Consider the following 110,688-nt stretch of genomic DNA (forward strand, 5'->3'; position numbering starts at 1 on the left):
CGACGTGACGCGGGCCTATGACGAAGCCACGCAGTACCCGGACCCGCGCATCTGGACGGCCGAGCGGGACGTGCAGATGTGGAAGTCGCTGGAAGGCTGAGCACCACGGAGGAGACAAGCATGACAACGACAGCGTCCGCACCAACCGCCTTCGACGGCACAGGCGCCCAGGTACAGGCCATCGAATTCACCTACCAGCGCTCCCGCGACCAGGATGCCCCGGCACCCGTGCAACACCCCGTCGTGGTGGTAGGTGCCGGGCCCGTGGGCCTGTCCCTGGCCATCGACCTGGCCCAGCGTGGCCAGCGCGTGGTGGTGCTGGACAACGACTGCAGGCTGTCCACCGGCTCGCGCGCCATCTGCTTTGCCAAGCGCACCCTGGAGATCTGGGACCGCCTGGGCGTGGGCCAGCGCATGGTGGACAAGGGTGTGTCGTGGAACGTGGGCAAGGTGTTCTTCCACGGCGCGCCGCTGTACGAGTTCAACCTGCTGCCCGAGGACGGCCACGAGCGCCCAGCCTTCATCAACTTGCAGCAGTATTACGCCGAGGCCTACCTCGTGGAGCGGGCGCTGCAGTTGCCCAACATCGAACTGCGCTGGCACAGCAAGGTGGCGGGCATTGCGCCGCGCGAAGATGGTGCGCAGCTCACCATCGAGACGCCCGAGGGCAGCTACCGCATCGACGCGCAGTGGGTCGCTGCCTGCGATGGCTCGCGCTCGCCGCTGCGGCAGATGATGGGCCTGGAGAGCAAGGGCCGCATCTTCCAGGACCGCTTTTTGATCGCCGACGTGAAGATGGCCAGCAGCGCCGACTTCCCCACCGAGCGCTGGTTCTGGTTCGACCCGCCCTTCCACCCCAACCAGAGCGTGCTGCTGCACAGCCAGCCCGACAATGTCTGGCGCATCGACTTCCAGCTGGGCTGGAACGCCGACCCCGAGGAAGAGAAGAAGCCCGAAAACATCCTGCCGCGCGTGCGCGCGCTGCTGGGCCCCGATGCGCAGTTCGAGCTCGAGTGGGCCAGCGTCTACACCTTTGCCTGCCTGCGCATGGACCGCTTCGTGCACGGCCGCGTGGTGTTCGCGGGCGACAGCGCGCATGGCGTGTCGCCCTTTGGCGCGCGGGGCGCCAACAGCGGCGTGCAGGACGCCGAAAACCTGGCCTGGAAGCTCGACTGGGTGCTGCGCGGCCGGGCCGGCGAGGAGCTGCTGGCCAGCTACGGCCCCGAGCGCGAGTACGCGGCCGACGAGAACATTGCCAACTCGACCCGCGCCACCGACTTCATCACGCCCAAGAGCGAGATCAGCCGCCTGTTCCGCGACGCGGCGCTGGAGCTGGCGCGCGAGCACCCGTTTGCGCGCCGCATCGTCAACAGCGGGCGCCTGTCGGTGCCGGCCACGCTGCATGGCTCGCCGCTGAACACCCCGGACGGCGACACATTCGCCGGCACCCAGGTGCCGGGCGCCGTGCTGCTCGACGCGCCCGTGGGGTACGGTGGCCAGAGTGCCTGGCTGCTGCGCACGCTGGGGCCAGAATTCACGCTGCTGGTGTTCGGCACCGCGCCGGCCTGGGCCACCACCCTGCCCCAGGTAAAGCTGCTGCAGGTGGGCCACGACCTGCAGGACACCCAGGGACTGCTGGCCCGGCGCCTGGGCGCCCAGCCCGGCACGGCCTACCTGGTGCGGCCCGACCAGCATGTGTGCGCGCGCTGGCGCAGCCTGAGCGAAGGCGCCGTGCGCGCCGCCCTGGCCACCGCGACGGCCAGCCACCAGCCTGCCGTCGCCGCTGCCGACCTTGCAACCGTCTGACGAAGGAGCCATGAGCATGCTCGATACCCAGCCCCACCTGCAGGCCTGCGACGATTTCTACGAGGCCCTGATCGCCGGGCACAACGGCCTCACCCCGCCCGAGAGCCACGCGATGAACGCCCGCCTCATCCTGCTGCTGGCCAACCACATCGGCGACCAGGCCACGCTGCTGCATGCGCTGAAGCTGGCGCGCGGCAGCACCGCGCCCACCAGCGCTGCGGACATGGTGGCCGTGACACCGATCGCGCCGGTACACGCGGCGAACTGACGCCGCCCAAAACCACCCACCCACCGTTCAGCCACCGCGCAAGCCCCGCAAAGACGGGGCCTGCGGCGCCGCTGTGCCCGTTCCAACCCAATCCATCGCTTGACCACCGGAGACAAACCACCATGCTGCGCAAACATTTCCTCGCCACCCTCGCGGGCCTGGCACTCACGCCCCTCGCCCTGCCCCTGCACGCGCAGGACCACAGCAAGCCCCTGGAATGGGTGGTCGGCTATGCGGCCGGCGGGGGCTCGGACATCGTGGCCCGCACCATCGCTGAATCCATGGGTGCCAGCCTGGGCCGCTCCGTCATCATCAACAACAAGCCCGGCGCGGGCACCAACATCGCGGCCGACTATGCCGCGCGCAACAAGGATTTCGGCAACCTGATCTTCTCGGCCGATTTCGCCACGCTGGCGGCCAACCCCTTCCTGTTCAGCAAGCTGAGCTACAACGCCGAGAAGGACTTCCAGCCCGTGGGCCTGCTGGTGCGTTTTCCGATGTTCCTCGTGGTGTCAAACAACGTGCCCGCCAAGAACCTCAAGGAATTCATGGTCTGGGCCAAAGGCAATGCCGATGGCGTGAACTGGGCATCTGCCGGCCCAGGCAGCCCGCACCACCTGGTGGGCGAGCTGTTTCGCGAGCAGAGCGGGCTCAAGCTCACCCACGTGCCCTACCGCGGCGCGGCCCCGGCCATCCAGGACGTGATCGGCGGCCAGGTGCCCGCGATGTGGATCGACAGCGCCACGGTTTACCCTTTTCTCGCCGCCAACAAGGTGCGCGCCATCGGCGTGGCCAGCCCGCAGCGAGTGGGCACCATGCCCGACGTACCGACGATGCAGGAACAGGGGCTGCAGGGCTTCGAAGGCTATGCATGGCAGGGTCTGGTGGCCCCCACGGGCACCTCGCCCGAGGCCGTGGCCCAGTTCAGCAAGGCGCTGCAGACCGCGCTGGCCGACACGCGCACCCGCGCGCGCCTGCAGGCCCTGGGTGTGGAGCCCCTGCCCGGCACACCGGCCCAGATGGGCAGCTACGCGCGCGCCGAGCGCGAAAAGTGGGGCCGCGTGATCACCAAGGTGGGCGTCAAGCTCGATTGATCCACAGGCTCAGGCCTGGTCGCGCAGGGCGCGGGCACGCTGCCGGCGGCGCCCTCGTTGCAGCACGGGCGCGAGCCACAGGGCCTGCACCGCTGCATAGCCCAGCACGGCGAGGATCAAGCCCAGCACCGGCAGGCCGACCAGCAGCGGCGTGCCCAGGGCCTGCATCCACTCGGCCAGGGCCTGCACGCTGAAGGCGCCAGCAGGGCCGGCCGCATTGAAGGCTGGCAGCGACTGCTCGCCGGGCAGCACCAGCGAGCCCACCTGGAAGGCCAGCACATACAGGGGCACGGTGGTCAAGGGATTCGTATAAAAGGTGGTGACGCCGCCCGCCACCACGTTGCCGCGCAGCCAGGCGCAGGCACCGACCGCACCCACCAGCTGCAGCGGGCCGGGGATGAGCCCGCAGAACAGGCCGGCGGCCACCCCGCGTGCCAGCGGCTCGCGCTGAAAGCGGAACAGCGCGCGCTGCTCCATCCAGGGCACGGCCCGGGCCAATGCCGTGCGTGCCAGCTGGTCGCGCACGCTCGGCTCCAGGTGGCGCAGCTTGCGGCGCAGGGTGCTCAGCATCCGCATGGGCGCGCCATCACCAGCTGAAGGCCGCTGCGGTGGCCAGGCCCCACAGCGTGGCCAGGGCCGTGAGCAGGCCCACGTCGCGCCGGTCATTGCCCAGGCGCCAGGCCATCAGGGCCGTGCCCGCAAGGGCCACCAGCAGGGTGAGCATCACCGATTCGATCATGTCCATGGCCGGTCTCCTTCAGGGCTTGGGGGGCTGTGCAGAGGGTGGGCTACCAGCCGAGGTGCGCAGCGACAGGACGATGGAGCCGGCAATCAGGCCCGCCGTCACCAGCAGAGCGTAGCCGATCGGGATCTTCACCAGATCGATGAGCAGCATCTTGCTGCCGATGAACACCAGCACCAGGGCCAGGCCATAGGCCAGCAGGTGGAAGCGGTCGGCCAGGTCGGCCAGCAGGAAGTACAGCGCACGCAGGCCCAGGATGGCGAAGATGTTGGCCGTGAGCACGATGAACGGGTCATTGGTGATCGCGAAGATGGCCGGAATGCTGTCCACCGCGAAGATGATGTCCGTAGTACCGATCAGGATGAGCACCACGAACAGCGGTGTGTAGTGCTTGACGCCATTGATGCTGGTGGTCAGCTTCTCGCCATCGAACACGTCGGCGATGCGGATGCGCTTGCGCAAAAAGCGCAGCACCGGGTTGGTCGCGATGTCGGGCTCCTGGCCGGCGGCAAACCACATCTTGGCACCCGTGAACACCAGGAAGGCGCCGAACACGTAGAGCAGCCAATGGAACGACGCCAGCAGCCAGGCGCCTGCCAGGATCAACAAGGTGCGCAGCACGATGGCGCCGATGATGCCGATGATCAGCGCGCGCTTCTGGTGCTGGGGCGGTACGGCGAAGTAGCTGAACAGCATCAGGAAGACGAAGATGTTGTCGATGGACAGGCTCTTTTCCACCAGGTAGCCGGTGATGAACTGCATCGACACGGTGTTGGCCACCTCGCGACCCTGGCTACCGTCCAGGTACCACCACAGGCCGGCCACGAACACGAAGGCCAGCGAGAACCACAGGACACTCCACTTGACGGCCTCCTTGGTGGTGACCTTGTGCGCACCCTGGCGCTCCATCACCAAGAGGTCGATGCCGATGGCCACCACCACAAAGACGGCAAAGCCCGCCCACATCCACCAGGTTCCGATTGTTTCCATGATGTCTTGCTCCTTCGCGCTGGCGCGTCAGCGCCGCGAACGCGGCAGGGGTGGCAGGCCCGGGGTCGGGGTGGACAGGGGACGGGGGGCGGCATGGCGCATGGGTTCTCTCCGGTGCGGTCAGTTGGAATTCAGGGCAAGCCCGCACTGTAGGGATGCATGGGCATCTTAAAAACCTGTCTTCACGGTACTATGGGTTCGGTTTTTACGAACCAAATATTCTCCACGCCCATAGCCCTTCAGCCTGTCGGGATACGCAACACCATGAGCCAGAGCTTCAACTACCGCCACCTGTACTACTTCTGGGTGGTCGCCAAGGAGGGCGGTATCGCGCGCGCCGCCGAGCGGCTGGACATGGCCGTGCAGACCATCAGCGCGCAGGTGCGCCTGCTGGAGCAGGCCTTGGGCACCAGCCTGCTGCGCACCGAGGGGCGCAGCCTGGTGCTGACCGAGGCGGGCGTGGCCGCACTGCACGAGGCCGACCAGATCTTTGCGCTGGGCGAGCAGTTGACCCACCGCGTGCGCGAGGCCGCCAGCGGCCGGACGCTGCGGCTGAACCTGGGCATCTCCGACGGCATCGCCAAGCTGGCCATGCACCGGCTGCTGACGCCGGTGCTCGACGAACCGCACCTGCGCCTGCTGTGCCACGAGGGGGAATTCCAGCCGCTGCTCGGCGAGCTCGCGCTGCACAAGCTCGACGCGGTGCTGGCCGACCGCGCCGCGCCGCCGAACCCGGCCCTCAAGACCACCAGCCAACTGCTGGGCACGAGTGCCGTGGCCTGGTATGCGCCGCCTGTGTGGGCCGAGGCGGCGGCCCGGCAGTTTCCGCAGAGCCTGGCCGTGGTGCCCGTGCTGCTGCCCACCGACCACGCCGCCATGCGCGCGCGCATCGACCACTGGCTGGAGCGCGAACGCATCCGCCCGCGCATCGCGGGCGAGTTCGAGGACAGTGCCCTGCTGAGCACCTTTGCCGCCACCGGCATGGGTGTGATGCCCGCACCCGCGTCAGTGGGCGAGCACCTTGCAAGCACCCATGGCCTGGTGCACGTTGGCACCACGCCCGACGTGCAGGAGCAGTTCCACCTGATCTACAACGCGCGCAAGGTCATGCACCCGCTGCTCACGCGGCTGCTGGAAGCGGCGCAGGGCGGTGCGCTGCTTACTTCGTGAACCTTCCGTCGCGACCCATCATGAGCAGATCCACGAACTTTCCCGAACTGTGCTGCGTGGCCGACAGCTCCACGGGGTAGCCGCCCAGGTTCACGCTCTTCATCGACTCCATCGCCTGGACCAGCGTGGCCCGCGTGGGCTTGGCGCCGGCGCGCTGCAGCGCCTCGACCAGGAACCGGGCGGAGATGAAGCCCTCCATCTGGCTGAAGGTGTACTCGGTGATGCCCTTGGCTTTGGCCAGGGTCTGGAACTCGCGCGAGATCGGCATGCTCTGGTTCCACGGCGAGGGCACCACCTGCGAGACCACCACGCCGCGTGCGCGCTCGCCCAGCGCCTTGACGAGCTGCGCATTGCTGATGACCGAGAGCATGTAGAAGGTGGTGCGGTGGCCTGCAGTCAGGTAGGCATCGACGAAATCCACGCTGGGCTTGCCCGCGCTGATGACGATGATGGCCTGGGGGGCGGCCTTGGCCACAGCGGCCACGGCATCCGCCATCTTCGATCCATCCACCTCCAACAGGGCCTGGGCCACGAGTTCCACCTTGTGGTTCTTGACCGACTTCTCGACCGAGGCCAGGCCGCCCGTGCCGAAGGGATTGTTGAGGTAGACCGCCGCGATGCGCGCGATGCCCACCGAGGCCAGTTGCTTGACCGTGGCATCGAGCTCGGCGGCATAGCCGGCCTTGATGTTGAAGACGTAGCGGCTGCCCGCCTGGCGCAGGCCGTCGGAGCCCGTGAACGGCGCGATGAAGGGCACGCCGCGCTCCTCGGCAATCGGCAGGGCGGCCAGGGCCGGGGGCGTGCCGGCGTACTGGAACAGCGCGAGCACCTTGTCCTCGTCGATCAGTTTCTTCGTGTTCTCGGCCGCCTTCCTGGGGTCGTAGGCATCGTCGATGGCGACCACGCGGATCTTGCGGCCGCGCACGCCGCCCGAGGCATTGACGTGGTCGAAATACAGGGCCGAGCCCTGGCGCACTTCGCTGGTCAGTGCCGCGAGCGGGCCGCTCAACTGGCACGACTGGCCGATGACGATCTCGCTGTCGGTCACGCCCGCGCTGTCCTGGGCCCAGGCCGTGCCTGTGGCCCAGCCCAGGGCCATTGCAAGTGCGGTGCGCCGGCGGGCGGCACCCGCGCGTGAGAGGGGCTGAACTCCTGCTGCTGCCATGTTGTCTTGTCTCCTGTCGTCTTTATGGTTCTTCATCACAACGCAAAAACCTTCCGGTGCCAGGCCTGGCATGCGGAAGGATGGAAAAACGGGACTGCCGCCGCGTCACGCCGCAGCCCTGGGAGCGCACTGGCGCTCCCCGAGAAATCTCAGGCCACCTCGGCCGGGGCGTGCGCAGCCCCGCCCATGCCCAGGTAGGTGTCGATGATTCGGCGGTCGTTGAGCAGGTCCTGCGCGGCACCCGTGAGCGCCACGGCGCCCATTTCGAGCACGTAGGCCCGGTCAGCCACGCGCAGTGCGGCGCGCGCGTTCTGCTCCACCAGCAGCACCGACACGCCATGCGCCCGCAGCGAGGACACCACCTGCAGCACCTCGCGCACGATGAGCGGGGCCAGGCCGAGCGAGGGCTCGTCGAGCATCAAGAGGCGCGGGCGCGCCATCAGCGCACGGCCGATGGCCAGCATCTGCCGCTCGCCGCCCGAGAGCGTGGAGGCCAATTGCGGGCGGCGCTCGCGCAGGCGCGGGAATATCTCGAACACCTCGTCCATGCGCTGCGCCTGGTCGCGCTGGCCACGGCGCCAGCGCGAAAAGCCGCCCAGGAGCAGGTTGTCCTCCACCGACATCTCGCCGAAGAGCTCGCGCTTTTCGGGCACCAGGGCCACACCGCGCGCCACCATGGCCTCCACGCTGGGGCGCACGATGCGCTCGCCGGCCAGGGTGATGGCGCCGGTGGCCGGCAAAAGGCCCATGGCCGCGCACAGCAAGGTGGTCTTGCCCGCGCCATTAGGGCCGATGACGGTGACGATCTCGCCCTCGTTCACGTCCAGGTGCACCTGGTGGACGGCCTCCACCTGGCCGTACGACACGGAGAGGTCCTGCAGTTGCAGCAAGGCGGTCATGCGGTGGCTCCTTTGGTGGCAGTGGCGGCAGGCAGGTCGTCGTCGGCCCCGCCCAGGTAGGCGTCGAGCACGCGCTGGTTGCTCTGCACCTGTGCGGGCGTGCCCTCGGCGATCACGGTGCCGAACTCCAGCACCGTGATGCGGTCGGCCAGGTTCATCACGAACTCCATGTCGTGTTCCACCACCAGGATGCCCAGGCCCTCGGCGCGCAGCTGGCGCAGCAGGTCGGCCAGGGCCTTCTTTTCCAGGTGGCGCAGGCCGGCGGCAGGCTCGTCGAGCAGCAGGATGGCCGGCTGGCCGGCCAGGGCGCGTGCGATTTCCACGATGCGCTGCTGCCCCAGGGCCAGCGAGGCGGCGGGCCCATCAGCATGGGCGCCCAGGCCGCAGCGCTCGATCTGGCGGCGCGCCTCGGCCAGCAGGGCGGCTTCTTCGGCGCGGTCCAGCCGCAGCATCGAGGCCAGCCAGCCACGGTGGGCGCGCTGGTGGGCACCCAGGGCGACGTTCTCGACCACGCTGCGCTGGCCCAGCAGGCGCACATGCTGGAAGGTGCGCGCCATGCCCAGGCGGGCAAAGGCGCGCGAGGGGCGGCGCAGCATGGCCTGGTCCACCATGCGCACCTCGCCCTCGGTGGCGTCGTCCACGCCCGAGATCATGTTGAAGAAGGTGCTCTTGCCAGCGCCGTTGGGGCCGATCAGTGCATGCACCTCACCGGCCTTGACGTCCATGGAGACGTTGTTGTTGGCGACCAGCCCGCCAAAGCGCTTGGTCACGTTGCGCGCCTGCAGCAGCACCGTGCCGGGCGCTGGCAGCGTGCGCTGCGCCAGTTGCATGGCCTGGCGCACGGCACGCGGCGCCTCGCGGCGCAGCCAGCGCTCGCCCAGGCGGTTCAGCGTGGGCCACAGGCCGTCGGCAAAGCGCTGCAGCACGAAGACCATGAGCAGGCCGAAGACGATGACCTCGAAGTTGCCGCTGGTGCCCAGCAGCGAGGGCAGCACGTCCTGCAGTTTCTCCTTGAGCAGGGTGATCAGCGTGGCGCCCAGCACCGCACCCCAGAGGTGGCCGGCGCCGCCGACCACGGCCATGAACAAATACTCGATGCCGATGTTGAGGTTGAACGGCGTGGGGCTCACGAAGCGCTGCAAATGCGCGTACAGCCAGCCCGAGATCGCCGCCAGCAGCGCGGCCAGCACGAAGAGCTTGATGCGGTAGTGCGCCGTGTCCACGCCCATGGACTCGGCCATCACCCGCCCGCCCTTGAGCGCGCGGATGGCACGGCCCTCGCGCGAGTCGAGCAGGTTGTGCAGCAGCCACAGCGACACCAGCAGCACCGCCCAGATCAGCACGCCGATGGCGCGCGGCGAAGCCAGAGAGAACCCGGCCACGATGAGCGGTGGCACGCCGGTGATACCTGTCTGCCCACCCAGGAACTCCATGTTGCCGAACAGGTAGTACAGCGACAACCCCCAGGCGATGGTGCACAGCGGCAGGTAGTGACCCGAGAGCTTGAGCGTGACCGAACCCAGGCCCCAGGCCAGCGCGAAGGTGATCAAAAGGCCCAGCACCAGCCCCACCCAGGGCAGGCCGGCCATGCCGACGATGCCCGAAAGCGCCTGCACCGAGGCCGGCGCCGTGCAGATCCAGGCCGTGGCATAGGCGCCGACGCCCACGAAGGCGGCCTGGCCAAACGAGGTCATGCCGCCCACACCGGTGAGCATGACCAGGCCTGCCGCCACGATGGCGTACAGCCCGATGTAGCTGAGCATGACCACGGTGAAGTCGGGCAGCCAGCCCCAGCACAGGGCCAGCAGCGCAACGCCGGCCAGGGTGAGCTGGGTGCGCGTGACGATGCCGCGCGATGTGGGTGCGGCTTGTGCGCTGGCGGCCATATCGGTCTTGACGGGCGTGCTCATTCCTCATCCTCCACATGGCGGCTGTTGAGCGAGCGCCACCACAGCACGGGCACGATCAGGGTGAACACGAGAACCTCCTTGTAGGCACTGGCCCAGAACGAAGCGAAGGCCTCCAGCTGCCCCACCAGCAGGGCACCGGCCAGCGCCATGGGGTAGCTGGCCAGCCCGCCCACGATGGCCGCGACGAAGCCCTTGAGGCCGATCAGGAAACCCGTGTCGTAGTACACGGTAGTGAGCGGCGCGATCAACAGGCCCGAGACGGCGCCGATCAGCGCAGCCAGGGCAAAACTCACGTCGCCCGAGAGTTCGGTGGGGATGCCCATGAGGCGTGCCCCCACGCGGTTGATGGCCGTGGCGCGCAGCGCCTTGCCGACCATGGAGCGGCCGAAGAACAGGAACAGCAGCATCACCAGCGCCAGCGTGACGCCCAGCACCACCAGCGACTGGCCCGAGACGGGGATGCCACCGAGGTCGAAGCGCGCCTCCGAGAACGGCGGCGTGCGCGAGCCTTCGGCACCGAAGAACAACAGGCCCAGGCCCACCAGAACGCCATGCAGCGCTACCGAGACTATGAGCAGCATCAGCACCGTGGCATCGGCCAGCGGCCGGAAGGCCAGGCGGTACAGCAGCGGCCCCATGGGCGTGATGAGCACCAGCGTGGTGAAGGCCTGCATGCCCAGCGAGGTCGGCCGCAGCCCGAGGATCAGCCCGGCGGCCACCAGCGGCAGCACCAGGCACCACACCACCGTGGCGGACCAGTTCACGGGGCTGCCGCGCCGAAAGCGCACCGCCTCGACCACCAGCACCACGGCGGCCATCCCCAGCAGCAGCCATAGCGTGGCGGGAATGCGCCCGCCCTGCATCATGGCCATGGTCAGCGCCCCGAAGGCCACGAACTCGCCCTGGGGGATGAAGATCACCCGGGTCACGGAAAAAACCAGCACCAGCGCCAGCGCCATCAGTCCATAGATGGCGCCGTTGACAATGCCGTCCTGCCCCAGCAGCAGGGCGATCTGCAAATCCATATTCGGCTTTCTGTCTATTGAAGGCAGGTATGCCGCAGGGCTGCGCAGGCAGCGGGCACTTCGTAGGCCGCCGCCCTCGCATCTGCGCCATCAGACCTCGCTCTGCTCGGTCAGGGCTGGTACTTCCAGGTGCCGTTCTCGATCTTGACCATCACGCGGGCGCGCTGGTCCAGGCCCAGGTGGTCGTTCTCGGACATGTTGAAGATGCCGTGCGCGCCGGGCACTTCCTTGATCTGCTCCAGCGCATCGCGCAGGGCAGCACGGAACTCCACGGTGCCGGGCTTGGCCTTCTTGAGCGCGACAGGCACGGCGGCGGCCATCAGCACGCCGGCATCCCAGCCGTGGGCGCCGAAGGTGGAAACGCTGTCCTTGCCGTGGGCAGCCTCATAGGCGGCCACATAGGCGCTAGCCGATTTCTTCACCGGGTGCGAAGCAGGCAGTTGCGAGGCCACGAGCACCGGGCCCGAGGGCAGGAAGGTGCCTTCCACGTCCTTGCCACCCACGCGCAGGAAGTCGGCATTGGCCACGCCGTGGGTCTGGTAGACCTTGCCGGTAAAGCCACGCTCCTTGAGCGCCTTCTGCGGCAGCGCGGCCGGCGTGCCGGAGCCGGCGATCAGCACGGCGTCGGGCTTGGCAGAGATCATCTTCAGCGTCTGGCCGGTCACCGAGGTGTCGGTGCGCGCATAGCGCTCGTTGGCCACAATCTGGATCTTCTTGATGGCGGCGGCCTTGCCGAACTCCTGGTACCAGCCTTCGCCGTAGGCATCTGCAAAACCGATGAAGGCCACGGTCTTGATGCCGGCGTTGGCCATGTGGTCGACGATGGCCAGCGACATCATGATGTCGTTCTGCGGGGTTTTGAAGACCCATTTCTTCTTGGCGTCCATGGGCTCGACGATGCGCGCCGAGGCGGCCATGGAGATCATGGGCGTCTGCGCCTCAGCGACAACGTCGATCATGGCCAGCGAGTTGGGCGTGGTGCTCGAGCCCAGGATGATGTCGACCTTGCTTTCGCTGATCAGCTTGCGCGTGTTGCCCACGGCCGTGGTCGTGTCCGACGCGTCGTCGAGCACGATGTAGTTGACCTTCTGGCCGCCGATGGTGCGCGGCATCAGGGCGATGGTGTTCTTCTCGGGAATGCCCAGCGATGCGGCGGGGCCGGTGGCCGACACCGTGACGCCGACGGTGATGTCGGCCAGGGCAGCGCCGCAGGCCATGGCGGCAGCAGCGGCCACCAGCGCGAGTTGTGCAAAACGGAATTTCATGCTTTGTCTCCTGTGGATAGTTGTGAAAGAAGGAAAGGGGTCAGCGCAGAGGGGCGCCCTGGCTCAGGTCCGGCTCTTCGCGGCCGGTGTGTGGTGCACGGCAAGCGTGGCTTCGCATTGTCATGGACGGGGAGGCCTTTCGGCCAGTGGCGGGGGCATGCGCACGGCAGGAAACCCGCCAAAGAACAGGTCGGCCACGATGGGCGCCATGGTCTCGTAGTCGAGTTCGCCATCCGGCTTGAGCCAAGTGAACATCCAGTTGATCATGCCGAACAGCAGCATGGTCAGAGCCTTGGTCAGGCCTGCGGCATCGGTGTCGGGGCGCATCTGCGCCAGCGCCTGGGCAAAGACGGCCACCACGGCGCGCTCCTTGCCGAGGATGCGTTCGCTGTCCTCGGGCTGCAGAAAGCGCACGTCCTCGGTCAGCACGCGGTGGGCATGCTGGGCCTCGGCGTATTCCTCGACGAAGCGGTGGATCAGCTCGCGCAGCCGCGCCTCGGGTTCGAGCTGCTTGCCCTGCACCTCGTCGACCAGGGCCTGCAGGCGCGAGACATGGCCGTCGGCGATGTGCACGAGCAGGTTGTACTTGTCGCGAAAGTAGTGGTACAGCGTGGGCTTGGACAGGCCGCAGGCCTCGGCCACCTCGTTCATCGAGGTGGCGGGGTAGCCGCGGCGTGCAAACAGTTCGGCGGCATGGCGGAGGATCATTTCGCGCTGGTCGTCGTATCCGGGGGATCGTCCTCGGGCCATGGGCAGTTTTCCTTTGCATCCGGTAATGAAGGGTTGCCATCTTGCCGCATGCCGGCGCACAGGGGGCACGCTGGCGCCCATTCTCCCCAGGGAGAAGGCGCTGTACGGCACTGCAACAGCCGGGTTCATCACCGCTCGTCGAACGACAGCACCACGCTGTCGGTCAGGGGCCGGCACTGGCAGGTGAGGACGAAGCCGGCGGCCACGTCGGCCTTGTCGAGCGCGAAGTTGCGCTCCATGCGCACCTCGCCCTGCACGCACTTGGCGCGGCAGGTGCCGCACACGCCGGACGTGCACGAAAAAGGCACCTCCAGCCCGGCGGCCGACGCGGCATCGAGGATGCTCGCCTGCCCGTCGGAGAAGGCGAACTCGCGCCTGAGGCCGTCGCGCACGATGGCGATGCGCGCGGTCTTGGCATCGCCGGGAAGTGCCTCGTGCACCACGGCCCCCACCTGCCCGCCTGCGGGCAGGGCCACGCCGAAGCGCTCCACGTGGATGCGCTCCGCCGGCACGCCGCCCGCCAGCAGCGCGGCCTCGGCCTCGTCGTTCATCTGGAAGGGACCGCAGATGAAGGCTTCGTCGATCTTCTGCGCGGGGATCAGGGCCTTGAGGAACTCGGCGAGCTTCTCGCGGTTCACGAAGCCCATGTTCAGCGGCGCATCGGTCTGCTCGGCCGAGAACACGTGGTGCAGCACCAGGCGCGTGAGGTAGCGGTTCTTGAGGTCCTCGATCTCCTCCTTGAACATGGTGGACTGCAGCGTGCGGTTGCCATAGATCAGCGTGAAGCGGCTGCCGGGCTCGCGCGCCAACACAGTCTTCATGATGGACAGGATGGGCGTGATGCCGCTGCCGCCCGCGATGCCCAGGTAATTGCGCTGCGCATGGGGCTGTATCGGCACGAAGAAGCGGCCTTGCGGCGCCATGACCTGCAGGGTGTCGCCGACCTGCAGCTGCGCATTGATCCAGTTGGAGAACACGCCGCCGTTGACCTTGCGCACGCCCACGCGCAGCTCGGCATCGTCGACGCCGGCGCAGATGGAGTACGAGCGGCGCAGGTCCTGGCCGCCAATGTCGGTGCGCAGCGTGAGGTACTGGCCCTGGGTGAAGCCGAACACTTCGCGCAGCTCGGGCGGCACGTCGAAGGAGACGATGACGGCCTCGGCCGTGTCGGGCTCGATGGCGCGCACGCGCAGGTGATGGAAGATGACGCTCATGTCGGTGTCTTGTATGGGGGCGTGAAAAGGGTCTTCACAGCGGCTTGAAGTGCTCGAAGGGCTCGCGGCAGGCCATGCAGCGGTACAGCGCCTTGCAGGCCGTGGAGCCGAACGCGGACAGGCGCTCGGTTTGCGGGCTGCCGCAGCGCGGGCAGGCCAGCGCTGGCGCAACGGCGTTGGCGCGGGGCATGAAGCGCAGCGGCACCTCGGTGCCCGGCGGCAGCGGGCCGGGCGGCGCGATGCCATAGGCCAGCAGGCGCGCACGCCCCTGCTCGGTGATCCAGTCGGTGGTCCAGGCGGGGGCGCGCTGCAGGGTGGCGTGGGCCGGGCCCAGGCCGGCGGCGTCGATGGCCGCGAGCACGTCGTGCTCGATCACCTCGGTGGCCGGGCAGCCCGAATAGGTGGGAGTGAGCACGATCTCCAGGCCCTCACCCGCCAGACGCACGTCGCGCACGATGCCCAGGTCGCACACGGAGACTGCGGGCACCTCGGGGTCGGGCACGTTGGCGAGCACCTCCCACGCCCGCGCAATGCGCGCGTCGGCGGCTTCCGGGCGAGCAATGGCCTCGGCCATCATCACCACACGCCCCCGGGGAAGCTGCGCTGCAGGTGCTGCATCTCGGCCAGAATGAAACCCATGTGCTCGCTGTGCACCCCCTGCTTGCCGGTGCTGCGAAACGCCGACTCCTTGGGCGTGGCCAGGCTGGCGGCGGCGAGGACCTGCGCCATCTCGTCCGTCCAGGCGCCCTGCACGTCGGCCCAGCGCGGGCCCAGGCCTGCGGCATGGGCAGCGTCCTCGACCGCATCGGAGGCGAACAGTTCGGGCGTGTAGCGCCACAGCGAAGCCAGGGCGGCCTCGGTGCGGCGGCGCGACTCGGCCGTTCCATCGCCCAGGCGCACCACCCAGTCGGCGCAGTGCTGCTGGTGGTAACGCGCCTCCTTGAGGGCCTTGCCGGCGATGGCGGCCAGTTCGGTGTCGCTGGAGCTGGCCAGGCGCTCCCACAGCAGCTTGAGCAGGGTGGCGACCATGGTGTTGCGCACCATGGTGAAGGCGAAGTCGCCGCGCGGCAGCTCCACCAGGGTCACGTTCACGTAGTCGCGCTCGTCGCGCAGGAAGGCCAGCTGGTCTTCGTCATGGCCGCGGCCTTCGATCTGGCCGGCCCGCGTGAGCAGCGCGCGCGCCTGGCCCACCAGGTCCAGCGCCATGTTCGCCAGGGCGATGTCTTCTTCGAGCACGGGGCCGTGGCCGCACCATTCGGACAGGCGCTGGCCCAGGATCAGGCAGGTATCGCCGATGCGCAGCAGGTACTGCACGGCCGGGTCCTGGCTGGTGTGGATGCTGGTGGCTTGCATGGCGGTCGCTCTCACATGTGGTCCACGGACTCGGGCAGCACGTAGAAGGTGGGGTGGCGGTAGACCTTGTCCTGCGCGGGATCGAAGTACATGGCCTTCTCGCCCGGGTCGCTGGCCACGATCTGGTCGGAGCGCACGACCCAGACGCTGGTGCCTTCCTGGCGGCGGGTGTAGACGTCGCGCGCCAGCTGGATGGCCATGCGCGGGTCGGCCGCATGCAGGCTGCCGCAGTGCTTGTGGTCGAGGCCGGCCTTGCTGCGCACGAACACTTCCCACAGCGGCCATTCGGTGGCCATGGCGGGATCGGCAGCAGGGGTGGAGGGGGTGGATGGGATCGTCATGGGGTATCTCGAATTGGGAAGGCTCAGGCAGCGGCGCGAACCGGTGCGTGCTTGGCGGCATGGGCCAGGGCGGCTTCGCGCACCCAGGCACCGTCGTCCCAGGCCTTGACGCGCGCGCCCAGGCGCTCTTCGTTGCAGGGGCCGTCGCCGCCGATCACACGCCAGAACTCGCTCCAGTCGATGGCGCCGTAGTCGTGCGCCTGGCGCTCCTCGTTCCACTTCAGGTCGGGATCGGGCAGGGTGACGCCGAGCAACTGGGCCTGCTCGACCGTGGCGTCGATGAACTTCTGGCGCAGGGTGTCGTTGGAGACGCGCTTGATGCCCCATCGCATGGACTGCGCGGAGTTGGGCGACTGGTCGTCGGGCGGACCGAACATCATGATGGAGGGCCACCACCAGCGGTTCACGGCGTCCTGCACCATGGCGCGCTGGGCGTCGGTGCCCTGCTGCATCATGGTCAGCAGCGCGTCGTAGCCCTGGCGCTGGTGAAAACTCTCTTCACGGCAGATGCGCACCATGGCGCGCGCATACGGCGCGTAAGAGCAGCGGCAGATCGGCACCTGGTTCATGATGGCAGCGCCATCGACCAGCCAGCCGATGGTGCCCATGTCGGCCCAGGTCAGCGTGGGGTAGTTGAAGATCGAGCTGTACTTGGCGCGGCCGGTGTGCAGCGCGTCGATCATCTGGTCGCGCGAGGTGCCCAGGGTCTCGGCTGCGGCATACAGGTACAGGCCGTGGCCGCCCTCGTCCTGCACCTTGGCCAGCAGGATGGCCTTGCGCTTGAGCGTCGGCGCGCGCGAGATCCAGTTGCCCTCGGGCAGCATGCCGACGATTTCCGAGTGCGCATGCTGGCTGATCTGGCGCAGCAGCGTCTTGCGGTAGTGGTCGGGCATCCAGTCCTTGGCCTCGATGAATTCGCCCGCGTCGATGCGCGCATCGAACGCTTCCTGGCGCTGCATCTCTTCAGCGCTGCGCAGGGCCTTGGCGTCGCCGCCGTCCTTGCCCATGGTGTCCATTGCCTGCGTGTACATGGTGGTGTCCTTTCGGGGGGGGGGGGGCGCCGCTCAGCGGGCGCGCTGGTCGATCACGCGGCGGGCCTTGCCCACCAGCGTGCGTTCGATGGAATCGGTGGCCAGCACCTCGACCTGGCAGGTGATGCCCACCAGGGTCTTTATGCGGTGCTGCACCCAGCCGGTAAGGTCCGGGCGCTCGCCGTCGGCCACGCCGGGCTGCAGCTCGCAGCGCACGGTCACCTGGTCGAGGTTGCCGTCGCGCGCCACGAGGATCTGGTACTGACCCGAGAGCTTCTCGTTCTGCAGCACGATCTCTTCGATCTGCGTGGGGAACACGTTCACCCCGCGGATGATGAGCATGTCGTCCGAACGGCCGACGATCTTGCCCATGCGCCGGAACGCGCGCGAGGTGGGCGGCAAGAGGCGCGTGAGGTCGCGCGTGCGGTAGCGGATCATGGGCAGTGCCTCCTTGCTCAGCGAGGTGAAGACCAGTTCGCCCTCCTGGCCGTCGGGCAGCACCTCGCCGGTTTCGGGGTCGACGATCTCGGGGTAGAAATGGTCTTCCCAGACCACCGGGCCGTCCTTGCTCTCAATGCATTCACTGGCCACCCCAGGGCCCATCACCTCGGACAGGCCGTAGATGTCCACCGCGTCGATGCCCGACTTTGTCTCGATCTCGCGGCGCATGGCCTCGGTCCAGGGCTCGGCGCCGAAGATGCCGATCTTGAGCGAGCTCTCACGCGGGTCCAGCCCCTGGCGCACGAACTCTTCGTTGATGACCTGCATGTACGAAGGCGTGACCATGATGATGCTGGGCGCGAAGTCGCGGATCAGCTGCACCTGCTTTTCGGTCTGGCCGCCCGACATGGGGATCACCGTGCAGCCGGCGCGCTCGGCGCCGTAGTGCGCGCCCAGGCCGCCCGTGAACAGGCCGTAGCCGTAGGCCACGTGGATCAGGTCGCCGGCGCGCCCACCCGCAGCGCGGATCGAGCGCGCCACCAGGTCGGCCCAGGTGTCGATGTCCTTGCGCGTATAGCCCACCACCGTGGGCTTGCCCGTGGTGCCCGAGGAGGCATGGATGCGCGACACCTGCTCGCGCGGCACGGCGAACATGCCGAAGGGGTAGTTGTCGCGCAGGTCCTTCTTCACCGTAAAGGGAAACTTCGACAGGTCGGACAGCTGCTTCAGATCGGACGGGTGCACGCCCTTGGCATCGAAGGCGCGCCGGTAGTGCGCCACGTTGTCGTAAGCGTGCTGCAGCGTCCAGCGCAGGCGCTGCAGTTGCAGGGCCTGGACTTCATCGCGGCTGGCGGTTTCGATGGGCTCCAGGTCGCCTGGGGCAGGTTGGCGCACGGCCATGGATGTCTCCTGTGGGTCTATCTAGGTATGGGGGGTCAGCGGCCGGCGGCATCCAGCGGCACGGTGGGCTTGCCCTTCATGCAGTACGAGCGGCCGCGGAATACGGCAATCGCCTCGCCGCGCTGGTTGCGCACATTCACGTCGTACACGCCGGTGCGGCCGGCCAGCGAGACCTCGCGGGCCTCGGCCGTGAGGCGGTCGCCCTCGCGTGCGGGCGCCAGGAAGTCGATGGACAGGCCCGAGGCCACGGTCATCTCGTTGCGCGCATTGCACGAGAAGGCGAAGGCCGAATCGGCCAGCGTGGTGATGAAGCCGCCGTGGCAGATATCGAAGCCGTTGAGCATGTCGGCACGCACGGTCATCTCGAGCGTGGCCTGCCCCGGGCCGATGGCCGTGATGGCGATGCCCAGGCCCTGCGTGGCACGGTCGTTGGCCAGCATGCCGCTGCGCACATGCTCGGCGATGGCCTGGGGGTCGAGCGTGGAAGTGGTGGAATCCATGGGGTACTCAGCGGTCTTTGAACACGGGGGCGCGCTTGCCGATAAAGGCCTCGACGCCCTCGCGGTAGTCGGCGGATGCACCCAGCGTGCGCTGCACGGCCGCCTCGTGCGCCAGGGCCTGGCCGAAGTCCATCTGCGCAGCGGCGTCCATCGCGTTGCGCGTGGCCACCAGTGCCTTCACCGGCATGGCGGCCAGGCGCTGGGCCAGGGTCTGGGCCTCGTCCTGCAGGGCCGCATCGTCCACGCAGCGCCAGATCAGGCCCAGGCGTTCGGCCTCGGGCGCGGGCAGCTTGTCGCCCAGCAGCGCCAGGCCCAGGGCCTGGGCGCGGCCCACCAGGCGCGGCAGCAGCCAGGTGCCGCCGGTGTCGGGCACCAGGCCGATCTTGGTAAAGGCCTGGATGAAGCTGGCCGAGCGCGCGGCCAGCACCAGGTCGCAGCCCAGCGCCAGGTTGGCCCCGGCGCCCGCAGCCACGCCGTTGACGGCGGCGATGACCGGGATCGGCATGCTGCGGATGCGCTGGCACAGCGGGCCGTAGAGCTTGTCGATCACCCCGCCCAGGTCCTTGGGGGCGGCACCGGGCGTGAGGTCGGGCGCCACAGCCGGGTCGGCCAGGTCCTGCCCCGCGCAGAAGGCACGGCCCGTGCCCGTGAGCACCACGCAACGCACCTCGGCGTTGGCAGCGGCTGCCTCCAGCGCGGCCAGCAACTGCGCATGCAGTTCGGCCGTGAAGCTGTTGAGCGCGGCAGGCCGGTTGAGCGCCAGCGTTTGCACGGCGCCCGACTGCGTCACGAGGACCAAAGGTTCAGACATGGATGCTCCTGCCTATCAAGGTGGGGAAATCGTGTGTTGACCGATCGCAAACATTATTGACCGACCGTTCGGTAGAGAATAAACTTTCCACAACCCTGATGCAAGTCAAACCCCTCAGGGCAAACCCTAAACGGAGACAAATACATGCCCCTGTTCGATACCCACCGCGCCCTGCTGGACGGAGCCCTCGGTGCCCTGGCCACGCGCGGCCACTGGACGCCCTTCCCCGAATCGCCTTCGCCCAAGGTCTATGGCGAGACCGGCCAGGCCGATGGCCAGGCGGCCGTGGCCGCCTTGCTGGGCAAGGATTTCCCGCTGCTGCAGCCCGGCGAGCGGGGCCGGCTGGCCACGGAGCGCTCGCCCTATGGCGTGGCGCTGGACGTGCGCTACCCCGATTGCGACGTGCTCGCGCTGGTGGCCGCGGCCCAGGCCGCCGAACCGGCCTGGCAGGCGCTGGGCGCGCAGGGCCGCGTGGGCGTTCTGCTGGAGGCGCTCATGCGCATCCACCGCCGCAGCCACGAGATCGCGCATGCCGTGATGCTGACCACCGGCCAGGGCCCGATGATGGCCTTCCAGGCCGGCGGCCCGCATGCGCAGGACCGCGCGCTCGAAGCCATTGCCTACGCCTGGAAAGCCATGGCCGACGTGCCCGGCGAGGCGCTGTGGGACAAGCCCCAGGGCAAGAACCCCTCGCTGGTGATGCAAAAGCACTACGAGATCGTGGGGCGTGGCGTGGCCCTGGTGATCGGTTGCGCGACCTTCCCCACCTGGAACACCTACCCCGGCCTGTTCGCGGCGCTGGCCACGGGCAACCCGGTCATCGTCAAGCCGCATCCCAACGCGGTGCTGCCCGCCGCGATCTCGGTGAACATCCTGCGCGAGGTGCTGGCCGAGCAGGGGCTGGACCCGAACACCGTGACGCTGGCCCTGAGCCCCCGCGCCGAAGACACGCAGGCCCTGGCCACGCACAGCGCGGTGGCCAGCATCGACTTCACGGGCAGCAACCAGTTCGGCCACTGGCTCATCGACAACGCCCGGCAGGCGCGCGTGTATGCCGAGATGGCCGGGGTGAACACCGTCATCATCGAATCAACCGACCAGTACGCGGCCCTGCTGCGCAACCTGGCGTTCACGCTGTCGCTGTACAGCGGCCAGATGTGCACCACCACACAGAACATCCTGGTGCCGCGCGGCGGCATCGCCACCGACGACGGGCACAAGAGCTTCGAGCAGGTGGGCGAGGACCTGGCGGCTGCGGTGACCGAGCTGGCCTCGAACCCGCGCGTGGCAACCTCGGTGCTGGGCGCCGTGGGCTCGCCCGAGACCGTGGCGCGCATGCAGCGGGCGAGCAGCAAGGGCCGTCTGGTGCTGGGCTCGCGGGCCCTGCCCCACCCCGAGTTCGCCAGCGCGCAGATCCACACGCCGGTGATCGTGGCGCTGGACCAGGCCGACAGCGCCATCTATGGTGAGGAATGCTTCGGCCCCGTGTCCTACCTGGTGGCCACCGATTCGGGCGCGGCCTGCCTGCAGGTGGCCGAGGCCACGCTGCGCACGCACGGCGCACTGACCCTGGGCGTGTACTCCACGGACCGCAGCTACATCGATGCCGCAGTGGCCCTGGGCCGGCGCACGCGCGTGGCCCTGTCCATCAACCTCACGCAGGGGGTGTTCGTGAACCAGTCCGCATCGTTCTCGGACTACCACGCCACGGGCGGCAACCCGGCGGCCAACGCCACGTACACCAGCCTGGCCTTCGTGGCCGACCGCTTCGTGATCGTGCAGCGGCGCGAGCATGTGGCTGCGCCGGCTGCCTCAGCCACCAGGTAAGCAGCGTCAGCGTTGCGGCATGTCCTTGATGGAATAGCCAAGGCTGACCGTCGCGTCCTCCGGTATGGCCGGCATGGTGGCGTTCCACGCCTCCCATGCCGCGCGCATCGCGGCCAGGCGCCCAGGGTCCACCTGGGCGCGGTTGGCGCGCTCGCGCTCGTCATCGGCCAGGTTGAACAGGTAGTCGTTGCCGTCCACGCGCAGGTACTTCCACTGGCCTTCGCGCATGGCGCGCTGGCCGCGGTGGTTCATGCGCCAGAACAGCGGGCGCTCGCACTCCCAGTCGGCATCGCGCAGCAGCGGCATGAGCGAAGTGCCGTCGAGCGGGTAATCCGCATCGGCGGCCACGCCGGCCGCGTCGAGCATCGTCGCGGACCAGTCCATGGTCATGCAGCTGTGCACGCTCTCGCCGCCCGGCGCGATCACGGCAGGCCAGTGGGCGATCCACGGCACGCGGATGCCGCCCTCGGTCAGGTCCATCTTGCCGCCCACCAGGGGCCAGTTGTCCGAGAAGCGCTCGCCGCCGTTGTCGCTGGTGAAGACCACCAGCGTGTCGCGATCGATGCCGTGGCGGACCAGCGATTCCATGATGCGGCCGATGCCCTCGTCCATGTGGTGGATCATGCGGCGGTAGGTTTCGATGTTGCCGCCGTGCAGGTGGAACAGGTTCTGCCGCACCTCATCGGCCAGCGCAGCATCGTCGCGTGTTTCCCAGGGCCAGTGCGGCGCTGTGTAGTGCAGGCTCAGGAAGAACGGCGTGCCCGCCTGGGCGCCGGGCGCCATGCGCTCCACAAAATCCAGCGCATGGTCGGTGATCAGGTCGGTGAGGTAGCCGTCCTGCTGCGCCTCCTCCTCCCCCAGGTACAGGTCGTGCTGCCCGGCAGAGCTGCAGTGCGTGAAGTAGTCCACCCCGCCCGACATGGGGCCGAAGAACTCCTCGTAGCCCGACTGCAGCGGCCCGAAGGCCGGCGGGTAGCCGAGGTGCCACTTGCCCATGAGCGCCGTGCAGTAGCCGCCCGCGCGCAGCAGCGAGGGCAGCGTGGGGTGCGAGGGCGGCAGGCCCAGCGTGGTGCTGCCCCGGCTCTTGCTGTTGATGGGCTCTTCGGCCGCACCGCGCAGGCGGTACTGGTAGCGCGCGGTCATCAGCGCAAAGCGCGTGGGCGAGCACACGGGGGAGTTGGAATAGCCCTGCGTGAGCTTGAGGCCCTGCGCGGCCAGGCCGTCGAGCACGGGCGAGACCGGGCCAAAGGCGGCCTCGCGCCCGCCGTAGCAGCCCAGGTCGGCATAGCCCAGGTCGTCAGCGACGATGAAGAGGATGTTGGGGCGCTTTTGCTGCATGGCGATCAGGGTTTGAAGCCGGAGCGTTGCACCACGGGGGCCCATTGCGCACGGTAGGCCTTGAGCATGGCCTCGGTCTGCGCCATGCTGCTGGCCACGGGCTCCATCTTGGCGGCCTCGAACTTGCGGCGGGTGTCAGGGTCCTTCATGACCTCGTGGATCAGGCCGGCCAGGCGCTCGGCCTGGGCCTTGGGCATGCTCATCGGCGCGAAGAAGGTGTTCCAGCCCGTGGCGGCCAGGTCCATGCCGCCTTCCTTGAAGGTCGGGATCTTGGTGTCCAGCGGGCTGCGCTTGGCACTGGAAACGGCCAGGATGCGGATCTTGCCCGCCTCGTGCTGGGGCAGCAGGGTGTCGAAGGTGTCGAAGGCCACGGGTACCTGGCCACCGATCAGGTCGTTGAGCAGCGGCGCCGAACCGCGGTAGCCGATCACTTCGGCATTGACCTTGGCGGCATCGCCCACCATGAGGCCGAAGAAGTGCGGCAGGCTGCCGGTGGCGGGCACGCCGAAATTGGCCTTGTCGGGATTGGCACGCAGCCAGGCGATCAGGTGCGGCAGCTCGCGCACGGGCACGGCGCTGGAGACGGCCACGCCGAACTCGTAGCTGTTGACATGGCTCACGGGGCGGAAGTCGCGCTCGGCGTCATAGCCCGCATCGGGGAAGACCAGCGGCGCCACCAGCATCACGGCCGGGTTGGCCAGCAGCAGCGCGGGCTGGTTGGCCGGCGCGCTCTTGACGGCCTGGGCCGAGAGGCGGCCACCGGCACCGGTGCGGTTCTCCACGATCACGGGCGAGCCGAGCTTGGCCTGCAGCTTGTCGGCCACGATGCGGGCCACGCGGTCGCTGGAGCCGCCAGGGGCATAGCCGACGATGATGCGCAGCGGCGCCTCCTGTGCCTGGGCCAGGCAGGCCGACAGCGCGAGCGCGGCAGTGAGTAAGGAGACGAGGGGTTTCCACATGGCGGTGCTCCAAAAGAAGATAGCCGCACTGTAGAAGGCCCACAATCGATTGATCTAAACAACCGATGCCCGGACATACCCTGATGCCCGAACCCGCCACCCCGCCCCGGCTGGCCGACCCCGAGGCGGCCCAGCACCTCCTGATGTACCGCCTGAACCGCCTGCTGGCCGTGGCCGGCAGCCTGGTGGTGCGCCTGTGCGAGGGCGGCTACGGCATCACGCGCCGGGAGTGGGGGCTGTTGATGTGGCTGGCCGAGCACCCGGGCATGCCGCCGGCCGAGCTGGCCCTGCGCCTGGGGCTGGATCGCGCGCGCACGTCACGCGCCATCACCTCGCTGCTGGCCAAGAAACTCATCACCCGCGATGCCATGCCGGGCGACCGGCGCCAGGCCGTACTTTCGCTCACCCCGGCAGGCCAGGCGGTGCACGATGCCCTGTTCCCACAGATCAAGGCGCTCAACCAGGGCCTGCTGGCCGGGCTGGATGCGAGCGCGGTCGAGGCGCTCGATGCCAGCCTGGCCCACCTGCAGCGCCAGGCCGAGGCCCTGGTGGCCACCCGCACCGATGTGCCGCGCACCTACCGGCTCAGGGGCGGGCGGCACATCGAATAGGCCAATTCATTGGCCGATGTACAGGCAATCGAAGGGTTGTGCCACGCCAAAGGCGGCTGGTAACGCTATCCTGTGACCACAGGTGCAGCGCGCACCTCCTCTATATAAGAATCCCACTCCGCATCCATGTCCACATCCACCTCGCTCTGGAGCCCCCTGCGCCAACCTGCATTCAGGGGCTTGTGGCTGTGCGGCGGGGTGTTCTTCATCGGCAGCGGCATGCAGACCATGGCGGCCGCCTGGCTGATGGTGGAACTCACGGGCTCCTCCTTCCTGGCCGCACTGGTGCAGACCGCCGTGTTCATGCCCATGTTCCTGCTGGCGCTGCCGGCAGGCGTGCTGGCCGACACCACGGACCGTCGCCGGCTGATCTCCGGCGCGCTGCTGGCGCAGATCGGTGCCTGTAGCCTGCTGGCCCTGCTGGTGCTTATGGGCTGGGGCGGGCCGGCGTCGGTGCTGTTCCTGGTGTTCGTGTGCGGCTGCTGCACGGCCGTGCTCACGCCGGCCTGGAACTCCTCGGTCATCGACCCGGTGCCGCGCGAGGAATGGCCGCAGGCCATCACCGCCGTGAGCATTGCCTACAACGCAGCGCGCGCCGTGGGCCCCACGCTGGCGGGGCTGGTGTTCGCGCAACTGGGGGCAGGCTGGGTGTTCGCCGTGGCGGCGTGCACCACCGTGGTGATGTGGGAATCCATCCGCCGCTGGCCCCCGCGCCCGCATGCCCCGACGCGGCTGCCGGCCGAGCGCCTGTGGGGCGGCACCCTGAGCGGCCTGCGCTTTGCCTGGCATTCGCGCATGATCCTGGCGCAGCTGGTGCGCGTGATGGCGTACAGCGCGGCGGGCTCGGCCCTCTGGGCCCTGCTGCCCGTGATCGCCCAGCGCCAGCTGGGCACGGGCGCCCAGGGCTTCGGGCTGCTCATGGGCTGCCTGGGCACCGGCGCCGTGGCCGTGGGCCTGGTCATCGGCAAGCTGCGCGCCCGCTTCAGCCTGGATGCCATCGTCAACGTGGCCTGCCTGGTGTTCGCCGGGGCCATGCTGGTGGCGGCGTTCTCACATACCGCCTGGGTGGTGTACCTGGCCATGGTGCTGGGGGGCGCGGCCTGGATGTCGGCCATGTCCACCTTCAACACCGCCACCCAGGCCAGCGCACCGCCCTGGGTGCGCTCGCGTGCGGTGGCCATGCACATGGTGGCGGCGCTGGGCGCCTTCGCCATGGGCTCGGCCTTCTGGGGTGCGGCGTCGGACATCGTCGGCCTCGCGCCCACCCTCTGCGTCGCCGCCGCCATCATGGGCGCCGGCCTGCTGCTGGCGCGCCCCATGCCGCTGCGCATGGGCGCCCTGCACGAGGTGACGCAGGCCACCCCCTGGGACGAACTCTTCATCGAGGCCGAGCCCCTGCCCGAAGCCGGCCCGGTGGCTGTGGAAGTGGGCTACCGCATCGCGCCGGGCAACGACGCCGACTTCCTGGACACCATCAGCCGCATGAAGGCGCCACGCCGGCGCGACGGCGCCACCTTCTGGCGCGTCTACAAGGATCTGGGCGAGCCCTCGCGCTATGTGGAGCGCTTCATCGTCGAGTCCTGGGCCGACTACCTGCACCAGCGCGCCCGCGCCACCATGGCCGACCAGGCGCTGGAGACCGAGGTGCGCGCCTACCTGGCGCCCGGCGAGGTGGCACGCATGTCCCATTACATCGCTGAACGGTAGCCCTCCACGCGCCCTGCGACAATCGGGGCATGAGCTTCGCCCCCCTTTCCAACGACACCTTCCTGCGCGCCTGCCGCCGCCAGGCTACCGACTACACCCCCCTGTGGCTGATGCGCCAGGCGGGCCGCTACCTGCCCGAGTACAAGGCCACCCGCGCCAAGGCCGGCAGCTTCATGGGCCTGGCCACCAATGTGGACTACGCGACCGAGGTGACGCTGCAGCCTTTGGCCCGCTTCACGCTCGACGCGGCCATCCTGTTCAGCGACATCCTCACCGTGCCCGACGCCATGGGCCTGGGCCTGTCGTTCGCCGAAGGCGAGGGCCCGCGCTTTGCCAAGGTGGTACGCGATGAGGCCGCCGTGGACGCACTGGCCGTACCTGACATGGACAAGCTGCGCTACGTGTTCGACGCCGTCACCAGCATCCGCAAGGCACTGAACGGCCGCGTGCCGCTGATCGGTTTTTCGGGCAGCCCCTGGACGCTGGCCTGCTACATGGTCGAAGGCAAGGGCAGCGACGACTACCGCATGGTGAAAAGCCTGATGTATTCGCGCCCCGACCTGATGCACCGCATCCTCGCCACCAATGCCGATGCCGTGGCCGCCTATCTGAACGCGCAGATCGATGCAGGCGCCCAGGCGGTGATGATTTTCGACAGCTGGGGTGGTGTGCTGGCCGACGGCGCCTTCCAGGAGTTCAGCCTGGCCTACACGACGCGGGTGCTGGCACAGCTCAAGCGCACCGGCGTGGACGGTACCGACGTGCCCCGCCTGGTCTTCACCAAGGGCGGCGCCCTGTGGCTGGAAGACATGAAGCCGCTGGACTGCGAGGTGCTGGGCCTGGACTGGACGGCGAACCTGGCGCGCGCGCGTGCCCTGGTGGGCGGCGCCGTGGGCGGCCCGGGCAAGGCCCTGCAGGGCAATATCGACCCCAATGTGCTGTTTGCCCCACCCGAGCAGATCGCCGCGCAGGCGCGCCGGGTGCTCGACAGCTTCGGCACGCCGCACACCGACCGCAGCAGCACCGGGCCCACGCACATCTTCAACCTCGGGCACGGCATCAGCCAGTTCACCCCGCCCGAGCATGTGGCGGCGCTGGTCGAGACCGTGCACCAGTATTCCCGCAGCCAGCGCGCCGGAGGCTGAAAAGCCGCCCTCCAGCGCCGGGAATAGCCTGGGTTGTGCACACCAGCGGTGCATCTGCGAAAAAATCAATCGGGCCGTCTGCGTGACGGCCCTTTTTTTTCGCACTGATGCAAGTGCTTGATTTGTATAGGCATTCACCGGATGCACTTTTGCTGGGCAATCTACCGGAAGCACGGTTTTTCAATGGTCGGCAGGCCAAACACCGGGGATATCAACAAAGTTATCCACAGAATTTCTGGATTTCTTATGAAAACCCCGTGAAATCAAGCACTTGCAGCCGAAATGACAGAAAACGCTGCATGTCGCCCTGCAGCGCCAGCATAAAAACCGGGGCCAACCTCCCCTTGACGAACCGGGCCCAATGCACTTATGCACACAAAACGTGATGCGGCGCAGCAAAAACCGCAGGCATTGCCCTAGCACAAGAAAGCGCTGCAGAAATCCTCAGATGATTGATTCATATGGATTTTTTGACCCTGCCACTTTGACAGGCATTCTGTTGGAGCCCAGCATCCATGCGGTTTGCGGAGCCATGGAGACAGGATGTCAACAAAGTTATCCACAAAATCCCGGGATGACTTGCCAGAGCGCGTCGGAACCGCCGGCCGGGTGATCCGCCCCGCCCTGCGCCTTCACTGTGGGGTGCGCCGGCCGAAAATGCCGCTGGCCTCCGCATGCTTACTGATTTGGGTAGAAAAGGCTGTCAGAAAAGCCATTCCAGGACCAGGAATAGCCAGGGTTGTGCACACCGACAGCCCATCCTTGAAAAATTCTATCGCGCGGTTTCCACGGCAGCACTTTATTTTCGCCGTGTCGCAAGTGCTTGATTTGTATAGGCATCCACCGGTTGCACTTTTGGCAGGCAACCTAGCAAAAGCACGGTTTTTCAAGGGCTGGCGGTCTGCATGCAGGAGATATCAACAAAGTTATCCACAGATTTCCTGAACTTCTCGGGAAACCCTTGATAAATCAAGCACTTGCGTGCGACATCGCAGAAATCAGTGGACATCCACCTTGCTGGCTAGCACAGAAAGTACCCTAAATGCCCTCTTGACGAACCGAGCCAACTGCACTTATGCACACAAAACGTGATGCGGCGCAGCAAAAATTGGGTCTATGCCGCTAACACAAAAAATCGCCCAGAAAATCTTCAGATGATTGATTCATATGGATTTTTTGACGCTGCCGGATTAACAGGCAATCTGTTCAGGCCCAGTATCCATGCGGCCTGGGCCGTGGTGAAGACAGGATGTCAACAAAGTTATCCACAGAATTGTGGGATGACTGGAAAAACGCAGCGCGATCATGCACTTGGCGCCCACATCGCCACAGAACATGAACTAGCGCACGCAAGCTGCGCAGGCCGCCCGTGCGCCCGGCGAGCTGGAGGATTCGCGTACGATTCCCGGTTGCCTTGCCGCTCCTGCGCGGTCGCCGCGCCCCCTGATCCCTTGACCTTGCCCCCCACCACCATCGTCCATGTGGCCCTGCACGCGCCCTCGCACAGCGGCGTGGGGGAGCTGCTGAGCTACGCCAGCCCCGAGGCCCTGCCGCCGGGCACGCTGGTGCGGGTGCCGTTTGGCACGCGCGAGGTGCTGGGCGTGGTCTGGGACAGCGACGAAGCCACGGGCGAGTTGCCCGAGGGCGCCACCATGCGCGCCATTGCCGGGGTGCTGGCCGGCGTGGCGCCGCTCGATGCGCCCTGGCGCCGCCTGGTGGGGTTTGCGGCACGCTACTACCAGCGCTCGCTGGGCGAGGTGGCCCTGGCGGCCCTGCCGCCACAGCTGCGCGACCTGGGACCGGAGCAACTGGCCCGGCGCCTGCGCCGCCCGGCCGCGCCCGTTGGTGACACCAGCCAGGACCTGCCCACCGTGGCCCTGACGCCCGAGCAGGAAAGCGCGCGCGCGCATATCGCCGCCAAAAAAGGCCCGTTCGTGCTGTTCGGCAGCACCGGCAGCGGCAAGACCGAGGTCTACCTGCGCTGCGTGCAGGAGGTGCTGGACGCCGACCCTAGCGCCCAGGCCCTGGTGATGGTGCCCGAGATCAACCTCACCCCCCAGCTCGAAGAGCGCTTCACCGCCCGCTTCGCGCCCCGTTTCGGCGCCCAGGCCGTGGTCTCGCTGCACAGCGGCATGACCAATCCGCAGCGCCTCAAGAGCTGGCTGGCCGCCCACAGCGGCACCGCGCGCATCGTGCTGGGCACACGCATGGCGGTGTTCGCCAGCCTGCCCGGGCTGCGCCTGATCATCGTGGACGAGGAGCATGACCCCAGCTACAAGCAGCAGGAAGGTGCCCGCTACTCCGCACGCGACCTGGCCGTGTGGCGCGGGCGCGAGCAGGGAGCCAAGGTGCTGCTGGGTTCGGCCACGCCCTCACTGGAAAGCTGGTACGCCAGCCGCCCGCCCACCGCGGAAGACCCGGAGGGCGGCCGCTACCTGCGCCTGCACATGCCCAGCCGCATCGGCGCGGGGCAACTGCCGCGCGTGCGCCGGGTGGACATGAACCAGCAGCCCCGGCGCGCGGTGTTCACCGCCCCCTTGCTGGCCGCCATCACCGAGCGGGTGCAGCGCGGTGAGCAGAGCATGATTTTGCTCAACCGCCGCGGCTACGCACCCGTGCTGCACTGCGCCGACTGCGGCTGGAAGAGCGACTGCCCCCACTGCAGCGCGCACCAGGTGTTCCACAAGACCGACCGCACCCTGCGCTGCCACCACTGCGGCTACACGGTGCGCGTGCCGCGCCACTGCCCCACCTGCGGCAGCCCCGACATCCTGTCCATGGGCCGGGGCACCGAGCAGTTGGAGGAGCAACTGGGCGGCCTGCTGTCCGAGGTGCTGCGCCCCGACGGTTCGCCTGCGCGCATCGCCCGCATCGACGCCGACACCACCAAGGCCAAGGGCGCACTAGAGAGCCAGCTGGCGCAGGTGCACTCGGGCGAAGTCGATGTGCTGGTGGGCACGCAGATGATCGCCAAGGGCCACGACTTTCGCCGCATCACCCTGGTGGCGGCGGTGCAGCCCGACGGCGCGCTGTTCTCCAGCGACTTCCGTGCGGCCGAGCGCCTTTTTGCCCTGCTGATGCAGGCGGGCGGGCGCGCCGGGCGCGACGCAGCCTACATGGCCGCCCAGGGCGGCGCCGCCTGCGAGATGTGGGTACAGAGCTTTCACCCCCAGCACGCCGTGTTCGAGGCGCTGCGCACGCACGACTACCCTGCCTTCGCCGCCCAGCAGCTCCAGGAGCGCCAGGAGGCGGGCATGCCGCCCTTCGCTTACCAGGCCCTGGTGCGCGCCGACGCCCGCACCCAGGAGGTGGCCCAGGGCTTCCTGACCGCCGCCAGCGCCGCCGCCCGGGAGCATGGCCTGCCGGGGCTGAACCATGTCACCCTGTACCCGCCGGTGCCGCTGACCATCCAGCGCATCGCCAACGTGGAGCGCGCCCAGATGCTGCTGGAAAGCCCGAGTCGGGCCGCCCTGCAGCGTTTTCTGGCTACTTGGCAGCCGGTGATGCAGGCCACGCGCAGCGATCCGGCCCACAAGGGGCTGATCCGCTGGCTGGTGGATGTGGACCCTCTGGCTATTTGACCCCATTAACAGGAACTCGTCTTTGTTACGCGCCCCAGCACAAGCCCACCCATGCAGGGGGTGCCCCGGGAAAGGCGAACAAACTACAATGCCGGGTGGTGCCAGAACGCCCCCAGCCCGTGGCTGGACGGGTCGCGCAGCGCCCATGCCACATGCCTTGGGCCGCTGGCAAACCCCTTTTCACCCCAAGTTCCCCGTGCCGAACCGGCCATTCCCACAGCAACTATGAGCAGTCTCCCCATCGGCACCGATGACGCCGGCAACCAGGAAGCAGAGCTTCTGGCCCAGTTCGCGCGCAACCTGAAGGTGCCGCTGCTCAACACCATGACGCATGCGCTGCAGGACGTGGCCCCCATCGAAGGGCTGTCGCCGGCCTTCCTGCGTTCCAACTCGCTGCTGCCGTTCTCGGTGTCGGACGAGGTGGTGCACATCGCCTCCAGCGTGCCGGTGCAGTTGGCGGCACTCGATGCCCTGAAGCAGTTCTTCAGCGTGCCCACGCGCCTGCACTTGGCCCCGCGCATGTGGATCCACTCCGGCCTGGACCAGATCTACCGGCCCGAAAACGCCAACCTGGCCGCCTTTGACGACGAGAACGCCTCGGGCTCCGACAACCAGGACGACGACCTCGAAACCCTGAAGGCCCTGGCCGAAGACGCCCCCGTGGTGCGCCTGGTGCAGTCGCTACTGCTGCGCGCGGTGGAAAGCCGGGCATCGGATTTGCACCTGGAAGTCTCGCAGCAGAAGTTCCGCGTGCGCTACCGCATCGACGGCGTGCTGTTCGACGCCGAGTCGCCGCCCCGGCGCATGTACATGGCGTCCATCTCGCACCTGAAGCTGCGCGCCAAGATGAACATCGCCGAGCGCCGCCTGCCCCAGGACGGCCGCATGAAGATGGAAGTCGGCGGCCGCCAGATCGACATGCGCGTCTCCACCGTGCCCACGGTGTACGGCGAAAGCATGGTCATCCGCCTCTTGGACCAGGGCCCCGGCATGATGGGCATGGACTCGCTCGGCCTGAACGCCGAGGCGCTGGCCATGCTGGAGGCCGCCATCGTGCAGCCGCACGGCATGATCCTCGTGACCGGCCCCACCGGCAGCGGCAAGACCAGCACGCTGTACGCCTCGCTGGGCAAGGTGAACCTGCCGGGCAACAAGATCATCACCGTGGAAGACCCGGTCGAGTACCAGATCGACGGCATCAACCAGATCCAGGTGAAGTCGCAGATCGACCTGACGTTTGCGAGCGCGTTGCGCTCCATCGTGCGGCAGGACCCGGACATCATCATGGTCGGCGAAATCCGCGACCGCGAAACGGCCGAGATCTCGATCCAGTCCGCCCTCACGGGCCATTTGGTGTTCTCGACCTTGCACACCAACGACTCGTTCGGCGCACCCCACCGGCTCATGGAGATGGGGGTGGAAAGCTACCTCATCGCCTCCTCGGTGGTGCTCATCGTGGCGCAGCGCCTGGTGCGCATGATCTGCCCGCACTGCCGGGAGGGCACCACGCCTACCTCGGCCGACCTCTTGTTCCTGGCCGAAGAAGGCGTGCAGGCGCACCAGGTGACCGAGCTGTTCCACGGCAAGGGCTGCCACCACTGCGGCCAGTCGGGCTACATCGGGCGCACGGGCATCTATGAAATGCTGCCCATGACCACCGCGATCAAGGAAGCCATCATCCAGAAGCTGCCCGCCGAAGGTGTGCGCCGCAAGGCCATCGAGCAGGGTGTGCGCACCATGCGGGCAGACGGCATCAGCAAGGTGCTGGCCGGCGTGACCACGCTGGAAGAGCTGGCGCGCGTCACCCGCCAGGAGATGACGTGAGACCCCGCCCCAGTGCAGCGGGCGCCAGCCAGCCGCCCCTGGTCGACAGCGGCAGCCCGCTGCCTGCCGACACCGCCCAGCACCTGCCGCTCGCGGCCGACGCGAAGCCGGCCGCAAGTGGCATTTCCTGGACGGCCTCGCTCGGCGGCGGCAGCAAGCGCGTAGGCATCAAGCATGTGCTGGCCATGACGGAGCAACTGCTTACTTTGCTCGATGCCGGCCTGCCGCTGGACCGGGCGCTTCACATCTGCCAGAGCAGCATCGAGCAGCCCTTCTTTCGCGGCGTGATGCAGGCCGTGGTGGTCGATGTGGAAAAAGGCAACTCCCTGGGCGATGCCTTCATGCGCCACCCCTCGGTGTTCCCGCGCCTGTACGTGAACATGGTGCGCGCGGGCGAAGAAGGCGGCGTGCTGCCCGTGGTGATGCAGCGGCTGGTGGAGTTCTACACGCGCAGCATCGAGTTCCGCTCGTTCCTGGTCACCTCGTCCATCTACCCGGTGCTGCTGTTCTTCTTCGGCGTCAGCGCACTGCTCGGGCTCACGGTGTTCGTGCTGCCCAAGTTCGGCCAGATCTTCACCGACATGCACCAGGAGCTGCCCATGGCGGCGGCCGTGCTGATCGGCACCGGCGAGTTCCTGAAGACCTACGGCCTGTACATCCTGGCGGTGATCGCGCTGGCCCTCACCGGCTTCGTGATGGCCCTGCGCGACGAGAAATGGCGCGAGCGCTGGCAACTGCTGCTGCTGCGCATGCCCGTGCTCGGCCCCCTGCTGCTCAAGATCCAGCTGGCGCATGTCTGCCGCACCTGGGGAACTCTATTGGCCAGCGGGGTTCCGATACTCACCGGCATGCGCATCGTGCGCGAGCTGACCGAGCACATCCCTTTGCGCCGGGCGCTCGACCGGCTGGTGCGCGCCGTACAGGAAGGCAAGGGCGTGTCGGGCCCGGTGCGGGCGGACCCGTTCTTTCCACGCCTGCTGGGCCAACTGGCCGCAGTGGGCGAGGAATCCGGTGCGCTCGATGCCATGCTCGTGAAGGTGGCCGACCAGTATGAGAAAGACATCCAGAAGGCCACCCGCAACCTGGTGGCGCTGTTCGAGCCCATGATGATCCTGCTGATGGGCGGGCTGATCGGCACCATCGTGGTGTCGATGCTGACCGCCATCTTCTCGATCAACGACATGCCCCTGTGAATGAACAAGTGAAGTAGCAAGTAGGTTTTTTCAATGCATATCCCCTTCCAGATCCCTTCCCGCAAGCCCTCGCTGCGCCGCGCCGGCGGCTTCACGCTGATCGAGTTGCTGATCGTCATGGTCATCCTGGGCCTCTTGGCCTCGCTGGTCGGCCCACGCCTGTTCGGCCAGCTCGACGCCTCCAAGGTCAAGGCCGCGCGCACCCAGATCGAAATGCTGGGCGCCGCCATGGACACCTACCGCCTGGACATGTCGCGCTACCCGGGCACCGACCAGGGCATCGCCGCCCTGTCGGACAAACCCGCCGACGCGGCCGAGGCCGCCCGCTGGCGTGGCCCCTACCTCAAGAAGAAGGTGGACAAGGACCCCTGGGGGAACAGCTACGTCTACCGTTCGCCTGGCGAAAAGAGCGACTACGAGATCTCGTCCCTGGGCGCCGACGGCAAGGAAGGCGGCACGGGCGACGACGCCGACATCCGCAGCTGGGAATAAGCCATCCCGGAGCCAGTGCGGTTGCGCATGAAAAAATGGTGCCCCCGCACTCCGCCGCTGCGCGGGTCGCTGCCCCCCGAGGGGGTCGCTTTTCATCTTGGGGCGGCCCGGCGATGAAAAGGTCCGCCGGGTTTACGCTGCTCGAACTGCTCTTGGTGCTGGTGCTCGTGGGCATCGGCACGGGCCTGGCCATGGTCTCGGTGGACCAGTTGGCCGGCCGCGCCGAGGAGCGCCGCTGGCTCGACCGGACGCAGCAGGAGCTCAAGCGCCTGCGCAACCGGGCCGTGCTCAGTGGCGCATCGGTCGAGGCCACGCTCTACTTCGATTCGGGGCGCATCGCCACGGCAGCCGGCAATGTGCTGGAGCTGCCCGGCAGCTACCGCTTCGTCGCCAGCCCCGACACCCGCCCGCGCACGGCAGCCACGGCCACCCGTGCCGAAGACGAAACATTGCAACTCCTGTTCTACCCCGATGGCACCGCACAGGAGGCGGCCTTCCTCGTGCGCACCCCCTCGGGCGTGCAGCAGCAGTTCCGCATGGCCCGCATCAGCGGGCGCATTGAAAGAAAAGATGCCGCGCCGACCGAGCAGTAAGCCCTTGCCGGCCCGGCCACGCCCCCTGCAGGAGCAGCACGGCTTCACGCTGCTGGAGGTGCTGGTGGCCATGGTGCTGATCGGCTTTGGCCTGGCGATCGCGTTCACAGCGATCTCGGGCACGGCACGCCTGGACGACAAGATCAACGGCCACACGGCCGCCATGGCGCTGGCCCAGGCCAAGCTCGACGAAGCGCTGGCGAGCCCCACCTTCAGCGTGGCCGACGACGCCGTGGACCAGGGCTATGCGGGCACCGATTTCGGCTACCGCATCCACCTGCGCCCGTTCGAGGCGCTCACGCGCACCCAGCAGGAGCGGATTCCCGCCTTCCGGCAAAAGCTCGAAGAGGTGGAGGTCGAGGTTTTCTGGGGCCCCAAGGGCAACCAGCAGGTCTACCGGCTGAACAGCTACCGCCTGGCACCGCCCCCGCCGGGCGAGCGCGCGGCAGGCGGCGCGGCACCCACGTCGTCGACCCCGCAGAACCCGCAAACCCCCGTGCGGCCCACGCCATGAGGAGCCAGCGCAGCCATCCCCTTGCAGGCACCCAGACCGGCTTTACGCTGCTGGAGCTGATGGTGGCGCTCGCCATCTCGGCCGTGGTGGCGGTGATCGGCGCCTCGGCCATGTCCACCGCGCTCGACTTCTATGGCCGCAACAACGACCGCGCCCGCTCGCGCGAAGAAGTGCGCGGCGCCGAGCGCATCCTGCGCCATGAATGGACCACCCGTGGCATCGCCGTCAAGGGCAGCGCCACCACGCTGGAGTTCGACACCCTGCACCCGGTGATGGGCACGCCCGGGGCGGCTCCGGCCATCGCGCGCGTGGAATACGCCTGCGAAACCGCCGAAGGCGGCGGCACCATGGTGCTGGTGCACCGGGTCAAGACGCTGGCTGTGGCCACCACCAACAACAGGCAAACGGCCCCGACGCTGCTGGACACCAGCGTGCTGGCCTCGGGCCTGCGCATGTGCGCCTTCTCATACCTGACCCGCATGCCCAACCGCGAAGGCAAGCCCATCCCGACCTGGTTGGCCAAATGGGAGCAGTTGCGCCAGCCACCGGACCTGCTGCGACTGGGACTGTCGGGCGTGCGCGATGACATGCCCGCCCTGGTGTACAGCGCACGCGGCGAGGCGACTGCGCCATGACCGCCCGCCCCCTGCAGCCCACCAGGCACCTGCAGCGCCGTGCCCGCGCGGGACGGGGCGCGGCCGAGCGCGGCTACATCCTGCTGTTTGCGCTGGGCCTGATGGCAGTGGTGACCACGGTGGTGCTGGGCGTCTCGGTCTCGCTGCGACTGGACGCCCAGTTGCTCGCCCGCGAAAAAGAAGCGCTGCAGGAAGGCTATGTGCTGCAATCGGCCGCCGCGTACACCGCCCTGCAACTGGGCGTTGCCTCGGCCGTGGCGGGCGCCAACCCGCCCTTGCCCGAAGAAGTGCGCCGCAACTGGCCGCTGTGGCGCCTGCCCGAACCGGGTGCGCCGCCCGCCGTGGCACCAGGCACGGCCCCCTCATCCCGCAGCACGGCGGCAACGGCCGCTGCCGGCACCACCCCCACGGCCCGCTACGAAGCCACGCTGGGCCGCCAGCCGTTCACGGTCGAGCTGCAGGACGCCAGCGGCCTGCCCGACGCCAACGACCTGACAGCACAGGAGTGGGAGCGGCTGTTTGCGCTGCTGGGCACGGCCCCGGAGCGTGCACGCGAGCTGGCGCTGCTGACCATGGAGTTCAAGAACCGTGTGATGGACGCGCGCGGAACGACCGGATTTTCAAGCATGCGAGAATTGACGGATTGGAACGAGATACCGCGCAGCTTGGTGCGGGGCGGCACGACCCAGGTTCCCGTGGGTTTGCAGGACCTGCTGGTGGTAGGCACCAAGAACCGCAAGGTGCGGCTGGACACAACGCCCGTCGTGCTGCTGCGGACCCTGGGCAATCTCACGGACGACCACCTGCAGCGGCTGGCCACCATGCGCCGCTCGGGCACCCCCATCACGGCAGCTCTGGCCCAGCAGTGGACCGCCGGCACGGGCCTGATCGCGGCCGACATGGCGGGCCCGCCCACGGCCGCCAAGGCGCGGTTGCGCCTTGGGGGGCCCCGGCCCACGGGTGCGGCCCTGGTGGCGACCCTGGTCCAGCAGGGTGGAAAGTACAGCGTGGTGGATTCCGTTGTCGATGTAAGCGCCCGCTGACCCCTGCCAGCCCAGCGACCGACCGAACACCCGAAGGCAGCCCGAAAAGAACACCTCGATCAGATTGAAACCTCAACCGATGCGCAATTTTTCCCCCTCAGCCGGCTGGCGCCACCAGCTCGTGCTCTCCCTCTCACCGCACAGCCTGTGCATCCTGCATTTCTACCGCGGGCTGCTGGGCTGGAAGCGTGCGCATGAGCTCTCGGTGCCCCTGCCCGAGGGAGACGGGTTTTCGTCGCAACTGCAGCAGCAGCTGGCCGACTGCGTGACGCGCTGGAAGATCCCGCCAGCCACGCGCGCGCACTGGGTGCTGGCCGGTGACATCCTGGGCATCGTGCCGCCCAGCACGCAGGGCGCAGGTGCCCCGCCCTCGCTGCCCTTCCCGGCCAGCGACACGCGCACCCAGGTGGACAGCTTCGGCGGCGCCGAGGGCGCCTCGCTGATGTGGATGCACAAGGACTGGGTGACCGAGATCGAGCGCATCAGCAGCGCCTGCCGCCTCGACCTGGTGGAGCTGTACGCCCGCGCCCAGCTGTTCCAGCGCATGGCGGCCAAACAACCCGCCTCGCTGCGCACCGTGGTCGAGGCCGATGCCTCGGACCAGTACCTGCATGTGTATGGCGCCAACGGCACCATGCTGCGCACCCGCGTGCTCGACGCGGGCGACACCCACGAACACCTGGCCCAGACCCTGCAGGTGGAACTGGCCGCCCTGGGCGCGCCGGCCTACACCGCACCCGCCCGCCCGGTGCAACTGACCACGCCCAAGGGCTACGCCGCCGAGCCACAGACCTGGGCCGACTACCAGCACCATGTGCTGCAAGCCGACTCCCACAGCGACCTGCTCGAAAAGCTCTGGCGCTCGGACCAGGGCGGCATCATCGTGCGCCACACGCACAACGACATGGTGCAGGCGCTCAAGGTGCTCAGCGTGGGGCTGGGCGCCGCCGGCCTGGCGGGCCTGGCGCTCATGGTCTGGCATGACGGGCGCCTGGTGCGCCAGATTGAGGAAGGCCGCGACCGCGTGCGCAAGGACCTGCCCAAGGTCGAGGCAGCCAAGCTGCTCAAGGCCCGCACGCTGCGCATGGCCGATGCGGTGCAGGCCGTCAACACGGCGCGCGAAGCACCCTCCGCATTGGGCCCGTTCTCGCAATTGGTTGCGTATTTCCCGCCGCCTCCGGCCACTTTGCAGTACTTCAGCTCCGACAATGGCGTGGTAGCGCTGGCGGGCCAGGGCAATGAAGCAAGCGTGAAATGGCTGCAGGACCGGCCGCTCGCAGGCTTTGGCGCCTGGACCGACTTCCCCGTGCCTGAATACCTGGCCGCCAGCACCCCGCAGATCCACCTGCAGGCGCGCAAGGAAGCGCCCAAACCCATTGTTCCCGCACCGGCACAGCCACCCGCATCGGGGGCCTCCCAACCATGATGAAGCGCGATCTCAAGCGGGTGCATGCCGCCCACGGCATCAAGTACTTTGCCTTTCCCGTCGTCGTGCTGCTGCTGATTGCCGCACTCGTGGACCAGCGCCTCACCGGCTATCTGGAGCACCGCGAGCAGGCCAGCGACCTGCAGACCCTGCTGGAGAGCAACCAGACCACCCTGGACCTGGACAAGAAGGTGCAGGCCAACAGCGAGCAGGTAGGCGGCAGCTACACGCCCGTGCAGGCGCAGCTGTTCGTGGCCAATGACATCACCGACTCCGTCAACGCCATGCAGCAGCAGGTGACCAAGCTGCTGCAGGGGCTGTACTTCGACAATATCGACCTTTCGGACTTCTCGGATGCACCCAAGGGCAGCATCTCGCGCATGTCCTTCACGGCGCGCTTCAACGGCGTGCCCCAGCAGTTGCCGCGCCTGCAGATCGCACTGGCGCAGTCGCCCACCCTGCTGGTCATGGAGAAGGTCGAGATCAAAGTGGTGGACGACACCCAGCGCGGCGGCCAGCAACTGCACATCGTGGCCCGGTTTTCCGGCCTGCACATGAAGCCGCTGCCCGAGGCGGCCGCCCCTGCTGCGCCCGCTGCCCGAAAATAAATCGAAACCCAGCCGAACCGCTGAATTTCAGAGACTGCAATGAAAAAATCCATTCCTCCCATGCTGCGCAAACTGACCGCTGTGAGCATGCTCCTGCCCACACTGGCGGCCACGCAACTGGCGATGGCCCAGCAGGCACCGATCAACCCCTTCACCGGCCAGCCCATGCCTGCAGTGCCCAGCGGCAGCGGCACCCCCGTGCCCGGCGGCTTCAGCCTGCCCGGCATCACCATGCAGCCCCCGCAGGCGGGCGGCGCCGTTGCACCGGCCACAACACCGGCAACGGCCCCTGCTGCGGCAGCGCCCGCCATGCCGGCCCCCATGGCCATGCCCGCCCCTGGTACTGCCGCAGCGCCTGCGGGCGGCAACCCCGGCGCGGTGCTGTCCAACACCCCCAACCCGGGCGTGACGCTCAAGTTCGACAATGCCGACATCTACGAGGTGATCCAGGTCGTGCTCGGCGAGGTGCTCAAGCTCGACTACGTGATCGACCCCACAGTGCAGGGCCGCGTCACGCTCAAGAGCACCGGCGCCATCAGCATGGCCGACATCTACAGCACGCTGGAGACGGCGCTCGCGGCAAGCAACATCTCCATCGTGCGCCAGGGCAAGATCTACAAGGTGCTGCGCGACACCAATGCCGTGCGCGACAGCGGCATCGGCCAGGGCGTGGGCCCGGCCTCGTCGGTGATGCAGATCATCCCGCTGCAGTTCGTGCAGGCCAACCAGTTGGCCAACACCCTGCGCGGTTTTGTCGGCGCGCAGGCGGCCATCACCAACGACCCGTCCAACCGCTACCTGATCGTGGTCGACCGCGCGGCCAACGTCGAGAAGATCGTGGAAATGGTCAAGACCCTGGACTCCGACTACGTGAGCCAGGTACAGATCAAGCTGTTCCCGTTGGCGCACAGCGAAGCGGCCGACGTGGCCAAGGAGCTCGACGCCATCTTCAAGACCTCGGGCATCTTCAACAAGGCAGGCACCGACGCCAACAAGACCTACTTCCTGCCCGTGGCGCGCATGAATGCGGTGATGGTGGCTGCCGCCAACCCCGCTCTGCTGCAGACGGCAGAGCAGTGGATCAAGACGCTGGACGCCGAGCCGCGCAATGGGCTGGGTTCGTTCGTGCATGTGTACCCGGTGGCCAATGGGAATGCGGCGAATCTGGCGAGCCTGGTGACGCAGATTTTTGGCGGGTCGGCGCCGACGCAGAACAATGCGAATACAGGGGCTTCGGCGTTGCCATCGGCATCAGGAACGGCCTTCGGTTCGGCTACGGGCGCTACCGGTAGCAGCACAGGCCTGGCAGGTGCCGCCGCCGGTGGTACCAACAACCAGAACAACAGCTCCACTGCACGCACCATTGAACGGGGCAACACGCCTTCGCAAGGCACGACTGGCACCGCCCCTGGCCTGGGTGGCTCGGTGCAGGTGATAGCGGACACGGAAACCAATACGCTGATCGTGCGCGCGTCGCCACAGGACTATCAACAGGTGCGCAAGGTACTGGAGCGGCTGGATGCATCGCCGCGTCAGGTATTGGTGCAAGTAATGGTTGCAGAAGTCTCACTGACTGACGCGCTGCAGTACGGCGTGGAGTGGTGGATCAAATCTGCACTGAGCACCGGAGGCAAAAGCTGGCCAGGCTTCTTCGGGCTTGACGGCTCACCCGTCCCAGCAAACGTTGGCGCTGTTTCCGTGTCTGGCGCAACCCCAGCGGTTACCGGTACCGGCTCTGGACTGAATTACGCTGTTTTTGGCAGCGCTGGCCAAGTGATTGGTCTGCTCAACGTGCTTGCCAAAGACACCAACGTGAACGTAATGTCCACACCACACGTGTTGGCCAGCGATGGAAAAATCGCCAAGATAGAGGTAGGCCGCGAAATTCCAATCGTCACGCAGACTGTATCCACGCCCAACAGCAGCTTGCTCGGCACTTCGAATTCCACCTCCAACTCGGTGCAGTATCGGCCCACGGGCATTTTGCTGGAGGTCAAGCCCAGCATCACCTCTACTGGACGTGTCACGCTGAGCATTTCGCAGGAAGTCAGTAGCCTGGGGCCCAACGTGGCGGCAGGTGGCGCCGAGTACCCTAGCTTTCAAAAGCGCAAGGTAACCACGGATGCCACCATCGAAGACGGCAAGACCATCATGCTTGCTGGCCTGATCGAAGAACGAGGCGACAACACCATCAATGGAATTCCCCTGCTCAAAGACATTCCTGTTGTGGGCGGGCTGTTTGGCAATACGAGCAAAAACAAGACTAAAACGGAACTGCTGATCACCATCACCCCCTACCTTGTCAACAACCGAGAAGAGGCCGACCGGCTGGCAGGGACCTTCCAGGAAAGCCTGCAGAAGCTCCGCGTAATGCTCCAGGATAACAAATCAGCCCAGGCTCCCAATCTGAGCCGCGATGCCCCCGTACGCAGCCAGCAAAAGCCTGCAGCCCTGGCTGCACCGCAGATCCAGAACAGCGAAGCCTTCGTCAACTGATCCCGTTTTCGCCCAAACGGAACAGCCCACTTCGGTGGGCTGTTTTGCTTTGCGGAGAATTCAAGTCAGCAAAGCCACTGCGCCAGAGAAGCTCAAAAACGCCAACGCCGTAGACACCAGAATGATCCGCGCCACGCGCCCGTTGTTGGCGCCAAAGCGCTCGGCCAGCAGCGAGACGTTGCTGGCGCTGGGCAGGGCAGCCACCAGCACCAGCACAGTAAGCGCAAAGGGCGTGAGCGGCACGCCCATGGCCATGGCTACCGTGCCCGCGCCCCACACCAGCACCGGGTGCACCAGCAGCTTGGCCAGTGCCACCGGCACGTACTCGCGGGCAGGAACCTGTTCATGCTGGTTCATCTGGGAGCGGGCCAGCACCGCGCCGATGGTGAACAGTGCCACGGGCGAAGCCGCATCGGCCAGCATGGCCACGGTGCGGTCCACCGGGCCGGGGAGCTTGAAACTGAGCGCCGATGCCAGCGCACCGAGGGCGATGGACCAGGGCATGGGATTTTTCACCATGCCCTTGAAGGCATTGCGCAGCGCCACACCCACGCCGTGCGTGCCCGCGCCGTCCAGGCGCGAGAGGGCGATGCACAGCGAGCTAGTGACCAGCATGTCCACCGCAATGGTCACGATGGCGGGCCCCGCGGCCTGCGCACCCAGCAGCGCCACGAGCAGCGGCACGCCCATGAAGCCGGTGTTGGGAAACGCGGCCACCAGCGCGCCGAAGGCCGCGTCGTTCCAGCCGATGCGCCCGCGGCGCGTGAACGCCACCGTGCCCGCCACCATGACCAACGCACACAGCACATAGACACCGGCCACGGCCGGATCGAGCAGTTGCGCGATCGGCGTGCTGGCGCCAAAGCGGTACAGCATGCAGGGCAGCGCGAAGAACAGCACGAAGGCGTTGAGCCCCGGAATGGCCGGCTGCGGCAGCACGCCCCGCCGGGCGGCGAGGTAGCCGCACAGCACCAGTGCGAAGAAGGGGAAGGTGATGAGGAGGACGGATAGCACGGAAGATATTGTCGGCGCGGCCAAGCCCCGCACGGGCGATGGATACCGCAGGCGGTCAGCGCAAAGTCAGGTGGGCGCCATCGCCCCTGGCGGGCACCAGGGCGCCCAGGCGGCCCCTCACTGCTTGCGCTGGATGATCAAATTGCGCTTGGCATCCTCGGGATAGGCAAACGTGATGGCGCCGTTCTTCACCGCGCCGATCACCAGCATGTTGCGCGTGATGGCGTCCTTGTCGGCGGTGCTGAACGGTTTGTCGTAGGTGGCGACCACGCCGTAGTAGGTCTTCATCTTGCCCTCCAGCGATTCCTTGAGCGCCGGGCCGTTGAGGTTGCCGTCGCGGATGCCCAGGAAGGAGTACATGAGCAAATAGGTGGCATCGTAGGCATTGGCTGCCGCCATGGGCACGGCCAGCTTGCGCTGGAACTTGCGCGTGTAGCTCGACAGAAAGGAGGCACGGCGTTCGTTGCTCGGCTCGGCGATGAAGGTCTGCACCATCAGGGCACCCTCGGCCGCATCGCGCGCGCCATCAAGGAAGTAAGGGAACGACAGGGTCCACGGCCCCACCTGCGGCGCCTTCCAGCCCAGGGTCTTCTTGCCATTGGCGATGACGGCGTTCTCCTGCCCCACGGTGTAGCTGAAGACCACGTTGGCACCTGCGGTGCGCGCGGCTGCGAGCTCGGCGGTGAGGTCCTTCACCCCCAGGTCGAAGCGTGCCACATGCACGGGTTTCAGGTTCTTGGCGGCCAGCGCGGCCACCACGTCGTTGTAGCCGCCTTCGCCATAGCCGGTCTTGTCGGCGAAGATGGCAACCTTGTCCCAGCCGCGCTTGACGATGTCTTCCACCATGAAGGGGGCCTGCAGCGCGTCGCGCCCCTGCACGCGAAAGATGTAGCTGTCGGCCGGCGGGTACTTGGCGGTGACGGCCGTGCCCGACGCGCAGGGCACGATGAGCGGCGATTTGGCGTCCTGGAACAGGTCGATGGCCTTCATCGCCACGCCGGTGTTGCAAAAGCCGATGGTGGCGACCACCTTCTCAGCCAGCAGGTCCTGCGAGACCTTGCGCCCCTGGTCGGGGTTGGCCGCATCGTCCTTGACCACCAGCTCGAGCGGCCGGCCCAGGTAGCCGCCGCCGGCATTGATCTCGTCCACCGCCATGCGAATGCCGTTGAGCATGGGCACGCCGAAGTCGGCCGATGCCCCGGTGAACGGCCCCACCACGCCGATGCGCACCGGGGCCGTGTTGCCGATCTGCGCGCGGGCAGGCAGCGCAGCCAGGGCCATCGCCACACAGGCGCCCAGAATGAAAAATGCCCCACTCCACCCTGCATGTTGCGGCGCAGTGGCTATGGGGCGCGATGGCGCGAGGCTCTTGGTCGGCATGGCACGGCCTTTCGGGCTTGTCTCGTTGGTCAGTGCAGTATCAAAGTGCCAACAGACCTGGGACAGCGGGGTTTCCCGCAGGAAGGCGCGTGCCAGCGCGTGCCGTCAGAATTCGATCAGCTTCTCGACGTCCTGCACCTTGCGGCGGGCCAGGGCCAGGTTGGCGCGCGCCTTGTCGAGCACCAGGTAGATGAAGATGCCTTCCTTGGTGGCCAGGGGGCGGATGATGTGGTACTGCTTGCCCAGTGTGATCAGGATGTCGTCGATGGTGTCCTGCAGGCCCAGCGCCTGCATGGTCTTGTTCTTGGCACGCACGACTTCGGTGTTGCCGGCGGCGGCCAGTTCCATGTCCACCCCCGTGCCGATGCTGCCCAGCAGCATGCCGCTGCCACTGTCCACGATGGCGGCGCACAGCGCACCTTCCACGGCCTGCAGCTGGTTCAGGGATTCATTGAGAGTCGCCATTTTTCGTTTCCTTGTCGTTCATTCACACTGGCTGGAAGGGAGAGTGAACGCTGACCGCCAATGAAAGCCAGCGCCCGAAATGCATCGACCAGAGACCGGTCAGGCCCGGGACATCTCCTGCATCACCTCGCCGGCCGCCCACAGGGCGCGGCCGAGCAGGGCATCGCTGCCCAGCACCAGGCACAGGATGCAGGGCACCGGCGCATCGATGGACTGGAAGACCACGGTGCTGCCCTCGGCCTCGAAGGTCAGGCGCTTGCACTGGGGGCTCTGGATCTCGCGGCCCACGGCACGGGCCATGGCCATGAGCGAACTGGCCATGGCCGACAGGCGGTTGGCCTGCAGGTCGCTGCGGTTGCGCAGGCAGGCGATCTCAAAGCCATCGGGTGTGGCCAGCAGGGCCAGCTGCAGGCCGCTGATGGGCGCGGCATGGGTATCAAGAGCGCGCTGGGCCGTCTGGGCCAGTGCTTCGGAAATCAGGGGGAAACTGCTTTTCATGGGGACTCGCTGCGCAGGGACAACATCGACACAAGCACGCCGAGCGCCTGCAGCACGTCGGCACGCTTTCTCACATCCACCTGCAGCACCGGCACCACGCCATGGCCGGCGGCCTGCAATCCATCGGCAAAGCCCTGCATGGTGGCGGCAGATGCCGGGCGGGTGCTGAGCACCAGGGCCAGCGGTGGGTGCTCGGCCGCCGCAGCCTCGGCCAGCAGGGCACCTGCGGCCTGCATGGCATCGGGCGCATTGGCGTCGACCATGACGAACACGCCCACCGAGGCGGACACGACCCACTGGCGCAGGAAGTCGAAGCGGTCCTGCCCCGGGCAGCCGCAGACCTGCACGAACTCGCCATCGCCCAGGTCGATCTGGCCGAACTCGGCGCCCACGGTGGTGAACTCCTTGGCGTGGGCCTGGCGGTCCAGGTTGGGCACGTCGGAGGCGACCATGTCGTCGCCGCACAGCGCACGGATGGCCGTGGTCTTGCCCACGCCCATGGGGCCCATGAAGGCGATGCGCGGCATGGGGGCAGCGCTGGAATAGGTCTTTACCGAAGCATTCATGGGCGGTTGGCTCCTGTCAGCCAGTGGGACAGGCGACGCACGAAGCCCTGGGACACGGCACCGCCCGCGCGGGACGGCGAGGCCGCAGCGGGCACCGCCTGGGTGGGGGCAATCACCTGCAGCACCTTGCGATGCGCCAGCTCCCGCAGCAGCATGGCCACCATGGCGGGCTCCAGGCCGCTGTGCGCTTGCAGCTGATGCGCCGTCACGGGCTGGCGGGCCAGCAGGGCCAGGGCGCTGACGTAGCCTGCACTGTCGAACGGGGCGCCCAGGAACACCCAGGAGCCCAGGCGGTAACGACTACCCTGCGCGGCGGCCATGGCGGCCGAACCCACGGCGGCAGGCGCTGCAGGCTGTATGGTGCTGTGGGCAAACGACCGCGCTGGCTGTGCCGCAGGGGCAGGCGTGGGCGCAGGGGGCGCAGCCTGCACCGCCACGGCGATGGGGGCGGCATTCTGCCGCGCCTTCCAGTCGAGCAGGAAGACCGCCGCACGATCGAGGATGTCGATCAGGTCGGCCACGGTGTAGTCCTGCGGCAGGCGCCCCACCCAGGTCTGCGCAAAGCGTGCGCCAGGCTGTTCGTGGCCCACCCAGATCACGCACGCGGGCATCGGCTGCAGGCGCATCAGGTTGGACGATACGTCGAGCATGGCCACCTGCGCCTGGGCCAGGGGCGACTCGCGCCACGCGAACACCGATTTGCGCGAGGCCACGCCAAACAATTCTGAAAACCGCGCGCGCAGTGCGGGAGCCAGCAAGCTGGTTGCCAAATCCCCCTTCAGATTGGTCTTCACACAAATACCCCGTGGTGCAGAAAGCAACTAATCAGTTTAAGTGAGCCCTCCATTCGCGACCAGTACAAAACCGTATCAGCCAGGTTTTGTGACAGTAGTTGACCTTTCTGTGGTCAATTGTTCACAACGGGGCTCGCGAGGTGCCCAAGGTATGATTCGCCACCCCCTTGCCGAAAGCACGCCGCGCGCCCTCCCGCGCTGTGCGCGTCACCCTTCCCTGCCCGCTGCTTCCCCCATGTCTTTCGGTCTCAACCTCGCCCAGCTCCAGGCTGTCCACTACACCGAGGGTCCCTGCCTCGTGCTGGCGGGCGCCGGGTCGGGCAAGACGCGGGTGATCACCCAGAAGATCGCGCACATGATCGAGCGCGGGCTCGATCCCAAGCGCATTGCGGCCATCACCTTCACGAACAAGGCCGCCTCCGAAATGCGCGAGCGCGCCAAGGGCCTCATCGGCCGGCGTGCCAAGGACGTGCTGATCTGCACCTTCCATGCCCTGGGGGTGCGCATGGTGCGCGAGGACGGCTCGGTGCTGGGCCTCAAGCCCCAGTTCAGCATCATGGATGCCGACGACGTGACCGGCATCCTCAAGGAAGCCGCCGGCGGCACGGTCGACATGGCCACCGCGCGCCAGTGGCAGTGGGTCATCAGCGCCTGGAAGAACAAGGGTCTCACGTCCGACGAGGCGCTTGCGCAGGCGGCAGACGACAACGAGCGCAGCATTGCCGTGCTGATGGCGCGCTACGAGGAGCGCCTGGCCGCCTACCAGAGCGTGGACTTCGACGACCTGATCGGCATGCCGCTGCGCCTGCTGCGCGATTTCCCCGAGGTGCGCGCCAAGTGGCAGGCGCTGCTGGGCCACGTGCTGGTCGACGAGTACCAGGACACCAATTCCACGCAGTACGAGTTGCTCAAGCTGCTGGTAGGCGAGCGCGCCCGCTTCACGGCGGTGGGGGACGATGACCAGTCCATCTACGGCTGGCGCGGCGCCACCCTGGACAACCTGCGCAAACTGCCCATCGATTTCCCGACCCTGCAGGTCATCAAGCTGGAGCAGAACTACCGCTCCACCAGCGCCATCCTGCGCGCGGCGAACAACGTGATCGGGCCCAACCCCAAGCTGTTTCCCAAGACGCTGTTCAGCGAACTGGGCGAGGGCGAGCCCGTGCGCGTGATCGACGCCGACAGCGAGGAACACGAGGCCGAGCGCGCCGTGGCGCGCATCATGAGCCTGCGCGCGGCAGCCAACCCGCCGCCGGACTGGAAGCAGTTCGCCATCCTGTACCGCGCCAATCACCAGGCCAAACCCTTCGAGAAGGCGCTGCGCCGGCAGAACATCCCCTACAAGGTGTCGGGCGGCACGAGCTTCTTCGACCGCGCGGAGATCAAGGACCTGTGCGCCTGGTTCCGCCTGTGGATCAACAACGACGACGACCCGGCCTTCCTGCGTTCCATCACCAGCCCCAAGCGCGGCATCGGGCACACCACGCTGGGCTCCCTGGGTGAGTTCTCCACCCAGCACAAGCAGAGCATGTTCGCCGCGCTGTTCAACGGCATGCTGCCGGCGGCCGTGCCCAAGCGCGCGCTCGATGGCCTGCACGAGTTCGGCCGCTACATCAACGACCTGGAACACCGCGCCCGGCACACGCACGGCGCCGAGGCCTCGCGCGCCTTCCTGGCCGACTGGCTCAAGGAAATCGGCTACGAGCAGCACCTGTACGACGGCGAAGACAGCGAGACCGTGGCCGCCGCGCGCTGGACCAACGTGCTCGAATTCTGCGACTGGATGGCCCAGCGTGCTGGCGGCCAGATCGACGACACCTCGGGCACGCCCGTGGCGGCCGAGAGCAAGAGCCTGCTGGAGGTCTCGCAGACCATCGCCCTGCTGTCGACCATTTCGGAGCGCGAGAAGGAGCAGGACATGGTGGTGCTCTCGACCCTGCACGCCTCCAAGGGGCTGGAGTGGCCGCACGTGATCCTGGTGGGCGTGACCGAGGGCATGCTGCCCTTCAAGCTCGATGACGACGAGGGCCGCCAGAAGGTGGTGGCCGAGGACACGCAGCAGCGCCTGCAGGAAGAGCGCCGCCTGATGTACGTGGGCATCACCCGCGCCCAGCGCACCCTGGCTGTGAGCTGGACCAAGCGGCGCAAGAAGGGCCGCGAGATGGTGCAGGCCCGCCCCAGCCGCTTCATTGCCGAGATGGGGCTGGACCGCACCACTGCGCGCGAGGACCCGCGCGAGAAGCTCAGGGCACTGCGCGCCGAGTTTGCCGCCAAGGCTCAGGCGGCTGGCAGCGCCACGCCGCCGCCATGATGATGGGCCCACCCGGAACCCAAGGCATGCAAGTCGGGATCAGCGCCGACAACCCATGGCGGCCCGACTCTGGAAGAATGGGCCCCGACACGAAACCCAGCGATCTGGCCGGACCAGGACGTCCACAGCCATCGCCGCAAGGAAGTACCAGACACATGCAACAACCTCACAGCACCTTCTCTCCCACGCCTCGTCGACCTGCGCAGGCTGGCACGCCGGGCATGATTGCAGCCCGCCGCACCGCAGCCCTCGCCCTGGCGGTGCTGGCGCCCGCCGGCGCGGCCTTCGCCCAAGGGACCGCCACGCCGACCATGGCTCCCGGCAGCAGTACCAAGGCAGACCAGGCCGCCTGGCGCCGCTGCGCCGCACTGCCCGACGACAACCAGGCGCGCCTTGCCTGCTTCGACCAGTGGGCCGGCCAGCAGGCCTGGCAGTCGCCCGCCGCCACGGCCGAGGCGGCCAACGCCGTGCCGGCTCCGGTGGACACCACGCTGCCCGCCACGCGCATCATCGAAGTGGCGCGCACCGAAGGCTGCCGCGACCCGCAATACAGCGATCTGTCGCGCTTCTGGGAGCTGGAGTCGGGCAGCGACTGCGGCACCTTCAGCTTCCGTGGCTACCGCCCCATCACGGTATCGGTGGCGGCAGGCAGCAACGTGAACCGCATGCCCACGTCGACCGCAGAGGGCAGCTCGGCCACCGAATCCACGCCCTACCGCCGTACGGAGAACCGCATCCAGCTGTCGGTGCGCACCAAGGTCGCGCAGGGCCTGCTCACCCAAGGCCACCCCACGCTCAAGGATTCGGTGTGGTTCGGCTACACGCAGCAGTCGTACTGGCAGCTTTTCACGCCCGAGCTGTCGCGTCCCTTCCGCACGACCGATCACGAGCCGGAAATGATGTACGTCTACCCCACCGACGCCAAGCTGCCCTTCGGCTGGCGCTGGCGTTACAGCGGCATCGGCCTGGTGCACCAGTCCAACGGCCAGAGCAAGCCGTTGTCGCGCAGCTGGAACCGCGCCTACCTGATGACGGGGCTGGAACTGGGCAACGATATCAACGTGCGCGCCCGCCTGTGGAAGCGCCTTTCCGAAAGCGCGAGCAGCGACGACAACCCCGGTATCAGCGACTACATGGGCCGCCTGGAACTGGCCGCCTTCTGGAACTACGACAAGGACAACACCCTGGGTGCCACGATGCGCCATTCGCTGGCCAACAGCGACCGGGGCTCCCTGCGGGTGGAATGGCTGCAGACCCTGGGCTCGGGCTTCCTGGGCAGCAAGAGCAACCTGCGCCTGCACACCCAGCTGTTCAGCGGCTATGGCGACAGCATGATCGACTACAACCGCAAGCGCACGGTGTTCAGCCTGGGGCTGAGCTTGGTGGACTTCTAGGCTCCCCCTGAGTCGCTTCGCGCCTTCCCCCTGAGGGGGACGCCCACGGTGCGTCGGGGCGGCCCTTGCACGGGGGCACTAGCCTTTGCCGTGCGTTTTTTACCATCGGCAGGCGATCTCAATCGCCGTTGAAGGTGGCTCGCCCAAGCCTCTCACAAACCGTTACTCAATTGCGGTCAAGTTTCATTTGCACATGCCGAGGGGCCGCGCACAATGGCACGCGCACCGACTGGCATGGCTGCATGCGGACACGCTTCGATAAGAGCGGTTTTCCGGCCCCATTCCCTGCGATTGCCCTGTGGTGCGCCCTCGACAATGACCCCAGAGAGGAACCACCATGGACATGCAATACCAGCTCAAGGCCGGCAGCTACTACCTGTACGACATGCGCGATGAGCCCAGCGCCGTGACGGGTGAACGCAGGTTCAAGCTCAAGACCGATACGGTGGCCATCGCCTTCGATGCGCACACAGGCGAGGTGCACCAGCATGGCAGCCCTACGCGCATCCAGTCCTGGGCCAACAACACGCGCCGCCGCCTGCGCGCGGCCGGGGCACAGGACATGGCCAACGACATCGTGGTGGTGTCGGGCCCGCTGCCGGTGGACGAGCTGAACAAATGCCTGTGGGTCAACGGCTATGTGCGGCGCATGTTCTCGCGCCTGGCCAGCCTGCCCCACGGCAAGCTGCAGCGCACGGCTGAACCATTCCGCAAGGCGGCCTGACGGTCCCCTCTGCTGCATTCTCTCTGCCACAAGGGCCGCTCATGCGGCCCTTGGCACATGGGGATGTGCTTCAGGTCATGGCATCGGCCGTGCCATCCTCCTGCTCCGGCTCCACCTGCATCGCCACGTCGGCATGCTTGACGATGGTCACCGGCACGGAGCTCGCGTGGGCCACCTCCTGCGACACCGAGCCGAGCAGGGCACTGCTGATGGTCCCTTGCCCGCGCGCACCGATCACCACCAAGTCACAGCCGCTGCGCTCGATCATGTCCACCAGGGTGTGTGCCACGTCGCCTACGCCGATGTCGGTTTCGTAGGCAACGCCAGCGGCATCGAGCAGGGCACGGGCCGGGGCCATCAGGTGTTCCCCGGCTTCCAGGCTGGCGGCGGCAATCAGGTCCGCGTCGCGCGCTGTCACCATTTCATAAAGGGTGGCGGGCTCCTGCACATTGGCCAGCACCATGCTGGCCGACAGCCCCTGGCGCACCAGGCCCAGGGCATGGTGCACGCCGTCCAGGGAGAGGTCCGAGCCGTCCACGGCAATCAGGATCTTGAACATGGGGTTCTCCTTCCGTTGGTATGGGGTTCAGTGTACCGACACAGGGGCCTAACGGCACCCATGGCCTCATGCACCGCACGGTCTGGGACAATGCGGCCCATGCTGCAGTTTGACCTTCTCACCACCGACCCCGCCAGCCACGCGCGCCGGGGCATGCTCACGCTCAACCACGGCGTGGTGCAAACACCGATCTTCATGCCCGTGGGCACCTATGGCACCGTCAAGGGCGTGATGCCGCAAAGCCTGCACGACATGGGCGCGCAGATCATCCTCGGGAACACCTTCCACCTGTGGATGCGCCCGGGACTCGATGTGATGGAGAGCTTCGGCGGCCTGCACGGCTTCGAGCAGTGGAACAAGCCCATCCTCACCGATTCGGGAGGTTTCCAGGTCTGGAGCCTGGGCGCCATGCGCAAGATCACCGAGGAGGGCGTGACCTTCGCGAGCCCCGTAAACGGCGACAAGCTGTTCATGTCGCCCGAGGTGAGCATGCAGATCCAGACCACGCTCAACAGCGACATCGTGATGCAGCTCGACGAGTGCACGCCCTACGAGACCAAAGGCCACCTGACGAGCGAGCGCGAGGCGCGCCAGTCCATGGAGATGAGCCTGCGCTGGGCCAAGCGCAGCCAGGACGAGTTCCACCGGCTGAACAACCCCAACGCACTGTTCGGCATCGTGCAGGGTGGCATGTACGAGAACCTGCGCGCCGAGTCGCTGGAGCGCCTGGTGGAGATGGACTTCCCCGGCTACGCCGTGGGCGGCGTCTCCGTGGGCGAGCCCAAGGACGAGATGCTGCGCATCATGGCGCACACCCCGCACCTGCTGCCAGCCCACAAGCCGCGCTACCTGATGGGCGTGGGCACGCCCGAGGACCTGGTGGAGGGCGTGGCCCAGGGCGTGGACATGTTCGACTGCGTGATGCCCACGCGCAATGCACGCAACGGCACCATGTTCACGCGCTACGGCGACCTCAAGATCCGCAACGCCCGCCACAAGAGCGACCACCAGCCCCTGGACACCAGCTGCACCTGCCACGCCTGCGCGGGCAAGAGCGGCATCTCGTGGGAGGCAGGCGGGCGCGAGGGCTTCAGCCGCGCCTACCAGCACCACCTGGACCGCTGCGGCGAGATGCTGGGCCCCATGCTCACCAGCATCCACAACCTGCACTACTACCTGAACCTGATGCGCGAGGTGCGCGAGGCGCTGGACGCGGGCACCTTCGCCCAGTTCCGCGCCCAGTTCAAGGCCGATCGGGCGCGCGGCGTCTGACCCCCGGCCCCGCAGCCCACCCACCGTGCCACCCATCCTGCGCAAGCTGCTGCTGTGGCCGCTGCGCCTGATCGCGGGCCTGGCCGGCTGGCTGCTGGCGCTGCTCATCGTCTTCGAGGAATGGGGCTGGGAGCCGCTGCAGCGCGTGCTGGCGCGCATCGGCCGCTGGCCCGGGCTGCGCTGGATCGAGGGCGCGGTGCGCAGCCTGCCGCCCTGGGGCGCAGTGCTGGTGTTCGCCCTGCCCTCGCTGATGCTGCTGCCCATCAAGCTGCTGGCGCTGTGGACCATCGGCCAGGGGCATGTGCTGCTGGGCATGCTCATCATCGTGGCCGCCAAGCTGGCGGGCACGGCCGTGTTGGCGCGCCTGTTCACGCTCACCCAGCCGGCCCTGCTGCAACTGCGCTGGTTTGCCTGGCTGTATGGCCACTGGACGCGCATCAAGGCCGTGCTGCTGGCCCGTGTGCGCGCCTCCTGGCCCTGGCGCGTGGGCCGGGTGCTCAAGCGCCAATGGCGCCAGCGCTGGCAAGCATGGCGCGCCAGGTAGCCAGAAGCCACGTTCGGCCTGCCAGGCACCTGTCCGCGCTGAAAAGCGACTGCCAGGGCGGTGTCATGGTGCCCCTCGATAATCGGCGCGATACCTCTGCGCACACGACTCCATGGACTTCCAGCTCGACCTGGCCACCGTTCTCCTTCTCTACAACACCTCTCTCATCGCCGGTGCCCTGAGCATCTTTCACATCCGCCGCCACTCGTGCCGGCCGCAGGGCCTGGCGCCTCTGGCTACGGCCTATCTGATGCTGGCGGTGGGGGCGATCCTGGCCTGGCGCGGCGAGAGCGCAGCCCTGCCGATGTGGATGTGGACCCATGGCAGCCTGCTGCTGGGTACCGGCGGGTACGCCCTATTCTGGGCAGGGGTGCGCGGCTTCAGCGGCCGCAGGCGGGTGCCCTGGCGGGCCGTGGTGCTGCTGCCACTGGCATGCCTGGTGGTGGGCATCGCCACGGGATTTCCCCTGCAGAACCTGCTGCGCGCAGGCGCCTTCCACGCCACGGCCACACTGGTGCTGGCCGCCTGCACATTCGAGATACTGCGCGACCGCCGCAGCGAGCCCCTGCCTTCACGCATGCTGATGGCCGCCTTTCTGGGACTGAGCGGCAGCATCTATGCCTTGCGGCTCGCCTACATCCTCAGCGGCACGGCCGGCTCCACCGGCTTTGCCTGGGCGTTCTACGTTCAGATGTTCTGCCACTTTGGCATGGCACTCATGGTGGCCGCACTGTCCAATGAACGCGCCGAGATCCGGCTGGAGCAGGCGGCCCACACCGACCCGCTGACCGGAACCGGCAACCGGCGCTGGCTGGAATCGCGGCTACCCGCTCTTCTGCCGCCCCAGAGCGCCATCGCCCAGCTGGACCTCGACCACTTCAAGCAGATCAATGACCGCTTCGGCCATGCCGTGGGTGACCGGGTGCTCGTGGAGTTTGCCCGGTGCCTGCAAGGACAACTGCGCAGCTCGGACCTGCTGGCGCGCATGGGAGGCGAGGAGTTCGTGGTCTACCTGCCAGCGGTGACGCAGGCGGAGGCCCAGGCGATTGCCGAGCGGCTGTGCGCCCATGTCGCCATGCTGCGCATCGAGATACAGGGGTCGCCGATTTCCGTCACGGTGAGCATAGGCCTGGCCTGGGTGCATGACACCTGCACCCCTGCGGACACGTGGTTCAAGAGAGCCGACGATGCCCTGTACCAGGCCAAGCAATCGGGGCGCAACCAGGTGATTCTGGCGACAGGCACTGCCGCGCAGGGGGCCTGAGCGCCTGAAAATGTCCCGCCCGGACACAATCTTCCACAGTTGTCGGCAGTGTTTGCTGCCGAGCCCCCTGGGGCGCTGAGAGATTTCGCGGCTACAGTGGGTCCAAATCGCTTTGGGCGCCCTGAACTTCAACGCATGCCGTCTTTGCTTCGTCCCCCTTCACCCGGCACCGCCGCTGGCCCGCTGACGGGCTGGGGCCTGTGCGCAGGCATTGGCCTGCTGGTCTTTGCCGCGTCGCTGCTGGGCATCGTGACCCGACCCCTGGGGTTCATGGCCGCCTTCTGGCCCGCCAATGCCCTGCTGCTGGGTTTGCTGGTGCGCTACCCACGCCTGGCGGCATCGGGCACCTGGGCGGCCGCCGCCCTGGGCTACGTGGTTGCGGACCTGGTGACCGGCACCGCCCCCCTGGCGACGCTGTGGCTGGCCAGCGCCAATCTTTGCGGCGTGGCCATGGGCTGGTGGCTGTTCGGCCAGGTGCCGGTGGCCACGCGCTTCCTCAAGCGGCAGATGTCGGCGGTGCTGATGTTCGGCATCTGCGTGGCCAGCAGTGCGGCGGCCGCGCTGGCGGGCTCAGGCACGGGCCCGCTGCTGTTCAACACCACCTGGCTGACAGCCCTGGGCATGTGGTTCTGCACAGAGCTGATCAACGGTGTGCTGATCCTGCCGGTCATCCTCAGCCTGCCGACCCCGCAGGAGGCGCGGCGCACGCTCAAGAAGCGACGCTGGTCCCGGCGCCGCTGGAAGTACGCGGCGCCCCTGCTCGCGCTGGCGGCCAGCGAGGCTGCAGCGATCGCCATTGGTGGCCCCGGGGCGCTGGCGTTTCCGGTGCCGGCGCTGCTCTGGTGCGCACTCACATACGGCGTGTTTGCCACCAGCGTGCTGTCCATGCTGACCTGCTTCGGCCTGGCGATCGCGGCCGGCGCGGGCATGCTGGAGCTGGCGTTCGCGCCCAACCAGGCCTGGGCGGTGTTCTCGCTGCGCGTGGGGATCTCCCTGCTGGGGCTGGGCCCGCTCTCGGTGGCCACGGCCAAGGCGGCCAGTGTCGAGGCCATGCGCCGCCTGCACCGCGCGGCCAGCCACGACTTTTTGACCGATGCGCTGGCGCGCCGCGCCTTCATGGCCCAGGGCAGCAAGCTGCTGGCCCGCCTGGCTCGCGAGCGCAGCAGCGTGGCCGTGCTGATGCTGGACCTGGACCACTTCAAGCGCGTGAACGACACCCATGGCCACGCGCAGGGCGACAAGGTACTGCATGGCTTTGCCGCCACGGTCAGCGAGGCGCTGCGGCCTGGTGACCTGTTCGGCCGGCTGGGCGGCGAGGAATTTGCCGTGGTGCTGCCGCGCATCCGCCAGGCCGATGCCATGGCGGTGGCGCGGCGCCTGTGCAAGCAGGTGCGCAACCATCCGTTCGCCCTGCCGGGGCAGCGCGACCCGCTGCACGCCACGGTCAGTATCGGCCTGGTGGTGTGCACCGGGGTGTCTCTGCAGGACTCGCTGGGCGCGCTGATGTCCGATGCCGATGCAGCGCTCTACGAAGCCAAGGCAGCCGGCCGTGACCGCGTCCAGCTGCATGAGCCCCGGCAGGCGCCGGGGCGCTGAGGGGATCAGGACACGCTGCCGGGCCCCGCAGGCACGGGTGGCGTGGGCGCGATCACGGGCAGGATCTGCGGTGCCGGCGCGCCGCTCGCACCGGTTCCGCAGGCGTGGCAGAAACGGGCGAATGCACTCTTGCGGGTGGTGCACACGCCGCAGTGGTCGAACAGGCCGATGCCGCAGTGCGGGCAGAAGTCGATCTTCTCGTTCTTGAGGTCCACCGGCCGCTCGCAGCCGGGGCACACGCTCTTGGCCAGGCGCGCCAGGGCCACGTCGTAGCTCAGCTCCTTGCGGCGCTCCTGGTCGGGCAGTGCCTCGGCCAGTTTCTGCCGCTCCAGGTAGCGGTTGAGGGCCACGATGGCATAGCGCCCCACGAGCACCGTGATGCCGATGCCCACCACGTAGCGCACATAGCCACCGTAGCTGGGCAGGTAGGGCACCAGCTCCACGAAGAAGGCGAACAGCGCGAAGAAGATGAAGCCCCAGACGAAGGGCCAGTAGGTGCCCTTGCGCTTCTTGACGAACAGCCAGCCGGCAATGGCCAGCAGCGGCAGCGTGAGCGCCAGCCGGTACAGGAAGACGCGCAGCTCCAGCTTGCGCTGCTCGACGGCCATGCCCACATAGCCCTCGCGCTCCATCTCGCTCTGGCGCTGCTGCGCGGCAATGGCGGCCTGGTGCGCATCGAGCGCGGCCTGCTGCTGCGCCTCCACGGCCTGCTGGGTCTTGCGCTCGGCGAGCTTGAGCACGTCGAGCCGCTGCGTGCGCGCAATCACCTCGGGGTCCTGGTCGGCGCGCTGGGTGGCGCTGCGCGTGGCCAGCCAGTTGTTGAAGGTCTCGCGCTCGGCAGCGCTTTCGCTGCGCGACTTGCTGCGCTGCAACTGGGCCTGCTGCAGCGCGGTCTCGGCGTCTTCCTCGGCCTTCTGCGCGGTGCGCACCTCATTGCGCACCGCGTCGAAGGCGGCCTTGTCGACGAAATCCTCAACCTGCAGGCGCTTTTCGACCTGGGGCAGGTCACCGACGAGGGTGCCGCCTAGCCCGATCAGGAAGCCGGCGAAGACGAAGGCCACCAGCCACAGGCCACGGCGGAACCATTTTTCGGACAGGCGCAGCGATTTGCTCATGGGCACATCTCCCTCGTGTTGGTGGCAGTCAAAGGCATCTGGCGTGCAGACGCATTGTCACGAAAACTTCAGTTCTTGAGTACCAGGGTGGCAGGCGCCGAGCCCAACTGCGCACGCTGCAGCCACGACAGCATCGAATCGACGGTCACGGTCTCGATGCGGTCCGAGTAGCGTTTGTCGCTGGGATGGTCGTCGAACGCGATGTTCGCCGAACCCACGCGCCCGCCCATGCGGGTCAGCGGCCCGATCTTGAGCGTGGTGGGCTCGTAGCCCTTGAACTTGAGCCAGGCCTGCGCCTGCTCGCGCGAGTTCACCGAGGTCGGCTCCATGGCGGCGGCCAGGGTCTCCAGCGCCCACTGGTTGGACTGCTGGTACTTGGTGCCCCAGGCGTAGCTGACCATGCTGTAGGCCGGCTGGTTCATGACCTTGGTGCGGCCCTTGTCCTGCAGCAGCACGAACAGGCGCTGCTGCACCTCGGGGCTGGGCACCGCCCACACGGCCTCGTAGCGCCACAGGTCGTCGAGGAAGAACTCGCCCAGGCCCTGGCGGTAGACATGGCCCACGGCGGTGCCGCATTCGTTGAGCTTGTGCGCCACGCGCCAGGGGCCTTCGGGGGTCTTGTAGGCCCAGCCCAAGTGGGAGTAGCGCACGCCATACTTGCCCAGGTCCTGGCCTGCGCGGCCCAGCATCACGACCTGGGCGCCCGTGGCATCGAGCGCCTGGGAGGCGCGTTCGGCCAGTTGCATGCCGCGCTCCACGCTCTTGGCGGGAGGCGGCTTCTGTGCCTCGCACGATCGGCCTGCATGGGCCTGGGTGGCGGTGAACACGGCGGCCCCGGCGATGAGCGCTGCGCCCATGGCCCAGCGCATGCCAGCGCGGCGCATGGCGCTGCTGCGGCGCGACACGGGCTGCAGCGGCAACTGAATGGGCATCTGGATGGCGCGATGGACGGTGGTTGGCATGGCGGGGGACCTCATCACAGGCGCTCGTTGTGCAGCAGTGCGCGGCCGATGGCATTGGGCACGAAGGCCAGGGCCTCGCCGGCCACCGACAGCACCACACCCGAGCCGATCACCGTGCAGACCACCACCGTGCCCACGGCATGGGCCGATGCGCCCACGCCCTTGCCGACCACTTCCACACTGACGCGGGCGCCGTCCGAAGCACGCTCCAGAACGTACACGGTGCCAACGGCAGAGACTTCCACTGCCCGCACCGACAGCACGGCACCGCCCACCGACAGGGCCGCAGGCACGGCCACGATCGCACCGGCAGCCGCCGAGCCCACAGAGGCCGTGCCCACAATGGAGGCCACGGGCAGCAGGGACAGCGCGGCAGATGCCTCGCTCTGTGCACGGGCCGGCAGGCTGGCCATGGCGCACACGAAGCCGGCGGCCAGCAGCGTGCGGGCCAGGGTGCGTTGCAAAGTCTTGTTCATCATGATGGATCACTCCTTCGGGTTGGGTGGGCCCGGCGCACAGGGGCGCCGGGCCAGGGGTTCGACAAATGCGCTGCGGATCAACCGTTGTTGCTGGACGGGGCCTGGGCGGCTTCGCGGCGGCCTTGCAGGCGGGCGTCGAGCAGGTCGGCCTCATGGCGGTCGCGCAGCATCTTGGCCAGCGTGAAGGCGGTGGTGATCAGGTACAGCCAGCTCACACCGAGGAAGGCCTTGTAGGTCTGGTTCACGTCCATGCTGAACAGGCCCCAGCCCGTCAGGCCCATGGCGACCGCAAAGCCGCCCCACACCACCAGCTTCCACATGGGGGTGTCGCCAGCGCCACGGCGGCCAGCGCTCTCGTTGTCCCGCACAAACTTGGCCAGCACGAAGGCGGCCGAGAGGCAGAACACATAGCCCATCACCATGAACGCGCGCTCCAGCTGTTCTCCGGGCAGCCAGGCCAGGCCGACTGCGCACAGAAACACGGCAATGCCGAACGAGATCCAGACCTGGAGCTGCCAGGCACGGGTGTCACGCTGAACGACGAAAGGAGATGCTGACATATAGGCGGGTGGCCCTGGGGCCTTGGTTGAACACGGAACGAATAGTGGCAAAGCCCCATCCGGCTGTCCGCATTGAACCACCACAGTGGCATTGCGCAGGCTGCTGGGTATCGTTTTCCGGTACTTGGTCACACTTTGACACCCTTATCCGCCTCCAAAGTTGCGCGCAAGCTACCCACCGAAGCGCCTGGGCGACAGCCGATGGAGCCTGCGTCTTCGACAATCCCGCCGATCACGGGCCCGCCCCGTACCCCCCGAATTTCCAGGAGCCCCCATGACCAAACCCTTTGACATCGTCGTCCACGGCGCCACCGGCTTCACCGGCCGGCTGGTGGTGGAGTACCTGCTGCAGCGCTACCCCGCCGGCAGCGGCCTGCGCTGGGCCATGGGCGGGCGCAACGCCGAGAAGCTGGCCGCCGTGCGCGACGAGCTGGGCGCCCCGGCCGACACGCCCCTGGTGGTGACCGACAGCGCCAGCATGGAAAGCCTGCAGGCCCTGATGGCGCAGACCCGCCTGGTGCTGACCACCGTGGGCCCCTACCAGCTCTACGGCAACGAACTGGTGGCCGCCTGCGCTGCGGCCGGCGTGGACTATGTGGACCTGTGCGGCGAGCCCGCCTGGATGCGCCACATGATCGATGCACACGAAGCCCAGGCCCAGGCCAGCGGCGCGCGCATCGTGTTCTCGTGCGGCTTCGACTCAATCCCGTTCGACCTGGGTGTGTTCGTGCTGCAGCGCGAGATGAAGGCACGCTTCGGCCACCCCGCCAACCGCGTGCGCGGCCGGGTGCGCAAGATGAAGGGCACCTTCTCGGGCGGCACGGCGGCGAGCCTGAAGGCCACCATGGCCGCCTCGGCGGCCGACCCCAAGGTGCTGGACCTGCTGAAAAACCCATTCTCGCTGACGCCCGGCTTTGAAGGCCCGCGCCAGCCCACGGGCCACAAGCCCATGTTGGACGAAGCCCTGGGCATGTGGGTCGCCCCGTTCGTGATGGCGGCCATCAACACGCGCAACGTGCACCGCTCCAACTTCCTGCTGCAGCATGCCTGGGGCACGGATTTCGTCTACGACGAGATGCTGGTCACCGGCCCCGGAGAGAAGGGCGAGGCCATCGCCAATGCCGTGGCCAACGACAAGTCCATGGGCTCGGACAAGGGGCCCAAGCCGGGCGAAGGCCCTTCGCGCGAGGAGCGCGAGGCCGGCTTCTACGACGTGCTGTTTTTGGGCGATGACGGCCAGGGCAACACCCTGCGCGTGGGCGTCAAGGGCGACCGCGACCCGGGCTACGGCTCCACCTCGAAGATGATCGCCGAGGCGGCGGTCTGCCTGCTTCAGGAAGCTGCCGGCACGCCGGGCGGCATCTGGACCACCGCGCCCGCCATGGGCGAGCCGCTGGTGGCGCGCCTGCAGGCAAATGCCGGGCTGACGTTCGCCGTCGAGACGGCTTGATCCCCGCTGCTGGTCACAAGGCCAGCGGCAGCTCCGTGGTGGACAGCACGTTGCGCAGCACCATGAACGAACGCACCTGCCGCACGCCCGGCAGGTAGATCAGCTGCTCGGCGTGCAGGCGGTTGAAGCTGTCGCTGTCGCGCGTGCGCACCAGCATGAAGTAGTCGAACTCGCCCGTGACCACGTGGCACTCCATGCAACCCGAGATCTTCACGGCGGCCTTCTCGAAGGCCGCGAACGACTCGGGCGTGGAGCGGTCGAGCACCACGCCGATCATCACCAGCATGCCGGCCCCCACGGCCTTGGGGTTGAGCAGCGCCACCACCCCGTCGATGAGCCCCAGGCGCCTGAGCCGCTCCACCCGGCGCAGGCAGGCGGGCGGGCTCAGGTGCACCTTCTCGGCCAGCGCCACGTTGGACAGGGAGGCATCGCGCTGCAGCAGGCGCAGGATGGCCTTGTCGGTGCGGTCGAGCTCGTCCGTCATTCCAGCGCTGGCCGGCACGCTCTTGGCACGAACTTTTGTTGCGCACATGGTTGGTTTTGTGGAATCAATGCAAATCAATTTCCATTTTCACATACCAAACCTCTGAAATCCACTCCATTTTCACAACCACGTTAAACGCAGCTTTTCCTACGATGGAGGCACTGCAGGCAAGGCGCCACCGAAGCGCCCCTGCGAGTGATTCCCCACCCTTCCATCGCACACGAGAGCCGCCATGAACCTGCAGAAATTCGCCCGCCACCCGCTGACCTTCGGGCCCTCGCCCATCACGCCGCTGCCACGCCTGTCGGCCCACCTGGGCGGCAAGGTGCATCTGTATGCCAAGCGCGAGGACTGCAACAGCGGCCTGGCCTTTGGCGGCAACAAGACGCGCAAGCTCGAATACCTCATCCCCGAGGCGATTGCCGGCGGCTACGACACACTGGTGTCCATCGGCGGCATCCAGTCCAACCAGACGCGCCAGGTGGCCGCCGTGGCCGCCCACCTGGGCATGAAATGCGTGCTGGTGCAGGAGAACTGGGTGAACTACTCCGACGCGGTGTACGACCGCGTGGGCAACATCGAGATGTCGCGCATCATGGGTGCCGACGTGCGCCTGGATGCGGCAGGCTTCGACATCGGCATCCGCCCCAGCTGGGAGCAGGCCATGGACGACGTGAAGAAGGCCGGCGGCAAGCCCTTCCCCATCCCCGCCGGCTGCTCCGAGCACCCGTACGGTGGCCTGGGCTTCGTGGGCTTTGCCGAGGAAGTGCGCCAGCAGGAGAAGGAACTGGGCTTTGCGTTCGACTACATCGTCGTGTGCTCGGTCACGGGCAGCACGCAGGCCGGCATGGTGGTGGGCTTTGCGGCCGACGGCCGCTCGCGCAAGGTGATCGGCATCGACGCCTCGGCCAAGCCCGAGCAAACGCACGCCCAGGTGCTGCGCATCGCACAGAACACCGCCAAGCTGGTCGAGCTGGGCCAGGAGATCACGGCCGAGGACGTGGTGCTGGACACCCGCTACGGCGGCCCCGAGTACGGCCTGCCGAGCGAGGGCACGCTCGATGCCATCCGCCTGTGCGCGCGCCAGGAAGGCATGCTCACCGACCCGGTGTACGAAGGCAAGTCCATGCACGGCATGATCGACATGGTGCGCAAGGGCGAATTCCCCGAAGGCTCCCGTGTCCTGTACGCGCACCTGGGAGGGGTGCCGGCGTTGAACGCCTACAGCTTTCTTTTTCGCAACGGCTGATGCACCGCGCGATGAAACGGAGCAGCAGCGCCTGGACCGACTGGCGGGCCTGTCGCTCATCTGAACCCCTCTGACTCCCGCCATCGACCCGAGCATGCCCACGGGTCGCCGCCATGATCCCGTGCATCCACGGCCATGGCGGCTGCGCAAACATCTGTAGCAGCGACAGGCATGGCCGGTGCGAGACGAAGGCTGGTGCGCCCTGCAGTGCCTGTTCGCAGCCAACAACGGCTGACCGACCAGCCCTCACCCGAAGGATCGCCAAATGAAGTGCTTGCATCTGAACCGACGCACAAGCGTCGCCATGTTCGTGGTAGCCATTGCAGTGACAGGGCTGGGTGGAGGGACCAAGGCACATGCCGATGGCTACCCCGTCAAACCGGTCCAGCTGGTTGTGCCCTTCCCGCCTGGCGGGGCCGTCGATATCGTGGGGCGCCTGATCAGCAAGAAGCTGGGCGAGCGCCTGGGCCAACCGATCGTGGTCGAGAACAAGGCCGGGGCAGGCACCATCGTGGGCGCATCCTTCGTGGCCAATGCTCCTGCCGATGGCTACACGCTGCTGATCAGCTCCGGCTCCACCTTCACCGTCAACCCCGCGCTCAACAGCAAGCTGCCCTACGATCCGCTCAAGAGCTTCGAGCCGGTCGGCATGGTGGCGCGCGTGCCGCTGATCCTGCTGGCCCATCGCGATGTGCCTGTGGACAACCTGAAGCAGCTGATCACGGCAGCGCACCAGGCTCCCGACAAGTTCTCCTACGGCTCGTTCGGCAGCGGCACCACCGGCCATTTCGCCGCCGAGCTGATGTGGTCTGCCACAGGCATCAAGCTGCTGCACGTGCCCTACCGGGGAAGCGCGCCGGCCATGAGCGACCTGATGGGCGGGCAGATCCCGTTCACCATCGACACGGTGGCCGCGGCGCTGCCGCAGCTCAAGTCGGGCAAGATCAAGGCCATCGTCGTCACGGGCGCCGCGCGCGCCACGCGGTTGCCTGATGTACCGACGGTGGCGGAAAGCGGTTTTGCAGGTTTTGCTGCTGACTCGTGGCTGGCCGTGGTCGCGCCCCGCGGCCTGCCCGCCCAAGCAAAGGCCAGGCTGGAAAAGGCGCTGTCCGAAACCATGGCGGATGCCGAGATACGCAGCAAGCTCATCGCCAGTGGCCTGGAGCAGGCCTACGCCCCCGGCAACACCGTGCTCGCGCAGATCGAGGACGAACTACCGCGCATGCGGGCGATTGCCCAGCGCGCGAACATCCGCGCGGAGTGAACGCGGCCACGCAGCACCTGGGCAGCGCGCTCGAAAGCGGCGTTGTAGGTGGCGGGGTCTTCCTGGCAGGGCGCGATCGGGATGGCCTTGGCCAGGCAGAACAGCCAGCCGAGCACCGGCACGCGGAAGATGCGCTGGTCCATCACGAAGTAGATGGGCCCGGGGGCTGGCCGCCATGCGCAGCATCGCGTCGATGAAGCCCACATGGCTGCCGGTCAGGGTGGCGGCACCGCTGGCGGTGCAGGTTATCGTCGCCCTGCACCTTGAAGCGGTAGATGAAGCGCGAGGCCATCCAGACCACGAAGCGCAGCAGGTACCCGGGCACCAATGAACATGAGCCCCCTGACCGAATCGGCAAGGCCCGGGGTTCAGGAACGCAGCCAGGCCAGGAGATGCGGATAGGGAGCGCCCCCTGCCGATGCCTGCGCGGGTGTGGCCGCCAGGCCCGCCGATACCAGCCCTGCGGCTCCCAGGTAGACGCCCAGCTCGAAGGTGGTGCGCAGGCCCTGGGACCGGCCATGGTAGCCACCGTCATGGAACAGCACCTCGGACGGCAACTGAAGGTGCCGCAAGGCTGCCCAGGCCCATGCCGTGGCCTCGATCTCGCCTGCGTGGGGGACAGGGGGCAACTCGGCCAGCGCGTCGTCCATGGTGGCACGCAGCGCGGCGGGCACCACGGCCAGGTGCCCGGCTTCGTGCAGCAGGTCACCCGGCCAGCGCAGTTGACCCAGGTCCACCTGCAGGCCGCCCTGCACGATGCGCAAGCCCGGCAGGAAGCTGTCGGGAGGCACTGGCGCCTCGGTCACCACCAGGCCGATCCCGCGCAGGAACGACATGACCCGGCGCGCCAGCGCCACCCGCTCCTGCGCTTGCAGGCGGTCGGTATCCGGCATTCAGGTGCCCAGCAGATCGGCCACGCGCGAGCGCAGCAACGCGGGCTGCACGTCCGACGACGCCACGGCATGTCCCACGTTCAGGCCCACGCGGCTGTAGAAGCCGCGGCGAAAGGGGCGCACCATGGCCCCGCCCTGCTCGATGCGGCTGAAGTACGAGCCCCACAGATTGGTCAGCGCCATGGGAATCACGGGGGCGTTGATGCCTTCTTCGCGCGCCCGGTCGATGATCTTCATGATGCCGCCCTTGAACTCCTGGAGCTGCCCGTCCTTGGTGATGCCGCCTTCGGGGAAGATGGCCAGCAGGTCGCCTTCGCGCAGCACCTGGGCGGCGCGCTCGAAGGCAGCGTCGTAAATGGCGGGGTCTTCCTTGTAGGGCGCGATCGGGATGGCCTTGGCCAGGCGGAACAGCCAGCCCAGCACCGGCACGCGGAAGATGCGGTGGTCCATCACGAAGTAGATGGGCCGCGGGCTGGCCGCCATGAGCAGCACCGCATCGATGAAGCTCACGTGGTTGCACGCCAGGATGGCGGCGCCGGTGGTGGGCAGGTTCTCGTCGCCCTGCACCTTGAAGCGGTAGACGAAGCGCGAGGACACCCAGGCCACGAAGCGCAGCAGGTACTCGGGCACCAGCATGAAGATGTAGAACGCCACCACCGCATTCGCCAGGCCGGTGAACAAAAAGATCTGCGGCACGGTGAAGCCCGCGCCCAGCAGCGCGCCGGCGATCAGCGAGCTGGCGATCATGAACAGCGCGTTCAGGATGTTGTTGGCGGCGATGATGCGCGCGCGGTGCGTGGGCTGGCTGCGCATCTGGATCAGTGCGTACATGGGCACGCTGTACAGGCCCGCGAACAGGCTGAGCAGCGCCAGGTCGAGCATCACGCGCCAGTGCGGGCTTTGCGCGAGAAAGGCCCCAAGGCCCATGATCTCCGACGGCGGCAGGCTGCGCGCGGCAAAGTACAAATCGATGGAGAACACGCTCATGCCGATGGCGCCCAGCGGCACCAGGCCGATCTCCACATGGCGGCGCGACAGCACCTCGCACAGCAGCGAACCGATGCCGATGCCCACCGAGAACACCACCAGCAGCAGCGAGGCCACCTGCTCGTTGCCGTGCAGCACCTCCTTGGCCAGGCTCGGGAACTGCGACAGGAACACGGCGCCGAAGAACCACATCCAGCTGATGCCCAGCAGCGAGCGGAAGACCACGATGTTGCCGTGCGCGAGTTTCAGGTTGCGCCAGGTCTCGGTGATGGGGTTCCAGTTGATGACTAAGCCCGGATCGGTGGCCGGGGCAGAGGGAATGGCCTGCGCCACCACCCGTCCGGCCAGTGCCAGCGCCACACAGGCGATGGCCACCGTGGTGTGGCCGATGCCCGGCAGCGCCACCAGCAGGCCGCCCGCCACGTTGCCCAGCAGGATAGCGACGAAGGTGCCCATCTCCACCATGCCGTTGCCGCCGGTGAGCTCGCGCTCAGTCAGCACCTGGGGCAGGTAGGCGAACTTCACCGGGCCGAACAGCGTGGAGTGCATCCCCATGAGGAAGGTGCACAGGAGCAGGATGGGCACGTTGCCCGCCACGAAGCCCACGGCCGCCACCAGCATGATGGCGATCTCCAGGTTCTTCACGAAGCGGATCATGCGCGTCTTGTCGTACTTGTCCGTGAGCTGGCCCGAGGTGGCCGAGAACAGCAAAAACGGCAGGATGAACAGCGCCCCGATCACCAGCCCCGCCATGGCCGGCGGCAGCCAGCCCACGCTCAGCTGGTAGGTCACCATCACCGTGAAGGCGAACTTGAACAGGTTGTCGTTGGCAGCGCCCGAGAATTGCGTCCAGAAGAAGGGGGCGAAGCGGCGCTGGCGCAGCAGGGCGAACTGGTTGGGGTCCTCATGGCCGCCGTGGCTGCCCTGAACGCTGGGGCTGCCGTGCAGGGGGCTCGCGCCCGCAGAAGGGGTCTCGGTGCTCATGCGTCTCTCCTCGTTGGCATCTTGGTGTGTAAGAACGACATCTCTCAGGCGCCCTGGCGGCGTGCATTGCGCGCCGTGGTCGAGCGGCTTTGCGGCCGGTGCTGGCCGCCATTCTGCCCGGTTGCAGCGACAGCGCGGGGGGCATTCGTGCGCTGCAGCAACGCTGCAAGCGCAGACAGCACAGGCAAGGCAGCGCCGGCCGCGATCAGGTGCTTGAGGCTATGGCCCGACACCCACTGCCCCGTGGCCTCCAGGATCGCATGGTCGGCCGCCTCGAACAGCTTGGCCACGCCGTAGAAAGCGATCACCGCGCCCAGGTGCACGGCCAGGGCTTCAGCGCGCCGGGGCAGCGCGGCCAGCGCCAGCACCACCAGCATGCCCCCCAACTGCACCACCGCCCAGGGCAGCACGTTACCGGACAGCGCCCACCACAGCACGGCCGATGTGCCGCCCAGCAGCACGGCACCCGCCGTGGCGATGCCGGCGCGCCCGCTGACGCGGCCCGCAGCCGCCAGCCCCAGCAGGCCTGCGAACGGCAGCACCATGCCCAGCCGGTCCCAGAACAGGCCGAAGTCGCTGGGACGCCAGTGGTAGAAGGACGAACCCACCGAGGTGCACACCAGCCCGGCCAGAAACAGGGCAACGAGGGCGCGGGATACCCCGTCCATCGCGGCATGCGGCAAGCGCACCAGCCAGGCCAGGCCCAGGACGCCAGCGATGGCAAAGGGAAGGTTGCTCAGCACGTCGAGTGCACAGGGAATGCCCAGCAGCGTGCGCTGGTCGGCGAACCCGTGCTGGTGGGCGCTGTCCAGCATCGAAGGCCCGAACAGGGCCAGGCCCAGCAAGGCACAGGCGCCGACCAGAAGGCCTGCTTCTGGCCGGGACAGGCCCGTTGTGGAAGGAGCGAAGGGCAGTGGCATGGTGCGGCGTCTCGGCAGTGGTTGATGCAGCGCAGTGTCGGCAGGCCCCAGGCCAAACCAGTACCGAAATCAGTGCAAAGGGCTACCCAGAACACCGCAGGTACTGATAATCGATACCCATGAGCACCACCGCCGACCTCGTCACCGCCCTCAAGAAGGAACTCAAGACCGCGCAGATGACCTACGCCGACCTGGCGCAGCAGCTGGGCATGGCGGAGTCCAGCGTCAAGCGCATGCTGGCCAAGGGGGACATGCCGCTGTCGCGCATCGACGCCATCTGCCGCGCGCTGGCCCTGGACTTCGCCGACCTGGCACGCCGCGTGGCCGACAGCCAGCCACTGCTCAAGGAGCTGACGCAGGAGCAGGAAAAAGCCGTGGTGGCCGACAAGCGGCTGCTGCTCATGGCCATCTGCGTGCTCAGCCAGTGGACGCTGGAGCAGGTGACGGGCACCTACCGCCTCTCGGAGGCCGAAGGCATCAAGTACTTGGCGCAGCTCGACCGCATCGGCATCATCGAGCTGCGGCCGCTCAACCGCTACCGACTCAAGCTGGCCAAAACCTTCCGCTGGCGGCCCCATGGCCCGGTGATGAACTACTTTCGCGAGCATGCGCTGCTCGACTACTTCGCTGGCGGCTTCGATGGCGCGGGCGAGGGTGTGCTGCTGGTGCACGGCACCATCAGCCGCAGCCTGGCCCCGGCCTTCATGGAGCGCATGCAGCGCGTGGCCCAGGACTTTGCGCAGCAGCACCTGGCCGACCAGAAGCTGCCGGCCCGCGAGCTGGAGGGCTATACCTTGCTGCTGGCCCTGCGCAGCTGGGAGTTCGAGGCTTTCACGGGCATGCGGCGCTGAGCAGCACCGCTGCTTTCGACAGCAAAAACACCCCGCCAACCTGCCCGGACGTGCCGGCAGATGGGCTCTATGTTGCCTGCACGCTCTGAACTCGCTTGACGGTTTAAACAGAATTAACTATTCTTTAAATACCAAATTCATGGGATTTAAAGAAAATGAAAACCACTCGCCAACAGCAGGACGCTACGCGCCGCCAGATCGTGGCCAGCGCGGTCGATCTGATGACGCGCCAGGGCTTCGACGGCACGACGATGAAGGACATCGCGCGCGCGGCCGGCATTGGCGATGCGACGATCTACAAGTATTTCCCGACCAAGGACCGCATCGTGCTGGGCTATCTGGACGAAGCGGTGCGCAGCGCCCTGGCCGATACGCTGGCCACACCGGGCCTGGCCGACTACGGCCTGCAGGAAAAGCTGCAGCGCCTGACCGACGCCGTGCTCGAGCGCCTGCTGCCCGACCGCGAGTTCGTGGCCGGAGTGCGCACACTGGCCAGGCGCTCCCCGCTGTCCATGCTGGCTGAGCCGCTGGCGGCACGCCAGGCCCTGCGCGAGGCGGTGACGGGCTTCATCGAAACGGCCGAATCCCAGGGCGAGATCGAGCCCTGCGATTTCAAGGGGGTGGCCAGCGGCCTGTACGGCGACTACCTGGCGGGTGTGGTGGCCTACTGGCTGGCCGACGAATCGGACGAGTTCGCGGACACCACGCAGCTGGTGGACCTGTCGCTGGGCGTGCTGGTGCTGGCGCTGCGCGCGGGCCTGGTCAACCGCATGCTGCAACTGGGCGGCTTCATGCTGCGCAGCCAGATGGCGCGCTTCATGCAGCATGGCAGCGGCCTGGTGGGCGTGCTGCGCATGGCCAAAAGCGCGTTGGGGGACACGATGGTGCCCCCGGTGGATACGCCGCCGCGCACGCCGCGTGCGCGCCCGTCGGCCCAGGCCCCCGCGGCCGATGCGCCCAAGCCCGCCCGCAAACCCCGTACCCGCAAGGCCGCACCATGAGCCCCGCCCGCACCGTCCGCGCCACAGCCATCCCCTCGGGCAGCGTGATCGCCATGCACCTGCCCGGAGCCCAGTTTGCCGACTGCTTCGAAGCGGCCGACCCCACACCCGACAGCAGCGCGCTGCAGACCTGGCTCGACATGGTGAAACAAACGCCGGGCTGGACACGCGCGCTCATGGCCCTGCGCAACCGCCTGATGCGCATGGTGGGCCTCAAGGCTGTGGGGCAACTGCATGACGGCACCCGCCAGACTGAGGCGGGCTACCGCGTGGGCGATCTGGTGGGTTTCTTCGAGATCCGCTACCTGGGCGAGCGCGAGGTGGTGATGGGCGTGGACGACCGCCACCTGAACGTTCAGGTGTCGCTGCACAAGCGCATGCAGGACGGGCAGGCCGTGCTGGCTCTTTCCTCCGTGGTGCACATCCACAACGCGCTGGGCCACACCTACATGGCCGTGATCGCGCCGTTCCACCGGCGCATCGTGCGGACCCTGCTGGCGCGGGTGGATGCTGGCGCACCGGCTGCTGCCAGCCCTCAATACCCGCCCCGCGCATGACAGGCGCCAAGCCACCCCGCACCGGCACACTCGCGCGCGGCACCATCACCGGCATCACGGCCGCGCGTCTGGGTCTGGCACAACTGGGCCAGCGCTTGCGGCCCGCCCCCGCAGACGAAGTGGCACAGGCCGATGCCCAGGCCCGCCACGAGGCGGCCATGGGCCGCATCCTGTTCCAGGCCATGGGGCAGTTGCGCGGCACGGCGCTCAAGGTCTCGCAGATCCTGAGCATGGACACCAGTTTTTTACCCGAAGGCGTGCGGCGCGAACTGGCGCGCGCCTGCCACCAGGCCACGCCGCTCAACCGCGCGCTGGTGGGCCGGGTGTTCCGCCAGGCCTTCGGGCAGGAGCCCGAGGCCCTGTTCACCCGCTTCGAGCCCCAGGCCTTTGCCGCTGCCAGCCTGGGCCAGGTGCACCGCGCCGAGCTGGCCGGGCATGGCGCCGTGGCGGTCAAGGTGCAGTACCCGGGCATTGCCTCGACCATCGCCTCGGACATGCGCCTGCTGCGCACCACCCTGCGTGCCCTGGCGCACAGCGACCTGCCGCTGCCCGGCGATGTGGTGGTGGAACGGGTGATGCAGGAGATCGAGCGCACGCTGCTGCACGAGGTGGATTACCTGCACGAGGCCCGGCAGCTGCAGTGGTTTGCCGAACATGCGGCGCTGCCGGGCATCGTGGTGCCGCAGCCCATCGCCTCGCACACCCGCGCACAGGTGCTCACCCAGCAGTACCTGCCAGGCGTGCACCTGGGTGAATGGCTGCACAGCGAGCCCACGCAGGCCGCGCGCAACCAGGCCGGCCAACTGCTCTGGGACTGGTTCATGCACTGCACCTTTGGCCTTGGGCACATGCATGCGGACCTGCACCCGGGCAACTTTCTGTTCCTGCCGGACGGGCAGCTCGGCGTGCTCGATTTCGGCTGTACGCGCGAGCTGTCGCCGGCCTTTCGCACCGGGGTGCTGCGGGCCTGGCGCGCGCTGCTGCAACCCGCGTCGCCGGCCCACGCCCAAGGCGTGCTGCAAGCCTACGTGGCGCTGGGGCTGGTCGATGCGGCGATGGATGTCACCACCTTCACCGACGAGCTGATGCCCGCCCTCTCGATCATGCAGGCCTGGCAGACCGAGCCCTTCACGGAGCCGGTCTTCGACTTCGCAGGCAAGAGCCGGCCGCCCGCCCCCGTGGCGGCGCAGCAAAAAGTGCTGGCCAGGCACCTGGCCGGCGTACCGTCCGAGCTGCCAGCTTTCGAGCGCGCCTGGCTCGGGCTCATGCACCTGCTGACCGAAATCCGGGCGCAGGTACACACGCAGGCCGACCGCTGGATCGGCTGACCACACTCCGTTCCCCGTATGACAAGGAGCATTCCATGCACAGCCTTCCCTGGTCCCTTTCCACCCTTGCTGCCCGCCCCTGGAAGGGCCGCTGGCTGTTGGCCGTGGCCGTGCTGCACACGCTGGCGGCGGCCGTCCTGTTCGTCCCACAGTGGCAGATCCTGTGGCAGCGAGGCGTGTTCAACGCCGTGGCAGACGACATGCACCTGAGTGCCGCCGTCTGGTTCCTGCTGTTCGGCGCTGTGTTGGCCCTGCTGGCATGGGAGGTGACGGCGCTGGAGCGCAGCCAGCCGGCCGTGGCGCTGCGGCCCATGGGCTGGTGCCTGCTGGCCCTGGTGCTGGCCGGCTTGGTGCTGATGCCGGTGTCGGGCTTCTGGCTGGTCCTGCCGCCGGTCCTGGCGCTGCTGGTCCGCTGATGTGACATAAGTCACGCTTTGGTCGCGAGAGCGGCTTCTGCGCAACACACACTTACAACTCTTCGCACGAGCCCTACACCGGCTTGACGCAAAGCGCCCACGATCAAGGCTCCGGTTCCGCAAGGAATCATTTCCAAGGAGACCTTCATGGCCCGCATCGCCCTCGCCGTCGCTTCCCTGGCCTTGCTGTCGCTGGGTGCCATTGCCCCGGCGCTGGCATCCCCCAGCGCCACCATCGTCATCCAGACCGGCAGCCCTTACTACCAGCATCCCGTGCAGCGCCCCGCCCTGGCGCCGCTGCAGGTCACCCCGGTGCAGTACCACGCACCCCCCCCACCCCGCTACGAAGCGCCACCGCACTCGCGCCGCGGCATGGCCTGGGTACCAGGCCATTGGGAATGGCGCGGCGGCCGCCACGTGTGGATCCAGGGTTACTGGATGAAGGCCCGCCCCGGCTACAGCTACCGTGAACCGCGCTGGGAAGAGCGCGACGGCCGCCACCACATGCGCCCCGGCGGCTGGGACCGCGATGGCGACGGTGTGCCCAACCGCCACGACCGCCGTCCGGACAACCCGTACCGCAACTGACGGGGCCTGCCGGCTGCCCTGGTGGCGCCGGCCCCGCTCGCCTACAGGGACCAAGGCGCAGCGCCTACAGACGTGGCACTGCTGCCTGCCCACCATACAAAAGCGACACAACAACATTGAAAAAGGAGTCAACCATGGCTTACAAAACCACTTACGCAGCCCTTATTGCGACTACCCTGGCCCTGGCAAGCCTCTCGTCTGTGGCCACGGCCCAGCCGGTGCACCAAGGTACCGTGGTGATCCAGTCGGGCCCCCAGGGGTACCAAGTGATCCCCGCACCTCCACCACCCCGCCGTGAAGCAGTGCCACGCCAACGCCGTGGCCAGGTTTGGGAAGAAGGCCACTGGGACTGGCGTGGCGGCCGCCATGTGTGGGTCGCCGGCCACTGGGTGAAGGCACGCCCAGGCTATGCCTATCGCCAGCCCACCTGGCAAGAGCGTGATGGCCGCTGGGAAATGCGCCGCGGCGGCTGGGACCGTGACGGTGATGGAGTGCCTAATCGTATGGACCGCGACCGTGACGGTGACGGCGTGAACAACCGCAATGACCGCGACCGCGATGGCGATGGCGTCTCGAATCGTCGCGACAGCAACCCTGACAATCCCCGCCGCAACTGACACCTGACCGGGCCACGGCCCGGTCTTGTATCAGCAACGAACGCCGCACATTAGCTGCGGCGTTCGCTTTTGTGCGCTGGCCTCGCCCTAGAATGGCCTTCGCAGGAGAGCAAGCGGCACCGCCCGCTTCACCGAAGGCGCAAACTCCCATGCACGCTCAGGTTCCGTACTGCACCATTCATCAAGGCCGTCTGGAGAGCCGCTACACCACGTAGCGCACCGAAGGAGCAAGCTGCAGCCCATGAGGGGCCTGCGGTGAATCTCTCAGGTACCAAGGACAGGGGGAGCGGCAGCCGGGCAACGACATGCCCGCTGCGCGCTATTGGTATCCAATAACCGCAGTGGTAGCAAGGACCAGCCTGGCGATTGCCCTTTCAAAGGCTTTCAAATGCGTGTGATCGTTCTTGGCGCCGGCCTGCTCGGCGTGACTTCGGCCTATTTCCTGCAGCAACTCGGCCACGAGGTGACCGTCATCGACCGCCAGGGTGCGCCCGGCGCGGAAACCAGCTTTGCCAACGGCGGCCAGATATCGGTGAGCCATGCCGAACCCTGGGCCAACCCCAGCGCCCCGCTCAAGGTGCTGCAGTGGCTGGGCAAGGAAGACGCGCCCTTGCTGTTCCGTATCCGCGGCGACATGCGCCAGTGGCTCTGGGGCCTGTCCTTCCTGCGCAACTGCACGCCGGCGCGCACGCGCCACAACATTGAGCAGATCGTGCGCCTGGGTACCTACAGCCGCGACACCTTGCAGCAGCTGCGCGCCGCCACCGGCATCGCCTACGAGCAGCGCACGCAGGGCATCCTGCATTTCTATACCGATCCGAAGGAGTTCGATGGCGCCCTTGCGCCGGCCGAGCAGATGCGCCAGTTGGGCTGCGAGCGCCAAGTCATCAGCGCCGACGAGGCCGTGCGCATCGAGCCGGCCCTGGCCCACATCCGCCCGCAACTGGCCGGCGCCACCTACACCGCCGAGGACGAATCCGGTGACGCCAACACCTTCACCCGCGAGCTGGCGCGCCTGTGCGAGGCTGCGGGCGTGCAGTTCCGCCTGGGCCACCACATCACGGCGCTGCGCGAGGCCGGCGGGCGCATCGACCATGTGGAGGTGACCACCGCCGAAGGCCGCTTCGAGCGCGTGCACGGTGATGCCTTCGTGCTGGCCATGGGCTCGTTCAGCCCGCTGCTGGCACAGCCCCTGGGCATCCGCCTGCCCATCTACCCTGCCAAGGGCTACTCGGTGACCATGCCGGTCAAGGACGCATCGATGGCGCACCAGGTGAGCCTGACGGACGACGAATACAAGCTCGTCTTCTCGCGCTACACCAGCGAGCGCGGCGACCGCCTGCGCATTGCCGGCACGGCCGAATTCAACGGCTACAACCGCGACCTCAACCAGGTGCGCTGCGACGCCATCGTGCGCCGCGTGGAGCAGATGTTCCCGGGTGCGGGCGATGCCAGCCAGGCTCAGTTCTGGACCGGCCTGCGCCCCGCCACGCCGAGCAACGTACCGCTGATCGGCAAGACGAAACTCGGCAACCTGTTCCTCAACACCGGCCACGGCACGCTGGGTTGGACGCATGCCTGCGGCTCGGGCAAGTCGCTGGCACGCATCGTGAGCGGCCTGGCGCCCGAGCTGGACTTTGCGTTCACGGGCATGCCCCACAGCGCGGCACCCAGCCGGCTGCCCACGGCAGCGGCCCACAAGGCCTGACGCTCAGGGAGCAGCGCCGCTGGCCTGCGCCACAAAGTGCGCCAGGGCCCGCATGTCCTTGTCGCTGAGCTTGTCGGCATAGGAGGGCATGACGCCAATGCCCGCACGCAGTGCGCGCAGCACGCGCTCGGCGTTGGGCTTGAGCTCATCGAGCACGGGGCCGACCTGGCCCTCGGCGCCCGCTGCCTGCAGCGTATGGCACACCGCGCAGGCCGGCTGGATCTTGCCGAACAGCTCCTTGCCCCGCGCCAGCTCGCCGGCATCTGCGGCCCAGGCGCCGCTGCTGATCAGCGCCAGCAGCCAGGCCGCGGCTGCGGTGCGCAAGATGCGCACCGCTTCAAGCGACCACCACGGTCACACCGTGGTCTCGCCAGCTCGTGTTGTTGTAGCCGCCCAGGTTTTCCTCGCGCTGTTCGGGCTGCACGTTGCCTGCCGTGTCGGTAGCGCGGCTGAGCAGTTCATGTGAACCTGCGGCCAGGCGTGCGGGCAGCACGAACTGGCGCCACGCAAAGCGGCCCAGGTCAGGCCCGATGAGCTGGGCCGCCTGCCAGGTCTTGCCGCCGTCCACCGAGACCTCCACGCCCTTCACGCCCCGCGTGCCGCCAAACGCCACGCCATGCACCTGCACCATGCCGGCCTTGAGCGCGCCCTGCTCGGGCAGGGGGCCGTTGATCCAGGACTTGGTCGTCATCTCCCACACCGAGGGCTGCTCGGGGCCCGCCTTGGTGCCGGGTGGCGACATGCGGTAGCCGTGCGACATGATGCGTGCCTGCGACTGCTCGGCACCGAAGGCCACGCGCTTGACGTACTTGATGTTGTTCACCCCCTGGTAGCCCGGCACGATCAGGCGCAGCGGCCCACCGTGGGCCAGCGGCATGGGCTCGCCGTTCATCTCCCAGGCCAGGATGGCATCGTCCAGCGCCTGGATGGGCACCGAGCGCTCGACTACCACCGAGAGCGGGTCCACACCCTCGGGCAATTTCTCGCCGCCCGTGCCCGTGAGGTAGGCAGCACCGCCCGCCAGCCCACCCAGGGCGGCCACCACGTTGCGCAGCGGCACCCCGCTCCAGACCACGCAGCCCGCCGCGCCCACCGTCCACGGCGTGCCGCTGGGCTTGCTGGGGAAAAAGCCGCGCCCGTTGCCCGAGCATTGCAGCACCGTGGTCACCGTCTCGATGCCCAGGGTCTTGAGCTCGGCCACGGTCAGCGCCCGTGGCGCCTTCACCCCTTCGATGGACACAGTCCATGCATCGCGCTCGGCCACGATGGCGGCATCGGGCGCGGGCAGGTTGTTGCGGATGTACAGCTGGCTCGACGGCGTGACCACCCCGGTGCCGAAAGCGCCCCGGCGCGTTTCCAGGGTGCTGCTGCTGTGCACGATCAGGCTGCCAGGGTTCTTCCACCCCACGTAAGCGGGCAGCGGCTTGGCCGCCGCCGCAGGCGCAGCCTGGGCATGCGCGCCCCGGGTCCATGCAGCCAGCCCCAGGGCGCTGAGTGCGGCAGCGCTGCCAGTGAGCAGGTGCCGGCGCGGCAGGGTCACGGGATTCTTCATGGAACGTTCCTCCAGAGGTGGGTAAGGCTGGTGTTTCCGCAGTCGGCACCGACCGCAGACGGCCGCCAGGATGCGGGGCATATCCCATTCTGGTATGGCCGCCCCGATTTGCCCTGGGGGTTTGTGAGAGCAGGTGTAAGAAATGGCAACAACATCCTCAAGGACGTGTGTTCGGTAGCGCCCTGGTGCATATTTGACATCGGCTGACAGACTCCAAAGGAGACACCATGTACTGCCAAATACGCCCTGCCTTGCTGTGCCTGTTGCTGCTGTTGCTCAGTTCCGTGGCCCAGGCCCAGCTCACGGCCATCGTGGCCGTGGAGCCCACGGCCAAGAAGGCCGCGCACAGCATTCTGCGCAGCGCGTTCGAGTCAGGCCTGTCCAAGGCCGCCGGTCAACCGGCCACCGTGGTCACCAGCGACGACTTGGCCGATGTCATGCGTGCCACGCGCAGCGCGGGCTACGATGTTTTCATAGGCCCTGCCCAGGTGGCGGCCTCCGCGCTGCAGCGCGGGTACGAGCTTGTGGGTGCCACGCAGAAATCGGACCTGTACCTGCTCGTGGGGTCTGCCCAGGTGGCGAACGTGGCGGCGATGAAAGGCCAGCGCCTGTACCTGCCCCAGCAGGATTCGATCTACACCTACATGGCACGCGGCATGCTCAACGAAGCAGGCCTGTCGTTCCAGGACCTCAAGTCGGTACTGCACGAAAAGCACCCGCAGGCGGGCTTGAGCGCGCTGGTGCTCGGCAGCACCGATGCCACCGTGGTGCGGGCGGACGACTGGGCCGAATGGTCGGCCACCCACAAAGGCGACGCGCGGGTGCTGGCGACCTCACAGCCGGTGCCGGGCGGCTTCTCGATCGCCGTGAAGAAGGACCTGCCTGCCGACGTCAAGGCACGCCTGGCCCAGTGGTTCACCTCGGGCTCCGCGGCCACAGGGCTGAGCCCGGTGGCCCTGCGCCCCGAAGCGCAGGAGTACCGCCGCGTGGCGGAACTCGGTCTCTTCACCCCCAACAGCCTGCCCGGCGTGAACCGCATCACCGCGCGCGAGGCGCAAAAGCTGCAGGCGCAGGGGGCGGTGGTGGTCGATACACGCACCGAAAAGGAATTCAAGGCCAAGCGTATCCGCGGCGCCGTCTTCGCGGCCTATGTGGAAAAAAGCCTCAAGGACGTGGCCTTCAACGCCACGCAGGATGACTTCCAGGCACTGGAGAAGGTGGACCGCAGCAAGCCCGTGATCTTTGCCTGCAACGGGGCCGAGTGCTGGAAGTCCTACAAGGCGGCCAAGGTGGCGGCCAGCAAGGGCTACAAGACGGTGTACTGGTTGCGCGGCGGCCTGCCCGAGTGGGATGCCGACGGGCTTCCGACCGAGAGCAGTTGACAGGGGCGATCAGGCTGCCGGCCTTCAGGTGAAGACCGTGAGCACGCCCGTGTAGCCATACAGATGGTGGTGCGCGATCTCTCCGCCGGCGAAGAAGCCGGTCAGCGGCACGTCGCCCAGCGCATGGCGCACGATCTGCAGCTCTGCGCTGGGCCCGCCGAAATGCGGACCGCCACGGCCCGAGCAGCTCACGTAGATGGCGCCGCGAATGCGCCGGCCGTGGTGCCCGGCGGCAGGGCCTTGCGCCTCCATTCCGGGCGCCGGGGCCATGGCGCGACCCGTGTGGTCCTGCGACTCCAGCGGCGCGGGCTCCAGTTCCTCGGGTTCCAGCTCTTCTCGGATCTCGGCGCAGATGCGCATCAGGTCGGCGCGCGCCGCCGCCACGTTGCGCTGGCAGAAGGCCAGGTGCATGCCGGGCTCTACCCGGTCGCCCAGGGCCACGCCCCGGCGCGCACCGTCCAGGCCCACGATGTGGCGCACGCGCGTATCGGTGCCGAAGTGGCCCGTGCGCTGCTGGCCCCGGGGCTGCTCTCCGGCATCCACCAGCCCTGCCAGCGTGGCGCGCACCTTGCGCAGCGCAGGCTGCGGGTCGCCGTCGAGCGAGACCTCGAGCGTGTCGAGCAGCACGTCGAGCGCCGGCTCGCCATCGAGCTGCAGCACCACGTTCTCATGCGCAGCGGTCACACTGCGCAGCGGCCCCACGGGCTGGCAGCCCTGGGTGACGCGCGAGACCAGGACCACCTCGGCGCCAAAGGCCACGCCCGACAGGCCGCCATCGAAGACACCGCTGGCACCGCCCTGCCCGGCGATATTGCCGTCACCGGCGACCGCGAACTGCACGCCCGCGCCCCGGCTGGCGCTCAGGCCGCCAAACAGGTAGCCGGTCTCGGTGCGCGCAGCCATTTCGGCCAGCAGCTCGGCCAGCTCGGGCGTGTGGCCATCGGCATGCACCAGCGCCGTGTGGGCCACGAAGCCGCTGGCCGGTTGGCGCGGCAGCGGGGCCACGCCCGAGAACACGCGGTACTGGTCGGGCGAGACATCGAGCAGCATCACGGACAGTGCAGGCTCGTCGAAATACTCGGCATTGTTGGCGGCCACGCCCACGCCCACGGTGCCGCTCCAGTCGGTCACGCCGGGCAATTCGCTTGCCAGGTGGTCGAGCAGGGCCTGGGCATCGCCCGCATAGTGGTCGGTGATGTAGAGCAGGCCCAGCGTGGGGGCACTCGCGTACTGGGGCAGCGCCATCTGCGCGCGCAACTGCGCCAGCGCCAGGGCCGCAGCCATGCGCCACTGGGGGTGGGTGGCATGGCCGGAGGGAAAGAGTGTCATGGTGTGTGTCTTTTCGCAGGCGGTTGCGCGGCGCCCACCCGCGCGGGACGCACAGGCCGGGGTCAGCCTGCGCTCTTGCGCGGCGCGCGCCTGGCCGCAGCCGTTGCCTTCTTCGCGGCCGGCCGGGCCTTGGCTGCGGGCTTGGCCGCTGGCTTTTTGGCTGCGGGCTTGCGCTCGCCCGACATGCTCTTCATGCCTTTGGCAGCGAACTGGCTGGCCATGCCGGTGGCCGTCTTGATGGCCTCCTTGGCCAGGCCGGTGGCCATGTTCTTGGTGGTGTCGAGGGCAGTCTGCTTGGCCGCATCCTTCATGGCATTGGCGGCGATCTGCTGGAACTGGCCGGTGAGCGCGCCCCACCACTGCAGCGGGTCCACCACGGAGGCGTCCGGTGCCGAGGCAGCAGACTTGCCCTTTTTGGCCTTGCCGGGCGCCTGCACCTCGGGCTCGGCATCGGCCTCTGCTTGCTCAGGCTCTTCTTCCTTCGCGCGGCCGGTGACGCGGGCAGCCGCACCGGCGACGGCCCCGGCCGCACCACTCACCGTGTCGGCAGCCTTTTGCACACCGCTCATCACCGTATCGGCAGTCTTCAGTTTGAAGGCATTGGCCACATCCCCCATGCTGAAGTTCATGCCTTTCAGGGTGGCCAGGGTCATCTTCTGCACTTCCAGCGCCTGGATGGTGGCGGCCAGCGCGCGGGAGTTCTGCTCCAGCCAGAACTGCACGGCCTTGAGCTCGTCGATGCGCTTGTCCAGTTCTTCGACACTGATGGTCGGTGCCACCCAGTTCGAGAGGTTGGGCAGTTGCGGAATGCTGGTCGACGCACCCTTGGCCAGGCTCTGCAGAAAATCGAAACCGGGGACGAATTTGCCGAAACCAAAGTTGGATGTGTCGCTCATGGCTGCTCCGCAAGAAGGGGGTTGGAACCTGTCTTGACAGCTTACCCCAATGAGTGGCGCCTGGCGATGGCCTGCACAGGCCCCTGGCTCAGTGTTTGTGCCCATGCGCCGGGGCTGCCGCTCCAGGCTGTGCACCCGGCGCACTGGCCGCCACAGGCACGGTCAGCTCGAGTTTGCTTTCCATGCCCTTGGCGTCCTTAAACGTCAGCGTGAGGGGCACGGTGCTGTCCTTGGGCAGGGGGGCCTTGAGGTCCAGCAGCATGACGTGAAAGCCGCCGGGCTTGAGCTCCACGGCCTTGCCTGCGGGCAGATCGAGCACCGGTACGGCGCGCATGCGCATCACGTCGCCATCGAGCTTCATCTCATGCACCTCGGTCACGCCAGCGGCGGGGGATGAAGCGCTGACCAGGCGCGCGCCCTGCGGCGCCGTGAGCTTCATGAACGCGCCGGTGCCCTTCTGGCCTGGCACGCTGGCGCGGGCCCAGGCGCCTTCCACCTGCACAGCGGGGGCAGGCGCCTGGGCCAGGGCAATGCCGGCCAGCAGGGTGGACAGCGCGAGGCCGGCGAGGGAACGGGAGAAAATCATGCAAAAGGCTCCGAAAACAGTGGCGGTACAGATGGGGTGGCCGGCAAGCCGAGCCCGGCGCCAGCAGGCGCGGGCGGCCCCTGGAATGCAAGGGGCTGCGCAGGAAGCGCGTGTCCTGCCATTGTAGGCAGCGCCCCCAGACACGGCGCCCTGGGGTCATCTGCGCGACGCACCCGGCCCCGGCCAGCCTCTAGCATGGCGGCTGGCGCAAACCAATAGCCCCTCAAGGCGATACAGGAGACACCCCATGCTCACACTCTGCGGCTTTTCGGCCAGCAACTACTACAACAAGGTCAAGCTCGCGCTGCTGGAAAAAGGCGTTCCCTTCGAAGAAGAACTGGCGTGGATCGGCGAGACCGACCGCAGCGCCAGCCCGCTGGGCAAGGTGCCCTACCTGCGCACCCCGGGCGGCACGCTGTGCGAGTCGGCCGTGATCGCCGACTACATCGAGGCGGCCTACCCCGCGCATCCGCTGATCCCGGCCGATCCATTGGCCGCCGGCAAGGTGCGCGAGCTGATCACCTTCATGGAACTGCACCTGGAGCTGGTGGCGCGCAACCTCTACCCGCAGGCCTTCTTTGGCGGCACGGTGAGCGAGGCTGCGCGCGAGAAGGTCGGCGCCCAACTCGCCAAGAACGTCGCGGCATTCGCCCAGCTCACGAAGTTCAGCCCCTTCATCGGCGGCGACACGTTCACGGCGGCGGACTGCGCGGCCATCGTGCACCTGCCCCTGGTGTCGTCGGCCACCAAGATCATCTACGGCCGCGATTTCCTGGCCGAGCTGCCGGTGCGTGAGTACCTGGCCCGCATGAACGAGCGCCCCCATGTGGCGCGCGTGAATGCCGACCGCAAGACCAACACCGCCGAAATGCTCGCACGCCCGAAAGGCTGACGCTTCCAGGGGGCGCATGGCGGCTGCTATCCTGCGCCGATGCACAGCCTTTTCCACCTTGCCTTCAACGTCACCGACCTCGACGCAGCCCGCCGCTTCTACGGCGGCGTGCTGGGCTGCCGCGAAGGCCGCAGCACCGACACCTGGGTCGATTTCGACTTCTTTGGCCACCAGATCTCATTGCACCTGGGCACGCCGTTCGCCAGCGCCGCCACCGGCCATGTGGGCGAGCATCTGGTGCCCATGCCGCATTTCGGCGCCATCCTCGAATTGCCCGCGTGGAAGGCCGTGGCCGAACGCCTGCGCGCGGCCGGCACGTCCTTCGTGCTCGCACCCCAGGTCCGCTTCGAGGGCGAGCCCGGCGAGCAGTGGACGATGTTCTTCCGCGACCCGAGCGGCAACCCGATCGAGATGAAGGGTTTCAAATCCATGGAGCAGGTGTACGCGGCCTGAGAGGCTTAGCCGACCCCTGCCCTGAAAAATCTGGTGCAGGGGGTGGCCACCCACCCCCTGCACGCTTCTTCAGCGCCGCTGCATCAGCGGCATGGTGCCCAGCGCGAACACCGAGTTGGGCACCCCCACACCGGCCATGCGCGGCTTGGGCTTGCTCGTAGGCACGGCGCGGGCACGCTGCTGCGGCTCAGCCGCATCCACCACCACGCCGCGCTCGATCTCCTGGGCCACCAGTTCCGCCAGGCTCACGGACTGCAGGTAGTCCATCACCCGGCTGTTGAAGGTGATCCACAGCTCGCCCGTCATGGCCGTCATCTGCGCGGCCTGGCCCTGGCCCAGCCCCTGGGTGTCATCGCCCTTGAGGTTCTCCACCGCCAGGATGATTTCGGCCACGGACACCTGCTCCGCGCGGCGCGCCAGGGTGTAGCCGCCGCCGGGGCCGCGCGTGCTGTCCACCAGCCCGGCGCGCCGCAGCGCGCTGAACAGCTGCTCCAGGTAGGACAGCGAGGTGCCCTGGCGTGCACTGATGGTCGACAGTGCCACAGGACGCATCTGCTGGCGCAGTGCGAGATCGGTCATGGCCGACACGGCAAGTTGCCCTCGGGTAGTGATACGCATCTTTGACTCCTTGTGAACGTTGTATGGCCAGGGTTCGGTGCCCGAAGGGGCGTTCCGCGATCTGTCCATGTACGTACTGTAGGGATCTTGACACTTCGCGTATATTCGATTTATTGAGTTTTTTACTTCGATTTCTGCGAAGTATCAAGGAGACGGCATGAACTTCAAGCACCTGCGCTACTTCTGGACCACGGCCAAGGCGGGCGGCATCATGCGCGCTGGCGAGCAGCTCAACACCACGCCGCAGACACTGTCGGGCCAGATCAAGCAGTTGGAGGAGTGGCTGGGCCACGACCTGTTCAGGAAGCGCGGCCGGGGGCTGGAGCTGACCGCCGAGGGCCGGGTGGCACTGGGCTATGCGGAGCAGATCTTTACCCTCGGCGACGAGCTCGAAAAATCCATCCGCCTGGCACGCGGGCAGTCGCGCCCGATCACCTTCCGGGTGGGCGTGGCGGATTCGGTGGCCAAGTCGGTGGCCTATCACCTGCTGGAGCCGGCGATGGGCCTGGCCGAGCAGGTGCACATGACCTGCCACGAAGGCAAGTTCCCTGAGCTGGTGGCGCAGCTGAGCCTGAACCGGCTCGACCTGGTGCTGGCGGACGAGCCGGTCTCCAAGAAGATCGGCGTCAAGGCCTTCAACCACGGCCTGGGCACCAGCTCGATGAGCTTCTTTTGCGCGCCGGCCCTGCGCAGTCAGCTGCAAGGCCCATTCCCCAAATGCCTGCACGGCGCGCCGATGCTGATCCAGGGGCCCATGTCCTCGGTGCGCCAGCAGCTCGACCACTGGTTCAACAAGCACCAGCTGCAGCCACGCCTGGTGGGGGAGTTCGACGACAGCGCTCTGATGAACGCCTTCGGGCGAGAGGGCCGCGGGGTGTTCACCTCGCCCACCGTGCTGGAAGAGGAGACCCAGGCCCAGTTCGGGGTGGAGGTGATCGGCCGTTCCACCGAACTGGTGGAGGAATTCTTCGCGATCTCGGTGGAGCGGCGCATCAGCCACCCCTGCGTGGCCGCCATCACCAAGGCGGCGCGGTCCGACCTGTTCGCGACATGACAGGGGCAGGTGCCGACGGCCCTGCCCCGCAGGCTCACGCCACCGCTGCCTGCACCTGGCGCGCGTACGGCAGCGGCGCGACGGCGCCATAGCCCTGCACGGCCAGTGCGGCCGCCGCGTTGGCATAGCGCGCCGCCGCGAACACGTCGTCGCCCTGGGCCATGCGGGCCAGCAGGTTGCCGCAGAAGCAGTCGCCCGCGCCCGTGGCATCCACGGGGGTGACACGCTGGCCGGGCATGCGTTCGCGGCGCTGGCCGTTGCTGGCCAGCGCCCCCTCGGCCCCGAGCTTGAGTACCACGGTGGCTGCGCCCCGGGCATGGCCCCAGTCGACGATGGCGTCCGGGTCGGACAGGCCCGTCAGGGCCTGCATGTCCTCCAGGCTGGGCAGAAAGATGTCGCACAGCGCCACGGCCTGCGCGATGCAGGCCTGGGCGCGCGCCAGCGGCCAGAGTTTCAGGCGCAGGTTGGAGTCGAAGGCCACCAGCGTGCCGGCCTCGCGCGCCAGGCGCATGGCCTCGAAGGCGGTGTCGCAGGCCTGGGACGAGATGGCCAGCGAAATGCCCGACAGGTGCAGGATGCGCGCTGCCTGCAGCACGGCCGTGGGCTCACCCTCCAGCCATTGCGGCGACATGCGGCTCGCGGCCGAGCCCGCGCGCAGGTAGCTGAACTCGTGCCCGGCCTCCCCGTGCGAGACGAAGTAGATGCCGGTGGGGTGCTCGCCATCGCTTTGCACGGCACGGGTGTCCACACCCTCGGCGCGCCACAGCGCGGTAAGCGCCTGGCCAAAGCTGTCCTGCCCGATGCGCGTGAGGTAGGCCACGCGCGCGCCGGCCCGCGCCGCTGCGATAGCGGCATTGCTGGTATCGCCGCCAAAGCCGCGCAGGTATTGCGGCTGGCCGGGGTGGACCTGGTTGAACTCGACCATGGCCTCGCCCAGCGCGGCCACGTCGAAGCTCTTGCCCTTGGAGGCGTGGGCGCGCTCAGGCACGGGGCTTGTAGGCGGTGACGTCGATCTCGACCTTGGCGTCGATCATGAGGCGCGACTCCACCGTCGAACGTGCCGGCCGGTGCGCGCCTAAGCACTCCATGTAGACGCGGTTGAAGCTGCCGAAGTCGCGCGCATCGGCCAGCCAGACGCTGACCTTGGCCACGTCGGCCAGGGTGCAGTCGGCCAGCGCCAGGGCATCCTTGACGCGCTGGAACACCTGGCGCGTCTGCGCCTCGATGCCGCCGACAATCACCTGACCCTGGTCGTCCGTGGGCACCTGGCCCGAGACGAAGACAAAGTCGCCGGCGCGCGTGGCGGGCGACAGGGGACGCGCCTGGCGGTCGGAGGCGACGGGGGACTGGCCCAGCAGTTCTACGTGGCTCATGCAAGCTCCTTGTGTAATGAATTTACATAAATCATCGAAAAAAACCCGTTTGACTTTCACAAACGAGTCATCTACGATTAAAAATGTAATTTTATTACTTATGGAGCCACGATGCAATCCTCATCCATCCGTGATCGGTTGACGCTCGCAGTGCCTGTGCAAACCGCACGGCGCCGTGTTCTGGGCCTGGCGGCAGCCACTGCCGCCATGGTCGTGGCCCTCGGCTCGGGCCTGCCGGCCCAGGCGGCCCCTGCGAAGGGGGGCGCCGCCAACCTGGCCATGGTCGGCGAGCCCCAGGGGCTGGACCCCATGGTCAGCACGGCCGACCTGGTCGGCACCATCATGCAGCATGTCTACGAACCGCTGTACACCTTCGACGCGAACTGGGCCGTGGCGCCCATGCTGGCTGAAGGCCTGCCCACCGTGTCCAAGGACGGGCTGACCTACACCATCGCGCTGCGCAAGGAAGTCAAGCTGCACAACGGGCGCGACCTGAACGCCGACGACGTGGTGGCCTCGCTTCAGCGCTGGATGGAGCTGTCGCCGCGCGGCAAGGCCGTGGGCAAGGAGGTGGCCTCGCTCACCGCCAAGGGCCCGCTGTCGGTGGAGCTCACGCTCAAGGCGCCCTATGCACCGCTGCTGGCCCAGCTGGCGTTGCCCAGCGGCATGGCCGCCATCATGGCCAAGGAAAGCATTGCGCCGCAGCTCAAGGACTTCATCGGCACCGGCCCCTACAAGTTCAAGGAGCGCCGCCCCGACCAGTTCACAGTGCTGGTGCGCCACGACAGCTACAGCGCCCGCAAGGAGGCACCGAGCGGCTATGCCGGCCGCCGCGAGGCCCTGCTCGACGAGCTGCGCTTCGTGCCCGTACCCAACGCCAACACCCGCGTGGAAGGCGCGCTGTCGGGCCAGTTCCAGTACGCCGACCTGCTGCCCGTGGAAGCGGCTGGCCGCATCGACAAGGGTGCCCCGGCCGTGGTGCCCATCGTGACCAAGAACTTCGGTTTCCCCTACATCGTCTTCAACACCAAGGAAGGCGTGCTGGCCGCGCAGCCGCTGCGCCGCGCGGTGCAGACGGCCGTGGGTTCGGGCGAACTGCTGGCCGCGGGCTTCGGCGACAACCGCTTCTTCGTGGTGGAGCCCAACTTCTTCCCCAAGGGCACGCCCTACTACTCGGATGCGGGCAGCAAGCTGTACAACGAGCGCAACCCGCAGGCCGCCAAGGACCAGGCCGCCAAGGCCGGCTACAACGGCCAGCCGGTGCGCATCATGGCCAGCCGCCAGTACGAGTTCCACTACAACATGGCGCTGGTGATGGCCGAGCAGCTCAAGAAGGCAGGCTTCAAGACCGAGCTGCAGGTGGTGGACTGGGCCACGCTGGTGCAGCGGCGCAACGACGCCAAGCTGTGGGACGTGTACTTCACGCACTCGGGCCTGTTCCCCGAGCCCATGCTCTCGCCGCCGCAACTCGGTGAGGGCGCGCCGGGCTGGTGGGACACCCCGGCCAAGAAGGCCACGCTAACGGCCTTCAACCAGGAGACCAACATCGCCAGGCGCGGCCCGCTGTGGGGCGCCGTGCAGCAGGTGGTGTACGACGAAGTGCCCTTCATCGAGGTCGGCAAGTTCAACGGCCTCTCGGCGCGCTCGGCCAAGCTTGAGGGCTACACGCCGGCGATCTGGCCGTTCTTCTGGAACACCGGCCTGGCCAAGTAAGCCCACCGCACAAGGTTCGTTGTCATGCGTTTTCTGATGACCCGCCTGGGCGGCGCCCTGGTGGTGCTGGCCCTCGTCGCGGTGCTGGTGTTCGCGCTCACGCGCCTGGCCTCGGGCGACCCGGTGGCGCTGCTGCTGGGCGAGCAGGCCACGGCCGAAGACATCGCCACGGCGCGCGTGCAGTACGGGCTGGACAAGCCCTTGCCCACGCAGTTCGTGCTGTGGATCGGCGAGCTGCTGCAGGGCAACCTGGGGCAGTCGATCTTCCTGCAGCGCCCGGTGGCGCAGGCACTGCTCGAACGGGCCGAGCCCACGCTGTTCCTGGCGCTGTTCGCCGTGGGCATCGCCGCGCTCATCGGCATCCCCTGCGGCATGGCCGCAGCCATCTGGCGCGGCAGCCCCGGCGACCAGGCGCTGAGCGGCGTGGCCATGCTGGGGGCCAGCGTGCCCAGCTTCTGGCTCGGGCTGATCCTGATCCAGCTGTTCGCGGTCAAGCTCGGCTGGTTCCCGGCCTCGGGCTATGGGAATCCGGAGTCGCCGCTTGCGGAAAGATTGACCCACCTGCTGTTGCCGGCACTGGTGCTGGGCCTGCTCAACTCGGCGCTGATCATCCGCTTCACGCGCGCCTCGATGCTCGACATCCTGGGCGAGGACTATGTGCGCACCGCGCGCGCCAAGGGCTTGGCCGAGGGCACGGTGATGGTCAAGCATGTGCTGCGCAATGCGCTGGTGCCCATCGTCACGGTGCTGGGCCTGACGCTGGCGCTGATGATCGGTGGCACCGTGGTGACCGAAACCGTGTTCAACCTGCCCGGCGTGGGCAACCTCGTGGTGCGCGCCGTGCTGCGCCGCGACTACCCGGTGATCCAGGGCACGCTGCTGGTGATCGCCGCGATCTACGTGTTCATCAACCTGGCCATCGACTTCCTGTACACGCTGGTCGATCCGCGCATCCGGCTGGAGGGCCAATGACATGGTGCAACGCCTGATTCGCAATCTCAAGGACTACTGGCTGCCGCTGGCACGCCGCCTGTTCTCGCGCAAGGTGGTGCTGGCCTCGGCCATTTTGCTGGCGCTGGTGGTCGTGGTGGCCACCGTGTTCCCCTGGGTGTCGGACGCCGACCCCAACGCCATATCGATCAGCGAGCGGCTGAACGCGCCCTCGGCCGCGCACTGGGCCGGCACCGACGAGCTGGGCCGCGACGTGATGCTGCGCATCGTGCACGGCGCGCGCTACTCGCTGCTGATCGGCGGGCTCACCGCAGCGGGTGCCGTGCTGTTCGGCACGCTGCTGGGCATGTTCGCGGGGTTCTTTCGGCGCCTGGATGCCCCGCTGATGCGGGTGGTGGACGCGATGATGTCCTTCCCCGACATCCTGCTGGGCATCGCCCTGGTGTCCATCCTGGGCGCCTCGCTGTGGAACGTGATGCTGGCGCTGGTGATCGTCTACACGCCGCGCGTGGCGCGGGTGGTGCGGGCCAGCACGCTGGTGCTGCGCGAGCTGCTGTTCGTCGATGCCGCGCGCGCCCTGGGCGTGCGCACGCCGCTCATTTTGCTGCGGCACATCCTGCCCAACCTGGTCTCGCCCATCCTGGTGCAGGTGACCTTCATCTTCGCCTACGCCATCCTGGCCGAGGCCGGCCTGTCCTTCCTGGGCGTGGGCGTGCCGCCGGACATCCCCACCTGGGGCACCATGATCGCGGGCAGCCTGGAATCGGCCGACCGAGCCTTCTGGACCATTCTCTACCCAGGCCTGGCCATCGTGCTCACCGCCCTGTCGCTGCAGATGCTGGGCGACGGCGTGCGCGACCTGCTCGACCCCAAGCTCAAGAAAGCCTCGTGAGCACCGCTTTCGCCCCACCCACGCAAGCGCCCGCCCGCGGGCGCGCTACGAAGGTATCTCCATGACCACCCACACGGCTGCCATGGCCGCCCCGCGGCTCGAAGTGCAGGGCCTGTCCACCTCGTTCGCCACCGACGCCGGCCGCATCCAGAGCGTGGCCGATGTGTCATTTGCCATCCAACCCGGACAGACGCTGGCGCTGGTCGGTGAATCGGGCTCGGGCAAGTCCGTCACCAGCCTCACGCTGATGGGCCTGCACGCCAAGACCTCGCAGGCGCAGGTGACCGGCCAGGCTTGGTTCACGCGCAAGGGGGGCCAGCGCGTGGACCTGCTGGCCCTGCCCGAGGCGGAGCGCCGTGCCCTGCGCGGCAACGAGATCGCGATGGTCTTCCAGGAGCCCATGACCAGCCTCAACCCGGTGCTCACCGTGGGCGAGCAGATCGCCGAATCGGTGCGCCTGCACCTGAAGCTCGACCGCAAGGCCGCACTGGCCCATGCGCAGCGCATGCTGGAGCTGGTGGAGATACCGGCGGCGAAGCAGCGCGTGCACGAGTACCCGCACCAGTTGTCGGGTGGCATGCGCCAGCGCGTGATGATTGCGCTGGCCATGGCCTGCAGCCCGACACTGTTGATCGCCGACGAGCCCACCACCGCGCTGGACGTGACCATCCAGGCGCAGATCCTCGCGCTCATGGGCCGGCTGCAAAAGGAGACGGGCATGAGCATGCTGTTCGTCACCCACAACCTGGGCGTGGTGGCGCAGTACGCCGACGCGGTGGCGGTGATGTATGCGGGCCGCATCGTCGAGTCGGCCCCCGTGCACGACCTCTTCGCCCAGCCCGAGCACCCCTACACGCGCGGCCTGCTGGCCTGCCTGCCCGGCGTTGCCAGGCGCCATGCCGTGGCGGTGGCTGGCCAGCGCCCACGCCTGGTGGCCATTCCGGGCCAGGTGTCGAGCCCGCTCGCACCGCCACCGGGCTGTGCCTTCGCGCCGCGCTGCGAGCGCCGCATTGCGGCCTGCGATGCGCGCATGCCGGCCCTGTCCGACGAGGGCAGCGCAGGCGCCAGCCGCCGGGTGCGCTGCATCCGTGTGAACGAGCAGCCCATTGAAGAGGTGGCTGCATGAACGCCGTGTCCATTGCTCCGACCCCGGGCGACAACCTCATCGAAATGCGCGGCCTGCGCAAGTATTTCGGCAGCGGCCCGCACCCGGTGCGCGCGGTGGACGATGTGAGCTTTGCCATCCGGCGCGGCGAGACGCTGGGCCTGGTGGGCGAATCGGGCTCGGGCAAGAGCACCATCGGCCGCCTGCTCACCCGCCTGGTGGACCCCACGGCGGGCCAGATGCTTTACCACGGCGAGGGCGCGAGTGGGCAGGACCTGGCCGCAATGAGCCAGGGCCAGTTCCGCCCGCTGCGCTCGAAGATCCAGATCATCTTCCAGGACCCGTACGCCAGCCTGAACCCGCGCATGCGCATCCGCGAGGTGCTGGGCGAGGCGCTCGATACGCACAGGCAGGCGCGCGGTGCGGCGCGCCTGCCGCGCATCCACGAGTTGCTAACCCAGGTGGGCCTCAGGCCCGAGCATGCAGACCGCTTTCCGCACGAGTTCTCGGGCGGGCAGCGCCAGCGCATCGGCATTGCGCGCGCGCTGGCGGTGCAGCCGAACTTCATCGTGGCGGACGAGCCGCTGTCGGCGCTGGACGTGTCGATCCAGGCCCAGGTGGTGAACCTGCTGGGCGACCTCAAGGAGCAACTGGGCCTGACCTTGCTGTTCATCTCGCACGACCTCGATGTGGTGGAGTACCTTTGCGACCGCGTGGTGGTGCTCTACCTGGGCCGGGTGATGGAGATCGCGCCCACCAGCGTGCTGTATGCGCAGCCCGCGCATCCCTACACCCGCGCCCTGCTCGCCGCTGCGCCCATACCCGACCCCGCGCAGCGGCGTACCATCCCCCTGCTGCAGGGCGACTTGCCCAGCCCCGCCAATCCGCCGTCCGGCTGCGTGTTCCGCACGCGCTGCCCGCATGCGGTAGCCGAATGTGCCAGCGCCGATATGGCCCTGCGCACTGTGGGCGCGGACCACTGGAAGGCCTGCTGGCGCGACGATATCTGACCTGCGCAGCCCGCCTGCCCACCCCGACACCAAGAGACAACATGACCACTGACTTCACCCTGGACGCCACCTGCAAGAGCTATCCCCTGTCTGCGGCGCCCTGCCGCGCCAGCGAGATCGCCCAGCGTGGCTGGAATGTGCTGGCCGATGACCTGGCGTTTCCGCTCGCCGTGCTCAGCCGCACGGCGCTGGCACACAACCTGGCCTGGATGCAGGACTTTGCAGAGCGCAAGGGCATCGCCCTGGCACCGCACGGCAAGACCACCATGTCGCCCCAGCTCTTCGCACAGCAGCTGGCGGCCGGCGCCTGGGGCCTGACCTTCGCCACGGCCTTCCAGGTCGCTGTGGGGGTGCAGGCCGGTGCCCGCCGCGTCATCATCGCCAACCAGGTGGTCTGCGATGCCGACCTGGACGCGCTCGACGCGCTGCTGGTCCGCCATGCCGACCTCACCGTGTGGTTCCTCGTGGATTCGCTCGCGCAGCTCACGCTGGTCGAGGACTGGAAGCAGCGCCGTGGCAGTGCCAGCGTGTTCAACGTGCTGCTGGAGATGGGTATCCCCGGCCAGCGCACGGGCTGCCGCACGCTGGACGAGGCACTGGCGCTGGCGCGCGCGCTGGCGGCGTCGAAGGCCGTGCAGTTCGACGGCATCGAATGCTATGAAGGCGGCGTGGCGCGCTGCGACAACGAGCACGACGCCCGCGAAGTGACCGCCCTGGTGCGCCGCGTGATGGACGTGGCGCGGGCCTGCGACACCGAGCACCTGTTCGCACGCGACCGCATCCTGCTCACGGCCGGCGGCTCGGCCGTGTTCGACCTGGTGGTGCCGCTGCTGCAGGCCCAGGGCCTCTCGCGCCCGGTGGAAGGCGTGCTGCGCTCGGGCTGCTACGTGACGCACGACCACGGCAACTACGCGCGCTTTCTCAAGAACGTGGAGCAACGTGAAGGGCTCGATGCCTCGCTTCGCCCGGCGCTCACGGTCTGGGCCATGGTGCAGTCGGTGCCCGAGCCGGGCCTGGCCCTGCTGACCTGCGGGCGGCGCGACATTTCCTACGACCTGGAGATGCCCATCCCCGTGCAGCTGGCGCGGCGCGGCGAGCGCACGGCGGCTGCCGCGCCTGCCGGCTGGAGCGTGAGCGCGCTCAACGACCAGCATGCCTACCTGCGCTTCGATGCGGCGGCCGGCGACGGCAGCACCCCGCGGGTAGGAGACCGCGTGGCGCTGGGCATTTCGCACCCTTGCACCACCTTCGACAAATGGCGCTGGATGCCGCTGGTGGAAGACGATGGCGCCATCACGGGTGCCATCAGCACCCGGTTCTGAGGCCGGAGAAGCGCATGAACAGCAGCCTGCCTCCTTCGCCATCGTCCACCCTGCCGCCCAGCACCACGCCCGGACTGCTGCAGCAGCTGCGCGAGCGGCAGGACAGCCTGCCCGAAGCGCAGCGCAGCGTGGTGCGTGCCGTGCTCGAAGACCCGCGCGCCGCCGTGGCCGCCACGGTGGAGCAACTGGCGCAGCAGGCGGGCGTGTCCATGCCGACCATCGTGCGCACCTGCCGCAGCTTTGGCTACGACTCGGTGCGCGAGTTCATGCTGGCGCTGGCCCAGGACCTGGCGGTGTCGGGCTCGTACCTGCACCGCAGCGTGCTGGCCGAAGACTCGGCGCAGGACGTCTCCAGCAAGATCATCCACGCGGCTGTCTCGTCGCTGACCGAGCTGGGCCGGCGCATCGACGTGGACGTGATCGACCAGGTGGCCGCCAAACTGGCCAAGGCGCGGCGCATCGACTGCTATTCGGTGGGCGCGGCGTCGACTTTCACGGCCAGCGAGCTGCAGAGCCGGCTGTTTCGCCTGGGCCTTACGGCCAACGCGATTTTCGACGCGCACCAGCAGTTGGTGTCGGCCAGCACACTGGGGCCGGAGGGCGTGGCCTTCGTGGTCTCGCACGTGGGGCGCATGCCCTACACGGTGGAGGCGGCCCGCTTCGCGCGCTCGCAGGGCGCCACCGTGATCGCCCTCACCCAGCCGGGCACGCCGCTGGCCGAAACGGCCGACCTGGTGCTGGCCGTGTCGGTGCCGCAGGACGCGGTGATGCGCGTGGGCACCGAGGCCTACCTGGCGCACCTGGTGGTGATCGAGATCCTGATGGTGCGCCTGGCGCAGCAGCTGGGACCGGTGGCCACGCGTGGCCTGCAGCAGTTCAAGCAGCTTTTGCACAAACACGGATTCGACAGCGCCGAGTATTCGGGCGCCATGGACCCCGGCCCGGGCCTGCACAAGCCGGGCCAGAAAGACAATTGATGGCAGCAACGCAAGCGACCCTGCTGAAGAACGGAACCCTCATCGACGGCACCGACCGCCCCGGATGGGTGGGCGACCTGCTGCTCGCGGGCGAGCGCATCCTGGCCTTGGCCAAGCCCGGCGCCATGGACCCCGCCTTGTTCGCCGGCATGGCAGTCGAAACCATCGACTGCACGGACCGCGTGATCGCGCCCGGTTTCATCGACGTACACACGCACGACGACGCCGCCGCCATCGACGCGCCCGACATGCTGCCCAAGCTGTCGCAGGGCGTGACCACGGTGATCGTGGGCAACTGCGGCATCTCGCTGGCGCCGATGGTGACGGATGCGCCGGCAGCGCCGCTGTCACTGCTGGGCCAGCACCAGTTCCGCCACGCCAGCATGGCCGCCTATGCGCGCGCCGTGGATGCCGCGCAGCCCGGCGTGAACGTGGCGGCGCTGCTGGGCCACACGGCGCTGCGCATGCGCCACCTGCCCGAGCTGGGCCGCGCCGCCACAGCCAGCGAGCGCGCCGCCATGGCAGCCGACATGCAGGAGGCCATGGACGCGGGCGCACTGGGCCTGTCGTCCGGCGTGTTCTACAAGGAAGCCTACGCGGCCGACATCACCGAGCTGACCGAGCTGGCCAGCGTGGCCGCGCGCAACGGCGGCGTCTACGCTACCCATATCCGCGACGAACTCGCAGGCATTCTGCCGGCGCTGCAGGAGGCGGCGCTCACCGCGCGCCAGGCGGGCCTGCCGCTGGTGCTGTCGCACCACAAGTGCGCAGGGGCGGCCAACTGGGGCCGCACGCGCGAGACGCTGCCGCTGATTGAGTCGCTGGCCCAGGGCCAGCCCATCAGCCTGGACGTGTATCCCTACACCGCCGGCTCGACGGTGCTGCGCACCGATCTGGTGGACGGCGTGATCGACATCCTGATCACCGGCAGCCAGCCCCACCCCGAAATGGTGGGCCGCTATCTCAAGGACATCGCCCGCGAATGGGATGTGAGCGAGCAGGCCGCGTGCGACCGGCTGCAGCCCGGCGGCGCCTGCTACTTCCAGATGCGCGAAGACGACGTGGAGCGCGTGATCACCCACCCGCTGGCCATGATCGGATCGGACGGCCTGCCGCATGACGAGCGCCCGCACCCGCGGCTGTGGGGCGCGTTTCCGCGCGTACTGGCCTGCTACTGGCGCGAAAAAGGCCTGCTGCGGCTGGAGGAGGCCATCCACAAGATGACCGGCCTGTCGGCCCAGCGCTTTCGCATCGGCGAGCGCGGGCGCCTGGCAGCCGGCTGCATGGCCGACGTGGTGGTGTTCGACCCGGCGCGTGTGCGCGATACCGCCAGCTACGAGCAACCCGTGCAGTTCAGCGAGGGCATCGAGCAGGTATGGGTGAACGGCGTGCTGAGCTATACCGCTGGCGGCCGGGCTACCGGGGCGCGTGCCGGACGCTTCATCCGCCGGCAGGCATCGGCCTGACCCAGGCAGCCTGCGGGGAAGTGCCCGATGGCATTTTTCGGCCCCACTCGGCTTTGTCTTGATTGAGAATTGCTTCTCAATAGTATCATTCGCATCCACCATGCGGATCTCGCGCTCCCTCCTCTGGCTCTTGCTGCTCACACTGTGCCTGCACCTGACGGCAGGCATGGGCCTGCACGCCGCAGAGCACCTGGGGAGCCAGCGCGCGGCGGCAGCGCAGGCCATGGCGTCCGACGAAGACAGGGAGGCTGGGCACCCCGGCAAGACCTCTGTCGAGGCAGGTGTGTGCGCCTGGTGCCTGGCCCACGCCCAGCAGGCGGCCGACCTGGCCACGGCCCCGCCCGTGCATGGCGCTGCGCAGGCCTGGGCCCGGGTGCGGCCGGTGCCGGATGCGGTGGCCTTCATCCCGCATCCCGGCCATTGGCCGTTCGCGTCACGCGACCCTCCCGCCGCACAGGCCTGACCCTGCGCACTGCGTTGGGCTGAACGTCCCGTCCCCATCGACCTTGCGGCTGCGCCCGGCGCCTGCCGCAGGCCGGTGCATTTCTTCCTGTTTCGCGCTACCGCGTTACCGCGCCTGCACGCAGCAGGCATGCGCGCGAGACCCTGCCCCTTCGAATGCCTTTCATGACCACCGCCACGCTTCGCACGGGTATTTCCGTGCCCGTTTCCCTCCACCTGCGCATCCACCCTTTGTCATGGGCCATTGCTTGCGCGCTGGTTGCTCCGGTGTTCGCGCAGACTACACCGCCCCCCGTGGCCCAGGCGCCTGGACAGCTGTCCACCATCGAGATCGTGGGCCGCACCGAGTCCGGGGCCTACCACGCCGATGAAGCGGCCGGAGCCAAGTCGGATCTGCCGCTGCGCGAGCTGCCGCAGTCGGTGCGCATCGTGACGCGCCAGGCCATCGACGACCTGGGCGCCACCAAGCTCGACGACGTGCTCGACTATGTCGGCGGCGTATCGCGGCAGAACAACTTTGGCGGGCTGTGGGACAACATCGCCATCCGCGGCCTGCCGGGCAACGAGAACACCGGCATGGCCACGCTGCTCAACGGCTTCTCATCCAACCGCGGCTTCAACGCACCGCGCGACCTGGCGGGGGTGGAGCGCATCGAGTTCCTCAAGGGCACCGCTGCCGCGCTGTACGGCAGCAGCGAGCCGGGCGGCACGCTCAACATCGTCTCCAAGCGCCCGCTGTGGAAGGCCGCCCACGCGGTGGAAGGCTACGTGGGCAGCCATGGGCTCAAGCGTGGCGCCTTCGACAGCACCGGCCCCATCGGCGAGAACTTCGCCTACCGCCTCAACGTGGCGGTGGAAGACCGTGACAGCTTTCGCGACCATGTGACGGCGCGGCGCGAAGTGGTGGCGCCCGCCTTCACCTGGAAGCTGGGCCGCGACACGGTGCTGGAATATGCCGGTGAGGTGCTGCGCCACGCCACGCCCCTCGACCGCGGCGTGGTCGCGGTGAACAACCAACTGGGCGCCATTCCCCGCAACCGCTTCCTGGGCGAACCGGCCGATGGCAAGGTGACGGTGGAGAACCAGACGCACCAGTTCATCCTGTCGCATGAATGGAACCCCACCTGGCGCAGTCGGTTCGGCCTGTCGTATCGAGAGACCTCGGTGAATGGTTTCTCCACCGAAGCCACCGCCTTGCAGGCCAATGGCAGTCTGACGCGGCAGCGCCGCTTTCGCGATTTCGAGTCTGACGATATCGCGCTCCAGGCCGAATTGCAGGGCAACCTGAAAGCAGGAGCCATCGAGCACGAACTGCTGCTGGGGGTGGAGAGCTTTCGCTTCCACATGGATTCGCTGATGCTGAGAGCGAACCCGACCAGCGCTGCGCCTTATGCGGTCAACATCTACAACCCGGTCTACGGCCAGGCCCAGCCCACGCCGACGGCCAACACCGACACGCTGGAGCATCAGCGCAATACGGCGTTCTATCTGCAGGATGCGATCAGGCTGGCGCCCGACTGGCGGCTGGTGGCGGGCGTGCGCATGGACAACTACCGCCAGTCCCTGGAGAACCGCCGGACCCGCGCCACGGCGAGCCAGGAACCCTCGTCCACCTCGCCGCGTGTCGGCCTGAGCTGGTTGCCGACACCCCAGTGGACGTTCTATGCCAATGCGGGCCGCTCCTTCCGCCCGAACGTCGGCTCCGACGTGGCGACCCGCGCATTCGAACCGGAGACAGGCCGGGCGCTGGAACTGGGCACCAAGTGGGAAAGCACGGACAAGCGCATGGGCGCCACCGCAGCGCTGTTCGATATCCGCAAGCGCAACGTGCTCACGGCCGACCCGCTGAACAGCGGATTTTCAGCGGCTGCTGGCGAGGTCCGCAGCCGGGGCCTGGAACTTGACCTGGCGGGCCAGGTGACGACGCACTGGCGGGTCAACGCGAGCATGGTGTTCAACGACGTGGAGATCACGAAGGACAACACCCTGGAGGTGGGTGGCCGCTTGCTCAACGTGCCCAAGGTCAACGGCAGCGTGCTGGCGGTGTACGAGGACATGCTGGGCAATGGGCAGCGCTACGGCGTAGGCGGCGGCGTTACCCACGTGGGCCAGCGCCTGGGCCAGGCGCGCACGCAAGGCGAAGCCAACGCAGGCACGCCGGCCTTCGACCTGCCCGCCTACACCACGGCCAAGCTGGTCGCGTACTGGCGCCTGTCGCCCACGCTGCGGCTGACGCTGGACGTGGACAACCTTTTCGACAAGACCTACTACACCAGCTCCTACAGCCGCGTGTGGGTGACCCCGGGCACGGCCCGCACGGTCACCATGGGCCTGCAGGCGACGTTCTGAACATGACGACCATGGCAACCCCCCATCTCTCCGAGCATGTGCTGCAGGCCCGCGCCATCACAGCCGGCTACGGCGGCCGCACCATCCTGCAGGGCCTGGACCTGCATGTGAACCGGGGCGAAATCTACGCCCTGCTGGGCTCCAACGGTGCGGGCAAGACGACCACGCTGAGCCTGTTCCTGGGCTTTCTTGCGCCCACCGCGGGCAGCCTGCGCGTGCACGGCACCGACCCGGTGGCCGACCCGGACGGGGCACGCAGGCAACTGGCCTATATCCCCGAGAACGTCGCACTCTACGAGCACCTGAGCGCGCGCGAGAACGTGGCCTACCTGCTGGACCTGGCGGGCCAACCCGAGGGCGCGCAGGCCATTGACCAGGCACTGCTGGCCGCCGGGCTCGCCGCTGCGGCCCACAGCCAGCGCGTGGCGGGTTTTTCCAAAGGCATGCGCCAGAAGGTGGCGATTGCACTGGCACTGGCACGCAAGGTGCCGGCGCTGCTGCTGGACGAGCCCACCTCGGGCCTGGACCCGCAGGCCACTGCCGAGTTCAACCGGTTGCTGGCGCTGCTGCGCTCGCAGGGCGTGGCGGTGCTGATGGTGACGCACGACCTGCTGAGCGCCGCCGACGTGGCCGACCGCATCGGCTTCATCGATGCCGGGCGCCTGGTCGAGGAAGTGGCGGCCAGTGGCGACGAGCGCTTTGACGTGCGCGCCCTGCACAGGCGCTACGCCACGCCGGGAGCCACGGCATGAGCCGCGCCGTCACCCGCATCGCGCGCGAGGAGTGGCGCCTGATGCTGCGCGACCGCGTGGCCGTACTGGGCCTGGCGCTGCTCACGGTGCTGACCCTGGTGGCTTCGCTCACCGCCTGGGAATCGCGCCGCGCAGCCGATGCCGAGCGCGCCCGCTACCAGGCGCAGGCCAACCAGGACTTCGAGGCCCAGCCCGACCGCCACCCGCACCGCATGGTGCACTACGGACACTTCGTGTTCCGGCCACTGAACCCGCTGGCGGCATTCGACGCCGGCATCGATGCCTACACCGGGCACACGCTGTTCCTGGAGGGTCACCGCCAGAACAGCGCCAACTTCGGCGACGTGCGCCAGTCGTCCCTGTTGCTGCGCTTCGGCCAGCTCACGCCGGCCTTCGTGCTGCAGGTGCTGGCGCCGCTGCTGCTGGTGTTCCTCGGGCATGCATCCCTGGCACGCGAGCGCGAGTCGGGCACCTTGCGCATCCTTCTGGCACAGGGCGTGCGGCCGGGCCAGATCGTGCGCGGCAAGCTGCTGGCACTGGCCGGCGCGGCGGCACTGGCCCTGCTGCCCGCCGCCCTGGCGCTGGCCTGGATGGGTGCACTCTCGCAGCCCCTGCGCTCGGCAGCGCTGCTGGCGGGCCATGCACTCTGGCTGCTGCTGTGGGCACTGGCGGTGGTGGGGCTTTCCGCGCTGTTTGCGCGGCGGCGCGATGCACTGCTGTGCCTGCTTGCCCTGTGGACGGTCACGGTGATCCTCGTGCCGCGGCTGGCAGCCGATACGGCCGCCTATGCCCACGGCCTGCCCACCCGCCTGGAGAGCGACATTGCCGTGGCGCGCGACCTGGCCGCGATGGGTGACAGCCACAACCCCGACGATCCGTACTTCGCGGGCTTCCGCCAGAAGGTGCTGGCGCAGTATGGCGTCGCCAGGGTCGAGGACCTGCCCGTCAACTACAAAGGCCTGCTCGGCATGGAAGGCGAACGCATGACCAGCGAGCTCTTCAACCGCTATGCCGCAGACTCCTTCGACCAGCAGGGGCGGCAGAGTGCCTGGATGGACCGTGCCGGCCTGCTCAGCCCGCTGCTGGCCCTGCGTCGGCTGTCGACGGCCACGGCGGGCACCGACCTGGCCAGCTACCGGCGCTTTCTGGAGCAGGGGGAGCACTACCGCTACACGCTGATCCAGTCGCTCAATCGCCTGCAGGCGGAGAAGATCCGCTATGCCGATGACCGCAACCCCAACCGCCAGAACCGCGTGGACCGCGCGCACTGGCACGACACTGCGCATTTCCAGTACCTGCCGGCAGCACCGGCGGCCGTGCTGCAGTCGGTGCTGCCGGCCGCAGCCACGCTGCTGGCCTGGCTGGCTGCACTGCTGGCGCTGCTGGCCTTCAGCGCCAGGCGCCTGGGAAGGAGCACCCGATGATGCGCTGGCTGGCTCATGAATGGCGGCTGGTCTGCCGCTCACGCCTGTGCCTGTGGGCCCTGGTGCTGCTGTGCCTGCTGTCCGCCGTGTCCCTGGTATCGGGCGCGCGTGAGGTGGCCCGCCAGCAGGCCCACATCGCACGCCTGGCTCCGCTGCACGAACGGGATGTGCAGGCCGTGGCCGCCCGCTTTGCCAAAGGCGGCGATGCGGGTTACGCGGCCTACTACACGTTCTTCGACACGCAGGACCCGCCTTCGAGCGCCGCCTTCCTGGCCCTGGGCCTGCGCGACGTGGCGCCCTATGTGCTGCGCGTGCGCGCCCTGGGGCTGCAGGCCCAGCTTTACGAGGGGGAGACTTTCAACCCCGAACTCGCGCTCGCGGGGCGTTTCGACTTCGCCTTCGTGCTGATCTACCTGGCGCCGCTGTTCATCATTGCGCTGCTGCATGACCTGGTGTCGGGCGAGCGCCAGTCGGGCCGGTTGCGCATGCTGCTGGCCATGCCGGGGGCGGGTACGCGGCTGTGGCTGCGCCGCGCCGGCCTGCGCACGGCGCTGGCCATCGCCAGCCTGGCCCTGCCGCTGCTGGCAGCCGCAGCCGTGCTGCCCATCGGCATGGCGGCCCTGGCAGGAGCGCTGGCCGTGGTGGTGGTCTACGCGGTCTTCTGGGGCACCGTGTGCGTGCTGGTGGCCGCCCGGCCCTGGAGCTCCACCGCGCATGCCACCGCGCTGATGGGCTGCTGGGTGGTACTCACCCTGGTGCTGCCCACGCTGGCGCAGATGGCCATCACGCGCAGCATTCCCGTGGGCCAGGGCGTGGACCTGATGCTCGCGCAACGCCAGAACGTGCACGGCGCCTGGGACCAGCCGCGCGATGCCACGATGCACAAGTTCTTCAAGTCCCACCCCGAATGGAAGGACACGGCCGCCCTGCCGGTGCAGTTTCACTGGAAGTGGTACTACGCTTTCCAGCAACTGGGCGACGAGAGCGTGGCCAGCGAGGTCAGCGCCTACCGCAGCGGGCTCGCGCGCCGCCAGCATTGGACGGAACGCCTGGGCTGGCTGCTGCCCGGCGTGGCGGCCCAGGGCGCACTCCACGGGCTGGCGCGCAGCGACCTGCCAGCCCAGCTGCGCTACCAGGAACGCATAGAAGCCTTCCACCGGGAAGTGCGGGAGTTCTACTACCCCTATGTCTTCAACGAGCGTCCTTTCGGCCCCGAAGACTTTGCCCGCCGGCCCCGGTTCTCGGCGGCGGAGCTGGCACCTTCACTGCCGCTGGCGCCGCTGGTGGCCATGCTGGCCTGGGTGCTGTGCGTGGGTGGCTTGTGCGCCCGCGCATTAATGCGGGTACAGGCCGTCGCCTGAGTTCCTGAAAGGTGGCGGCTTTGCACGTGCTGCAAAGCCGCTTCCTGCGGGCCGCCGTGTCCGAAAACAAGGCCGAAAACTACAGTGGCAGCACACACCAACCGTCACTGACAAGGAGTTTTCCATGCCCATCATCAACGTCAAGGTTTCTGCCGAACGCTCGGCCGCCCTCTCGCAGCGTATCTCGGACATGCTGCTCGATTTGACCACCCGCATCCTGGGCAAAAACCCCCAGATCACGGCCGTGACCATCTCCTACGTGCATCCCGAGGACTGGATCGTGGGCGGCACCAGCCTGGCCGCACAGGGCAAGAACAGCATGTACTTCGACATCAAGGTGGTGGACGAAACCAACACCAAGGCGGAGAAGGCGCGCTATATCGCTGAGGTGTTCGCGGGGTTCGAGGCCCTTCTGGGCAAGCTGCACGAGGAGAGCTACGTCTATGTGCAGGACGTGCGCGCGACCGCGTACGGCTATGGCGGCAAGACGCAGGAGTTTCGCCACCAGCATCCCCAGTGACTGCCCGGGAGCGCCCGGACTGCGCCAACAGATCGGCGGGGCAGCATCCGGGCTTGGGGGCCTTCGGCAAGGGACTGCCTCACGAAAACCATCCCAGAAACAAAAAAGCCCACTGTTCAGTGGGCTTTTTTGAAGCGGCTAACCGCCATATTGGTTGCGGGAGGAGGATTTGAACCTCCGACCTTTGGGTTATGAGCCCAACGAGCTACCAGACTGCTCCATCCCGCGGCAAGATTGAATTATATACCTTATTCTGCGGCTGCGGCCGAAGAATTTTCAGTTTCTTTGGCATCGCCACGGTCAACGAGTTCGACCAGGGCCATGGGCGCATTGTCGCCAACGCGGAAACCCATCTTCAGGATGCGCGTGTAACCACCGGGACGCGCGTTGAAGCGGGGGCCCAGGTCGTTGAACAGCTTGGTGACGCTGTCACGGTCGCGCAGGCGGTTGAAAGCCAGGCGGCGGTTGGCGACGGTGTCGACCTTGGCCAGGGTGATCATGGGTTCAATCACACGGCGCAGTTCCTTGGCCTTGGGAACGGTGGTCTTGATGACTTCGTGCTCGATGATCGAGTTCATCATGTTCTGCAGCATCGCAAGGCGGTGCGAGCTGGTGCGATTGAGTTTGCGGAGTCCGTGTCCGTGGCGCATGGTGCTTTCCTTCTACTGTCTATGTAATTAAATCGGGCAGCCGTATCAGGTACTGCGCGAGGCACTGTTGTTCCCTCTGGGGGAACGAAAAGTCCCCCTTGCGGAGGACTCTGAAACCCAGGGTCCCTGTTTAGGGGAGCCGGAGATTATAGCGGTTTTGATTAACGCTTGTCCAGACCGGCTGGTGGCCAGTTCTCAAGCTTCATGCCCAGCGTGAGACCACGCGATGCGAGCACTTCCTTGATTTCGTTGAGCGACTTGCGACCCAGGTTAGGCGTCTTGAGCAACTCGTTCTCGGTGCGCTGGATCAGGTCACCGATGTAGTAGATGTTCTCGGCCTTCAGGCAGTTGGCAGAACGCACGGTCAGTTCCAGCTCGTCCACAGGGCGCAGCAGGATCGGATCGAACGTGGCATTGCCGCGTGGGCCTGCAGGTGCGTCGAACGCAGCCAGCTCGCCGCCTTCCAGCTGTGCGAACACAGCCAGCTGTTCCACCAGGATCTTGGCCGATGCACGCACTGCGTCTTCGGCAGTGATGGCACCATTGGTTTCGATCTCGACAACCAGCTTGTCCAGGTCGGTACGCTGCTCCACACGGGCGCTTTCCACGGTGTAGCTCACACGCTTCACAGGGGAGAACGAGGCGTCCAGCACGATGCGGCCAATCGACTTGGTCGATTCGTCGGCATAGCGGCGCAGGTTGCCCGGCACGTAGCCACGGCCCTTTTCCACCTTGATCTGCATGTCCAGCTTGCCACCGGCCGACAGCGTGGCAATCACGTGGTCGGGGTTGACGATCTCGACATCATGGGGCGTCTGGATGTCGCGCGCGGTCACCACGCCTTCACCATCCTTGCGCAGGCTCAGCGTAACTTCGTCGCGGTTGTGCAGCTTGAACACGACGCCCTTGAGGTTCAGGAGGATGTTGACCACATCTTCCTGAACGCCGTCAATGGACGAGTACTCATGCAGGACGCCTGCAATGGTGACTTCCGTCGCTGCGTAACCCACCATGGACGAGAGCAGGACGCGCCGAATGGCGTTGCCCAGCGTATGGCCGTAGCCACGCTCGAACGGCTCCAGCGCGACCTTGGCACGGTTGTGGCCAAGCTGCTCGACATTGATCGCCTTGGGTTTCAGCAAATTGGTTTGCATTCAGACTTCCTCTCAATACCCCCAGCTCGTTACACCGGTAAGGCTGGTGAAGCGCCTAAACCGCGATGCCTCGCGGTTCAGGTACGGTTTTCTCGAAATGTGATTCGAACTAGCGATTAGCGCGAATACAACTCAACGATCAGCGATTCGTTGATGTCGGCGCCGAACTCGTCGCGGTCAGGCACCTTCTTGAACACGCCTTCTGCCTTCTCGGCATTGACGTCCACCCAGGCGGGCATGCCGACCTGTGCAGCCAGTTGCAGTGCTTCGACGATGCGGTTCTGCTTCTTGGACTTTTCGCGCACGGCCACGACATCGCCGACCTTGACCAGGTACGAGGGGATGTTGACGGGCTTGCCGTTCACGGTGATGGCGCAATGCGACACCAACTGACGGGCTTCTGCACGCGTGGAGCCAAAGCCCATGCGGTACACGACGTTGTCCAGACGCGATTCCAGCAGGAACAGCAGGTTGGCGCCGGTGTTGCCCTTGCGGCCGTCAGCGGTCTCGAAGTAGCGGCGGAACTGCTTTTCCAGAATGCCGTACATGCGCTTGACCTTCTGCTTTTCGCGCAGTTGCAGGCCGTAGTCGGACGTGCGGGCACCGGAGGTGCGGCCGTGCTGACCAGGCTTGGAGTCGAACTTGCACTTGTCCGCAATGGAGCGGCGTGCGCTCTTGAGGAACAGGTCGGTGCCTTCACGGCGGGAGAGTTTGGCCTTGGGGCCGAGGTAACGTGCCACTTGAACTTCCTTTTTGTCATCTACCGCAAACCATTGCGGGAGCCGCCTGTGTCGCTCTCGCGTACGCAGGCGGCGGTGGGCTTGTGAAAATTAGATACGACGGCGCTTTTGAGGGCGGCAGCCGTTGTGCGGGACTGGCGTCACGTCGGAGATCGACGTGATGCGGATGCCCAAGGCACCCAGTGCGCGCACCGAGGATTCACGACCAGGACCTGGGCCCTTGATCTCGACGTCCAGGTTCTTGATGCCTTGGTCAATGGCGGCGCGGCCAGCCACTTCCGAAGCCACCTGGGCAGCGAAAGGCGTGGATTTGCGCGAGCCCTTGAAGCCCTGGCCACCCGACGAGGCCCACGACAGGGCATTGCCCTGGCGGTCCGTGATCGTGATGATCGTGTTGTTGAACGAAGCATGCACGTGGGCAATGCCGTCCGACACGTTCTTGCGAACCTTCTTGCGAACGCGCTGTGCTGCGTTATTGGCTGGAGACTTGGCCATATTGATCTTTCAATCTCTTTATTTCTTCAGTGCAGCAGCACCCTTGCGCGGACCCTTGCGGGTGCGGGCATTGGTGCGGGTACGCTGACCACGCATCGGCAGACCACGACGATGGCGGAAACCACGGTAGCAGCCAATGTCCATCAAGCGCTTGATGTTCATGGTGGTTTCGCGGCGCAGATCACCTTCAATGGTGAATTGCTCGATCTGCTCACGAATTTTTTCCAGGTCGCCGTCCGTCAGATCCTTGATCTTCTTGGAGTAAGCGATTCCGGTTGCTTCGCAAATCTTGCGAGCGCGAGTCCGACCAATGCCAAAAATGGCGGTCAAACCGATTTCCGCGTGCTTGTGGGGCGGAATGTTAATGCCAGCGATACGTGCCATATGCGTCCTCTAATACTTTCCAATCAACCCTGGCGCTGCTTGTGACGCAGTTCCGTGCAGATCACGCGCACCACACCTTTGCGGCGGATGATCTTGCAGTTGCGGCAGATTTTTTTGACCGAAGCCGAAACTCTCATTGCATTCTCCTAAAACTTTTGCATCCGTCCCGGCATCTTGCACGGAACACAATTTGTGCCCGCGACAAAAATCGTGGGGCGCCAACTAAACCAAACCTTGCATTCAGGAGACCAGCCGCACAAAGCGCCTGGCCCCTGTCACCCGTCAACCGCCCTGATTGCCTTTGAAATTGGCTTTCTTGAGCAGCGACTCATACTGTTGCGACATCATGTAGTTCTGGACCTGGGCCATGAAGTCCATGGTCACCACCACAATGATCAACAGCGAAGTTCCACCAAAGTAAAACGGTACGTTGTACTTCAGGATCAAGAACTCGGGCAGCAGGCAGACGAAGGTGATGTAAACCGCCCCCGCCAGTGTCAGTCGCACAAGAATCTTGTCGATATAGCGGGCCGTCTGCTCACCAGGACGAATCCCGGGAATGAACGCACCGCTCTTCTTCAGGTTGTCTGCCGTTTCACGGCTGTTGAAGACCAGCGCCGTGTAGAAGAAGCAGAAGAAGATGATCGCAGCAGCATAGAACATCACATACACCGGCTGACCAGGCGTCAGGGCAGAGGAGATGTCGCGCAACCAGCGCATCGACTCCCCGGCACTGAACCAGTTCACCACGGTGGCTGGCAGCAGGATGATGGACGACGCGAAGATGGGAGGAATCACACCTGCCATGTTCAGCTTCAAGGGCAGGTGCGACGATTGTCCACCATACACCTTGTTCCCCACCTGCCGGCGCGCATAGTTCACCAGGATCTTGCGCTGACCACGTTCCACGAACACCACGAAGTAGGTCACCGCAGCGACCACCAGCACGATGAAGATGGCTGCCAGAATGCTCATCGCACCCGTGCGCACCAGCTCCAGCAGGCCACCGATGGAGCTTGGCAGACCGGCCGCGATACCTGCAAAGATCAGGATCGAGATACCGTTGCCAAGACCACGTTCCGTGATCTGCTCACCGAGCCACATCAGGAACATGGTGCCTGCCGTCAGGCTGACCATGGCCGTGATGCGAAAACCCATGCCGGGGCTCAGCACCAGGCCGGCCGAGCTCTCCAGCGCCACGGCAATGCCGAGCGACTGGAAAATGGCCAGGCCCAGCGTGCCGTAGCGCGTGTACTGGGTGATCTTCCTGCGGCCGGACTCGCCTTCCTTCTTGAGCTGTTCAAACGTCGGGACCACGTAGGTCATCAGTTGCATGATGATCGATGCCGAGATGTACGGCATGATCCCCAGTGCAAAGACGGTAAAGCGCGAGAGCGCTCCACCCGAGAACATGTTGAACAGGTTCAGGATGCCGCCTTGCTGGCCGCTGAATAACTGCTGAAGTTGGGCTGGGTCGATACCAGGCACCGGGATATGAGCCCCGATGCGGTAAACGATCAGCGCAAGCAACAGAAAAACCAGGCGACGACGCAGGTCGCCGAACTTGCCGGTTTTTGCAATTTGAGCCGCGCTAGTTGCCACAGGTGCCTTCTTTCAGAACCAAAATCAGGCCAGGCTGCCGCCAGCAGCTTCGATAGCCGCCTTGGCACCCGCTGTAGCGCCAACACCCGTCAGCTTGACAGCCTTGGTGAGCGTACCGGTCTTGATGACCTTGACCACCTTGGCCAGCTCGCCGATCAGGCCAGCTTGCTTCAAGGCAAGCACGTCCACTTCGGCCAGGCCCAGCTTTTCCAGGTCGGTCAGGTTGACTTCGGCATTGAACTGCAGCAGGTGCGACTTGAAGCCGCGCTTTGGCAGGCGACGTTGCAAAGGCATTTGACCGCCTTCGAAACCCACCTTGTGGTAGCCGCCTGCGCGGGACTTTTGACCCTTGTGACCACGGCCAGCGGTCTTGCCCAGACCGGAGCCGATACCGCGGCCTACACGGCGCTTGGCATGCTTGGCGCCGTCTGCGGGCTTGATGCTATTGAGTTCCATGATCTATCTCTCAGAGGACTTTGACCAGATAGCTGATCTTGTTAATCATGCCGCGCACTTCGGGCGAGTCCTGCAGTTCGCTGACGCTGTTCAGCTTGCGCAGACCCAGGCCACGGACGGTGGCGCGGTGCGATTCCTTGGTGCCGATAGGGCTGCGCACCAGTTGAATCTTGACGGTTTGTTGCGTAGTCATTTACAGCTTCCAATCAGGCGAAGATGTCTTCGACCGTTTTGCCGCGCTTGGCTGCCACTTGCGAAGGCGTCGTGGAGTTGACCAGTGCGTCAAAAGTAGCGCGGACCATGTTGTAGGGGTTGGACGAACCATGGCTCTTGGCCACGATGTCGGTCACGCCCAACACTTCGAAGACAGCGCGCATGGGGCCGCCAGCGATGATGCCGGTACCCTTGGGGGCCGGTGCCATCATCACATGTGCAGCGCCGTGGTGGCCGGTCACCTGGTGGAAGATCGTGCCATGCTTGAGCGTGACCTTCACCATGTTGCGACGGGCTTCTTCCATCGCCTTTTGCACGGCAGCAGGCACTTCCTTGGACTTGCCCTTGCCCATGCCCACGCGGCCGTCACCGTCGCCGACCACAGTCAGTGCGGCGAAACCGAGGATACGGCCACCCTTCACGACTTTGGTGACGCGGTTGACCGCGATCATTTTTTCGCGCAGACCGTCGTCACGACCTTCGTCTTGCACTTTGGGTTGAAATTTAGCCATTTTGTATTCCGCTCCGCTTAGAACTGCAGGCCAGCTTCACGGGCTGCGTCGGCCAGAGCCTTGACGCGACCGTGGTAGGCAAAGCCTGAGCGATCAAATGCAACCTTCTCAACGCCAGCAGCCTTTGCCTTTTCAGCAATGCGCTTGCCGATGGCCGTGGCTGCAGCGGCATTGCCGCCCTTGCCCGAACCACCGAGTTCCTTGCGGACATCGGCTTCTGCGGTGGAGGCGCTTGCCAACACCTTGCTGCCGTCGCCGGAAATGACGCTGGCATAAATATGGAGGTTCGTGCGGTTCACGGTCAGACGGGCCACGCCTTGCTGTGCAATGCGGATACGGGTCTGGCGCGAACGACGAAGACGCTGCTCTTTCTTGGTCAACATGTTGCAGCTCCTTACTTCTTCTTGGTCTCTTTGATCGTGATCTTCTCGTCCGCATAGCGGATGCCCTTGCCCTTGTAGGGCTCGGGTGGACGAACAGCACGGATCTCAGCGGCAATTTGGCCAACGCGTTGGCGGTCGGCGCCCTTCACAACCACTTCCGTGGGGGTGGGGGTGGCCACCGTGATGCCAGCAGGCATCTCGATGTTGACCGGGTGCGAATAACCGACAGCCAGGTTGAGCTTGGCGCCGGAGGCGGCGGCCTTGTAGCCCACGCCGATCAGGGTCAGCTTCTTCTCGAAACCCTTGCTCACGCCCACAACCATGTTGTTGACGAGTTGGCGGATCGTGCCGCTCATGGCATTGGCTTCGCGAGAATCGTTGACAGGCTCAAAGCTGAGCTTGCCGTCGTTGCTCGACACCTTCACCAGCACGTTTTGCGCCAGCGACAGAACACCACCAGTACCCTTGACAGAGATCTGGTCGGCTTTAACGGACACATCCACGCCAGCGGGGATGGTCACGGGCATTTTTCCTACTCGGGACATTTCAGTTTCTCCTCAATGTCGCGGGTTAGGCCACGTAGCAGAGCACTTCGCCACCGACACCGGTAGCGCGCGCCTTGCGATCGGTCATCACGCCCTTGGGGGTGGTGACAATTGCCACACCAAGACCGTTCTGGACTTGCGGGATGGAATCGTAGCCTTTGTAGACACGCAGGCCAGGGCGGCTGACGCGCTCGATGCGCTCAATCACCGGGCGACCTGCGTAGTACTTCAGGGCGATTTCGAGTTCGGACTTGCCGGATTCGGTCTTGACCTGGAATCCGTCGATATAACCCTCGTCCTTCAGCACCTGGGCGATGGCAATCTTCACTTTGGAAGAAGGCACCAGAACCGTGGCTTTGGCGACCATCTGTGCATTACGGATGCGGGTCAGCAAGTCAGCGATAGGATCACTCATGCTCATGTTGTAATTCTCCTGCCTGCTTACCAGCTGGCCTTGGTGACACCGGGGATGTCGCCTGCAAAAGCCAGTTCACGGATCTTGGCGCGGGCCAGACCGAATTGACGGAAGGTACCGCGCGGACGACCGGTGATTTCGCAACGGTTGCGCTGGCGCGTGGGGTTCGCATTGCGGGGAAGCTTCTGCAGGCCCAGGCGGGCTGCATCACGCTCTTCGTCGCTGCGCTTGGCGTCACCGGCAATCGCCTTCAGTTCCGCATACTTCGTTGCGTACTTGGCGGCCAGTTTTTCGCGCTTCAGTTCGCGCTGGATCAAAGCTACTTTAGCCATACCCTGCCTCAGTTCTTGAACGGGAAACGGAAACCAGCGAGAAGAGCCTTGGCTTCTTCGTCGGACGTGGCCGTCGTGGTGATGCTGATATTGAGACCACGCAAGGCGTCAACCTTGTCGTATTCAATTTCAGGGAAAATGATCTGTTCCTTGACGCCGATGTTGTAGTTGCCACGGCCGTCGAAAGCGCGACCGGAGATACCACGGAAGTCACGAACACGGGGCAGAGCCACGGTCACGAAACGGTCCAGGAACTCATACATCTGCACGCCACGCAGCGTGACCATGCAACCGATGGCCTGGCCTTCGCGGATCTTGAAACCGGCGATAGCCTTCTTGGCCTTGGTGACCACGGGCTTTTGGCCGGCGATCTTGGTCAGGTCCGCCACGGCGTTGTCCATCACCTTCTTGTCCGAGACTGCCTCGCTCACACCCATGTTGAGCGTGATCTTGGTCAGACGGGGAACCTGCATGGGCGAGGTGTAGCCGAACTGCTTGATCAGTTCGGGAGCGATCTTGTCGCGGTAGATTTCTTGGAGTCGTGCCATGTTTGCCCCTTAGGCCACCTTGATTTCAGCGCCGCTGGACTTGTACACGCGAATGCGTGCGCCGTCTGCCTGCACCTTGATGCCCACACGATCAGCCTTGCCGGTAGCCGCATTGAAGATGGCTACGTTGGACTGGTGAATAGGCATGGACTTTTCAACGATGCCGCCCGTCGTACCCTTCATGGGGTTCGGCTTGGCGTGCTTCTTGACGACGTTGATACCGTCGATCAGCACATAGGAATCGTCCTTGCGCGACGACACCGTGCCGCGCTTGCCCTTGTCGCGCCCTGTCAGCACGATGATTTCGTCGCCCTTGCGAATCTTGTTCATGGCGCGTCCTTAGAGAACTTCAGGAGCCAGGGACACGATCTTCATGAACTTTTCGTTACGCAGTTCACGCGTCACGGGTCCAAAGATGCGGGTGCCGATTGGCTCCAACTTTGCATTCAGCAACACTGCTGCGTTGCCGTCGAATTTGACGAGCGAGCCATCACCGCGGCGGATACCCTTTGCGGTGCGAACGACCACTGCGCTGTAAACCTCGCCTTTTTTGACGCGGCCACGCGGAGCGGCTTCTTTGATACTCACTTTGATGATGTCGCCAACGCTTGCATAGCGACGCTTCGAGCCACCCAGCACCTTGATGCAAAGGACGGACTTGGCGCCGGTATTGTCGGCAACCTCTAACCGAGATTCTGTCTGGATCATTTCAATATTCCCAACTTGCACCAGAAGACCACGGCCCCAGAGAACTTCTCAAGGGCTGCAGATCAGCCAGTCAGTCTTGGGCCCGTCGTCCGCACCGCAAACCATTTGCAGCACTTCCCGCTGGGCAGAAACTTCACGTAGGAAACGCGAAGCCCTCGATTATTGCAAAGGCAACAAGCGAAGTCAAGTGCCTATCACAAGGGCGCATGCAAATATTGCTGGGCGAGCAACAAAAACGCATCCAGCTGCGGATCGGAGCCCAGCTCCTCCTGCAGGAGGGCCGCCACCGCAGGGGCGCTGGCGATGGCCTGGCGGGCGTCCAGGAACAGCATGCGCGAGCGGCGGGCCAGCACATCCTCCACCGTGCAGGCGTACTCGAAGCGTGCGGCAAAGCGCACCATGGCCTCGGTCAGGCCGCCACCCAGGTCCACGCCTGCGCCCGGCAGCGCCTGCACGCAAGGGGCCTCACCCCCGTAGGAATGCAAGCCCTGGGCGTCGCTGATGCGGTGGCGCACCGGCTCGGCGGGCGTGCCCACCAGGGGCAAGCGGTTGGTGACACCAGCGGCCTTCTCCGGCAGCAGGCCAACGGTGAAGCATTTTTGCAACACGTCCTCGGCCATGGCACGGTAGGTCGTCCATTTGCCCCCGGTC

Annotated in this window: 115 protein-coding genes, 1 tRNA gene, 2 pseudogenes and 1 riboswitch (1 of these 119 only partly in view); of the genes and pseudogenes, 56 read left to right on the forward strand and 62 right to left on the reverse strand. The window is 67.1% G+C overall.

What is annotated here, in order from left to right:
• The 4 genes and pseudogenes from QYL93_RS15855 to QYL93_RS15870 all read left to right on the forward strand — a co-directional run.
• Positions 1-100: pseudogene (locus tag QYL93_RS15855) on the forward strand (MBL fold metallo-hydrolase); the annotation flags it as partial.
• 20 nt (positions 101-120) lie between these two features.
• Positions 121-1,806 (forward strand): FAD-dependent oxidoreductase, encoded by a 1,686-nt coding sequence (locus QYL93_RS15860; RefSeq protein WP_305744541.1) that lies wholly within the window; start codon positions 121-123, stop codon positions 1,804-1,806.
• Positions 1,807-1,822: 16 nt separating this feature from the next.
• A complete protein-coding gene (locus QYL93_RS15865) occupies positions 1,823-2,074 on the forward strand; it encodes a DUF2783 domain-containing protein (RefSeq protein ID WP_305744542.1) in 252 nt (83 codons plus the stop codon).
• Positions 2,075-2,196: 122 nt separating this feature from the next.
• Entirely contained in the window at positions 2,197-3,168 is a 972-nt protein-coding gene (locus QYL93_RS15870; RefSeq protein WP_305744543.1) for a tripartite tricarboxylate transporter substrate binding protein, read from the forward strand.
• A 9-nt stretch (positions 3,169-3,177) separates the two neighbouring features.
• Here the strand turns inward: QYL93_RS15870 and QYL93_RS15875 are convergent, their stop codons facing one another.
• The 3 genes from QYL93_RS15875 to QYL93_RS15885 are packed head-to-tail and all read right to left on the reverse strand — an operon-like array spanning position 3,178 to position 4,900.
• Positions 3,178-3,744 carry a DUF2062 domain-containing protein gene (locus QYL93_RS15875; protein WP_305744544.1) on the reverse strand — a complete coding sequence of 189 codons (567 nt, stop codon included), beginning with the start codon at positions 3,742-3,744 and terminating at the stop codon, positions 3,178-3,180.
• Positions 3,745-3,754: 10 nt separating this feature from the next.
• A complete protein-coding gene (locus QYL93_RS15880) occupies positions 3,755-3,913 on the reverse strand; it encodes a hypothetical protein (RefSeq protein WP_305744545.1) in 159 nt (52 codons plus the stop codon).
• A 12-nt stretch (positions 3,914-3,925) separates the two neighbouring features.
• Positions 3,926-4,900: a TerC family protein gene (locus QYL93_RS15885; protein WP_305744546.1), complete on the reverse strand. Its 975-nt coding sequence runs from the start codon at positions 4,898-4,900 to the stop codon at positions 3,926-3,928.
• A gap of 264 nt (positions 4,901-5,164) precedes the next feature.
• Here QYL93_RS15885 and QYL93_RS15890 point away from each other — a divergent pair, with 264 nt between their 5' ends.
• Positions 5,165-6,070 (forward strand): LysR family transcriptional regulator, encoded by a 906-nt coding sequence (locus QYL93_RS15890; protein WP_305744547.1) that lies wholly within the window; start codon positions 5,165-5,167, stop codon positions 6,068-6,070.
• Here the strand turns inward: QYL93_RS15890 and QYL93_RS15895 are convergent.
• From QYL93_RS15895 to QYL93_RS15960, 14 genes are all read right to left on the reverse strand, one after another.
• Positions 6,060-7,235 carry an ABC transporter substrate-binding protein gene (locus QYL93_RS15895; protein WP_305744548.1) on the reverse strand — a complete coding sequence of 392 codons (1,176 nt, stop codon included), beginning with the start codon at positions 7,233-7,235 and terminating at the stop codon, positions 6,060-6,062. The genes QYL93_RS15890 and QYL93_RS15895 overlap by 11 nt on opposite strands.
• A 149-nt stretch (positions 7,236-7,384) precedes the next feature.
• Positions 7,385-8,134 (reverse strand): ABC transporter ATP-binding protein, encoded by a 750-nt coding sequence (locus QYL93_RS15900; RefSeq protein ID WP_305744549.1) that lies wholly within the window; start codon positions 8,132-8,134, stop codon positions 7,385-7,387.
• Positions 8,131-10,044: a branched-chain amino acid ABC transporter ATP-binding protein/permease gene (locus QYL93_RS15905; protein ID WP_305744550.1), complete on the reverse strand. Its 1,914-nt coding sequence runs from the start codon at positions 10,042-10,044 to the stop codon at positions 8,131-8,133. The genes QYL93_RS15900 and QYL93_RS15905 overlap by 4 nt, the downstream gene beginning before the upstream one ends.
• On the reverse strand, positions 10,041-11,069 hold the full coding sequence (locus tag QYL93_RS15910; RefSeq protein ID WP_305744551.1) for a branched-chain amino acid ABC transporter permease: 1,029 nt from the start codon (positions 11,067-11,069) through the stop codon (positions 10,041-10,043). The genes QYL93_RS15905 and QYL93_RS15910 overlap by 4 nt, the downstream gene beginning before the upstream one ends.
• Before the next feature lie 110 nt (positions 11,070-11,179).
• Positions 11,180-12,334, reverse strand: a complete 1,155-nt coding sequence (locus tag QYL93_RS15915) for an ABC transporter substrate-binding protein (RefSeq protein WP_179683242.1) — start codon at positions 12,332-12,334, stop codon at positions 11,180-11,182.
• A gap of 120 nt (positions 12,335-12,454) precedes the next feature.
• Entirely contained in the window at positions 12,455-13,084 is a 630-nt protein-coding gene (locus QYL93_RS15920) for a TetR/AcrR family transcriptional regulator (RefSeq protein WP_057268620.1), read from the reverse strand.
• Positions 13,085-13,212: 128 nt separating this feature from the next.
• The gene (paaE, locus tag QYL93_RS15925) at positions 13,213-14,298 is read right to left on the reverse strand and encodes a 1,2-phenylacetyl-CoA epoxidase subunit PaaE (protein ID WP_305744552.1); all 1,086 of its coding nucleotides are present in this window, start codon (positions 14,296-14,298) and stop codon (positions 13,213-13,215) included.
• A gap of 34 nt (positions 14,299-14,332) precedes the next feature.
• Positions 14,333-14,875 (reverse strand): 1,2-phenylacetyl-CoA epoxidase subunit PaaD, encoded by a 543-nt coding sequence (gene paaD, locus QYL93_RS15930; protein ID WP_305744553.1) that lies wholly within the window; start codon positions 14,873-14,875, stop codon positions 14,333-14,335.
• The gene (gene paaC, locus QYL93_RS15935) at positions 14,875-15,651 is read right to left on the reverse strand and encodes a 1,2-phenylacetyl-CoA epoxidase subunit PaaC (protein WP_305744554.1); all 777 of its coding nucleotides are present in this window, start codon (positions 15,649-15,651) and stop codon (positions 14,875-14,877) included. The genes paaD and paaC overlap by 1 nt, the downstream gene beginning before the upstream one ends.
• An 11-nt stretch (positions 15,652-15,662) precedes the next feature.
• A complete protein-coding gene (gene paaB / locus QYL93_RS15940) occupies positions 15,663-15,992 on the reverse strand; it encodes a 1,2-phenylacetyl-CoA epoxidase subunit PaaB (protein WP_305744555.1) in 330 nt (109 codons plus the stop codon).
• 23 nt (positions 15,993-16,015) lie between these two features.
• Positions 16,016-17,023, reverse strand: coding sequence for a 1,2-phenylacetyl-CoA epoxidase subunit PaaA (gene paaA / locus QYL93_RS15945; RefSeq protein WP_305744556.1), 1,008 nt, complete (start codon positions 17,021-17,023; stop codon positions 16,016-16,018).
• Between the two features lie 33 nt (positions 17,024-17,056).
• Positions 17,057-18,364: a phenylacetate--CoA ligase PaaK gene (gene paaK, locus QYL93_RS15950; RefSeq protein WP_305744557.1), complete on the reverse strand. Its 1,308-nt coding sequence runs from the start codon at positions 18,362-18,364 to the stop codon at positions 17,057-17,059.
• A gap of 35 nt (positions 18,365-18,399) precedes the next feature.
• Positions 18,400-18,864 (reverse strand): hydroxyphenylacetyl-CoA thioesterase PaaI, encoded by a 465-nt coding sequence (gene paaI, locus QYL93_RS15955; RefSeq protein WP_305744558.1) that lies wholly within the window; start codon positions 18,862-18,864, stop codon positions 18,400-18,402.
• A 7-nt stretch (positions 18,865-18,871) separates the two neighbouring features.
• Positions 18,872-19,675, reverse strand: coding sequence for an enoyl-CoA hydratase-related protein (locus QYL93_RS15960; protein WP_305744559.1), 804 nt, complete (start codon positions 19,673-19,675; stop codon positions 18,872-18,874).
• A 144-nt stretch (positions 19,676-19,819) separates the two neighbouring features.
• Between QYL93_RS15960 and paaN the strand changes: the two genes are divergently transcribed.
• A complete protein-coding gene (gene paaN, locus QYL93_RS15965; protein WP_305744560.1) occupies positions 19,820-21,502 on the forward strand; it encodes a phenylacetic acid degradation protein PaaN in 1,683 nt (560 codons plus the stop codon).
• 6 nt (positions 21,503-21,508) lie between these two features.
• On the opposite strand, the gene QYL93_RS15970 is transcribed toward paaN, so the two are convergent.
• Entirely contained in the window at positions 21,509-22,840 is a 1,332-nt protein-coding gene (locus tag QYL93_RS15970; RefSeq protein WP_305744561.1) for a sulfatase, read from the reverse strand.
• A gap of 5 nt (positions 22,841-22,845) precedes the next feature.
• Positions 22,846-23,799, reverse strand: a complete 954-nt coding sequence (locus tag QYL93_RS15975; protein ID WP_305744562.1) for a tripartite tricarboxylate transporter substrate-binding protein — start codon at positions 23,797-23,799, stop codon at positions 22,846-22,848.
• 83 nt (positions 23,800-23,882) lie between these two features.
• On the opposite strand from QYL93_RS15975, the gene QYL93_RS15980 reads away from it, so the two are divergent.
• The 14 genes from QYL93_RS15980 to gspD all read left to right on the forward strand — a co-directional run bounded on the left by QYL93_RS15980 (position 23,883) and on the right by gspD (position 41,667).
• Positions 23,883-24,410, forward strand: a complete 528-nt coding sequence (locus QYL93_RS15980; protein ID WP_305744563.1) for a MarR family winged helix-turn-helix transcriptional regulator — start codon at positions 23,883-23,885, stop codon at positions 24,408-24,410.
• Between the two features lie 126 nt (positions 24,411-24,536).
• Entirely contained in the window at positions 24,537-26,117 is a 1,581-nt protein-coding gene (locus QYL93_RS15985) for an MFS transporter (protein ID WP_179683230.1), read from the forward strand.
• A gap of 29 nt (positions 26,118-26,146) precedes the next feature.
• Entirely contained in the window at positions 26,147-27,262 is a 1,116-nt protein-coding gene (gene hemE, locus QYL93_RS15990) for a uroporphyrinogen decarboxylase (protein ID WP_305744564.1), read from the forward strand.
• 1,451 nt (positions 27,263-28,713) lie between these two features.
• The gene (priA, locus tag QYL93_RS15995) at positions 28,714-30,843 is read left to right on the forward strand and encodes a primosomal protein N' (protein WP_370876983.1); all 2,130 of its coding nucleotides are present in this window, start codon (positions 28,714-28,716) and stop codon (positions 30,841-30,843) included.
• Between the two features lie 225 nt (positions 30,844-31,068).
• Complete coding sequence (locus QYL93_RS16000; RefSeq protein WP_305744566.1) at positions 31,069-32,667, forward strand: GspE/PulE family protein; 1,599 nt, start codon at positions 31,069-31,071, stop codon at positions 32,665-32,667.
• Positions 32,664-33,860 (forward strand): type II secretion system F family protein, encoded by a 1,197-nt coding sequence (locus QYL93_RS16005; RefSeq protein WP_305744567.1) that lies wholly within the window; start codon positions 32,664-32,666, stop codon positions 33,858-33,860. The genes QYL93_RS16000 and QYL93_RS16005 overlap by 4 nt, the downstream gene beginning before the upstream one ends.
• A gap of 33 nt (positions 33,861-33,893) precedes the next feature.
• The gene (gene gspG, locus QYL93_RS16010) at positions 33,894-34,352 is read left to right on the forward strand and encodes a type II secretion system major pseudopilin GspG (RefSeq protein ID WP_305744568.1); all 459 of its coding nucleotides are present in this window, start codon (positions 33,894-33,896) and stop codon (positions 34,350-34,352) included.
• A gap of 113 nt (positions 34,353-34,465) precedes the next feature.
• Positions 34,466-34,945, forward strand: coding sequence for a prepilin-type N-terminal cleavage/methylation domain-containing protein (locus QYL93_RS16015; protein ID WP_305744569.1), 480 nt, complete (start codon positions 34,466-34,468; stop codon positions 34,943-34,945).
• A gap of 4 nt (positions 34,946-34,949) precedes the next feature.
• Positions 34,950-35,459 (forward strand): prepilin-type N-terminal cleavage/methylation domain-containing protein, encoded by a 510-nt coding sequence (locus tag QYL93_RS16020; RefSeq protein WP_305744570.1) that lies wholly within the window; start codon positions 34,950-34,952, stop codon positions 35,457-35,459.
• Positions 35,456-36,094 carry a type II secretion system protein J gene (locus QYL93_RS16025; RefSeq protein ID WP_305744571.1) on the forward strand — a complete coding sequence of 213 codons (639 nt, stop codon included), beginning with the start codon at positions 35,456-35,458 and terminating at the stop codon, positions 36,092-36,094. Before QYL93_RS16020 ends, QYL93_RS16025 begins: the two co-directional genes overlap by 4 nt.
• The gene (locus QYL93_RS16030) at positions 36,091-37,137 is read left to right on the forward strand and encodes a hypothetical protein (RefSeq protein WP_305744572.1); all 1,047 of its coding nucleotides are present in this window, start codon (positions 36,091-36,093) and stop codon (positions 37,135-37,137) included. The genes QYL93_RS16025 and QYL93_RS16030 overlap by 4 nt, the downstream gene beginning before the upstream one ends.
• Before the next feature lie 79 nt (positions 37,138-37,216).
• Positions 37,217-38,563: a hypothetical protein gene (locus QYL93_RS16035; protein ID WP_305744573.1), complete on the forward strand. Its 1,347-nt coding sequence runs from the start codon at positions 37,217-37,219 to the stop codon at positions 38,561-38,563.
• A complete protein-coding gene (locus tag QYL93_RS16040) occupies positions 38,560-39,171 on the forward strand; it encodes a hypothetical protein (protein ID WP_305744574.1) in 612 nt (203 codons plus the stop codon). The genes QYL93_RS16035 and QYL93_RS16040 overlap by 4 nt, the downstream gene beginning before the upstream one ends.
• Before the next feature lie 39 nt (positions 39,172-39,210).
• Entirely contained in the window at positions 39,211-41,667 is a 2,457-nt protein-coding gene (gene gspD / locus QYL93_RS16045) for a type II secretion system secretin GspD (RefSeq protein WP_305744575.1), read from the forward strand.
• A gap of 60 nt (positions 41,668-41,727) precedes the next feature.
• Here gspD and QYL93_RS16050 read toward each other — a convergent pair whose 3' ends face one another.
• From QYL93_RS16050 to QYL93_RS16075, 6 genes are all read right to left on the reverse strand, one after another.
• Entirely contained in the window at positions 41,728-42,681 is a 954-nt protein-coding gene (locus tag QYL93_RS16050; RefSeq protein ID WP_305744576.1) for an AEC family transporter, read from the reverse strand.
• Positions 42,682-42,798: 117 nt separating this feature from the next.
• Positions 42,799-43,962 (reverse strand): ABC transporter substrate-binding protein, encoded by a 1,164-nt coding sequence (locus QYL93_RS16055; protein ID WP_057268597.1) that lies wholly within the window; start codon positions 43,960-43,962, stop codon positions 42,799-42,801.
• Between the two features lie 204 nt (positions 43,963-44,166).
• Complete coding sequence (locus QYL93_RS16060; RefSeq protein WP_305744577.1) at positions 44,167-44,526, reverse strand: hypothetical protein; 360 nt, start codon at positions 44,524-44,526, stop codon at positions 44,167-44,169.
• Between the two features lie 99 nt (positions 44,527-44,625).
• Positions 44,626-45,024: a roadblock/LC7 domain-containing protein gene (locus tag QYL93_RS16065; protein WP_305744578.1), complete on the reverse strand. Its 399-nt coding sequence runs from the start codon at positions 45,022-45,024 to the stop codon at positions 44,626-44,628.
• The gene (locus tag QYL93_RS16070; RefSeq protein ID WP_305744579.1) at positions 45,021-45,590 is read right to left on the reverse strand and encodes an ATP/GTP-binding protein; all 570 of its coding nucleotides are present in this window, start codon (positions 45,588-45,590) and stop codon (positions 45,021-45,023) included. Before QYL93_RS16070 ends, QYL93_RS16065 begins: the two co-directional genes overlap by 4 nt.
• Positions 45,587-46,303, reverse strand: a complete 717-nt coding sequence (locus QYL93_RS16075; RefSeq protein WP_305744580.1) for a hypothetical protein — start codon at positions 46,301-46,303, stop codon at positions 45,587-45,589. Before QYL93_RS16075 ends, QYL93_RS16070 begins: the two co-directional genes overlap by 4 nt.
• 316 nt (positions 46,304-46,619) lie before the next feature.
• Here QYL93_RS16075 and QYL93_RS16080 point away from each other — a divergent pair, with 316 nt between their 5' ends.
• The 3 genes from QYL93_RS16080 to QYL93_RS16090 all read left to right on the forward strand — a co-directional run bounded on the left by QYL93_RS16080 (position 46,620) and on the right by QYL93_RS16090 (position 50,813).
• The gene (locus QYL93_RS16080) at positions 46,620-48,695 is read left to right on the forward strand and encodes an ATP-dependent helicase (protein ID WP_305744581.1); all 2,076 of its coding nucleotides are present in this window, start codon (positions 46,620-46,622) and stop codon (positions 48,693-48,695) included.
• Positions 48,696-48,916: 221 nt separating this feature from the next.
• Positions 48,917-50,089, forward strand: a complete 1,173-nt coding sequence (locus QYL93_RS16085; protein ID WP_305744711.1) for a phospholipase A — start codon at positions 48,917-48,919, stop codon at positions 50,087-50,089.
• Between the two features lie 337 nt (positions 50,090-50,426).
• On the forward strand, positions 50,427-50,813 hold the full coding sequence (locus QYL93_RS16090; RefSeq protein ID WP_057204010.1) for a hypothetical protein: 387 nt from the start codon (positions 50,427-50,429) through the stop codon (positions 50,811-50,813).
• 70 nt (positions 50,814-50,883) lie between these two features.
• On the opposite strand, the gene QYL93_RS16095 is transcribed toward QYL93_RS16090, so the two are convergent.
• On the reverse strand, positions 50,884-51,372 hold the full coding sequence (locus tag QYL93_RS16095; protein WP_305744582.1) for a universal stress protein: 489 nt from the start codon (positions 51,370-51,372) through the stop codon (positions 50,884-50,886).
• A 99-nt stretch (positions 51,373-51,471) separates the two neighbouring features.
• Between QYL93_RS16095 and tgt the strand changes: the two genes are divergently transcribed.
• The 4 genes from tgt to QYL93_RS16115 all read left to right on the forward strand — a co-directional run bounded on the left by tgt (position 51,472) and on the right by QYL93_RS16115 (position 56,048).
• Positions 51,472-52,644, forward strand: coding sequence for a tRNA guanosine(34) transglycosylase Tgt (gene tgt / locus QYL93_RS16100; protein WP_305744583.1), 1,173 nt, complete (start codon positions 51,472-51,474; stop codon positions 52,642-52,644).
• 25 nt (positions 52,645-52,669) lie between these two features.
• Positions 52,670-53,188: a hypothetical protein gene (locus tag QYL93_RS16105; protein WP_305744584.1), complete on the forward strand. Its 519-nt coding sequence runs from the start codon at positions 52,670-52,672 to the stop codon at positions 53,186-53,188.
• A gap of 112 nt (positions 53,189-53,300) precedes the next feature.
• Positions 53,301-54,452, forward strand: a complete 1,152-nt coding sequence (locus QYL93_RS16110; protein ID WP_305744585.1) for a GGDEF domain-containing protein — start codon at positions 53,301-53,303, stop codon at positions 54,450-54,452.
• 135 nt (positions 54,453-54,587) lie between these two features.
• Positions 54,588-56,048 (forward strand): GGDEF domain-containing protein, encoded by a 1,461-nt coding sequence (locus QYL93_RS16115; protein ID WP_305744586.1) that lies wholly within the window; start codon positions 54,588-54,590, stop codon positions 56,046-56,048.
• Positions 56,049-56,053: 5 nt separating this feature from the next.
• Here the strand turns inward: QYL93_RS16115 and QYL93_RS16120 are convergent, their stop codons facing one another.
• From QYL93_RS16120 to QYL93_RS16135, 4 genes are all read right to left on the reverse strand, one after another.
• Positions 56,054-57,163, reverse strand: coding sequence for a zinc ribbon domain-containing protein (locus tag QYL93_RS16120; RefSeq protein ID WP_305744587.1), 1,110 nt, complete (start codon positions 57,161-57,163; stop codon positions 56,054-56,056).
• Between the two features lie 68 nt (positions 57,164-57,231).
• On the reverse strand, positions 57,232-58,032 hold the full coding sequence (locus QYL93_RS16125; RefSeq protein WP_305744712.1) for a DUF2145 domain-containing protein: 801 nt from the start codon (positions 58,030-58,032) through the stop codon (positions 57,232-57,234).
• A 107-nt stretch (positions 58,033-58,139) separates the two neighbouring features.
• Positions 58,140-58,604 carry a hypothetical protein gene (locus QYL93_RS16130; RefSeq protein ID WP_370876984.1) on the reverse strand — a complete coding sequence of 155 codons (465 nt, stop codon included), beginning with the start codon at positions 58,602-58,604 and terminating at the stop codon, positions 58,140-58,142.
• Positions 58,605-58,681: 77 nt separating this feature from the next.
• Positions 58,682-59,164, reverse strand: a complete 483-nt coding sequence (locus QYL93_RS16135; RefSeq protein ID WP_305744588.1) for a YiaA/YiaB family inner membrane protein — start codon at positions 59,162-59,164, stop codon at positions 58,682-58,684.
• 274 nt (positions 59,165-59,438) lie between these two features.
• On the opposite strand from QYL93_RS16135, the gene QYL93_RS16140 reads away from it, so the two are divergent.
• Positions 59,439-60,614: a trans-acting enoyl reductase family protein gene (locus tag QYL93_RS16140; RefSeq protein ID WP_305744589.1), complete on the forward strand. Its 1,176-nt coding sequence runs from the start codon at positions 59,439-59,441 to the stop codon at positions 60,612-60,614.
• Positions 60,615-60,627: 13 nt separating this feature from the next.
• Here QYL93_RS16140 and QYL93_RS16145 read toward each other — a convergent pair whose 3' ends face one another.
• Positions 60,628-61,146, reverse strand: a complete 519-nt coding sequence (locus QYL93_RS16145; RefSeq protein WP_305744590.1) for an Lrp/AsnC family transcriptional regulator — start codon at positions 61,144-61,146, stop codon at positions 60,628-60,630.
• A 184-nt stretch (positions 61,147-61,330) separates the two neighbouring features.
• On the opposite strand from QYL93_RS16145, the gene QYL93_RS16150 reads away from it, so the two are divergent.
• The gene (locus tag QYL93_RS16150; RefSeq protein ID WP_305744591.1) at positions 61,331-62,347 is read left to right on the forward strand and encodes a 1-aminocyclopropane-1-carboxylate deaminase; all 1,017 of its coding nucleotides are present in this window, start codon (positions 61,331-61,333) and stop codon (positions 62,345-62,347) included.
• Between the two features lie 265 nt (positions 62,348-62,612).
• Positions 62,613-63,611 carry a Bug family tripartite tricarboxylate transporter substrate binding protein gene (locus QYL93_RS16155; RefSeq protein ID WP_370876985.1) on the forward strand — a complete coding sequence of 333 codons (999 nt, stop codon included), beginning with the start codon at positions 62,613-62,615 and terminating at the stop codon, positions 63,609-63,611.
• Positions 63,612-63,619: 8 nt separating this feature from the next.
• Here QYL93_RS16155 and QYL93_RS16160 read toward each other — a convergent pair.
• The 4 genes and pseudogenes from QYL93_RS16160 to QYL93_RS16175 all read right to left on the reverse strand — a co-directional run.
• Positions 63,620-63,939 (reverse strand): annotated as a pseudogene (locus QYL93_RS16160) (1-acyl-sn-glycerol-3-phosphate acyltransferase); the annotation flags it as partial.
• A gap of 40 nt (positions 63,940-63,979) precedes the next feature.
• Complete coding sequence (locus QYL93_RS16165; RefSeq protein WP_305744593.1) at positions 63,980-64,504, reverse strand: hypothetical protein; 525 nt, start codon at positions 64,502-64,504, stop codon at positions 63,980-63,982.
• Complete coding sequence (locus tag QYL93_RS16170) at positions 64,505-66,475, reverse strand: MFS transporter (protein ID WP_305744594.1); 1,971 nt, start codon at positions 66,473-66,475, stop codon at positions 64,505-64,507.
• Between the two features lie 44 nt (positions 66,476-66,519).
• Positions 66,520-67,395 (reverse strand): hypothetical protein, encoded by an 876-nt coding sequence (locus tag QYL93_RS16175; RefSeq protein ID WP_305744595.1) that lies wholly within the window; start codon positions 67,393-67,395, stop codon positions 66,520-66,522.
• A gap of 119 nt (positions 67,396-67,514) precedes the next feature.
• On the opposite strand from QYL93_RS16175, the gene QYL93_RS16180 reads away from it, so the two are divergent.
• From QYL93_RS16180 to QYL93_RS16215, 8 genes are all read left to right on the forward strand, one after another.
• Positions 67,515-68,246 (forward strand): helix-turn-helix transcriptional regulator, encoded by a 732-nt coding sequence (locus QYL93_RS16180; protein ID WP_057203997.1) that lies wholly within the window; start codon positions 67,515-67,517, stop codon positions 68,244-68,246.
• A 155-nt stretch (positions 68,247-68,401) separates the two neighbouring features.
• Positions 68,402-69,247 (forward strand): TetR/AcrR family transcriptional regulator, encoded by an 846-nt coding sequence (locus QYL93_RS16185; RefSeq protein ID WP_305744596.1) that lies wholly within the window; start codon positions 68,402-68,404, stop codon positions 69,245-69,247.
• Complete coding sequence (locus QYL93_RS16190) at positions 69,244-69,804, forward strand: DUF2867 domain-containing protein (protein ID WP_305744597.1); 561 nt, start codon at positions 69,244-69,246, stop codon at positions 69,802-69,804. Before QYL93_RS16185 ends, QYL93_RS16190 begins: the two co-directional genes overlap by 4 nt.
• Positions 69,801-71,132 carry an AarF/ABC1/UbiB kinase family protein gene (locus tag QYL93_RS16195; protein WP_305744598.1) on the forward strand — a complete coding sequence of 444 codons (1,332 nt, stop codon included), beginning with the start codon at positions 69,801-69,803 and terminating at the stop codon, positions 71,130-71,132. Before QYL93_RS16190 ends, QYL93_RS16195 begins: the two co-directional genes overlap by 4 nt.
• A gap of 35 nt (positions 71,133-71,167) precedes the next feature.
• The gene (locus tag QYL93_RS16200) at positions 71,168-71,548 is read left to right on the forward strand and encodes a DUF6463 family protein (RefSeq protein WP_305744599.1); all 381 of its coding nucleotides are present in this window, start codon (positions 71,168-71,170) and stop codon (positions 71,546-71,548) included.
• A 147-nt stretch (positions 71,549-71,695) separates the two neighbouring features.
• Positions 71,696-72,136 (forward strand): YXWGXW repeat-containing protein, encoded by a 441-nt coding sequence (locus QYL93_RS16205; protein WP_305744600.1) that lies wholly within the window; start codon positions 71,696-71,698, stop codon positions 72,134-72,136.
• Positions 72,137-72,270: 134 nt separating this feature from the next.
• Positions 72,271-72,753: a hypothetical protein gene (locus tag QYL93_RS16210; RefSeq protein ID WP_305744601.1), complete on the forward strand. Its 483-nt coding sequence runs from the start codon at positions 72,271-72,273 to the stop codon at positions 72,751-72,753.
• A gap of 181 nt (positions 72,754-72,934) precedes the next feature.
• Positions 72,935-73,044, forward strand: a riboswitch (glycine riboswitch).
• 97 nt (positions 73,045-73,141) lie between these two features.
• Complete coding sequence (locus QYL93_RS16215) at positions 73,142-74,461, forward strand: D-amino acid dehydrogenase (protein WP_305744602.1); 1,320 nt, start codon at positions 73,142-73,144, stop codon at positions 74,459-74,461.
• Positions 74,462-74,464: 3 nt separating this feature from the next.
• Here QYL93_RS16215 and QYL93_RS16220 read toward each other — a convergent pair whose 3' ends face one another.
• Positions 74,465-74,785: a cytochrome c gene (locus QYL93_RS16220; RefSeq protein WP_082608214.1), complete on the reverse strand. Its 321-nt coding sequence runs from the start codon at positions 74,783-74,785 to the stop codon at positions 74,465-74,467.
• A gap of 13 nt (positions 74,786-74,798) precedes the next feature.
• On the reverse strand, positions 74,799-76,013 hold the full coding sequence (locus QYL93_RS16225; RefSeq protein WP_305744603.1) for a sulfite oxidase: 1,215 nt from the start codon (positions 76,011-76,013) through the stop codon (positions 74,799-74,801).
• Positions 76,014-76,240: 227 nt separating this feature from the next.
• Here QYL93_RS16225 and QYL93_RS16230 point away from each other — a divergent pair, with 227 nt between their 5' ends.
• Positions 76,241-77,395: a rhodanese-like domain-containing protein gene (locus QYL93_RS16230; RefSeq protein WP_305744604.1), complete on the forward strand. Its 1,155-nt coding sequence runs from the start codon at positions 76,241-76,243 to the stop codon at positions 77,393-77,395.
• 24 nt (positions 77,396-77,419) lie between these two features.
• Here QYL93_RS16230 and QYL93_RS16235 read toward each other — a convergent pair whose 3' ends face one another.
• From QYL93_RS16235 to QYL93_RS16245, 3 genes are all read right to left on the reverse strand, one after another.
• Complete coding sequence (locus QYL93_RS16235) at positions 77,420-78,724, reverse strand: FIST N-terminal domain-containing protein (RefSeq protein WP_305744605.1); 1,305 nt, start codon at positions 78,722-78,724, stop codon at positions 77,420-77,422.
• Positions 78,725-78,786: 62 nt separating this feature from the next.
• Entirely contained in the window at positions 78,787-79,620 is an 834-nt protein-coding gene (locus tag QYL93_RS16240; RefSeq protein WP_305744606.1) for a PhaM family polyhydroxyalkanoate granule multifunctional regulatory protein, read from the reverse strand.
• 88 nt (positions 79,621-79,708) lie between these two features.
• Positions 79,709-80,206, reverse strand: coding sequence for a copper chaperone PCu(A)C (locus QYL93_RS16245; protein ID WP_305744607.1), 498 nt, complete (start codon positions 80,204-80,206; stop codon positions 79,709-79,711).
• Positions 80,207-80,453: 247 nt separating this feature from the next.
• Here QYL93_RS16245 and QYL93_RS16250 point away from each other — a divergent pair, with 247 nt between their 5' ends.
• Positions 80,454-81,098, forward strand: a complete 645-nt coding sequence (locus QYL93_RS16250) for a glutathione S-transferase (RefSeq protein ID WP_305744608.1) — start codon at positions 80,454-80,456, stop codon at positions 81,096-81,098.
• Positions 81,099-81,137: 39 nt separating this feature from the next.
• Complete coding sequence (locus tag QYL93_RS16255; protein ID WP_305744609.1) at positions 81,138-81,551, forward strand: VOC family protein; 414 nt, start codon at positions 81,138-81,140, stop codon at positions 81,549-81,551.
• A 69-nt stretch (positions 81,552-81,620) separates the two neighbouring features.
• Here the strand turns inward: QYL93_RS16255 and QYL93_RS16260 are convergent, their stop codons facing one another.
• Complete coding sequence (locus QYL93_RS16260; RefSeq protein ID WP_057268572.1) at positions 81,621-82,169, reverse strand: Rrf2 family transcriptional regulator; 549 nt, start codon at positions 82,167-82,169, stop codon at positions 81,621-81,623.
• Positions 82,170-82,326: 157 nt separating this feature from the next.
• On the opposite strand from QYL93_RS16260, the gene nhaR reads away from it, so the two are divergent.
• A complete protein-coding gene (gene nhaR, locus QYL93_RS16265) occupies positions 82,327-83,223 on the forward strand; it encodes a transcriptional activator NhaR (protein WP_305744610.1) in 897 nt (298 codons plus the stop codon).
• Between the two features lie 34 nt (positions 83,224-83,257).
• Here nhaR and QYL93_RS16270 read toward each other — a convergent pair whose 3' ends face one another.
• Together QYL93_RS16270 and QYL93_RS16275 are read right to left on the reverse strand one after the other, a co-directional pair.
• The gene (locus QYL93_RS16270) at positions 83,258-84,211 is read right to left on the reverse strand and encodes a sugar kinase (RefSeq protein ID WP_305744611.1); all 954 of its coding nucleotides are present in this window, start codon (positions 84,209-84,211) and stop codon (positions 83,258-83,260) included.
• A complete protein-coding gene (locus QYL93_RS16275; protein ID WP_305744612.1) occupies positions 84,204-84,596 on the reverse strand; it encodes a RidA family protein in 393 nt (130 codons plus the stop codon). The genes QYL93_RS16270 and QYL93_RS16275 overlap by 8 nt, the downstream gene beginning before the upstream one ends.
• A 111-nt stretch (positions 84,597-84,707) precedes the next feature.
• Between QYL93_RS16275 and QYL93_RS16280 the strand changes: the two genes are divergently transcribed.
• From QYL93_RS16280 to QYL93_RS16345, 14 genes are all read left to right on the forward strand, one after another.
• On the forward strand, positions 84,708-86,309 hold the full coding sequence (locus QYL93_RS16280) for an ABC transporter substrate-binding protein (RefSeq protein WP_305744613.1): 1,602 nt from the start codon (positions 84,708-84,710) through the stop codon (positions 86,307-86,309).
• A 24-nt stretch (positions 86,310-86,333) separates the two neighbouring features.
• Positions 86,334-87,281, forward strand: a complete 948-nt coding sequence (locus tag QYL93_RS16285) for an ABC transporter permease (RefSeq protein ID WP_305744614.1) — start codon at positions 86,334-86,336, stop codon at positions 87,279-87,281.
• A 1-nt stretch (position 87,282) separates the two neighbouring features.
• Entirely contained in the window at positions 87,283-88,152 is an 870-nt protein-coding gene (locus tag QYL93_RS16290) for an ABC transporter permease (protein ID WP_305744615.1), read from the forward strand.
• Between the two features lie 61 nt (positions 88,153-88,213).
• Complete coding sequence (locus QYL93_RS16295; RefSeq protein ID WP_305744616.1) at positions 88,214-89,278, forward strand: ABC transporter ATP-binding protein; 1,065 nt, start codon at positions 88,214-88,216, stop codon at positions 89,276-89,278.
• Positions 89,275-90,267: an ABC transporter ATP-binding protein gene (locus QYL93_RS16300; RefSeq protein WP_305744617.1), complete on the forward strand. Its 993-nt coding sequence runs from the start codon at positions 89,275-89,277 to the stop codon at positions 90,265-90,267. Before QYL93_RS16295 ends, QYL93_RS16300 begins: the two co-directional genes overlap by 4 nt.
• A 41-nt stretch (positions 90,268-90,308) precedes the next feature.
• On the forward strand, positions 90,309-91,589 hold the full coding sequence (locus QYL93_RS16305; protein ID WP_305744618.1) for an amino acid deaminase: 1,281 nt from the start codon (positions 90,309-90,311) through the stop codon (positions 91,587-91,589).
• 14 nt (positions 91,590-91,603) lie between these two features.
• Positions 91,604-92,566, forward strand: coding sequence for a MurR/RpiR family transcriptional regulator (locus tag QYL93_RS16310; protein WP_305744619.1), 963 nt, complete (start codon positions 91,604-91,606; stop codon positions 92,564-92,566).
• Positions 92,566-94,032 (forward strand): amidohydrolase family protein, encoded by a 1,467-nt coding sequence (locus tag QYL93_RS16315; protein WP_305744620.1) that lies wholly within the window; start codon positions 92,566-92,568, stop codon positions 94,030-94,032. Before QYL93_RS16310 ends, QYL93_RS16315 begins: the two co-directional genes overlap by 1 nt.
• Before the next feature lie 100 nt (positions 94,033-94,132).
• The gene (locus QYL93_RS16320) at positions 94,133-94,495 is read left to right on the forward strand and encodes a hypothetical protein (RefSeq protein WP_305744621.1); all 363 of its coding nucleotides are present in this window, start codon (positions 94,133-94,135) and stop codon (positions 94,493-94,495) included.
• A gap of 164 nt (positions 94,496-94,659) precedes the next feature.
• Positions 94,660-96,843: a TonB-dependent siderophore receptor gene (locus tag QYL93_RS16325; protein WP_305744622.1), complete on the forward strand. Its 2,184-nt coding sequence runs from the start codon at positions 94,660-94,662 to the stop codon at positions 96,841-96,843.
• Between the two features lie 11 nt (positions 96,844-96,854).
• Positions 96,855-97,595: an ABC transporter ATP-binding protein gene (locus QYL93_RS16330; protein ID WP_305744623.1), complete on the forward strand. Its 741-nt coding sequence runs from the start codon at positions 96,855-96,857 to the stop codon at positions 97,593-97,595.
• Positions 97,592-99,019, forward strand: coding sequence for a DUF3526 domain-containing protein (locus QYL93_RS16335; RefSeq protein ID WP_305744624.1), 1,428 nt, complete (start codon positions 97,592-97,594; stop codon positions 99,017-99,019). The genes QYL93_RS16330 and QYL93_RS16335 overlap by 4 nt, the downstream gene beginning before the upstream one ends.
• Positions 99,016-100,380, forward strand: coding sequence for a DUF3526 domain-containing protein (locus QYL93_RS16340; RefSeq protein WP_305744625.1), 1,365 nt, complete (start codon positions 99,016-99,018; stop codon positions 100,378-100,380). The genes QYL93_RS16335 and QYL93_RS16340 overlap by 4 nt, the downstream gene beginning before the upstream one ends.
• 124 nt (positions 100,381-100,504) lie before the next feature.
• Complete coding sequence (locus QYL93_RS16345) at positions 100,505-100,900, forward strand: 4-oxalocrotonate tautomerase family protein (protein ID WP_305744626.1); 396 nt, start codon at positions 100,505-100,507, stop codon at positions 100,898-100,900.
• A gap of 151 nt (positions 100,901-101,051) precedes the next feature.
• On the opposite strand, the gene QYL93_RS16350 is transcribed toward QYL93_RS16345, so the two are convergent.
• The 19 genes from QYL93_RS16350 to QYL93_RS16440 all read right to left on the reverse strand — a co-directional run.
• A tRNA-Met gene (locus QYL93_RS16350) sits at positions 101,052-101,128 on the reverse strand.
• A gap of 20 nt (positions 101,129-101,148) precedes the next feature.
• Complete coding sequence (rplQ, locus tag QYL93_RS16355) at positions 101,149-101,550, reverse strand: 50S ribosomal protein L17 (protein ID WP_305744627.1); 402 nt, start codon at positions 101,548-101,550, stop codon at positions 101,149-101,151.
• Positions 101,551-101,711: 161 nt separating this feature from the next.
• Entirely contained in the window at positions 101,712-102,704 is a 993-nt protein-coding gene (rpoA, locus tag QYL93_RS16360; protein WP_007861735.1) for a DNA-directed RNA polymerase subunit alpha, read from the reverse strand.
• A 116-nt stretch (positions 102,705-102,820) separates the two neighbouring features.
• Positions 102,821-103,444: a 30S ribosomal protein S4 gene (gene rpsD, locus QYL93_RS16365; RefSeq protein ID WP_057203969.1), complete on the reverse strand. Its 624-nt coding sequence runs from the start codon at positions 103,442-103,444 to the stop codon at positions 102,821-102,823.
• Positions 103,445-103,534: 90 nt separating this feature from the next.
• The gene (gene rpsK / locus QYL93_RS16370) at positions 103,535-103,939 is read right to left on the reverse strand and encodes a 30S ribosomal protein S11 (RefSeq protein WP_005793662.1); all 405 of its coding nucleotides are present in this window, start codon (positions 103,937-103,939) and stop codon (positions 103,535-103,537) included.
• Positions 103,940-103,957: 18 nt separating this feature from the next.
• Positions 103,958-104,323, reverse strand: a complete 366-nt coding sequence (rpsM, locus tag QYL93_RS16375) for a 30S ribosomal protein S13 (protein ID WP_008906516.1) — start codon at positions 104,321-104,323, stop codon at positions 103,958-103,960.
• Between the two features lie 23 nt (positions 104,324-104,346).
• The gene (gene rpmJ, locus QYL93_RS16380; RefSeq protein WP_057203968.1) at positions 104,347-104,460 is read right to left on the reverse strand and encodes a 50S ribosomal protein L36; all 114 of its coding nucleotides are present in this window, start codon (positions 104,458-104,460) and stop codon (positions 104,347-104,349) included.
• A gap of 145 nt (positions 104,461-104,605) precedes the next feature.
• Complete coding sequence (gene secY / locus QYL93_RS16385; protein ID WP_057203967.1) at positions 104,606-105,925, reverse strand: preprotein translocase subunit SecY; 1,320 nt, start codon at positions 105,923-105,925, stop codon at positions 104,606-104,608.
• A 24-nt stretch (positions 105,926-105,949) separates the two neighbouring features.
• Positions 105,950-106,381, reverse strand: coding sequence for a 50S ribosomal protein L15 (rplO, locus tag QYL93_RS16390; RefSeq protein ID WP_057203966.1), 432 nt, complete (start codon positions 106,379-106,381; stop codon positions 105,950-105,952).
• A 10-nt stretch (positions 106,382-106,391) separates the two neighbouring features.
• Positions 106,392-106,574 (reverse strand): 50S ribosomal protein L30, encoded by a 183-nt coding sequence (gene rpmD / locus QYL93_RS16395; RefSeq protein WP_007861725.1) that lies wholly within the window; start codon positions 106,572-106,574, stop codon positions 106,392-106,394.
• Positions 106,575-106,587: 13 nt separating this feature from the next.
• Complete coding sequence (gene rpsE / locus QYL93_RS16400; RefSeq protein WP_057203965.1) at positions 106,588-107,106, reverse strand: 30S ribosomal protein S5; 519 nt, start codon at positions 107,104-107,106, stop codon at positions 106,588-106,590.
• A 17-nt stretch (positions 107,107-107,123) separates the two neighbouring features.
• Positions 107,124-107,489: a 50S ribosomal protein L18 gene (gene rplR / locus QYL93_RS16405; protein WP_007861721.1), complete on the reverse strand. Its 366-nt coding sequence runs from the start codon at positions 107,487-107,489 to the stop codon at positions 107,124-107,126.
• Positions 107,490-107,500: 11 nt separating this feature from the next.
• Positions 107,501-108,034, reverse strand: coding sequence for a 50S ribosomal protein L6 (gene rplF / locus QYL93_RS16410; protein ID WP_057203964.1), 534 nt, complete (start codon positions 108,032-108,034; stop codon positions 107,501-107,503).
• A 25-nt stretch (positions 108,035-108,059) separates the two neighbouring features.
• Positions 108,060-108,455 carry a 30S ribosomal protein S8 gene (gene rpsH, locus QYL93_RS16415; protein ID WP_057203963.1) on the reverse strand — a complete coding sequence of 132 codons (396 nt, stop codon included), beginning with the start codon at positions 108,453-108,455 and terminating at the stop codon, positions 108,060-108,062.
• A 20-nt stretch (positions 108,456-108,475) separates the two neighbouring features.
• Positions 108,476-108,781 (reverse strand): 30S ribosomal protein S14, encoded by a 306-nt coding sequence (rpsN, locus tag QYL93_RS16420; RefSeq protein ID WP_007861712.1) that lies wholly within the window; start codon positions 108,779-108,781, stop codon positions 108,476-108,478.
• 8 nt (positions 108,782-108,789) lie between these two features.
• On the reverse strand, positions 108,790-109,329 hold the full coding sequence (rplE, locus tag QYL93_RS16425; protein ID WP_057203962.1) for a 50S ribosomal protein L5: 540 nt from the start codon (positions 109,327-109,329) through the stop codon (positions 108,790-108,792).
• A gap of 9 nt (positions 109,330-109,338) precedes the next feature.
• The gene (gene rplX / locus QYL93_RS16430; RefSeq protein ID WP_057203961.1) at positions 109,339-109,659 is read right to left on the reverse strand and encodes a 50S ribosomal protein L24; all 321 of its coding nucleotides are present in this window, start codon (positions 109,657-109,659) and stop codon (positions 109,339-109,341) included.
• Between the two features lie 9 nt (positions 109,660-109,668).
• Positions 109,669-110,037 carry a 50S ribosomal protein L14 gene (gene rplN / locus QYL93_RS16435; protein WP_057203960.1) on the reverse strand — a complete coding sequence of 123 codons (369 nt, stop codon included), beginning with the start codon at positions 110,035-110,037 and terminating at the stop codon, positions 109,669-109,671.
• A gap of 194 nt (positions 110,038-110,231) precedes the next feature.
• Positions 110,232-110,688, reverse strand: the final stretch of a protein-coding gene (locus QYL93_RS16440; protein WP_305744628.1) for a glycerol-3-phosphate dehydrogenase/oxidase. The gene runs 1,136 nt beyond the window's last position; only the last 457 of its 1,593 coding nucleotides appear in the window; the start codon falls outside the window, past its right edge; its stop codon occupies positions 110,232-110,234.

The sequence above is a fragment of the Acidovorax sp. A1169 genome, assembly GCF_030704685.1.
GTDB lineage: Bacteria > Pseudomonadota > Gammaproteobacteria > Burkholderiales > Burkholderiaceae_C > Acidovorax.

Bases quoted from the DNA above. Each gene is read 5' to 3' on its own strand.
- QYL93_RS15860 (WP_305744541.1), top strand. From the start codon at position 121: ATGACAACGACAGCGTCCGCACCAACCGCCTTCGACGGCACAGGCGCC.
- QYL93_RS15865 (WP_305744542.1), top strand. From the start codon at position 1,823: ATGCTCGATACCCAGCCCCACCTGCAGGCCTGCGACGATTTCTACGAG.
- QYL93_RS15870 (WP_305744543.1), top strand. From the start codon at position 2,197: ATGCTGCGCAAACATTTCCTCGCCACCCTCGCGGGCCTGGCACTCACG.
- QYL93_RS15875 (WP_305744544.1), bottom strand. From the start codon at position 3,744: ATGCGGATGCTGAGCACCCTGCGCCGCAAGCTGCGCCACCTGGAGCCG.
- QYL93_RS15880 (WP_305744545.1), bottom strand. From the start codon at position 3,913: ATGGACATGATCGAATCGGTGATGCTCACCCTGCTGGTGGCCCTTGCG.
- QYL93_RS15885 (WP_305744546.1), bottom strand. From the start codon at position 4,900: ATGGAAACAATCGGAACCTGGTGGATGTGGGCGGGCTTTGCCGTCTTT.
- QYL93_RS15890 (WP_305744547.1), top strand. From the start codon at position 5,165: ATGAGCCAGAGCTTCAACTACCGCCACCTGTACTACTTCTGGGTGGTC.
- QYL93_RS15895 (WP_305744548.1), bottom strand. From the start codon at position 7,235: ATGGCAGCAGCAGGAGTTCAGCCCCTCTCACGCGCGGGTGCCGCCCGC.
- QYL93_RS15900 (WP_305744549.1), bottom strand. From the start codon at position 8,134: ATGACCGCCTTGCTGCAACTGCAGGACCTCTCCGTGTCGTACGGCCAG.
- QYL93_RS15905 (WP_305744550.1), bottom strand. From the start codon at position 10,044: ATGAGCACGCCCGTCAAGACCGATATGGCCGCCAGCGCACAAGCCGCA.
- QYL93_RS15910 (WP_305744551.1), bottom strand. From the start codon at position 11,069: ATGGATTTGCAGATCGCCCTGCTGCTGGGGCAGGACGGCATTGTCAAC.
- QYL93_RS15915 (WP_179683242.1), bottom strand. From the start codon at position 12,334: ATGAAATTCCGTTTTGCACAACTCGCGCTGGTGGCCGCTGCTGCCGCC.
- QYL93_RS15920 (WP_057268620.1), bottom strand. From the start codon at position 13,084: ATGGCCCGAGGACGATCCCCCGGATACGACGACCAGCGCGAAATGATC.
- paaE (WP_305744552.1), bottom strand. From the start codon at position 14,298: ATGAGCGTCATCTTCCATCACCTGCGCGTGCGCGCCATCGAGCCCGAC.
- paaD (WP_305744553.1), bottom strand. From the start codon at position 14,875: ATGATGGCCGAGGCCATTGCTCGCCCGGAAGCCGCCGACGCGCGCATT.
- paaC (WP_305744554.1), bottom strand. From the start codon at position 15,651: ATGCAAGCCACCAGCATCCACACCAGCCAGGACCCGGCCGTGCAGTAC.
- paaB (WP_305744555.1), bottom strand. From the start codon at position 15,992: ATGACGATCCCATCCACCCCCTCCACCCCTGCTGCCGATCCCGCCATG.
- paaA (WP_305744556.1), bottom strand. From the start codon at position 17,023: ATGTACACGCAGGCAATGGACACCATGGGCAAGGACGGCGGCGACGCC.
- paaK (WP_305744557.1), bottom strand. From the start codon at position 18,364: ATGGCCGTGCGCCAACCTGCCCCAGGCGACCTGGAGCCCATCGAAACC.
- paaI (WP_305744558.1), bottom strand. From the start codon at position 18,864: ATGGATTCCACCACTTCCACGCTCGACCCCCAGGCCATCGCCGAGCAT.
- QYL93_RS15960 (WP_305744559.1), bottom strand. From the start codon at position 19,675: ATGTCTGAACCTTTGGTCCTCGTGACGCAGTCGGGCGCCGTGCAAACG.
- paaN (WP_305744560.1), top strand. From the start codon at position 19,820: ATGCCCCTGTTCGATACCCACCGCGCCCTGCTGGACGGAGCCCTCGGT.
- QYL93_RS15970 (WP_305744561.1), bottom strand. From the start codon at position 22,840: ATGCAGCAAAAGCGCCCCAACATCCTCTTCATCGTCGCTGACGACCTG.
- QYL93_RS15975 (WP_305744562.1), bottom strand. From the start codon at position 23,799: ATGTGGAAACCCCTCGTCTCCTTACTCACTGCCGCGCTCGCGCTGTCG.
- QYL93_RS15980 (WP_305744563.1), top strand. From the start codon at position 23,883: ATGCCCGAACCCGCCACCCCGCCCCGGCTGGCCGACCCCGAGGCGGCC.
- QYL93_RS15985 (WP_179683230.1), top strand. From the start codon at position 24,537: ATGTCCACATCCACCTCGCTCTGGAGCCCCCTGCGCCAACCTGCATTC.
- hemE (WP_305744564.1), top strand. From the start codon at position 26,147: ATGAGCTTCGCCCCCCTTTCCAACGACACCTTCCTGCGCGCCTGCCGC.
- QYL93_RS16000 (WP_305744566.1), top strand. From the start codon at position 31,069: ATGAGCAGTCTCCCCATCGGCACCGATGACGCCGGCAACCAGGAAGCA.
- gspG (WP_305744568.1), top strand. From the start codon at position 33,894: ATGCATATCCCCTTCCAGATCCCTTCCCGCAAGCCCTCGCTGCGCCGC.
- QYL93_RS16015 (WP_305744569.1), top strand. From the start codon at position 34,466: ATGAAAAGGTCCGCCGGGTTTACGCTGCTCGAACTGCTCTTGGTGCTG.
- QYL93_RS16025 (WP_305744571.1), top strand. From the start codon at position 35,456: ATGAGGAGCCAGCGCAGCCATCCCCTTGCAGGCACCCAGACCGGCTTT.
- QYL93_RS16030 (WP_305744572.1), top strand. From the start codon at position 36,091: ATGACCGCCCGCCCCCTGCAGCCCACCAGGCACCTGCAGCGCCGTGCC.
- QYL93_RS16035 (WP_305744573.1), top strand. From the start codon at position 37,217: ATGCGCAATTTTTCCCCCTCAGCCGGCTGGCGCCACCAGCTCGTGCTC.
- QYL93_RS16040 (WP_305744574.1), top strand. From the start codon at position 38,560: ATGATGAAGCGCGATCTCAAGCGGGTGCATGCCGCCCACGGCATCAAG.
- gspD (WP_305744575.1), top strand. From the start codon at position 39,211: ATGAAAAAATCCATTCCTCCCATGCTGCGCAAACTGACCGCTGTGAGC.
- QYL93_RS16055 (WP_057268597.1), bottom strand. From the start codon at position 43,962: ATGGCCCTGGCTGCGCTGCCTGCCCGCGCGCAGATCGGCAACACGGCC.
- QYL93_RS16060 (WP_305744577.1), bottom strand. From the start codon at position 44,526: ATGGCGACTCTCAATGAATCCCTGAACCAGCTGCAGGCCGTGGAAGGT.
- QYL93_RS16065 (WP_305744578.1), bottom strand. From the start codon at position 45,024: ATGAAAAGCAGTTTCCCCCTGATTTCCGAAGCACTGGCCCAGACGGCC.
- QYL93_RS16070 (WP_305744579.1), bottom strand. From the start codon at position 45,590: ATGAATGCTTCGGTAAAGACCTATTCCAGCGCTGCCCCCATGCCGCGC.
- QYL93_RS16080 (WP_305744581.1), top strand. From the start codon at position 46,620: ATGTCTTTCGGTCTCAACCTCGCCCAGCTCCAGGCTGTCCACTACACC.
- QYL93_RS16085 (WP_305744711.1), top strand. From the start codon at position 48,917: ATGATTGCAGCCCGCCGCACCGCAGCCCTCGCCCTGGCGGTGCTGGCG.
- QYL93_RS16090 (WP_057204010.1), top strand. From the start codon at position 50,427: ATGGACATGCAATACCAGCTCAAGGCCGGCAGCTACTACCTGTACGAC.
- QYL93_RS16095 (WP_305744582.1), bottom strand. From the start codon at position 51,372: ATGTTCAAGATCCTGATTGCCGTGGACGGCTCGGACCTCTCCCTGGAC.
- tgt (WP_305744583.1), top strand. From the start codon at position 51,472: ATGCTGCAGTTTGACCTTCTCACCACCGACCCCGCCAGCCACGCGCGC.
- QYL93_RS16110 (WP_305744585.1), top strand. From the start codon at position 53,301: ATGGACTTCCAGCTCGACCTGGCCACCGTTCTCCTTCTCTACAACACC.
- QYL93_RS16115 (WP_305744586.1), top strand. From the start codon at position 54,588: ATGCCGTCTTTGCTTCGTCCCCCTTCACCCGGCACCGCCGCTGGCCCG.
- QYL93_RS16120 (WP_305744587.1), bottom strand. From the start codon at position 57,163: ATGAGCAAATCGCTGCGCCTGTCCGAAAAATGGTTCCGCCGTGGCCTG.
- QYL93_RS16125 (WP_305744712.1), bottom strand. From the start codon at position 58,032: ATGCGCTGGGCCATGGGCGCAGCGCTCATCGCCGGGGCCGCCGTGTTC.
- QYL93_RS16130 (WP_370876984.1), bottom strand. From the start codon at position 58,604: ATGATGAACAAGACTTTGCAACGCACCCTGGCCCGCACGCTGCTGGCC.
- QYL93_RS16135 (WP_305744588.1), bottom strand. From the start codon at position 59,164: ATGTCAGCATCTCCTTTCGTCGTTCAGCGTGACACCCGTGCCTGGCAG.
- QYL93_RS16140 (WP_305744589.1), top strand. From the start codon at position 59,439: ATGACCAAACCCTTTGACATCGTCGTCCACGGCGCCACCGGCTTCACC.
- QYL93_RS16145 (WP_305744590.1), bottom strand. From the start codon at position 61,146: ATGTGCGCAACAAAAGTTCGTGCCAAGAGCGTGCCGGCCAGCGCTGGA.
- QYL93_RS16150 (WP_305744591.1), top strand. From the start codon at position 61,331: ATGAACCTGCAGAAATTCGCCCGCCACCCGCTGACCTTCGGGCCCTCG.
- QYL93_RS16155 (WP_370876985.1), top strand. From the start codon at position 62,613: ATGAAGTGCTTGCATCTGAACCGACGCACAAGCGTCGCCATGTTCGTG.
- QYL93_RS16165 (WP_305744593.1), bottom strand. From the start codon at position 64,504: ATGCCGGATACCGACCGCCTGCAAGCGCAGGAGCGGGTGGCGCTGGCG.
- QYL93_RS16170 (WP_305744594.1), bottom strand. From the start codon at position 66,475: ATGAGCACCGAGACCCCTTCTGCGGGCGCGAGCCCCCTGCACGGCAGC.
- QYL93_RS16175 (WP_305744595.1), bottom strand. From the start codon at position 67,395: ATGCCACTGCCCTTCGCTCCTTCCACAACGGGCCTGTCCCGGCCAGAA.
- QYL93_RS16180 (WP_057203997.1), top strand. From the start codon at position 67,515: ATGAGCACCACCGCCGACCTCGTCACCGCCCTCAAGAAGGAACTCAAG.
- QYL93_RS16185 (WP_305744596.1), top strand. From the start codon at position 68,402: ATGAAAACCACTCGCCAACAGCAGGACGCTACGCGCCGCCAGATCGTG.
- QYL93_RS16190 (WP_305744597.1), top strand. From the start codon at position 69,244: ATGAGCCCCGCCCGCACCGTCCGCGCCACAGCCATCCCCTCGGGCAGC.
- QYL93_RS16195 (WP_305744598.1), top strand. From the start codon at position 69,801: ATGACAGGCGCCAAGCCACCCCGCACCGGCACACTCGCGCGCGGCACC.
- QYL93_RS16200 (WP_305744599.1), top strand. From the start codon at position 71,168: ATGCACAGCCTTCCCTGGTCCCTTTCCACCCTTGCTGCCCGCCCCTGG.
- QYL93_RS16205 (WP_305744600.1), top strand. From the start codon at position 71,696: ATGGCCCGCATCGCCCTCGCCGTCGCTTCCCTGGCCTTGCTGTCGCTG.
- QYL93_RS16210 (WP_305744601.1), top strand. From the start codon at position 72,271: ATGGCTTACAAAACCACTTACGCAGCCCTTATTGCGACTACCCTGGCC.
- QYL93_RS16215 (WP_305744602.1), top strand. From the start codon at position 73,142: ATGCGTGTGATCGTTCTTGGCGCCGGCCTGCTCGGCGTGACTTCGGCC.
- QYL93_RS16225 (WP_305744603.1), bottom strand. From the start codon at position 76,013: ATGAAGAATCCCGTGACCCTGCCGCGCCGGCACCTGCTCACTGGCAGC.
- QYL93_RS16230 (WP_305744604.1), top strand. From the start codon at position 76,241: ATGTACTGCCAAATACGCCCTGCCTTGCTGTGCCTGTTGCTGCTGTTG.
- QYL93_RS16235 (WP_305744605.1), bottom strand. From the start codon at position 78,724: ATGACACTCTTTCCCTCCGGCCATGCCACCCACCCCCAGTGGCGCATG.
- QYL93_RS16240 (WP_305744606.1), bottom strand. From the start codon at position 79,620: ATGAGCGACACATCCAACTTTGGTTTCGGCAAATTCGTCCCCGGTTTC.
- QYL93_RS16245 (WP_305744607.1), bottom strand. From the start codon at position 80,206: ATGATTTTCTCCCGTTCCCTCGCCGGCCTCGCGCTGTCCACCCTGCTG.
- QYL93_RS16250 (WP_305744608.1), top strand. From the start codon at position 80,454: ATGCTCACACTCTGCGGCTTTTCGGCCAGCAACTACTACAACAAGGTC.
- QYL93_RS16255 (WP_305744609.1), top strand. From the start codon at position 81,138: ATGCACAGCCTTTTCCACCTTGCCTTCAACGTCACCGACCTCGACGCA.
- QYL93_RS16260 (WP_057268572.1), bottom strand. From the start codon at position 82,169: ATGCGTATCACTACCCGAGGGCAACTTGCCGTGTCGGCCATGACCGAT.
- nhaR (WP_305744610.1), top strand. From the start codon at position 82,327: ATGAACTTCAAGCACCTGCGCTACTTCTGGACCACGGCCAAGGCGGGC.
- QYL93_RS16275 (WP_305744612.1), bottom strand. From the start codon at position 84,596: ATGAGCCACGTAGAACTGCTGGGCCAGTCCCCCGTCGCCTCCGACCGC.
- QYL93_RS16280 (WP_305744613.1), top strand. From the start codon at position 84,708: ATGCAATCCTCATCCATCCGTGATCGGTTGACGCTCGCAGTGCCTGTG.
- QYL93_RS16285 (WP_305744614.1), top strand. From the start codon at position 86,334: ATGCGTTTTCTGATGACCCGCCTGGGCGGCGCCCTGGTGGTGCTGGCC.
- QYL93_RS16290 (WP_305744615.1), top strand. From the start codon at position 87,283: ATGGTGCAACGCCTGATTCGCAATCTCAAGGACTACTGGCTGCCGCTG.
- QYL93_RS16295 (WP_305744616.1), top strand. From the start codon at position 88,214: ATGACCACCCACACGGCTGCCATGGCCGCCCCGCGGCTCGAAGTGCAG.
- QYL93_RS16300 (WP_305744617.1), top strand. From the start codon at position 89,275: ATGAACGCCGTGTCCATTGCTCCGACCCCGGGCGACAACCTCATCGAA.
- QYL93_RS16305 (WP_305744618.1), top strand. From the start codon at position 90,309: ATGACCACTGACTTCACCCTGGACGCCACCTGCAAGAGCTATCCCCTG.
- QYL93_RS16310 (WP_305744619.1), top strand. From the start codon at position 91,604: ATGAACAGCAGCCTGCCTCCTTCGCCATCGTCCACCCTGCCGCCCAGC.
- QYL93_RS16315 (WP_305744620.1), top strand. From the start codon at position 92,566: ATGGCAGCAACGCAAGCGACCCTGCTGAAGAACGGAACCCTCATCGAC.
- QYL93_RS16320 (WP_305744621.1), top strand. From the start codon at position 94,133: ATGCGGATCTCGCGCTCCCTCCTCTGGCTCTTGCTGCTCACACTGTGC.
- QYL93_RS16325 (WP_305744622.1), top strand. From the start codon at position 94,660: ATGACCACCGCCACGCTTCGCACGGGTATTTCCGTGCCCGTTTCCCTC.
- QYL93_RS16330 (WP_305744623.1), top strand. From the start codon at position 96,855: ATGGCAACCCCCCATCTCTCCGAGCATGTGCTGCAGGCCCGCGCCATC.
- QYL93_RS16335 (WP_305744624.1), top strand. From the start codon at position 97,592: ATGAGCCGCGCCGTCACCCGCATCGCGCGCGAGGAGTGGCGCCTGATG.
- QYL93_RS16340 (WP_305744625.1), top strand. From the start codon at position 99,016: ATGATGCGCTGGCTGGCTCATGAATGGCGGCTGGTCTGCCGCTCACGC.
- QYL93_RS16345 (WP_305744626.1), top strand. From the start codon at position 100,505: ATGCCCATCATCAACGTCAAGGTTTCTGCCGAACGCTCGGCCGCCCTC.
- rplQ (WP_305744627.1), bottom strand. From the start codon at position 101,550: ATGCGCCACGGACACGGACTCCGCAAACTCAATCGCACCAGCTCGCAC.
- rpoA (WP_007861735.1), bottom strand. From the start codon at position 102,704: ATGCAAACCAATTTGCTGAAACCCAAGGCGATCAATGTCGAGCAGCTT.
- rpsK (WP_005793662.1), bottom strand. From the start codon at position 103,939: ATGGCCAAGTCTCCAGCCAATAACGCAGCACAGCGCGTTCGCAAGAAG.
- rpsM (WP_008906516.1), bottom strand. From the start codon at position 104,323: ATGGCACGTATCGCTGGCATTAACATTCCGCCCCACAAGCACGCGGAA.
- rpmJ (WP_057203968.1), bottom strand. From the start codon at position 104,460: ATGAGAGTTTCGGCTTCGGTCAAAAAAATCTGCCGCAACTGCAAGATC.
- rplO (WP_057203966.1), bottom strand. From the start codon at position 106,381: ATGGAACTCAATAGCATCAAGCCCGCAGACGGCGCCAAGCATGCCAAG.
- rpmD (WP_007861725.1), bottom strand. From the start codon at position 106,574: ATGACTACGCAACAAACCGTCAAGATTCAACTGGTGCGCAGCCCTATC.
- rpsE (WP_057203965.1), bottom strand. From the start codon at position 107,106: ATGGCTAAATTTCAACCCAAAGTGCAAGACGAAGGTCGTGACGACGGT.
- rplR (WP_007861721.1), bottom strand. From the start codon at position 107,489: ATGTTGACCAAGAAAGAGCAGCGTCTTCGTCGTTCGCGCCAGACCCGT.
- rplF (WP_057203964.1), bottom strand. From the start codon at position 108,034: ATGTCCCGAGTAGGAAAAATGCCCGTGACCATCCCCGCTGGCGTGGAT.
- rpsH (WP_057203963.1), bottom strand. From the start codon at position 108,455: ATGAGCATGAGTGATCCTATCGCTGACTTGCTGACCCGCATCCGTAAT.
- rpsN (WP_007861712.1), bottom strand. From the start codon at position 108,781: ATGGCTAAAGTAGCTTTGATCCAGCGCGAACTGAAGCGCGAAAAACTG.
- rplE (WP_057203962.1), bottom strand. From the start codon at position 109,329: ATGGCACGACTCCAAGAAATCTACCGCGACAAGATCGCTCCCGAACTG.
- rplX (WP_057203961.1), bottom strand. From the start codon at position 109,659: ATGAACAAGATTCGCAAGGGCGACGAAATCATCGTGCTGACAGGGCGC.
- rplN (WP_057203960.1), bottom strand. From the start codon at position 110,037: ATGATCCAGACAGAATCTCGGTTAGAGGTTGCCGACAATACCGGCGCC.